General features: G+C 62.1%; 116 protein-coding genes, 1 tRNA gene and 2 pseudogenes (1 of these 119 only partly in view). 67 read left to right on the forward strand and 52 right to left on the reverse strand.

Annotation, left to right across the window (positions count from 1 at the left end):
* The 8 genes and pseudogenes from YH3_RS36685 to YH3_RS15040 form a co-directional block, all read right to left on the reverse strand.
* A pseudogene (locus YH3_RS36685) lies at positions 1-141 on the reverse strand (methylamine utilization protein); the annotation flags it as partial.
* A 74-nt stretch (positions 142-215) separates the two neighbouring features.
* Positions 216-539: a cupredoxin domain-containing protein gene (locus YH3_RS15010; protein WP_080712742.1), complete on the reverse strand. Its 324-nt coding sequence runs from the start codon at positions 537-539 to the stop codon at positions 216-218.
* On the reverse strand, positions 539-886 hold the full coding sequence (locus YH3_RS15015) for a plastocyanin/azurin family copper-binding protein (protein WP_003940240.1): 348 nt from the start codon (positions 884-886) through the stop codon (positions 539-541). Before YH3_RS15015 ends, YH3_RS15010 begins: the two co-directional genes overlap by 1 nt.
* Positions 887-913: 27 nt before the next feature.
* A complete protein-coding gene (locus YH3_RS15020; protein WP_047271941.1) occupies positions 914-2,503 on the reverse strand; it encodes a multicopper oxidase family protein in 1,590 nt (529 codons plus the stop codon).
* Entirely contained in the window at positions 2,500-3,819 is a 1,320-nt protein-coding gene (locus YH3_RS15025; RefSeq protein WP_064443659.1) for a hypothetical protein, read from the reverse strand. Before YH3_RS15025 ends, YH3_RS15020 begins: the two co-directional genes overlap by 4 nt.
* Positions 3,816-4,487: a methylamine dehydrogenase light chain gene (locus YH3_RS15030; protein WP_029256402.1), complete on the reverse strand. Its 672-nt coding sequence runs from the start codon at positions 4,485-4,487 to the stop codon at positions 3,816-3,818. Before YH3_RS15030 ends, YH3_RS15025 begins: the two co-directional genes overlap by 4 nt.
* A gap of 75 nt (positions 4,488-4,562) precedes the next feature.
* Positions 4,563-5,171 (reverse strand): redoxin domain-containing protein, encoded by a 609-nt coding sequence (locus tag YH3_RS15035; protein WP_019745575.1) that lies wholly within the window; start codon positions 5,169-5,171, stop codon positions 4,563-4,565.
* Between the two features lie 44 nt (positions 5,172-5,215).
* Positions 5,216-5,806, reverse strand: a complete 591-nt coding sequence (locus YH3_RS15040; RefSeq protein WP_042447222.1) for a MauE/DoxX family redox-associated membrane protein — start codon at positions 5,804-5,806, stop codon at positions 5,216-5,218.
* Between the two features lie 348 nt (positions 5,807-6,154).
* Between YH3_RS15040 and YH3_RS15045 the strand changes: the two genes are divergently transcribed.
* Both YH3_RS15045 and YH3_RS15050 read left to right on the forward strand, forming a co-directional pair.
* Complete coding sequence (locus tag YH3_RS15045) at positions 6,155-7,693, forward strand: APC family permease (RefSeq protein ID WP_042447105.1); 1,539 nt, start codon at positions 6,155-6,157, stop codon at positions 7,691-7,693.
* Complete coding sequence (locus YH3_RS15050; protein ID WP_019745572.1) at positions 7,690-8,475, forward strand: IclR family transcriptional regulator; 786 nt, start codon at positions 7,690-7,692, stop codon at positions 8,473-8,475. Before YH3_RS15045 ends, YH3_RS15050 begins: the two co-directional genes overlap by 4 nt.
* Before the next feature lie 2 nt (positions 8,476-8,477).
* Here the strand turns inward: YH3_RS15050 and cobU are convergent, their stop codons facing one another.
* The 4 genes from cobU to YH3_RS15070 are packed head-to-tail and all read right to left on the reverse strand — an operon-like array spanning position 8,478 to position 12,586.
* Positions 8,478-9,800, reverse strand: coding sequence for a bifunctional adenosylcobinamide kinase/adenosylcobinamide-phosphate guanylyltransferase (gene cobU, locus YH3_RS15055; protein ID WP_042447101.1), 1,323 nt, complete (start codon positions 9,798-9,800; stop codon positions 8,478-8,480).
* Positions 9,800-10,588 (reverse strand): ABC transporter ATP-binding protein, encoded by a 789-nt coding sequence (locus YH3_RS15060; RefSeq protein WP_042447098.1) that lies wholly within the window; start codon positions 10,586-10,588, stop codon positions 9,800-9,802. The genes cobU and YH3_RS15060 overlap by 1 nt, the downstream gene beginning before the upstream one ends.
* Positions 10,585-11,619 carry an iron ABC transporter permease gene (locus YH3_RS15065; RefSeq protein ID WP_019745569.1) on the reverse strand — a complete coding sequence of 345 codons (1,035 nt, stop codon included), beginning with the start codon at positions 11,617-11,619 and terminating at the stop codon, positions 10,585-10,587. Before YH3_RS15065 ends, YH3_RS15060 begins: the two co-directional genes overlap by 4 nt.
* 7 nt (positions 11,620-11,626) lie before the next feature.
* The gene (locus tag YH3_RS15070) at positions 11,627-12,586 is read right to left on the reverse strand and encodes an ABC transporter substrate-binding protein (protein WP_020970983.1); all 960 of its coding nucleotides are present in this window, start codon (positions 12,584-12,586) and stop codon (positions 11,627-11,629) included.
* A gap of 308 nt (positions 12,587-12,894) precedes the next feature.
* Here YH3_RS15070 and YH3_RS15075 point away from each other — a divergent pair, with 308 nt between their 5' ends.
* Genes YH3_RS15075 through YH3_RS15085 form a run of 3 tightly spaced genes read left to right on the forward strand, consistent with a single transcriptional unit; the run spans position 12,895 to position 15,232 of the window.
* A complete protein-coding gene (locus YH3_RS15075) occupies positions 12,895-13,311 on the forward strand; it encodes a GntR family transcriptional regulator (RefSeq protein ID WP_003939899.1) in 417 nt (138 codons plus the stop codon).
* On the forward strand, positions 13,308-14,177 hold the full coding sequence (locus YH3_RS15080) for an ABC transporter ATP-binding protein (RefSeq protein ID WP_042447091.1): 870 nt from the start codon (positions 13,308-13,310) through the stop codon (positions 14,175-14,177). The genes YH3_RS15075 and YH3_RS15080 overlap by 4 nt, the downstream gene beginning before the upstream one ends.
* Complete coding sequence (locus YH3_RS15085) at positions 14,174-15,232, forward strand: hypothetical protein (RefSeq protein WP_042447087.1); 1,059 nt, start codon at positions 14,174-14,176, stop codon at positions 15,230-15,232. Before YH3_RS15080 ends, YH3_RS15085 begins: the two co-directional genes overlap by 4 nt.
* Before the next feature lies 1 nt (position 15,233).
* Here YH3_RS15085 and YH3_RS15090 read toward each other — a convergent pair whose 3' ends face one another.
* Positions 15,234-15,875 carry a DUF4232 domain-containing protein gene (locus YH3_RS15090; protein WP_064443660.1) on the reverse strand — a complete coding sequence of 214 codons (642 nt, stop codon included), beginning with the start codon at positions 15,873-15,875 and terminating at the stop codon, positions 15,234-15,236.
* Positions 15,876-16,065: 190 nt separating this feature from the next.
* Here YH3_RS15090 and YH3_RS15095 point away from each other — a divergent pair, with 190 nt between their 5' ends.
* Positions 16,066-16,911 carry an alpha/beta hydrolase gene (locus YH3_RS15095; protein WP_003939910.1) on the forward strand — a complete coding sequence of 282 codons (846 nt, stop codon included), beginning with the start codon at positions 16,066-16,068 and terminating at the stop codon, positions 16,909-16,911.
* 25 nt (positions 16,912-16,936) lie between these two features.
* Positions 16,937-18,010 carry a VIT1/CCC1 family protein gene (locus YH3_RS15100; protein WP_007729922.1) on the forward strand — a complete coding sequence of 358 codons (1,074 nt, stop codon included), beginning with the start codon at positions 16,937-16,939 and terminating at the stop codon, positions 18,008-18,010.
* Between the two features lie 8 nt (positions 18,011-18,018).
* Here the strand turns inward: YH3_RS15100 and YH3_RS15105 are convergent, their stop codons facing one another.
* Together YH3_RS15105 and YH3_RS15110 are read right to left on the reverse strand one after the other, a co-directional pair.
* Complete coding sequence (locus YH3_RS15105; protein WP_064443661.1) at positions 18,019-19,851, reverse strand: APC family permease; 1,833 nt, start codon at positions 19,849-19,851, stop codon at positions 18,019-18,021.
* 94 nt (positions 19,852-19,945) lie between these two features.
* Positions 19,946-21,157, reverse strand: a complete 1,212-nt coding sequence (locus tag YH3_RS15110; RefSeq protein ID WP_064443662.1) for a DUF2254 family protein — start codon at positions 21,155-21,157, stop codon at positions 19,946-19,948.
* 117 nt (positions 21,158-21,274) lie between these two features.
* Between YH3_RS15110 and YH3_RS15115 the strand changes: the two genes are divergently transcribed.
* Both YH3_RS15115 and YH3_RS36045 read left to right on the forward strand, forming a co-directional pair.
* Positions 21,275-23,641 (forward strand): arylsulfatase, encoded by a 2,367-nt coding sequence (locus tag YH3_RS15115; RefSeq protein ID WP_042924906.1) that lies wholly within the window; start codon positions 21,275-21,277, stop codon positions 23,639-23,641.
* 47 nt (positions 23,642-23,688) lie between these two features.
* Positions 23,689-23,826 (forward strand): hypothetical protein, encoded by a 138-nt coding sequence (locus tag YH3_RS36045; protein ID WP_153211511.1) that lies wholly within the window; start codon positions 23,689-23,691, stop codon positions 23,824-23,826.
* 8 nt (positions 23,827-23,834) lie between these two features.
* Here the strand turns inward: YH3_RS36045 and YH3_RS15120 are convergent, their stop codons facing one another.
* The 3 genes from YH3_RS15120 to YH3_RS15130 all read right to left on the reverse strand — a co-directional run bounded on the left by YH3_RS15120 (position 23,835) and on the right by YH3_RS15130 (position 27,625).
* Entirely contained in the window at positions 23,835-25,490 is a 1,656-nt protein-coding gene (locus YH3_RS15120) for an FAD-binding dehydrogenase (RefSeq protein WP_019745556.1), read from the reverse strand.
* On the reverse strand, positions 25,487-26,152 hold the full coding sequence (locus tag YH3_RS15125; RefSeq protein ID WP_042924910.1) for a TetR/AcrR family transcriptional regulator: 666 nt from the start codon (positions 26,150-26,152) through the stop codon (positions 25,487-25,489). The genes YH3_RS15120 and YH3_RS15125 overlap by 4 nt, the downstream gene beginning before the upstream one ends.
* 141 nt (positions 26,153-26,293) lie before the next feature.
* Positions 26,294-27,625: an MFS transporter gene (locus YH3_RS15130; RefSeq protein ID WP_064444197.1), complete on the reverse strand. Its 1,332-nt coding sequence runs from the start codon at positions 27,623-27,625 to the stop codon at positions 26,294-26,296.
* 157 nt (positions 27,626-27,782) lie between these two features.
* Between YH3_RS15130 and YH3_RS15135 the strand changes: the two genes are divergently transcribed.
* From YH3_RS15135 to YH3_RS15145, 3 genes are all read left to right on the forward strand, one after another.
* A complete protein-coding gene (locus YH3_RS15135) occupies positions 27,783-28,946 on the forward strand; it encodes an LLM class flavin-dependent oxidoreductase (protein ID WP_058226639.1) in 1,164 nt (387 codons plus the stop codon).
* Between the two features lie 150 nt (positions 28,947-29,096).
* On the forward strand, positions 29,097-29,633 hold the full coding sequence (locus tag YH3_RS15140) for a hypothetical protein (protein ID WP_007729952.1): 537 nt from the start codon (positions 29,097-29,099) through the stop codon (positions 29,631-29,633).
* 87 nt (positions 29,634-29,720) lie between these two features.
* Positions 29,721-30,353 (forward strand): hypothetical protein, encoded by a 633-nt coding sequence (locus YH3_RS15145; protein ID WP_064443663.1) that lies wholly within the window; start codon positions 29,721-29,723, stop codon positions 30,351-30,353.
* 10 nt (positions 30,354-30,363) lie between these two features.
* On the opposite strand, the gene YH3_RS15150 is transcribed toward YH3_RS15145, so the two are convergent.
* Positions 30,364-30,879 carry a CGNR zinc finger domain-containing protein gene (locus YH3_RS15150; RefSeq protein WP_003940315.1) on the reverse strand — a complete coding sequence of 172 codons (516 nt, stop codon included), beginning with the start codon at positions 30,877-30,879 and terminating at the stop codon, positions 30,364-30,366.
* Between the two features lie 320 nt (positions 30,880-31,199).
* Between YH3_RS15150 and YH3_RS15155 the strand changes: the two genes are divergently transcribed.
* The 3 genes from YH3_RS15155 to YH3_RS15165 all read left to right on the forward strand — a co-directional run bounded on the left by YH3_RS15155 (position 31,200) and on the right by YH3_RS15165 (position 33,989).
* The gene (locus tag YH3_RS15155; RefSeq protein WP_064443664.1) at positions 31,200-32,807 is read left to right on the forward strand and encodes an AMP-binding protein; all 1,608 of its coding nucleotides are present in this window, start codon (positions 31,200-31,202) and stop codon (positions 32,805-32,807) included.
* A 127-nt stretch (positions 32,808-32,934) separates the two neighbouring features.
* Positions 32,935-33,219: a hypothetical protein gene (locus YH3_RS15160; protein ID WP_003939785.1), complete on the forward strand. Its 285-nt coding sequence runs from the start codon at positions 32,935-32,937 to the stop codon at positions 33,217-33,219.
* A gap of 38 nt (positions 33,220-33,257) precedes the next feature.
* A complete protein-coding gene (locus YH3_RS15165) occupies positions 33,258-33,989 on the forward strand; it encodes a hypothetical protein (protein ID WP_064443665.1) in 732 nt (243 codons plus the stop codon).
* Positions 33,990-34,003: 14 nt separating this feature from the next.
* Here the strand turns inward: YH3_RS15165 and YH3_RS15170 are convergent.
* Positions 34,004-36,061: pseudogene (locus YH3_RS15170) on the reverse strand (ABC1 kinase family protein).
* 415 nt (positions 36,062-36,476) lie between these two features.
* Between YH3_RS15170 and YH3_RS35580 the strand changes: the two are divergent.
* The gene (locus YH3_RS35580; protein ID WP_154100301.1) at positions 36,477-37,031 is read left to right on the forward strand and encodes a hypothetical protein; all 555 of its coding nucleotides are present in this window, start codon (positions 36,477-36,479) and stop codon (positions 37,029-37,031) included.
* Between the two features lie 182 nt (positions 37,032-37,213).
* Here YH3_RS35580 and YH3_RS36690 read toward each other — a convergent pair whose 3' ends face one another.
* Entirely contained in the window at positions 37,214-37,624 is a 411-nt protein-coding gene (locus tag YH3_RS36690) for a hypothetical protein (RefSeq protein WP_238592621.1), read from the reverse strand.
* 109 nt (positions 37,625-37,733) lie between these two features.
* Entirely contained in the window at positions 37,734-38,615 is an 882-nt protein-coding gene (locus tag YH3_RS15185; protein WP_003940195.1) for an alpha/beta fold hydrolase, read from the reverse strand.
* Positions 38,616-38,728: 113 nt separating this feature from the next.
* Between YH3_RS15185 and YH3_RS15190 the strand changes: the two genes are divergently transcribed.
* From YH3_RS15190 to YH3_RS15200, 3 genes are read left to right on the forward strand one after another with little or no spacing between them, the layout of a single operon-like run.
* Positions 38,729-39,373 (forward strand): TetR/AcrR family transcriptional regulator, encoded by a 645-nt coding sequence (locus YH3_RS15190; RefSeq protein WP_003939902.1) that lies wholly within the window; start codon positions 38,729-38,731, stop codon positions 39,371-39,373.
* Between the two features lie 9 nt (positions 39,374-39,382).
* The gene (locus YH3_RS15195; protein ID WP_019745537.1) at positions 39,383-39,832 is read left to right on the forward strand and encodes a MaoC family dehydratase N-terminal domain-containing protein; all 450 of its coding nucleotides are present in this window, start codon (positions 39,383-39,385) and stop codon (positions 39,830-39,832) included.
* The gene (locus YH3_RS15200; RefSeq protein WP_058037951.1) at positions 39,829-40,269 is read left to right on the forward strand and encodes a MaoC/PaaZ C-terminal domain-containing protein; all 441 of its coding nucleotides are present in this window, start codon (positions 39,829-39,831) and stop codon (positions 40,267-40,269) included. The genes YH3_RS15195 and YH3_RS15200 overlap by 4 nt, the downstream gene beginning before the upstream one ends.
* Before the next feature lie 76 nt (positions 40,270-40,345).
* On the opposite strand, the gene YH3_RS15205 is transcribed toward YH3_RS15200, so the two are convergent.
* Together YH3_RS15205 and YH3_RS36695 are read right to left on the reverse strand one after the other, a co-directional pair.
* Complete coding sequence (locus YH3_RS15205; protein ID WP_238592622.1) at positions 40,346-40,912, reverse strand: hypothetical protein; 567 nt, start codon at positions 40,910-40,912, stop codon at positions 40,346-40,348.
* An 84-nt stretch (positions 40,913-40,996) separates the two neighbouring features.
* Positions 40,997-41,200, reverse strand: coding sequence for a hypothetical protein (locus YH3_RS36695; RefSeq protein ID WP_238592623.1), 204 nt, complete (start codon positions 41,198-41,200; stop codon positions 40,997-40,999).
* A 114-nt stretch (positions 41,201-41,314) separates the two neighbouring features.
* Here YH3_RS36695 and YH3_RS15210 point away from each other — a divergent pair, with 114 nt between their 5' ends.
* The 4 genes from YH3_RS15210 (at position 41,315) to YH3_RS15225 (ending at position 45,409) form a co-directional block, all read left to right on the forward strand.
* The gene (locus tag YH3_RS15210) at positions 41,315-42,376 is read left to right on the forward strand and encodes an FAD-binding oxidoreductase (RefSeq protein ID WP_064443667.1); all 1,062 of its coding nucleotides are present in this window, start codon (positions 41,315-41,317) and stop codon (positions 42,374-42,376) included.
* A 119-nt stretch (positions 42,377-42,495) separates the two neighbouring features.
* The gene (locus tag YH3_RS15215) at positions 42,496-43,683 is read left to right on the forward strand and encodes an ATP-binding protein (RefSeq protein WP_007729973.1); all 1,188 of its coding nucleotides are present in this window, start codon (positions 42,496-42,498) and stop codon (positions 43,681-43,683) included.
* Positions 43,680-44,399 (forward strand): M50 family metallopeptidase, encoded by a 720-nt coding sequence (locus YH3_RS15220; protein ID WP_007729974.1) that lies wholly within the window; start codon positions 43,680-43,682, stop codon positions 44,397-44,399. Before YH3_RS15215 ends, YH3_RS15220 begins: the two co-directional genes overlap by 4 nt.
* Positions 44,400-44,572: 173 nt before the next feature.
* On the forward strand, positions 44,573-45,409 hold the full coding sequence (locus YH3_RS15225) for an NAD(P)-dependent oxidoreductase (protein ID WP_030536530.1): 837 nt from the start codon (positions 44,573-44,575) through the stop codon (positions 45,407-45,409).
* Between the two features lie 54 nt (positions 45,410-45,463).
* On the opposite strand, the gene YH3_RS15230 is transcribed toward YH3_RS15225, so the two are convergent.
* Both YH3_RS15230 and YH3_RS15235 read right to left on the reverse strand, forming a co-directional pair.
* Positions 45,464-46,471, reverse strand: coding sequence for an NAD(P)H-dependent glycerol-3-phosphate dehydrogenase (locus YH3_RS15230; protein ID WP_003940093.1), 1,008 nt, complete (start codon positions 46,469-46,471; stop codon positions 45,464-45,466).
* Positions 46,472-46,568: 97 nt separating this feature from the next.
* Positions 46,569-47,297 (reverse strand): FadR/GntR family transcriptional regulator, encoded by a 729-nt coding sequence (locus tag YH3_RS15235; protein WP_047272025.1) that lies wholly within the window; start codon positions 47,295-47,297, stop codon positions 46,569-46,571.
* A 133-nt stretch (positions 47,298-47,430) separates the two neighbouring features.
* Between YH3_RS15235 and YH3_RS15240 the strand changes: the two genes are divergently transcribed.
* The 4 genes from YH3_RS15240 (at position 47,431) to YH3_RS15255 (ending at position 50,991) form a co-directional block, all read left to right on the forward strand.
* On the forward strand, positions 47,431-48,819 hold the full coding sequence (locus tag YH3_RS15240; RefSeq protein WP_003939838.1) for a GntP family permease: 1,389 nt from the start codon (positions 47,431-47,433) through the stop codon (positions 48,817-48,819).
* 12 nt (positions 48,820-48,831) lie between these two features.
* Positions 48,832-49,362, forward strand: a complete 531-nt coding sequence (locus tag YH3_RS15245) for a gluconokinase (RefSeq protein WP_003940404.1) — start codon at positions 48,832-48,834, stop codon at positions 49,360-49,362.
* 76 nt (positions 49,363-49,438) lie between these two features.
* Complete coding sequence (locus YH3_RS15250; protein ID WP_007729979.1) at positions 49,439-49,876, forward strand: SRPBCC family protein; 438 nt, start codon at positions 49,439-49,441, stop codon at positions 49,874-49,876.
* A 143-nt stretch (positions 49,877-50,019) separates the two neighbouring features.
* Positions 50,020-50,991 carry an alpha/beta hydrolase gene (locus YH3_RS15255; RefSeq protein ID WP_064443668.1) on the forward strand — a complete coding sequence of 324 codons (972 nt, stop codon included), beginning with the start codon at positions 50,020-50,022 and terminating at the stop codon, positions 50,989-50,991.
* A gap of 6 nt (positions 50,992-50,997) precedes the next feature.
* Here the strand turns inward: YH3_RS15255 and YH3_RS15260 are convergent, their stop codons facing one another.
* From YH3_RS15260 to YH3_RS15270, 3 genes are read right to left on the reverse strand one after another with little or no spacing between them, the layout of a single operon-like run.
* Positions 50,998-51,801 (reverse strand): transglutaminase family protein, encoded by an 804-nt coding sequence (locus tag YH3_RS15260; protein WP_030536536.1) that lies wholly within the window; start codon positions 51,799-51,801, stop codon positions 50,998-51,000.
* A 58-nt stretch (positions 51,802-51,859) separates the two neighbouring features.
* Positions 51,860-52,426 carry an NTP transferase domain-containing protein gene (locus YH3_RS15265; RefSeq protein WP_037128704.1) on the reverse strand — a complete coding sequence of 189 codons (567 nt, stop codon included), beginning with the start codon at positions 52,424-52,426 and terminating at the stop codon, positions 51,860-51,862.
* Between the two features lie 2 nt (positions 52,427-52,428).
* A complete protein-coding gene (locus YH3_RS15270) occupies positions 52,429-53,271 on the reverse strand; it encodes an alpha/beta hydrolase (protein ID WP_019745522.1) in 843 nt (280 codons plus the stop codon).
* Between the two features lie 146 nt (positions 53,272-53,417).
* On the opposite strand from YH3_RS15270, the gene YH3_RS15275 reads away from it, so the two are divergent.
* Both YH3_RS15275 and YH3_RS15280 read left to right on the forward strand, forming a co-directional pair.
* Positions 53,418-54,527: a DUF6670 family protein gene (locus tag YH3_RS15275; RefSeq protein WP_064443669.1), complete on the forward strand. Its 1,110-nt coding sequence runs from the start codon at positions 53,418-53,420 to the stop codon at positions 54,525-54,527.
* Positions 54,528-54,545: 18 nt separating this feature from the next.
* A complete protein-coding gene (locus YH3_RS15280; RefSeq protein WP_050654565.1) occupies positions 54,546-55,121 on the forward strand; it encodes an AAA family ATPase in 576 nt (191 codons plus the stop codon).
* Here YH3_RS15280 and YH3_RS15285 read toward each other — a convergent pair.
* Complete coding sequence (locus tag YH3_RS15285; RefSeq protein WP_064444199.1) at positions 55,104-55,748, reverse strand: SUMF1/EgtB/PvdO family nonheme iron enzyme; 645 nt, start codon at positions 55,746-55,748, stop codon at positions 55,104-55,106. The genes YH3_RS15280 and YH3_RS15285 overlap by 18 nt on opposite strands.
* 26 nt (positions 55,749-55,774) lie before the next feature.
* Complete coding sequence (locus YH3_RS15290; protein WP_238592624.1) at positions 55,775-57,211, reverse strand: PucR family transcriptional regulator; 1,437 nt, start codon at positions 57,209-57,211, stop codon at positions 55,775-55,777.
* Between the two features lie 175 nt (positions 57,212-57,386).
* On the opposite strand from YH3_RS15290, the gene YH3_RS15295 reads away from it, so the two are divergent.
* Both YH3_RS15295 and codB read left to right on the forward strand, forming a co-directional pair.
* Complete coding sequence (locus YH3_RS15295; protein ID WP_003940577.1) at positions 57,387-57,851, forward strand: nucleoside deaminase; 465 nt, start codon at positions 57,387-57,389, stop codon at positions 57,849-57,851.
* Positions 57,848-59,179, forward strand: coding sequence for a cytosine permease (codB, locus tag YH3_RS15300; protein ID WP_064443671.1), 1,332 nt, complete (start codon positions 57,848-57,850; stop codon positions 59,177-59,179). Before YH3_RS15295 ends, codB begins: the two co-directional genes overlap by 4 nt.
* 94 nt (positions 59,180-59,273) lie before the next feature.
* Here the strand turns inward: codB and YH3_RS15305 are convergent, their stop codons facing one another.
* Positions 59,274-60,119 (reverse strand): mechanosensitive ion channel family protein, encoded by an 846-nt coding sequence (locus YH3_RS15305; RefSeq protein ID WP_003939801.1) that lies wholly within the window; start codon positions 60,117-60,119, stop codon positions 59,274-59,276.
* A gap of 86 nt (positions 60,120-60,205) precedes the next feature.
* On the opposite strand from YH3_RS15305, the gene YH3_RS15310 reads away from it, so the two are divergent.
* The 4 genes from YH3_RS15310 (at position 60,206) to YH3_RS15325 (ending at position 63,933) form a co-directional block, all read left to right on the forward strand.
* Positions 60,206-60,844, forward strand: a complete 639-nt coding sequence (locus tag YH3_RS15310; protein ID WP_003939783.1) for a DUF2461 domain-containing protein — start codon at positions 60,206-60,208, stop codon at positions 60,842-60,844.
* A gap of 428 nt (positions 60,845-61,272) precedes the next feature.
* Positions 61,273-62,265, forward strand: a complete 993-nt coding sequence (locus tag YH3_RS15315; protein WP_007729992.1) for an ABC transporter substrate-binding protein — start codon at positions 61,273-61,275, stop codon at positions 62,263-62,265.
* Between the two features lie 83 nt (positions 62,266-62,348).
* Entirely contained in the window at positions 62,349-63,134 is a 786-nt protein-coding gene (locus YH3_RS15320) for an alpha/beta fold hydrolase (protein ID WP_058226624.1), read from the forward strand.
* Positions 63,135-63,204: 70 nt separating this feature from the next.
* Positions 63,205-63,933: a Clp protease N-terminal domain-containing protein gene (locus YH3_RS15325; RefSeq protein WP_030536545.1), complete on the forward strand. Its 729-nt coding sequence runs from the start codon at positions 63,205-63,207 to the stop codon at positions 63,931-63,933.
* Between the two features lie 69 nt (positions 63,934-64,002).
* On the opposite strand, the gene YH3_RS15330 is transcribed toward YH3_RS15325, so the two are convergent.
* On the reverse strand, positions 64,003-64,206 hold the full coding sequence (locus YH3_RS15330; protein ID WP_003939930.1) for a cold-shock protein: 204 nt from the start codon (positions 64,204-64,206) through the stop codon (positions 64,003-64,005).
* A 346-nt stretch (positions 64,207-64,552) separates the two neighbouring features.
* Between YH3_RS15330 and YH3_RS15335 the strand changes: the two genes are divergently transcribed.
* Both YH3_RS15335 and YH3_RS15340 read left to right on the forward strand, forming a co-directional pair.
* Entirely contained in the window at positions 64,553-65,602 is a 1,050-nt protein-coding gene (locus tag YH3_RS15335; RefSeq protein WP_238592625.1) for an ABC transporter substrate-binding protein, read from the forward strand.
* A 46-nt stretch (positions 65,603-65,648) separates the two neighbouring features.
* Positions 65,649-66,368: a dienelactone hydrolase family protein gene (locus tag YH3_RS15340; protein ID WP_064443672.1), complete on the forward strand. Its 720-nt coding sequence runs from the start codon at positions 65,649-65,651 to the stop codon at positions 66,366-66,368.
* Here the strand turns inward: YH3_RS15340 and YH3_RS15345 are convergent, their stop codons facing one another.
* Complete coding sequence (locus tag YH3_RS15345) at positions 66,369-67,094, reverse strand: SDR family NAD(P)-dependent oxidoreductase (RefSeq protein ID WP_054188428.1); 726 nt, start codon at positions 67,092-67,094, stop codon at positions 66,369-66,371.
* Between the two features lie 72 nt (positions 67,095-67,166).
* On the opposite strand from YH3_RS15345, the gene YH3_RS15350 reads away from it, so the two are divergent.
* Positions 67,167-67,706, forward strand: a complete 540-nt coding sequence (locus YH3_RS15350; protein WP_099698127.1) for a MarR family winged helix-turn-helix transcriptional regulator — start codon at positions 67,167-67,169, stop codon at positions 67,704-67,706.
* Here the strand turns inward: YH3_RS15350 and YH3_RS15355 are convergent, their stop codons facing one another.
* The 6 genes from YH3_RS15355 to pcaH are packed head-to-tail and all read right to left on the reverse strand — an operon-like array spanning position 67,707 to position 73,635.
* Complete coding sequence (locus tag YH3_RS15355; protein ID WP_064443673.1) at positions 67,707-68,918, reverse strand: acetyl-CoA C-acetyltransferase; 1,212 nt, start codon at positions 68,916-68,918, stop codon at positions 67,707-67,709.
* 24 nt (positions 68,919-68,942) lie between these two features.
* Positions 68,943-69,767, reverse strand: coding sequence for an IclR family transcriptional regulator C-terminal domain-containing protein (locus tag YH3_RS15360; RefSeq protein WP_007730008.1), 825 nt, complete (start codon positions 69,765-69,767; stop codon positions 68,943-68,945).
* Positions 69,764-70,945, reverse strand: a complete 1,182-nt coding sequence (gene pcaD, locus YH3_RS15365; protein WP_064443674.1) for a 3-oxoadipate enol-lactonase — start codon at positions 70,943-70,945, stop codon at positions 69,764-69,766. The genes YH3_RS15360 and pcaD overlap by 4 nt, the downstream gene beginning before the upstream one ends.
* Positions 70,942-72,270, reverse strand: a complete 1,329-nt coding sequence (gene pcaB, locus YH3_RS15370) for a 3-carboxy-cis,cis-muconate cycloisomerase (protein WP_050654574.1) — start codon at positions 72,268-72,270, stop codon at positions 70,942-70,944. The genes pcaD and pcaB overlap by 4 nt, the downstream gene beginning before the upstream one ends.
* An 11-nt stretch (positions 72,271-72,281) precedes the next feature.
* Complete coding sequence (gene pcaG / locus YH3_RS15375) at positions 72,282-72,923, reverse strand: protocatechuate 3,4-dioxygenase subunit alpha (protein WP_042446987.1); 642 nt, start codon at positions 72,921-72,923, stop codon at positions 72,282-72,284.
* Positions 72,916-73,635 (reverse strand): protocatechuate 3,4-dioxygenase subunit beta, encoded by a 720-nt coding sequence (gene pcaH, locus YH3_RS15380; RefSeq protein ID WP_007730015.1) that lies wholly within the window; start codon positions 73,633-73,635, stop codon positions 72,916-72,918. The genes pcaG and pcaH overlap by 8 nt, the downstream gene beginning before the upstream one ends.
* A 171-nt stretch (positions 73,636-73,806) precedes the next feature.
* Between pcaH and YH3_RS15385 the strand changes: the two genes are divergently transcribed.
* Together YH3_RS15385 and YH3_RS15390 are read left to right on the forward strand one after the other, a co-directional pair.
* Positions 73,807-74,553, forward strand: a complete 747-nt coding sequence (locus tag YH3_RS15385) for a CoA transferase subunit A (RefSeq protein WP_030536554.1) — start codon at positions 73,807-73,809, stop codon at positions 74,551-74,553.
* Positions 74,550-75,197 carry a CoA transferase subunit B gene (locus YH3_RS15390; RefSeq protein WP_003940102.1) on the forward strand — a complete coding sequence of 216 codons (648 nt, stop codon included), beginning with the start codon at positions 74,550-74,552 and terminating at the stop codon, positions 75,195-75,197. The genes YH3_RS15385 and YH3_RS15390 overlap by 4 nt, the downstream gene beginning before the upstream one ends.
* A 63-nt stretch (positions 75,198-75,260) precedes the next feature.
* Here the strand turns inward: YH3_RS15390 and YH3_RS15395 are convergent, their stop codons facing one another.
* A complete protein-coding gene (locus tag YH3_RS15395) occupies positions 75,261-76,139 on the reverse strand; it encodes an AraC family transcriptional regulator (protein WP_064443675.1) in 879 nt (292 codons plus the stop codon).
* Positions 76,140-76,293: 154 nt separating this feature from the next.
* Here YH3_RS15395 and YH3_RS15400 point away from each other — a divergent pair, with 154 nt between their 5' ends.
* From YH3_RS15400 to YH3_RS15415, 4 genes are all read left to right on the forward strand, one after another.
* A complete protein-coding gene (locus tag YH3_RS15400) occupies positions 76,294-76,866 on the forward strand; it encodes a peroxidase-related enzyme (protein WP_003940498.1) in 573 nt (190 codons plus the stop codon).
* A 133-nt stretch (positions 76,867-76,999) separates the two neighbouring features.
* Positions 77,000-78,697 (forward strand): hypothetical protein, encoded by a 1,698-nt coding sequence (locus tag YH3_RS15405; protein WP_064443676.1) that lies wholly within the window; start codon positions 77,000-77,002, stop codon positions 78,695-78,697.
* Positions 78,669-79,286 (forward strand): sortase domain-bontaining protein, encoded by a 618-nt coding sequence (locus tag YH3_RS15410; RefSeq protein ID WP_003940455.1) that lies wholly within the window; start codon positions 78,669-78,671, stop codon positions 79,284-79,286. The genes YH3_RS15405 and YH3_RS15410 overlap by 29 nt, the downstream gene beginning before the upstream one ends.
* A 26-nt stretch (positions 79,287-79,312) precedes the next feature.
* Positions 79,313-80,395, forward strand: a complete 1,083-nt coding sequence (locus YH3_RS15415; protein ID WP_030536559.1) for a M20/M25/M40 family metallo-hydrolase — start codon at positions 79,313-79,315, stop codon at positions 80,393-80,395.
* Here the strand turns inward: YH3_RS15415 and YH3_RS15420 are convergent.
* Positions 80,356-81,381, reverse strand: coding sequence for a LacI family DNA-binding transcriptional regulator (locus YH3_RS15420; RefSeq protein ID WP_064443677.1), 1,026 nt, complete (start codon positions 81,379-81,381; stop codon positions 80,356-80,358). The two genes, YH3_RS15415 and YH3_RS15420, sit on opposite strands and share 40 nt — an antisense overlap.
* A 234-nt stretch (positions 81,382-81,615) precedes the next feature.
* On the opposite strand from YH3_RS15420, the gene YH3_RS15425 reads away from it, so the two are divergent.
* Genes YH3_RS15425 through YH3_RS15460 form a run of 8 tightly spaced genes read left to right on the forward strand, consistent with a single transcriptional unit; the run spans position 81,616 to position 88,591 of the window.
* Complete coding sequence (locus YH3_RS15425; RefSeq protein ID WP_003940276.1) at positions 81,616-82,458, forward strand: BtpA/SgcQ family protein; 843 nt, start codon at positions 81,616-81,618, stop codon at positions 82,456-82,458.
* A gap of 2 nt (positions 82,459-82,460) precedes the next feature.
* The gene (locus YH3_RS15430; protein WP_050654580.1) at positions 82,461-83,360 is read left to right on the forward strand and encodes a PfkB family carbohydrate kinase; all 900 of its coding nucleotides are present in this window, start codon (positions 82,461-82,463) and stop codon (positions 83,358-83,360) included.
* Complete coding sequence (locus YH3_RS15435; RefSeq protein WP_019745494.1) at positions 83,357-84,364, forward strand: substrate-binding domain-containing protein; 1,008 nt, start codon at positions 83,357-83,359, stop codon at positions 84,362-84,364. Before YH3_RS15430 ends, YH3_RS15435 begins: the two co-directional genes overlap by 4 nt.
* Before the next feature lie 2 nt (positions 84,365-84,366).
* Positions 84,367-85,137: an ATP-binding cassette domain-containing protein gene (locus tag YH3_RS15440; protein WP_003939830.1), complete on the forward strand. Its 771-nt coding sequence runs from the start codon at positions 84,367-84,369 to the stop codon at positions 85,135-85,137.
* Positions 85,134-86,177, forward strand: a complete 1,044-nt coding sequence (locus YH3_RS15445) for an ABC transporter permease (RefSeq protein WP_003939698.1) — start codon at positions 85,134-85,136, stop codon at positions 86,175-86,177. The genes YH3_RS15440 and YH3_RS15445 overlap by 4 nt, the downstream gene beginning before the upstream one ends.
* Positions 86,132-87,223, forward strand: a complete 1,092-nt coding sequence (locus tag YH3_RS15450) for a phosphotriesterase (protein WP_228232250.1) — start codon at positions 86,132-86,134, stop codon at positions 87,221-87,223. The genes YH3_RS15445 and YH3_RS15450 overlap by 46 nt, the downstream gene beginning before the upstream one ends.
* Entirely contained in the window at positions 87,216-87,968 is a 753-nt protein-coding gene (locus tag YH3_RS15455; protein WP_003939869.1) for a glutamine amidotransferase, read from the forward strand. The genes YH3_RS15450 and YH3_RS15455 overlap by 8 nt, the downstream gene beginning before the upstream one ends.
* The gene (locus YH3_RS15460; protein WP_050654581.1) at positions 87,965-88,591 is read left to right on the forward strand and encodes a TenA family protein; all 627 of its coding nucleotides are present in this window, start codon (positions 87,965-87,967) and stop codon (positions 88,589-88,591) included. The genes YH3_RS15455 and YH3_RS15460 overlap by 4 nt, the downstream gene beginning before the upstream one ends.
* 97 nt (positions 88,592-88,688) lie before the next feature.
* On the opposite strand, the gene YH3_RS15465 is transcribed toward YH3_RS15460, so the two are convergent.
* Positions 88,689-88,762: transfer RNA gene (locus YH3_RS15465), tRNA-Met, on the reverse strand.
* A gap of 53 nt (positions 88,763-88,815) precedes the next feature.
* Positions 88,816-89,526, reverse strand: coding sequence for a FadR/GntR family transcriptional regulator (locus YH3_RS15470; protein ID WP_064443678.1), 711 nt, complete (start codon positions 89,524-89,526; stop codon positions 88,816-88,818).
* A 98-nt stretch (positions 89,527-89,624) separates the two neighbouring features.
* Here YH3_RS15470 and YH3_RS15475 point away from each other — a divergent pair, with 98 nt between their 5' ends.
* The 4 genes from YH3_RS15475 to YH3_RS15490 are packed head-to-tail and all read left to right on the forward strand — an operon-like array spanning position 89,625 to position 93,388.
* Positions 89,625-90,374, forward strand: coding sequence for a (Fe-S)-binding protein (locus YH3_RS15475; RefSeq protein ID WP_064443679.1), 750 nt, complete (start codon positions 89,625-89,627; stop codon positions 90,372-90,374).
* Positions 90,371-91,891 (forward strand): LutB/LldF family L-lactate oxidation iron-sulfur protein, encoded by a 1,521-nt coding sequence (locus tag YH3_RS15480; protein ID WP_003940584.1) that lies wholly within the window; start codon positions 90,371-90,373, stop codon positions 91,889-91,891. Before YH3_RS15475 ends, YH3_RS15480 begins: the two co-directional genes overlap by 4 nt.
* On the forward strand, positions 91,888-92,514 hold the full coding sequence (locus tag YH3_RS15485; protein ID WP_058037934.1) for an LUD domain-containing protein: 627 nt from the start codon (positions 91,888-91,890) through the stop codon (positions 92,512-92,514). Before YH3_RS15480 ends, YH3_RS15485 begins: the two co-directional genes overlap by 4 nt.
* Before the next feature lie 58 nt (positions 92,515-92,572).
* Positions 92,573-93,388, forward strand: a complete 816-nt coding sequence (locus tag YH3_RS15490; RefSeq protein ID WP_007730029.1) for a mycofactocin-coupled SDR family oxidoreductase — start codon at positions 92,573-92,575, stop codon at positions 93,386-93,388.
* 6 nt (positions 93,389-93,394) lie between these two features.
* Here the strand turns inward: YH3_RS15490 and YH3_RS15495 are convergent, their stop codons facing one another.
* Both YH3_RS15495 and YH3_RS15500 read right to left on the reverse strand, forming a co-directional pair.
* On the reverse strand, positions 93,395-94,033 hold the full coding sequence (locus tag YH3_RS15495; protein WP_003940076.1) for an LON peptidase substrate-binding domain-containing protein: 639 nt from the start codon (positions 94,031-94,033) through the stop codon (positions 93,395-93,397).
* Complete coding sequence (locus tag YH3_RS15500) at positions 94,033-94,509, reverse strand: DUF309 domain-containing protein (RefSeq protein WP_064443680.1); 477 nt, start codon at positions 94,507-94,509, stop codon at positions 94,033-94,035. The genes YH3_RS15495 and YH3_RS15500 overlap by 1 nt, the downstream gene beginning before the upstream one ends.
* A 140-nt stretch (positions 94,510-94,649) precedes the next feature.
* On the opposite strand from YH3_RS15500, the gene YH3_RS15505 reads away from it, so the two are divergent.
* Together YH3_RS15505 and YH3_RS15510 are read left to right on the forward strand one after the other, a co-directional pair.
* Positions 94,650-94,994, forward strand: a complete 345-nt coding sequence (locus YH3_RS15505) for a YciI family protein (protein ID WP_007730031.1) — start codon at positions 94,650-94,652, stop codon at positions 94,992-94,994.
* Positions 94,995-95,000: 6 nt separating this feature from the next.
* Positions 95,001-96,242 carry an RNA polymerase sigma factor gene (locus tag YH3_RS15510; protein ID WP_003940594.1) on the forward strand — a complete coding sequence of 414 codons (1,242 nt, stop codon included), beginning with the start codon at positions 95,001-95,003 and terminating at the stop codon, positions 96,240-96,242.
* A gap of 8 nt (positions 96,243-96,250) precedes the next feature.
* Here the strand turns inward: YH3_RS15510 and YH3_RS15515 are convergent, their stop codons facing one another.
* Positions 96,251-97,663, reverse strand: a complete 1,413-nt coding sequence (locus tag YH3_RS15515; protein ID WP_064444201.1) for an FAD-binding oxidoreductase — start codon at positions 97,661-97,663, stop codon at positions 96,251-96,253.
* A 61-nt stretch (positions 97,664-97,724) separates the two neighbouring features.
* Complete coding sequence (locus YH3_RS15520) at positions 97,725-98,303, reverse strand: hypothetical protein (protein WP_064443681.1); 579 nt, start codon at positions 98,301-98,303, stop codon at positions 97,725-97,727.
* Between the two features lie 633 nt (positions 98,304-98,936).
* Between YH3_RS15520 and YH3_RS35585 the strand changes: the two genes are divergently transcribed.
* A complete protein-coding gene (locus YH3_RS35585; RefSeq protein WP_139182788.1) occupies positions 98,937-99,221 on the forward strand; it encodes a hypothetical protein in 285 nt (94 codons plus the stop codon).
* A gap of 633 nt (positions 99,222-99,854) precedes the next feature.
* Here the strand turns inward: YH3_RS35585 and YH3_RS15535 are convergent.
* On the reverse strand, positions 99,855-100,454 hold the full coding sequence (locus YH3_RS15535) for a TetR/AcrR family transcriptional regulator (RefSeq protein ID WP_238592626.1): 600 nt from the start codon (positions 100,452-100,454) through the stop codon (positions 99,855-99,857).
* A gap of 140 nt (positions 100,455-100,594) precedes the next feature.
* On the opposite strand from YH3_RS15535, the gene YH3_RS15540 reads away from it, so the two are divergent.
* From YH3_RS15540 to YH3_RS15550, 3 genes are all read left to right on the forward strand, one after another.
* Entirely contained in the window at positions 100,595-101,740 is a 1,146-nt protein-coding gene (locus YH3_RS15540; protein ID WP_007730036.1) for an acyl-CoA dehydrogenase family protein, read from the forward strand.
* A 73-nt stretch (positions 101,741-101,813) separates the two neighbouring features.
* Positions 101,814-102,575, forward strand: coding sequence for an SDR family NAD(P)-dependent oxidoreductase (locus YH3_RS15545; RefSeq protein ID WP_003939707.1), 762 nt, complete (start codon positions 101,814-101,816; stop codon positions 102,573-102,575).
* 97 nt (positions 102,576-102,672) lie between these two features.
* The gene (locus YH3_RS15550) at positions 102,673-103,320 is read left to right on the forward strand and encodes a TetR/AcrR family transcriptional regulator (protein ID WP_007730038.1); all 648 of its coding nucleotides are present in this window, start codon (positions 102,673-102,675) and stop codon (positions 103,318-103,320) included.
* Between the two features lie 2 nt (positions 103,321-103,322).
* Here YH3_RS15550 and YH3_RS15555 read toward each other — a convergent pair whose 3' ends face one another.
* Positions 103,323-103,784, reverse strand: coding sequence for an SRPBCC family protein (locus tag YH3_RS15555; RefSeq protein ID WP_064443685.1), 462 nt, complete (start codon positions 103,782-103,784; stop codon positions 103,323-103,325).
* An 89-nt stretch (positions 103,785-103,873) separates the two neighbouring features.
* Here YH3_RS15555 and YH3_RS15560 point away from each other — a divergent pair, with 89 nt between their 5' ends.
* The 3 genes from YH3_RS15560 to YH3_RS37315 all read left to right on the forward strand — a co-directional run bounded on the left by YH3_RS15560 (position 103,874) and on the right by YH3_RS37315 (position 107,142).
* Entirely contained in the window at positions 103,874-104,500 is a 627-nt protein-coding gene (locus YH3_RS15560; RefSeq protein WP_030536574.1) for a TetR/AcrR family transcriptional regulator, read from the forward strand.
* A 725-nt stretch (positions 104,501-105,225) separates the two neighbouring features.
* The gene (locus YH3_RS15565; RefSeq protein WP_021331879.1) at positions 105,226-106,518 is read left to right on the forward strand and encodes an MFS transporter; all 1,293 of its coding nucleotides are present in this window, start codon (positions 105,226-105,228) and stop codon (positions 106,516-106,518) included.
* A gap of 120 nt (positions 106,519-106,638) precedes the next feature.
* Positions 106,639-107,142, forward strand: coding sequence for an NUDIX domain-containing protein (locus YH3_RS37315; protein ID WP_064443686.1), 504 nt, complete (start codon positions 106,639-106,641; stop codon positions 107,140-107,142).
* A 175-nt stretch (positions 107,143-107,317) separates the two neighbouring features.
* On the opposite strand, the gene YH3_RS15575 is transcribed toward YH3_RS37315, so the two are convergent.
* Both YH3_RS15575 and YH3_RS15580 read right to left on the reverse strand, forming a co-directional pair.
* The gene (locus YH3_RS15575) at positions 107,318-107,737 is read right to left on the reverse strand and encodes a hypothetical protein (RefSeq protein WP_125052065.1); all 420 of its coding nucleotides are present in this window, start codon (positions 107,735-107,737) and stop codon (positions 107,318-107,320) included.
* A gap of 237 nt (positions 107,738-107,974) precedes the next feature.
* Entirely contained in the window at positions 107,975-108,994 is a 1,020-nt protein-coding gene (locus YH3_RS15580; RefSeq protein ID WP_042923914.1) for a Gfo/Idh/MocA family protein, read from the reverse strand.
* Positions 108,995-109,355: 361 nt separating this feature from the next.
* Here YH3_RS15580 and hisD point away from each other — a divergent pair, with 361 nt between their 5' ends.
* Positions 109,356-110,678: a histidinol dehydrogenase gene (gene hisD / locus YH3_RS15585; RefSeq protein ID WP_042923916.1), complete on the forward strand. Its 1,323-nt coding sequence runs from the start codon at positions 109,356-109,358 to the stop codon at positions 110,676-110,678.
* A protein-coding gene (locus tag YH3_RS15590; protein WP_042923920.1) for an aspartate ammonia-lyase crosses the window boundary here: on the forward strand, positions 110,675-111,592 show its 5' portion. It continues 516 nt past the right edge of the window; 918 of the gene's 1,434 nt are visible here — the first part of the coding sequence; it begins with the start codon at positions 110,675-110,677; its stop codon lies off the right edge, out of view. The genes hisD and YH3_RS15590 overlap by 4 nt, the downstream gene beginning before the upstream one ends.

A 111,592-nucleotide genomic window follows, 5' to 3' on the forward strand; every position in this document is an offset into this window, starting at 1 on the left:
CACGAGTGCGAGGCCGGCACCCGCAGCGGCGCCCGCCGCGACGAGGCTGACACGGGTCGCGGTGCCGACCGATCCTTGAAGGGTCGGCCGGATGTCAGGGACGTCGGTCTGCAGTGGGCCGTGTGAGAGAACAGTAGTCATCAGATCCTCCGAAGTGTTTGTGGTTCAGGAAAAGTGTCGAGCCGAAGTCGCAGCGAAAAGTGATGAGCCAGAGTTCACAGCACTGTGATGACTCCGATCATGTACGGGTGGACGGAGCACGAATATTCGTAGACGCCGACGCTCTCGAACGTGTGCCGGAACGTTCCGTCTCCGGTGATACCGCTGTCGAACAGGCCGGGTGATTCCACGTGATGCAGGAGTCCGCCGTCGTCGAAGCGCCACTCGACGGTGCCGCCGTGCTCCACGGTGACATCCATCGGACTGAACTGAACATTGCTGATCTCGACCACCACGTCGGGGACGGGATCTTCTGTGCCGCAAGCTGGGACACACGTCGCCGCGACGGCGAGGCCGAAGCCGGCGATCCACCTCCTCACTATTGAACGATCACGGTGCCCACCATCATCGGGTGGGGCGTGCAGTGGTAGGTGAAGGTTCCGGCGTCGTCGAACGTGTACGAGAAGGTTCCCTCGGTGAGCAACTCGCTCTTCAGTTTCCCGTCGAGATCACCGTTGCCGACCACGTCGTGGGGGAGTCCGCTGTCGTCGAACTTCCATTCGACGGTCTGTCCCTTCTCGATGGTGACCGATGCCGGTGTGTACGCCATGTTCTTCACCTCGATCACGACTGCAGGTTCGTCCGACGACGCACCGGCATCACTACTGCAGGCGGTGAGGCTCAGGGCAGCGCACGCGGCCAGGAAAGCGGGAACGAGTTTCTTCATGAGGTGTTCTCTCCATTCTTCGACTTGTCAGCGGACGTAACGCAGATTTGCCGTCATGCCGGCCTCGAAGTGGTAGGCGTTGTGGCAGTGGAACATCCACTCGCCGGGATTGTCGGCGTCGAACTCGATGGCAAGCTCGGTGCCGGGTAGGACGTTGACGGTGTCGCGGCGAAGTCCGCCGTAATCCGGTACCGCAAACGTGTGGCCGTGGGTGTGCATGGGGTGCCACATCGTGGACGCGTTCTTCATCGTGATCCGGACCCGTTCGCCCTGTTTCATGACGAGCTTGCCTGCATCGGCCCCCGCCATTCCCCAGACGTACCGATCGCCGGCCTGGATCAACTCGATGCGGTAGTCGCGATCAGGCGATTTCGTCTCGAGCCGTGCGGATTCCGTGGGCCGGAGTTCGCTTTCGGTGACCAGTCGGCCGGCCAGTTCCGAGAGGTTTCCGCCGACATCCGGGTTCGCCAGCGCCAACGCGTCGGTGCTGCGTAGGACGGTCGACGCATAACCATCTCGGCCCTCGACCTTCGCCACCACCGGCCATGTTCCCGACTTCACCGTCACCAGTACGTCGTAGCGTTGGGCCATTCCGACGATGATGGTGTCAGCGGGAGTTGGTTCCACGTCGTAGCCATCGGTAGCGACGATTGTCATCTCGTGACCGGCCACAGCAAACCGGTACGGAGTTTCGGCCGCTGCGTTGATGATTCGCAGTCGCAGGGTCGAACCGGGCGCTGCAGTGACGACAGCAGGATCGTTGGGTGGCCGCCCGTTGATCAAGTGCAGTGGATACGCGATGTGTTGAGTCATCCCGCCGAGTGGTTCGGAAGAACCGTGTCCGCCGCTCACCAACTGTTGCGCGACGGACATGTCGGCTTCCGAGTGTTCCGCCGGAGTTGTTGCCCCACCGCCGTGTCCGCCGTGCCCGCCCGAAATTGCCGGGTTCAGGGCCATCAGGACGGAATCCGGTGTGGTACCCAATCCGTCGAGCCAGTCGTCGAGCACCAGAACGGCATCGATGTCGGCCCCGGTGATGTCGTTCGGGTTCTCGACGATCAAGGCGCCGAACAGCCCCCGATCGGCTTGTAATCCGCTGTGCGAGTGGTACCAGTACGTTCCCGGATCCGGTGCGATGAAGTTGTACTCGAAACTCGAACCGGCGCCGATGGGAGCCTGCGTGGTGGGTGCCGCGCCATCCATGTCGTTGCGGATTCGAATTCCGTGCCAATGCAGTGTTGTTTCGGCGTCGAGGCCGTTCTGGACGCTGACGTTCACCCGGTCACCGGACTTCAGGCGAAGTTCCGGAGCCACCGCAGCGCCTCCGTACGTCCACGTGTCCACGAGGCGTCCGCCAAGATCTACCGTCGAGAATCCGGCGGCAAGGGCAAACGCAGCGGTGGTCCCGTTCCAGGCTCGCGCCGATTCTGCGGCGGCAACTTCCGGGTCGGTGGGCAGGATGTAGTCGAGATCGGTCGTCGGCGTCGGAGATGCTGCAGTGGAACTGCATCCGGCAATCGTCCCCATTGCGCCGAGCCCGAGTGCTCCGGCGCCGAGTGCTCCCAAACTCAGGAAGCGGCGCCGGCCCATCACCACACCTGATCCGGGACGACTCATCGGAGTACTTCTGGTGTGATCAACCCGCTGACATCCCCGACGTTGCCCGAGACATCGACGGAACTGACCTGCTCGCCGGTGCTCGCGTTGTAACCCACGATCTTCTGCGGAGCGGAGCCTTCGACCTCAGGTCCCGAACCGAGCACGTAGAACGTGGCGCCGTCGACGGAAAAGGTCATGCTCTTGATGTCTGTCAAGCCGAGGTCTGCAAGCGTCAAGCTCTTCACCGGGGCGAAGGTCGTTGCATCGGACAAGTCGATCTTGACCAGTGAGCCTCCCCGAGCAGAGTCCGGATGAATCGCCGTGTCCGTGTACGCGATTGCGAGCCGGGTTGCGTCGGCGTTGATGACGTTCTCCGAGAATCGACCGGAGTCCTGCCCGGCGTTTCCGATCGGCTTGACACCTTCCTGAGGTAGTCCGTTGGAGAAGTCGAAGACGTACACATCGCCGTTCTCACTGACCAGCAAGGCTTTATTCGCTTCCGAGGCCCACGTGACCTTACGGGTGGAGACAAAATCCTCGGGTAGGACCTTGCTTCGGGCGGTTTCCTTCGGAACACCGTCGTCACCGATCGTGACGTGCAGCAGTTCCCGGGTGTCCTCGCAGACGCTGTACAGCTCGTGATCGACCATCCACGTGAACGGACCGCAGCCGACTATCTGGAGTGCACCGGTCGCTTCCTTCTTCTCGAGGTCGACCACTCTGATGCCGTACAAACCGTCGTCCCACGTGACGAAGAACTTGCCGTCGGACGTCACGGCGTTCGAGCCGGGACGGGAATGTACGCGTGCGACGTCCGGAAGCATGACCTCGGCTGGTTCCAGTAGGTTCCCGGAGTAGGTGCTGACCGTGAAATCTGCCGCGCCGCGGGAACCTCGGGGCCGCCACACCTCGGCAGCGAGCACCGCAGGATCCTCGGCGGAATCCCCGACGAATCCGTGAATGACCGGATCCCAGATACCCGGGCCGACGGTGATCCGGCTCTCGGCCACACCGGTTTTCGGATCGATGACGTTGACGCTGAGCTCGAGTTGGCCGAATCCACCTTCGACGCCCAGCAAGCGGTCAGCTGCGATCGGGGTGATCGAACCGACGTGCAACGGCTCGGGAATGGTGTCGCCGATTTCCTGGTCGTCGTGACCGAGGGAGATTCCTTCACCTGGAGCAGTGAACGGAACTGTCGGATAGGTGACATCACCTGCGCTGGAGGGTTCGTCGTTGTCGGACGAACTGCAGCCGGCCAGCGCGAGTACGACGGTGAGTGGGATGACGGCAACGGCGGGTCGCGCCAGTTTTCGGGTTCGCGGACTGCTCATGATCCGGCACCGACCTTGGGGCGCTCGGCCGGTCGAGTCTGGCAGTCCTCACCGATGATGGGCGCCATCGTGCAGGTGTATGCCTGAGACTCGTCGGAGACACACCAGATGATTTCCTGGTCGTAGCTTCCGGAGACCGGGTTGTACATCACGGCCTGCATGTCCGGTTCGCCGCAGAATGCGTTGGAACACGAAGGTGCACCGCAGCAGTCGTAGTAAGCGATCAGATAGGTCTTGCCGGTGTCAGGGTTGGTGCAGCATCCGACCCAGAACTCTGCGCCGGGCTTGCTGCCGGGGGCGCAGGTGGTGACACCGCCGCCGTTGCATGCGGCACAGGACGTTCCGTCCATGTTGCACCAGCGCCAGTACTCGCACTCGGCCGGATCTTTACCGTCGTAGACAGGGACAAGAGGTTCGGGGCCAGGTGCCGGCGCAGGAACCTCGGGCTCTTGGGCGAAGGCACTACGTGTCACGGGAAGTGTGCTGATCAGTGCCACTCCTGACACGCCCATGGTCCACTTGCCGATCCGACTGATCATGGATCGCCGCGAAACTCGTTCGGAGAGTTTACGACCGGTTCGACTGGTGAGCGAACCGCCTTGGCCCGCCATCCATTCGGCCTGGGCCTGAACTGTCGCCTCGTCGACGGGATATCGGTTCTCCGTCATGTTGTGCTGCGGGAATTCATTGTCGTCCAACGATTTTCTCCTGATTCGTGAAGAGGATCGAACTGTGCAGGAAGATCAGGCCGCGCTGCCGGATTTCGCCTGGGCATGAAGGTGCTGGAGTGAGGGGGTGCCGGATTCGAGCGCATTGAGCAGGCTTTCCACCTGAGCCATGTGATTGCACAGGCCCTTTCCTCGGATCTTGCCGTGCTCGTCGAGAATCACGCCGTACGGAGTGGTGCCCACTTGGTACGCGATACCGACGTCTCGAGCGTCGATGTAACTGAGCTCGGAACCGATCCCGCTGCCGGCCAGGAACTCGCGATGCTCTTCGGGTGTTCCGTCCGAGATGATGATCACGTCGAGATCCGATTCGGCTCGGGCCATTGCCCTTACGCCGGGAAGAAGGCTCTTGCACGTCGAGCAACTCGGTGCTGTGAACAGCAGGAGTTGCGGTTTGTCGCGGTGACCACCGACTCCGACGGTCCGTCCTTCCTGATCGATGAGACCGGCAAACGATGGGCCGGCCTGTTCGACCTTGGGCCCGGTATCCATCATCCGGGCACCGAGAGGTCCGAGACGTACTTGTACGCGGCCGATTTCACGAGCCAGAGCAAGAACCATCAAGAACAGTACGGCTACGGCGATCACCAGGATCACTGTCGCGACAAGGAGGAAAGTGGTCATCGTGGTAGTCCTGCCTTCGAGTTTTCAGTGGTGGGGATGTAAGTTCACGAGCCGTACCGGGACGCGGTTTCGGCGGTTCGGAGGCGGATGGAGGCGCTCGACAGATAGTCGTCGACTGGGCGTCGTCCGAGGTGGACCACCGAACGAATCTGTGCGAGAGCAACTCCAGCCAGGACGAGGAGGAATCCGAAGGTCGCCGCCACGACCTGGACGCCGATCTCAGCCTGTCCGGCGGTGACCGACAGTGCCACAGCGAGCACCGCGAGTGTTCCGGCGCGAACGGCGTGGAACCATCCGATACGCGGAATCTCGCCGACTCCGAATGCAAAACATCCGCAGTCCAGATCGCGTCGCCCACGCAGGAGGTTGATCGTGAGGCCCGTGAAGAACGACGCGAACATGACGGCAGCAACCAAGGCGGCGAGGCGATGGGCCACGCCGAGAACCAGGAGGATGCCAACGACGGTTTCCGCGACGGGAAGGATGCGAGCGATCGGTACTTCGAGTCGCACCGGCAACACTTTGTATCCGCGCACCGAACGAAGGACCCCGTCGTGGTCGTTCAGCTTGGGAATGCCGGCGAGCAGGAGAACAAATCCGATGATCGCCGAAGTGGTGGCGCTGACCAAGTGCATGCTTCCTCCGTTCTTCTCGGGTAGTGCCGGTGGTGTGTGGGACACATCCTGTACGGGCGATGCTGCGAACCCGCGTCGACCGCGCTACGCCTGGACGAGGTGCAACTGAGAGAGCAGTTGTCGTGTGAGAATCGGAGAACTCGCAGGTCAAGGTGCTCCCGGAGGGGCCGGATACCGTCGGCCGCCCTTGATCCGGCATGACGCTGGGTGGGAAACAGAGTCGGATTCTCACTTGAAAGTTCTGTGCGCGCCATCGTGGAAACTGCGCGGAAACATAAGCGGACTAACTTGACCGAATTCTGACAATTCGCTCGTAGGTTCGGGCCTGGACGCGACGGACGGTGACACATGGCCGTGAGTGCGGCACTGCGTGCGGCGATCACGCGAGCGCAGAATGCGGATCAACACAGTGAGCCCGTGTTCTCCCCGCTCCGTGGTCTCGGACGAGGACGTCTGACCCCGATCGACCTGTTGGGGCAATCACTTTCCACGATCGCTCCGGCAACGGGAATGGTGTTCATCGCCCTGTGGATGATCACCTACAGTCCCGGCTACGTCGGGTTGGCTGCGATTGCTGCGACAACTTCGGCGGTGTTTCTCGTTGCGTTCTGCATCACTCAGTTCACGCGGAGACTGGCAGCAGCAGGATCGTTGTACAGCTTCGTCTTCCAAGGCTCCGGTATCCGGGCGACACTGACGGCGGGTGCCGCACTGGTACTCGGGTATCTCGGAATCTCGGTTTCGGTTTTCTCGCAGGCAGTTCCGAGTCTGCTCGATACCATCGCCATTGTCGGCCCCGACGTGCGAGGGCCTGCCGCGACGGTGATCACGACGGTGGCGATTGCCCTGGCCGTCGCGTGGATTGCAGTGCGAGGCGTCCGGTTCGCCACCCGAGCGATCCTGGTCGTCGAAGCGTGCTCGTTGATTCTCATCGTCGTGGTCATGCTGGCGACGCACAGTGACACGACAACTGCTGTTGCCCTGCCGAATCCGTCGCTGAGTGCAGTTCCGTTTCTCGCGATGCTGACGGTGCTCAGCATGGCGGGCTTCGAAAGCTCGGCCTTCTTCGGCCCGGAAGCGAAACGACCACTCATCAGCGTCACACGCACGGTTCTCATTTCGCCGATCATCTGCGGGGTCCTCTTCGTTTTTGCGGCCTGGGCGGCGATGACCGGCCACGGCGCAACGATCGTCGGAGCGTACTTCGAAGGAACGGCATCCGGAGCCAGCGCGGAAGTGGTTCTGGCAGTCAAGATCGGAATGACGTGTTCCTGGTTCGCATCCACTCTCGGTTGTGCGCAGGCGGGTTCGCGGTTGTTGTACTCGATGGGGATCGAACGGGTACTGCCTGCGCCGCTCGCTCGCGTACACAGACGGTTCCGCACCCCGTACGTTGCGGTACTTGCGTTCGTCGCGGTAAGTGCGGCGGGCGTATTCATCTATTCGGATACGGTTCGCGACGATTCGGGATCCTTCGACGGCGTGGTGGAGACCGCGTTGGTCTGCGCTTACACGCTGGTGGCCTTTGCTTCGTGGAAGTTCTTGCGCCGAATCGGGGAACATACGTCGCTGACCCGGATATGCACCCTGTCCGTGAGTACCGCCGGTGCTGGTCTACTGGTCTACATCGTTCTCGACGGTGCGGTTCACGGGATGTGGGCACTGCCGATCGCTGCTCTTGCTGTTGCGGTGTCGGGGACAGTGTGGAGTGCATTGCTCCGTAGAGCCAGACCTGAAAGCCTTCTGATGGTTGGCGCTTTCGACAGCGTCGAGACGGCGGACCTGTTGCCCGGTGCTGGCACTCTGCTGATCGACGGTGACGGGCGAAGGCGACTCGTTCCGGATCGTGGGACCGCCGAGGGTGACTCGCCGGAGCATGGGCGGTGACCGCGGACCGTGCAACCGCTGGTCCACGATCAGGCAAACAGATCGGCGAAGAGACCCACTTCAGTGGACAACAACCGCGTGCGGTTCAGAAGGCGCTGGGGATGCTCGAGGCGGTGGCTCATCTGGGACCGGGAACAACCGCGAAGGAGATCGCCACTTTTGCAGGCGTTCCATCGGCCACGGCGTACCGGATGCTGAATCTGCTGGTGGCGGAGGGCTTTCTCGTGCGGGTGCCGGATCTGTCAGGGTTCGCGTTGGGACGTCGGACTGCCGAGCTCTCGCATGCGGCGTCGTCGAGTGGTCCGGCGCCGACGCTGCACGAGCGCGTCGAGGACATGCGGACACACACGAGGTTCGGATTGCACGTCGCGTCATTCGCCGGTGGGCGCTTGCGGTTCGTCGACAAGGATCCGGACCACGAGATCATTGGAATAGCGGCACTGGCCAAGAACCTTCACGCGAATGCGCTGGGGAAGGTTCTGTTGGCGCACGACGAGCGGTTGCTTTCGGGTTTAGAACTTCGCCGGGTCACGGAGTTCACCCTCGGTGATTTCGATGCGTTGTATGAGCAGTTGAGGTCTGTTCGCCTGCAGGGTTTTGCATTCGAGAACCAGGAATGCCGCCTGGGTCGATCCGCGGTGGCAGTACCGGTTCGAGATCACGCAGACCAGGTGGCAGGCGGGTTGTGTGTTCAGGGAGCGAGCGGGCGAGTGACGGACGAGGATCGAGAGTTGGTCGGTTTCCTACTCGATTGTGCGCGTCAGCTCACCGGATTGCTCTGACGTCACACGCGCAGGCTCAGGGGGAGCCCGGCGGTCATCAGGACCACGGACTCCGATTCACTGGCGATTCGGCTGTTCACCAGACCGAGTAGATCGCGGAACAGCCTCCCGGACTTCGTGTCCGGGACGACGCCGCTTCCCACTTCGTTCGTGACGGCGACAATCGGAACCGGACAGGCGGTCCAGGCGTCGGCCAACCGGTCGATATCTGCGTGGACGGCGCTGAGATCTTTTGTCGCCCACGCCTGGTGTCGATCCAGACGTGCGGTCAACCACGTGCCTAGGCAATCGAGCAGGACCGGTGTTGTTGCGGCTGCGAGAATCTCGGTCACTTCGGAGGTCTCTACCGTCGTCCACGTCGACGGCCTCCGCGCGCGATGCGACGCAATTCGTTCGATCCAGTCGGGATCGTCGTCCTGCGGATCCCCGGTGGCGATGTACGTGACGTTCCGGTAGCCGGCAAGCAGGCCCTCCGCGTAAGTGGACTTGCCCGAGCGGGCGCCACCGGTGACCAGAGTTCGATGGCTCTGTCCTACCCCGATCTCGAGCACAGTTCCATCCGGAACCGCTCGCGCCCCGGACGTTCGAAGTTCCTCCGCGAGTTCGTTTTCGACCGGGTTGTGGTGCCCGAGGTGTACGGCGACCACATCGGTTCGATCGGTGATCGCGTCGCAGTTGCGTAGTCGGCTCACCGTCTCCGCGAAACTCGGCAGATCATGGTGCCCGGTGCCGTGGTCAGTTTTGTAGCCGAAGGTCTCTTCGAGAAACACGGCGTCGAAACGCGCGTCGGCAAGTGCGTCGACAGTTGATTCGGGCAAAGGCCCGGTGTCGGTGGCCCAGAAGATTCGGGTTCCGGATGCGTCGGTGATGTCGTAGAGAAGGGTGGGTACTTCGTGCGCGGCCTCGAGTGCGCGAACACGATAGGTGCCCAACATGATCGACTGGTCGGTCTCGAGCGGTGTGAAGGTCACCGGGTCGTCCGGGCCTACCCAGTCTCGGCAGAGATCGAGCGCGTCGGGTGGTCCGAGAACCTGTAGTGGTTCGGTGCGCGAGGCCCAGGACCGGAACAGCAATGCCATCGGGCCGAGGTGATCGGGATGAGAATGCGTCAACAGGATGTGTTCGACGTGTGCCAGCGTGCGACCGAATCGCGACGCGGCACGCGGTACTTCGGGTCCACAGTCCAACAGGATTCTGTTGTCCACCAGGGCGGCAGTGTGCCCGCGGATGGTTTCACTCGACAGGGCGGCCAGGCAGGAAGGGCAGGTACAGAACGGGTTCGGCCAACCGTCGGCAGCACCGGTGCCGAGCATCACCAATTCCATCAGCGGGTGCCTTCCTGCCGAATCGGAACAACTATGGGACCGCTGGGCCGGTCCAGGATTTCGACCCGAGCGCCGTACACGCGGCCGAGGAGGTCTGCCTCCAGCACCGCTGAGGGAGTGCCGTCGGCAACGACGCTGCCCTTGTCCAGCAGCACGATTCGTCGACCGTACTGACCCGCGAGAGTGAGGTCGTGCATCGCGGCGATGACCGTGATGTTGTCGGCTTCACGCAGTTCCTCCACCAAGTCGAGAACCTGCTGCTGGTGGCCGATGTCGAGGGCACTGGTGGGTTCGTCCAGGAGCAGTACCTGCGGTTCTTGAGCCAATGCCCGAGCCAGGACCACGCGCTGCAATTCGCCACCGGAAAGTTCGGTGGCTCGTCGATCTGCGAACTCGGTGAGGTCGAGCCTCTCGATCACCGAAGAGATCACCGAACGATCTGTGGCGGTTTCGGTTCCGAAGCGTCGTAGATACGGTGTACGGCCGAGCGCAACCAGTTCGGCAACCGTCGCGCCCTCGGGTACCACCGGGCGCTGAGGCATCAGCGCGACGACGGCGGACATGGCCTTGCGGCTCGAACTGCGTGGGTTGAGTCCCCCGACGGTGAGTTCACCGGTGGACGGAATCAATCCAGCGAGGGCATGCATCAAGGTCGTCTTGCCGGCGCCGTTCGGCCCGACCACGGCAACCCAATCGCCGGGTGTCACATCGAGATCGATGCCGTCGACGACGTCTTTGCCGCCGAGGTTGATTCGGAGGTCGCGGCATCGCACTGCGGTGTCGGTCATGCGGAAACTCGACTGCGGCGCAGAACCAGAAGGAAGAACGGAGCGCCGATCATCGCGGTTACAACTCCGATGGGGAGTTCGGCCGGTGCCATGACCGTGCGGGCGGCAACGTCGGTGAGGACGAGAAACGCCGCTCCGAGCATGAGTGACAGGGGGAGAAGCAGTCGATGAGACGGGCCGACGACCAGTCGAACCGCATGGGGAACAACGATTCCGACAAAGCCGATGAGTCCACTTGCACTCACGACCGCGGCCGTTCCCAGAGTTGCGGCGAGCACCAGCACCAGGCGTGATCTGGCCGGGTCGACGCCGAGGCTGGCGGCTTCGACGTCACCGACGGCCATCACGTCGAGTACGCGCCGGTGTACCAGGATGACGGCTGAGGCCAGCGCAACGTACGGCAGGACAACGAGAACTTCCGACCAACCGTCGGTGGACAGTCCGCCGAGTAGCCAGGAATAGACCTCGCGCAGTGAATCGTCGAACCGCTGCTGAACAAAAGTCTGCGCTGCATTCGTGAACGCTGCGACTGCGACACCGGCGAGGATGATGACTACCGCGTTCTGCGGCCCGCCAATGCTTCGGCCGAGCGAATAAGTTGCGAACACTGCCAGCACACCACCGACGAAGGCGGCCATGGGAATTCCGAACATGCCCAGCGCTCCACCCGAAACGATGGCGAGGGTTGCGCCCAGTCCGGCTCCGCTGGAAACTCCGAGGAGATACGGATCTGCCAAGGGATTTCGGAACACGCCCTGGTAGGCGGCGCCGGCTACGGCCAACATTGCTCCGACCAACGCGCCCAGGACTACTCGCGGAAGCCGGATCTGCCAGAGAATGGCCTGCTGTGTTGCGGTGAGGCCGGAATCGAGGTGGATGCCGGGTATTCCGTCCAGAAGTTCGAGAATGGTCCGATCAGGCGTCAAACCGGCCGGCCCCACCAGAACACCGATCAGCAAGGCGGCGCACAGAATCAGCGCGGCGCCGAGCAGAACGGCGGTCCGATGTTGGGAGATACCGGCTTTGATCATCGAGTGCTCAGGCCGCGGGAACTTGGGCAACGATGGCCGCGACGGCCTTCACCTGGTCGGCGACACGAGGTCCCCAGCGGCTGGAGAGGTCTTCGTCGAGCACATGGATCTGGTTGCCGGTAACCGCTTTCATGCCGCTCCACCCGGGTCGAGCGGCGACGGATTCTGCTGTCACTCCACAGCATTGGGAGTCTGCGAGAAAGATGAGATCGGGATTGGCCTGTACCACGAATTCGGCGGACAACTGCGGATAGTCACCCTGCCCCGCGGCGTCGGCGATGCTCTTCATTCCGAACAGCGAGTAGATCTGCCCGACGAAGCTCGAACTCGTGACGGTGTAGAGCGAGGAGTCGAGTTCGTGGAAGTACGTCAGCGGCTGTTGGCGCGCAGGAACACTGGCGACAGCGGCGTCGATGTCCGAGCGCATGGTGTCGACAACTTCGGTGCCCTTGTCCTCGTGGCCGGTGGCCTTCGCGACGCGCTCGATTTGGGCGTAGACGTCGTCGATGCTCGTCGCTGCCGGTAGTAGGAGGGTCGGCACCTTCGCCTTTTGCAGTCCGGAGACAAGATCGTTCATGTCATCCGATGCGATCACCAGATCCGGTGCGTAGCCGAGGATGGCTTCGACGTTCGGTTGAAAGCCCGAGAGATCGGTGACCGGGATACCGGCCGGGTAGTCGGACTGATTGTCGACGGCCTTCACCTGATCGCCCGCGCCGACGGCCCACAGGGTCTCGGTGGCGCTGGGACTGAGTGACACGATCGACTGCGGACGTGACTCGATGGTGATGTCCGTGCCGGAATCCGTGGGACCGGAAACAACAGTCACCGGGAACGAGCCGTCCGAGGCGGCTGTGGTTGCGGGTGCATCGGACGTCGAGCTACTGCAGGCACCGGCAAGCAGTGCGGTGCTCACCGTCAGTGCTGCAAGTACAGATCTGAATCTACGTGTCGGCCGAGTACTCACAGCCACCCCTCCGCTAGTGGTGAAGGGTCGCGAGCAGCGCGGCCGCGAGGCGAAGCGCCACGAGCGGTCCTTCGTCCGAGAACCATCGTGTCGCCACGAGGCCGGTGACCTGACTCGTTCGCCTCGAGTAGTGACGGGCGAATTCACAGTTGCGTCGACAGTGCCGGGGTTTCACCGAACTTCACACGAGCAGCGTGGCACCCCGGTGAACCGGGGCATCTGCACTTTACAGGGGTCGTCTGGCTTGACCCGGGAGGTCAAGGCAGGGTAAATATCTATTCCACTAATGAACTAGTGAAAGGGTTCGGATGATCGACTTCCGTATCGACCGCCGATCCGGCATTCCCACTTACGTGCAATTGGTCCTTCAGGTGAAGCAGGCGCTCAGGCTCGGTGATCTCCAAGTCGGGGATCGGCTGCCCACAGCCAAGGACGTCGTGGGAGCGCTCGCGATCAACCCGAACACAGTCCTGAAGGCCTACAAGGAACTCGAGCGCGACGGGCTTGTTGCCCCGAGGCCCGGATTGGGCACGTTCGTCGTGAAGTCCCTGGCCAAGCCCGGTATGGCGGAAAGCTCTGCGCTGCGGCGCGAGTTGGCCCGCTGGGTGGCAGATGCCGTGGCTGCTGGACTCGAGCGCACGGACATCGAAGCACTGGTGAGTTTGGAACTCGAGAAGACGTTCATCGAAACAGATCCGTCCGGAAAGCAGGGGGAGACATCATGACTGAGCAAGAATCGGCGCTCACGATGCAGGACGTGGACAAGCGCTTCGGTAAGAAGAAGGTGCTCGACGCCTGCACCTTCGAGGTCGCAACAGGAAGCATCACTGCCCTGGTCGGGGTGAACGGAGCGGGCAAGTCCACACTGATGTCCTTGGCGGTCGGGTTGACGATGCCTGACCATGGTTCGATCTCCGTCCTGGGCAGCACGCCGGATCAGGACGGCATCTGTCCAGGCCTGTCGTACCTCGCTCAGCACAAGCCGCTGTATCCCAAATTCACTGTTGCAGAACTTCTTCGATTCGGCGCATATACCAACGACGAGTGGGATGCGAAGTACGCTCTGGATCTGGTGGAGCGCGCTGGAATTGCTCTAGATGCGAAGGCGAAAGCCCTGTCGCCAGGTCAACGAACCAGGGTTGCACTGGCTTTGGCACTCGGGCGCAGGCCGCAGTTGCTTCTACTCGACGAGCCTCTGGCAGATCTCGATCCGGTGGCACGGCGGTCTGTCGCGACCACTCTGCTCGAAGACGTTGCCGAGTACGGCACCACGGTTCTGTTGTCTTCACACATCGTCTCCGAATTGGCAGACGTATCGGATCGACTTCTTCTGCTGGGCGGCGGAAACGCGAGATTGTCCGGTCCGTTGGATGAATTGATCTCTGCCCATTACGTATTGATCGGGGACGGCGATCCTTCGGACGTGGTCGGCGCCGGTGCGGTCATTCATACCGACAAGGGGATGCGGTCGAATTCTCACGTGGTGGAGGGAATCCGTCCGAGCCCTCGGGCCGGCTGGGTGATCGACGACGCAACTCTCGACGACGTGGTGCTCGGGCACCTGAGCGCAGAAACGATGGTGGCGGCATGATCTGGGTTACGTGGCGGCACCACCGGACATCGCTCGTTGTGTCGCTTGGATTCATCGCAGCTTTGGCTATGGCAGCGATAGTCGGCGGGATCGGAACTCGAAGTAGCTTGGGTACAGAGGGCCGAGGAACGTACTTCGGGTGTGTCGGGGTCGGATGGGACTGCTGGGCGGATACCGCCGTTACCGGCGTGAACACGATCGCCGCCGCCTTACCGGTACTACTCGGGGCGCTGGTGGGCGCGACGGTATTCTCCCGCGACATCGATCAGCAAACACATGTTCTCGGTCTGACGCAGTCGGTGAGTCGAGCACGATGGTTCTGGATGCGAGTCGTTGTTGTCTTTCTTCCGCTCACTGCCGCAGCCGCGATCCTCGGTTTCATTCTCGAAGCCGCTCGGGTTGGATTCGAGAGTTGGAGTTATGTGGTCAACGTCGGACCCGTTCAGTCGTACGGAATGAGTTCGATGCTCTTCCCTCTGTTCAATTCCAGCGGAATCGTCTTGGGTGCATACACTTTCATGGCGTTGGTCGCCGGAGCTGCGGTATCACTGCTGGTGCGATCACCCATCGCCGCGGTGGCCGTCACCTTGGTCGCCGTCGCAGGTTTGATGGTGGGATTTCAGAATCTGGCACGGCCGCACTATGCCGAGCCGACTGTGCTGACGCAAGGTATCGACCACGACACCTTCTACGCAACTTACGTCATGGACTCCTCGATGGCGTGGGTGATACGGAGTGGATACACCGACGCCAACGGGAAGCCGGTCGAGATCGACTATCAGGCGTGCACTACCGATACAGCCGGCAATGAATACGATCAGCGATCCGACGAGAGTGACGTGGATTTCTATGTTCGCCAGAAAGCCTTCTTGGCCCAACTCGACGCCGAATATCGTGCGTGTGTGCTCGCGCAGGGAGTGGACCACTACGAAACCTGGTACCACTCGGTCGACCAGGTCAGACGATTCCAATTCACGGAAGCTGCACTCGTCCTGATCCTTTCGGGATTGCTCCTCCTGCCTGCGCTCTGGGGTCTACGACGCCTCAAGCCGTGACTCAGCGGGCGACCGGCGCGACCGTCAGCTGGTTGATGTTCGCGCCGGTCATCGAGCAACCCTTGGTGGGATAGGCAAGGAAGACCGAGTCGTAGCTGTTGGGCGGGTAAACCCTCAGTCCCGCAACGTCGGTCACGCCGCACTGATCTGCCGGGTAGTTCTCGACGTTCGTGGCGCGCACCAAAGACGTTGCGGCAGAGCCAGGGGCAAGGGAGACGAGTGAACCGGATCCGGAGCGGCCGGCTGCAGCACCCACTTCGCTTCCGGACGCTCCCGTGACATACGAGACGCCGGGGAAACCGTCGAGCGTGCACGTGCGGCCGCCCGTGTTGGTGAAGACCACCGGAAGCTCCACAGAACCGGCGGCGCCACTCGACTCGCCGAGGGTGACGTTCAGTTCCCCGATCGCGCAGCCTTCGGGATTGGGTGCCGTCGAGGTTGTGGTTTGGGTGTGATCGGTATGGGTCGTCGAAGGTGAAGCGGTGCCGGTCTGGGTCGTCGGCGCAGAGGCGGTCGTCGTTGAGGCGGGGGGCGGGGGACTCTCGGCCGTTCCCGTTTCATCCGAGCCGCAACCGCTGAGAAGGGCGAGAGCAGCAAGTGGAGCCGCCAACAAGCCGACGTTGCGCATGCGGTTCGAATTCATCGCTCTGTACTCCTCAGGCTGGTCGACAACTGTTTCCGAACATCCGTGTCCGGTATATCCGAGTTTGAAGCCGGATGTGCAGAAACGAATCAGGCTCGCCGGTGATCAGGACCTACTTCCCGGATGGATTGCCGTTGCGGATCTAGCATGAGAAATGACCTGTCCGGATCGCGACCACCGGGAGTAGCGCATGTTCACCTTCACCAGCGACGACGGAGTGGTCATTCATGTCCACGAATGGCCCACCGAGCAGGAACCTCGAGGGGTTGTTCAACTCGCGCACGGTATGGGTGAGCACGCAAAACGCTACGCACACGTTGCCGAAGCCCTGAATGCTCGCGGTTTCCACGTCTACGCGGCGGACCACCGCGGCCACGGTGAGAGCATGCACGCCGGCCCAGGCAACATCGGCGACGACGGCTGGAACCGCTTGGTTGCAGACATGGTGACCCTCACGGGCATCATCCGCGACAAACACCCCGGCCTGCCCGTCGTACTGCTCAGCCACAGCCTCGGTTCGTTCGCTTCGCAGCAGTACATCCTCGATCATTCGCACCTGATCGACGCCGTCGCACTGTCGGGGACCACCGCGGTCGATCAACTGATCGAGAGCCTCGTCAACGACGGCCCGGACGTCCTCGCCCAGTTCAATGCGGAATTCGAACCGGCCCGTACTCCGCACGACTGGCTCAGCCGTGACGAAGCGCAGGTGGATTTGTACATCAACGATCCGCTGTGCGGTTTCAGCCTGGACGACGCCGGCATGGGTGGACTTATCGCAGCGGGACCGAGGTTCGTCGACGTCGAGGGCGTGCGACAAGACCTTCCGATCCTGGTCTTCGTCGGCACCTCGGATCCTCTCAACGCCGCACTGAGCCGTACCGACGTCGCAGTCGAACGGTACAACTCGGCGGGGATCGAAGACGTCACCTACTACACCTATCCGGGTGCCAGACACGAGATCTTCAACGAGACCAACCGCGACGACGTCATCAACGATCTGACGACGTGGATGGACCGCGTACTCGAAGCATGACCGCCTCACCGGAAAGGGGAACACGATGTCCACAGTTCCGGCCGCACGACCCGATCCAGACCCGCGAGATGTCAAGCGCTGGAGACGATACCTCGCCGACGAACAAGCCGAGGCCGCCGTCTACCGAGACCTCGCGAGTAGGCGCAGCGGCGAGGAGCGCGAAATCCTTCTCGCACTGGCCGACGCGGAGGGGCGACACGAGGCGCACTGGCGAGCGCTACTCGGCGATCACGTCGGCAAACCACTTCGCGGCGATATCCGCACTCGGATACTGGGCTTTCTGGCCAGGCGCTTCGGCTCCGTCTTCGTGCTCGCTCTTGCGCAGCGCGCGGAGACGCGATCCCCGTATCCCAACGACGCCGACGCGACTGCATCGATGGGCGCGGACGAGAAGATCCACGAAGAAGTGGTGCGGGCCTTGGCCACTCGGGGTCGGAACAGACTTTCGGGGACGTTTCGTGCCGCCGTCTTCGGAGCCAACGACGGCCTCGTCAGCAATCTCGCTCTTGTACTCGGCATCAGCGGTAGCGGCGTCTCCAACCAGATCGTTCTGATCACCGGCATGGCCGGGCTTCTGGCCGGCGCCCTGTCGATGGGTGCCGGCGAGTACGTTTCAGTCCGCTCTCAGCGAGAGTTGTTGGAAGCGTCCAATCCTGGTCCCGCGGCCAGCGAAGCTGTCGGCCTGCTCGACGTCGACGCGAACGAATTGGCCCTGGTCTACCGGGCCCGCGGTATGTCCGCCGAGGAAGCGGACCAGCGCGCCGCCGAGGTCCTCGCGAACAGCACCTTCGGCGCCGCGGACGTTGTCGACGACCATGAAGCCGTCGGAACCGGGTTGGGCGCAGCGGCGGCAAGTTTCTGCTTCTTCGCCTCGGGCGCAATCATTCCGGTGCTGCCGTATCTGTTCGGCCTGGAAGGCATGACGGCTCTGATCGTCGCATCTGTTCTCGTGGGGATCGCGTTGCTGACGACGGGCGTTGTGGTCGGGTTGCTCTCGGGCGGGCCGCCATTCAAGCGGGCGCTACGCCAACTTGCGATCGGCTACGGCGCTGCCGGCGCGACGTATCTGCTCGGCATGTTGTTCGGGACTTCGCTCTGAGCGTCGGCTTACGCGCGTAGGGCGGGATCGCGGTGAGCCGGATCGATCCGAACCGGAATCTGGCACACCACGGCCTCGGTGTGTTTGCGCAGTGCATGAGCGATCTCATCGGTCCGTTGGCTCGGGAGGAACCGGTGCCATCTGGTCGCCGGGTCGATGGTGGCGACGACAACAAAGGTCTCTCGGTGGGGGAAGTGTGTGCGGATGTATCGGGCGAGGGTGTTCCCCACGGAATTCTCGGTGTCCTCGATGACGATCAAACGCGAATTCGGGTGTCGGGCTTGCCATCGGCGTGTGAAGTCCGTCGTCGATTCGTGGGCCAGGCAGACTCGAATTGCGATGGGCTGTGACGACATCGCCGTTGCCGCGGCCATCGCGCGGGTGGAGAGCGACGTAATTTCGGACACGGGTACTAGGACCGCTGGTTTGTATCCGATAGACAGAGAATCGTTCTCACCCTGAACGGTTAACCGAGTACCGATATGTGTGTACGCACCGCGGATGCGTTCCATGCCGAGGACGAGCGCAGGGAGCGCGAGAGCGATCAACCAGGCGCCCTCGGTGAACTTCATGGCGGTAGTCACCACTGCTGCGATCGAAGTTAACGCAGCCCCGAAACCGTTGAGCGCTAGGCGCCACTTCCAGCCCGGCGTCTGTTCGGCGAGCCAGTGGCGCACCATGCCGAACTGCGCGAGCGTGAATCCGATGAACACACCGATGGCGAACAGCGGCACCAAGGTGTTCATGTTCCCGCCGGATCCGATGAGCAGGAGAGCACCGACGCAACCGAGCGACAAGACGCCGTAAGTGAAGACGTCGCGCGTCGACTTCCGGCTGAAGCGATGCGGGAGCACGTTGTCGTCGGCGAGGATTCGCATCAGGTTCGGAAGTCCGCCGTACGAGGTATTCGCGGCCAACGCCAACAGAATCACGGTGGAGAATTGGACGACGTAGTAGCCCACACCATTTCCGAGGGCAGCGGAAGTGAGTTGCGACAGGACCGTTGTTCCAGGGACTGGGGCCAGTGAGAACTTCTCGATCAACACGGCAAGGCCGATCAACATGGTGCCCAACAGGATTCCCAGAGCTACTTCGGCACGCTGAGCGCTACGCACGCGAGGCTTCTTGAAACTGGGTACCGCGTTGGCGATGGCTTCGACACCGGTCAATGCGGCGCAACCACTCGAAAATGCCTTGAGCAGAAGGAGAATGCCGATCGTGTGTGCGTTGTCGACGACGAAGGGAGCCGTTGCGGCAGCAGGGTTTTCCCGAAGTAGTCCGGCACCGATCACCGTGAAGATGCTGACGACAAAAACCACGGTGGGCAACATGAATACCCGCGCGGAATCTGCGATGCCCCGCAGATTCAGTGCCGTGATGCCGCCGAGTATCGCCAGTGCGATCCAGACCGTGTAGGGAAGAAGCGCAGGGAAGGCGGAGGTCAGAGCCGCGACACCGGCTGCGATCGATACCGCGACGTTGAGGGTGTAGTCGACGATCAACGATGCGGCGGCGGTCAGGCTTGCGCGAGGACTCAGATGCTTCTTTGCGACGGCGTAGGCGCCACCGCCTTCGGGAAATGCGGCGATCACTTGGCGGTACGACGCCACCAGGACCACAAGCAGCACTGCGATGGCGATTGTCACCGGCACGGTGAAGCCGATCCCTGCGCCGCCGGCGAGGGCCAACACCAACACGATGGCTTCTGGCCCGTACGACACCGAGGCCATCGCGTCGAGCGAAAGCCCTGCCAGTCCGGTTGCGACGGAGAGCTTCTGATTCTCTGGCCCACGGGCCGGGCGGGTCGTCGACGATATGACTCCACGGTGTCCGAGTATCACTGCATGTCTCACCGAGTCAGTATCGTCATTTCCCGTAGCTCTGAGACTGATCTTGACGATGCTTTGACGCGATGGCCCGCAAATCTGTACGGGTTCACAACGGGGGTTCGAGTCGCGGGAAGCCTTGTGACAGCTGATCAATCCAGCGAGCGCGCTTGGCGAGAATATCGCGGTTCCGAGACTCCGATTGGGCGGCGACGTGCGAAAGTAGGTCGCGAAGTCGGCCCAGAACGAGTGGCGAGTTCGATGCCGAGGCTATGACGTCGTCCAGTCCGGTTCTGACGAAGCTCGTGAAGTCGGGCAGTGGAATCACCACACGCAGATCACCACGCTCGTCGACGGCCCGGATCGAATCTGCGCGTACGGAGGTCACCAGAGAGAGGAGGTCCTCGATCTCGTCGAGAGCCTGCACGGCCGTCGCAGGATCGTTGATAGCGGGTGAGAGCGCTCTGAGCGCGATGTCAGCCAACAACCGAATCGCGAGTAGGGGGTCCTGGGTGAAGGTCCGCTCACTCCCACTGACCAAGGCGTCAAGGATCGTGTTGGCGGGCATGGGTCCGCCGTAGACGTCGGCGAGCGGCAATCCGTCTCGCAGCGTGCTACCCGGCGACACTCGGAGGACCACCATGGATCGGCAGTTCCGAGCGTTCTGCAGCAGATCTTCGACGAGGATCTGCTGCAGAACGGCCGGCGGTCGATGCCACTCGATTGTCGTGATCACCGGAAGTGTTGGTAGAGGAGGCAACTCCAGATCGGTGGTGGGGTACACGGCGGCGAAGACTGCTCGGCCACGACTCGAGATCGTGGTCAGTACAGGAGCCAACTGGATGGCCGAGAATGCGCGCAGCTGGAGCAGCCTGATCAGCGTCAGCGTGGCCAAGAGCGCCAGCACTGCGAGACTTGGCACGACCACGGACACATCTGTTTCGTTGCTGATGGCGAGCGCCGCCGTGATGTCGAAAACCGACTGGCCTATCGCGAAGGCAAACGTCCGCCACACGATGGGGTCGTCGCGGAACAACAACAAGCGAGGGGTGAAGGTGGTCGCGGCCCATTGGACGACGAGGAACAGCAGCGAGAAGATCACTGCCACTACACCCAATAGCCCCAGTCCGAGGGCAACGAGCATCTCGCTGACCTGACGGGCGGGAATCATCGGGCCGCTCCGGACGTACGGCATCCCCAGTCCGGCAGCCAGTCCCACGACGACGCACAGGATCTGGGTCAGGCCGGCACGTACACGGCGCCGGGGGACGAGGAAGGCATGCCCGATCGGGGTGGGAGCGAAACGTCCGGGCTGATCCACACTTCAAGCCTCCACGCTGCGGCAATGGTGCGCCTTCACCCGAAACGGATGATGTCGACGTCGTCGTGATCCTGAAACGCTTGAAAGAGCCATGTGAGAGACAGAAGGCGAGACGTCATGACGGATCCGACAGACCAGAGCCGCGCCGTACTACCGATTCCGGATCGACAACATCTTGGTCTGGTGACGTACGACGCGAAGGATCCGGACACCGAGTTTCCGCCGATCACTCCGCTACTACCGCCGGCCGGCGCACCCAATGTTCTGGTGGTCCTGTTGGACGACGTGGGATATGGCGCGAGCAGTGCCTTCGGAGGACCAGCGGACACACCGACTGCTGAGCGATTGCAAAGTAATGGGCTCACGTACACGCGGTTTCACACGACGGCACTGTGTGCTCCGACCCGCGCCGCTCTTCTGAGCGGGCGCAACCATCATTCGGTCGGCATGGGATCGATCACCGAAACCGCTACCTCGGCTCCTGGTCTTTCCGGGCTGCGGCCGAATACCAAAGCCGCACTGCCGATGACGTTGAAACTCAACGGATACTCGACGGCGCAGTTCGGCAAGTGTCACGAGGTTCCGCCGTGGCAAACATCCCCGGTGGGACCGTTCACGTCGTGGCCGACGGGAGAAGGCGGATTCGAGCATTTCTACGGATTCATCGGCGGGGAGAACAACCAGTATTACCCGGCGCTGTACGAGGGCGTCGCGCCTGTCGAGCCGGACAAGACACCGGAGGAGGGTTACCACCTCACTGAGGACCTTGCCGATCACGCGATCGACTGGGTTCGGATGCAGAAGTCATTGGCTCCGGACAAGCCGTTCTTCGTCTACTTTGCACCCGGCGCTACCCATGCGCCGCACCATGTTCCGATGGAGTGGGCCGACAAGTACGAGGGCCGGTTCGCAGGAGGTTGGGACGCTCAACGCGAATCAATTCTCGAGCAGCAGAAACAGCGGGGGGTCGTTCCCGCGGATGCGGTCCTCACCCCGCGTCCCGAGGCCATCCCGGCGTGGGAGGACATGAGTGAGGAGATGAAGCCCGTCCTCGAACGCCAAATGGAAGTCTATGCAGGATTTCTCGAACACACCGATTTCCATGTCGGCCGGCTTGTCGATGCGATCGAAGAACTCGGAGCTCTCGACAACACCCTCGTGTACTACATCATCGGAGACAACGGAGCGTCCGCAGAGGGGACGATCAACGGCGCTTTCAACGAGATGGCCAACTTCAACGGACTCGCCGCCATCGAGACGCCCGAGTTCATGGCGGAAGTGAAAGACAAATTCGGTACCAAGGACGCATACAACCACTATTCCGTGGGGTGGGCGTGGGCAATGTGTACGCCGTATCAGTGGACGAAACAGGTTGCGTCACACTGGGGTGGCACCCGTAACGGGACGATCGTGCACTGGCCTGCAGGGATTCGGACCAAGGGGGAGACGCGGTCGCAGTTCACCCACGTCATCGACGTTGCACCGACGATCCTCGAAGTCGCGAAACTACCGGAACCGACCTTTGTCAACGGCGTCCAGCAATCACCCATCGAGGGGACCAGCATGGTCTACACCTTCGACGACGCCGAAGTCGCCGAACGTCACGATCTGCAGTACTTCGAGATGGCCGGCAACCGTGGAATCTATTACAAGGGTTGGAGTGCGGTCACCAGGCACAGCACTCCGTGGCTTTTCGCGGAGGCACTCCCCGCTCTCGACGACGACGTGTGGGAGCTCTACGACGGGTCTCAGGATTGGACGCAGTCCAAAGATTTGGCGGCCGAGTTGCCGGAGAAACTCGCTGCACTGCAGCGCTTGTGGTTGATCGAAGCAGTCAAGTACAACGTGCTTCCGATCGACGACCGAAGATTCGAGAGGTTCAACCCTCACATCGCGGGGCGTCCGCAGTTGGTGTCCGGGAATCGACAGGTTCTGTTTCCCGGAATGAAACGGCTGAGCGAGCACAGCGTGCTGAGTATCAAGAACCGATCATTCAGTGTCACAGCAGCAGTCGACGTCGCGGATGGCATTACTGCCAACGGTGTGATGATCGCGCAGGGAGGCAGATTTGGTGGCTGGGCACTTTACGCGCGGGAAGGCCGCGCCAAATTCGTCTACAACCTATTGGGCATGACCGAGTTCGTCATCGGTTCCGACGTTGACATTCCGGCAGGATCACACCAGATCAGAGCTGAGTTCACCTACGACGGAGGTGGTCTCGCGAGAGGCGGTGGGGTCACGATCTATCACGACGGTCGCGAAGTGGGCTCAGGTCGCGTCGAGCAGACGCAACCGATGGTCTTCTCCGCGGACGAGACCACCGACATCGGGGATGACTACGGCATGCCTGTCAGTGTTGATTACAGTGGCGCAACCACATTCAACGCACGTATCGACGTCGTGCAGATCGATGTCGGTGACGACGACCATACCCACCTCATCGATCCGGAGGAGGTGGCGCGAGTGGCGGTGTCCAGACAGTGATTCCACAGGCAAGAGCAGCAGTCACAATCTCCTGAGGGAGGGTCGCAATGCCGACCGTCATCCGTACTGTTCACGATCTGGTCCGCCACGCGCGCGGGCCGACGCACCATCACCACCATCAATCCGTGCACGAGGCGCGGCGAATGCGTGCCCACCACATTCTGGTCACGCATTCGCTCGCCTGATTTCGGGGCTACAGGTCGCGCGCCAATGCTCGTCCGGCTGCGCGGCCCGAGAAGATGCAGCCGCCGAGGAAGGTCCCCTCGAGTGCGCTGTAACCGTGGACTCCGCCGCCGCCGAAGCCCGCGACTTCACCGGCTGCGTACAGGCCGTCGAAGACACTGCCGTCGGCCTTGATGACCTGCGAATCCAGGTTGGTTTCCAAGCCGCCGAGAGTCTTGCGTGTGAGCAGGTGCAACCGGACCGCGATCAGTGGGCCGTTCTTGGGGTCCAGGATCTTGTGCGGTGCAACGACGCGCACGATCTTGTCTGCCAACAGATTACGGGCACCGTGGATGGCGGTGACCTGGAAGTCCTTGCTGTACTTGTTGTCGACTTCGCGGTCGCGGGCGATCATCTCGCGTTCGATGTCCTCGTAGTCGAGGAGCGGTTCGTCGGTGAGGGCGTTCATGCCGTCGACCAGATCACGAAGGTTGTTGCGCACCACGAAGTCCGCGCCCTTCTGCTTGAACGCCTCGACCGGTCCCGGCGCGCCTTTCTTGATTCGTTCGAGGAGGAGCTTGAAGTCGCGGTTGGTGAAGTCAGGGTTCTGTTCCGATCCCGAGAGTGCGAACTCCTTCTCGATGATCTTCTGGTCGAGGATGAACCACGTGTACTCGTGGCCGCTGTCGAGGATGTACTTGAAAGTTCCCATCGTGTCGAAGCCGGGGAAGTTGGGGACCGGCAGACGCTTGCCGGTGGCGTCGAACCACATCGAGGACGGTCCGGGGATGATTCGGATTCCGTGGTTGGGCCAGATGGGATTCCAGTTCTGGATGCCTTCGGTGTAGTGCCACATGCGGTCGCGGTTCACGATGTTTCCGCCTGCGGATTCGGTGATTTCGAGCATGCGTCCGTCGACGTGTGCAGGTACTCCCGTCAGCATGTGCTTCGGCGCCTTGCCGAGTCGCTCGGGCCAGTTCTTCTTCACCAGTTCGTAGTTGCCGCCGATTCCACCGGAGGTGACCACGACGGCCTGTGCGGCGAACTCGAATTCGCCGATGGGGGTGCGCGAGCTCTTCACGCCGCGCAGATCACTGGAAGGTTCGAGGACGGTTCCGCGTACACCAGTGACCGCACCGTCGGTCACCACCAACTGATCCACCTGGTGGCGGTGCTTGAACGTGACCAGTCCGCGCTTCTGGGCAGCAATCACCTTGGTCAGAAAGACATCGACCACGCCGGGGCCGGTTCCCCAGGTGAGGTGGAAGCGCGGCACCGAATTGCCGTGTCCAAGAGCCATTCCGCGGCCGCGTTCGGCCCAGCCGACATTCGGCATCAGGCGAAGCCCCAGATCGTGCAGGTACTGACGCTTGTCGCCCGCTGCGAACTCGACGTACGCCTTGGCCCACTGACGCGGCCAGTGATCTTCGCGCTCACGGTCGAATCCGGCTGTGCCCATCCAGTCCTGCATTGCCAACTCGAGGGAGTCCTTAATGCCGAGTCGGCGTTGCTCGGGGCTGTTCACGAGGAAGAGTCCGCCGAGAGACCAAAATGCCTGCGCGCCGAGGTTGGCAGCGTTCTCCTGTTCCACGACAAGGACTTTGCGGCCCGCGCGCGTCAGTTCGTAGGTGGCGACCAGTCCCGCCAGCCCTGCCCCGACAACGATGACGTCAGCTTGTTCGCTCACGACAACTCCTCTTCCGATTGGTTGTTCTGGATTATTTCGCTGTAGGACAGCAGAATTCGAGTGAAGATATCGCGGCGCAGTGCAAAGGCGGCGTTGGTGTCGGTATCGACGAGGCACTGCACGCTGGTGCCGTCGTGCACTGCAACCAATGCCCGTCCCAACGCCGTCGGGTCGCCGACGATTGTTCGCCCGACATCGCTGAGTGCGGACTCCACAATGGGCAACAGGGTGCGAAGGATCGCGTCTTCACGGTCGGCAAGGGCTTTGCGAAGTGCCGGGTTACGGAGCGCGTGGGCTGTGAATTCCGCGTTGATCCGGTACCACTGCGGGTCGACCGGAACCACCGCCACGATCCGGGCGACAGCGGCATGGATGTCGACGATGTTACCGGCGGTGATCGACTCCGTCGCCAGCCGTAGATCGGCGAGCATTGATGCAGATCGCTGCTCCCACATCGCGAAGAACAATTCGTCGAGTGAATCGAAGTTGGAGTAGAACGCGCCTCGGGAGTATCCGGCGCGTTCGCAGATCTGCTCGACCGTGGCGTGCCCGAACCCGGATTCGGAGAAGACATCTGCAGCCGCGTCGAGCAGACGCTGCCGGGTCTGACCACGGCGTTTGGTGACACGCTTGGCCGGCGAGTTGTCCGTTCCAGTCGTCATCGGCGCCTCCGTCAGGGTGGGACCCCAAACGATACACCGATGTATCCGATGCGCAGGCGTATCTCGATCTGTTCTTTTTCGCAGGTATTTCTATGCATATCTAGTAAATGTGCAAGAGAGGTGAATATTCAGATGTGATCGCTATAGATGCAGATCACGCTTCCTGATCGCCGCAGTGGCGACGACGCTGATCGCCGAGGTGGCCACCAGATATCCACAGGCCAGCCACGGTGAACCGCCGGTGGCGCCGATCAGTGCAGTAAGGATCAGAGGTGTGACGCCGGAGGCGTAGATACCAGAGAACTGATAGACGACCGACAACCCGGTGTACCGGATTTCTGTGGGGTAGAGGCTCGCATACAGCGTTCCCTGGGCGCCGTAGAACAAGGCATGAATCACTCCGAAGACCACGACCATCGCGACTCCGAAGAGCAGGAGATTCTCGGTACCGAACAGTGCGAAGGCGGGGAAGATCGCGAGGCCGTACGCGGCGATGCCCACGATGTAGACCCGTTGCGGGCCGAACCGATCAGCGAGTGAACCGGAAAACGGCAGCAAGATCGCCATCACTACTGCGGCCACGGTGACCACAAGAAGTACCGGAACCTTTTCGAAATGCAGAGTCTTGGTTGCATACGTGATTGCAAAGACGCCCCAGGTGTTGAACGCGGCGCCCTCGCCCCAGCGAGACAGCATGCCCAGTACGGTGTTTCGCGCGACTCTTCCTTGAAAGACTTCCCTGAGCGGGGCGGATGAGCGCTGTTCGAGGTCGCGAACGGCCTGAAATGCCGGCGTCTCGTCGACCTTCAAACGGACCACCAACCCCACGATCACGAGTACCAAGCTCAGAACAAAGGCTATGCGCCAGCCGAAACGGAGAAACTGTTCGTCGTCGAAGACCGTTTGAAGTAGTGCGAACATTCCTGTGCCCAAAGCCAAGCCGAGAGCCAGTCCGATCTGCGGGATGCTGCCGAACAGCCCGCGCTTCTTCTCCGGACTGTGTTCGACCGCCAGAAGAACGGCTCCGGCCCACTCACCACCGAGAGCAAATCCCTGCAGGATACGAAGCAGCAGAAGCAGAATCGGTGCAACGACCCCGATTTGAGCTGCGGTCGGAAGGACACCCATGAGCGCCGTCGCGATACCCATGATGAACATCGTGAGGGCAAGCGTTTTCTTGCGCCCGATGCGATCGCCGATGTGACCGAACACCACTCCGCCGATGGGGCGAACGAGAAAGCCGACCGCGAAGGTCGCAAAAGAAAGCATGGTCCCGACAAAGGAACTCTGGTTGGGGAAGAACAGTTGGTTGAAGACGAGGCTCGCGGCCGTCGCGTAGAGGAAGAAGTCGTACCACTCGACCGTCGTGCCGAGCAGGCTCGCGGCGACGACGGTTCTCAGTCTGGATCGCCGCTCGTCGTCGGTCTCGTTCGAGAACGGTGAATTGTGCTCGACTTCGGCAAACGTGGTCATCGGAGCCCCCGGGTCGCGGTGCAAATTCACGAAGGTATCGCCGGAGCCGAAAGTGGGCACCCGTAGCGATCAGGGTGATTTCAACCCTGTTCTTCGAGGTGGACTGTGGTTGTAATGACAGAAGAGTTCTGCCTGTTCGTCGACGAAAGGAATCACCGTGTCACTGCGCTTCCACTGGTTCTTGCCTACTTACGGTGATTCCCGGAATCTGATGGCGGGTGGGCACGGCAGCTCGATGTCCGGTGATCGTCCGGCGACGCTGAAATACCTCAATCAGATCGGCGCGGCCGCCGAGACGAACGGCTTCGAAGCTGTCCTCACGCCGACCGGCGCGTGGTGCGAAGACGCATGGCTGACGACGGCGATGATGCTCGAGACCACCGAGACACTCAAGTTTCTGGTTGCTCTGCGCCCGGGATTGCTCAGCCCCACGCTTGCCGCTCAGATGGCCGCAACCTTCCAATGGCAGTCGGGCGGTCGTCTGCTGCTCAACGTCGTGACCGGCGGGGAGGACCACGAGCAGCGCACGTTCGGTGACTTCCTCGACAAGAACCAACGGTACGCACGATGCGGCGAGTTCCTAGACGTGATCCGCCAGTTGTGGTCCGGTAACGGTCCGGTTGATTTCTCCGGCGAGTACGTCAACGTGGAAAAGGCTATGCTGCAGCGTATTCCGGACCCGGTACCGCCCATCTTCTTCGGTGGATCGTCGCCGGCGGCCGGAACCGTCGCATCGCGTTACGCGGATACGTATCTCACCTGGGGTGAGACGCCGTCCGCTGTTGCCGCCAAGATCGCCTGGATTCGCGACCTCGCGGAAGTTCAAGGTCGTCACCTCGACTACGGAATCCGTCTGCATGTCATCAGCCGGGACACCTCGGAACAGGCATGGGCAGAAGCGGATCGGCTGCTCAGTGCGCTCGATCCGGCGACCGTCGAGCAGGCTCAGGCGAGTCTTGCGCGATCCGGCTCCGAAGGTCAGCGTCGGATGCTCGAATTGCACGGCGGCGGTTCGGCTTACAAGGAGGGCGTCGGAGCGAGGTCGCTGGAGATTGCGCCGAACCTGTGGACCGGCGTCGGATTGGTGCGAGGGGGTGCAGGCACCGCATTGGTCGGTTCGCACCAAGAAGTGGCTGATCGGATTGCCGAGTACGCGGCGATCGGTCTGGATCACTTCGTATTGTCGGGCTATCCCCATCTCGAAGAGGCGTATCAGTTCGGTGAGGGCGTGCGTCCGATCCTCGAAAAGCGTGGATTGGTAGCACCGCACGGTTCGGTCGGCGGACCGGTGCGAACGCCCTTCGTCTCCAGTGGGAACTGAGTCGAACAGCGAGCTCTTCGAGAAGGGGACGTTTGTCCCGATCTTTCGGGCACGGCCTCCCTCCGGGACTATTCACGCAATTCGGTCAGTAGATCCGTTCTAGGCTGCGCACTGTTGCCGAACTCAAGGCGCAGTACGAAAGGATCCTCGATGAAGCTGGGCACGAGTGGAGTACGTCGCGTCGTGGGAACCGTGGCAGTCGCCGCTGCAACCGCGGCAGGCGTCGCGATGGTCAATCCTGCAACTGCGTCGGCCGAGGTGGTCCCGCCGGTCGTCTCGTACAAGGTGACCGGAAACGATCTGGCACTGACGATCACGAACAACAACACGGGCATTGCCCCGTTGTGCCAGGCGTTTGTCGTCAACGCCGCGGATTCTGCTGCCGTGCTTGATGATCCGCTCAAGCTGCTCGATCCGAACCTTGTGGTGTACCCCAAGATCACCGACCCGTCCTCACTGTTCGCCGTCGGTAAGGGGCAGACGGTCACCAACACCGTGACCGATGTTCCGGACGGAACCTACGCCGTGCTCGGTGCGTGCTCCGATCTTCTCGATCTGGAGACGTTGGGTAAGCCTGTTCCTGGCGTGCCGAGCCTCGTTGTCATCGGTGGACCGTTCAGCGGCATCAATACCGGAAGCCTGAGCGACCTGTTCGGCAGCGGCAGCCTCGAAGGACTTTTCGGGTAGCTCACCGTCTGTCTCCCCAATTTTCCGACTGAGCGGTCTATTCTTCAGGCATCTGGTGATCTGACCGACTTGCCTGGAGGTTCGGAAATGCGAAGTCGTGGATTCAAACGCGTTCTCGGAAGCATTGTCGCGGCGTCGGCCGCCGTCGTGGGACTTGTTGTCATGACTCCGGCGACGGCGTCGGCAGCACCGGCGATTCTCCCGCCTCCGGTGTCGGTGAGCGCAGCGGACAATGCGATCACCTTCACCATCACCAATCCGAACCCGCGGTTCAGCTTCATCAACTGCACAGTGGCGATCCTCAACGCCAGGGATGTCCCCGACGTGATCCGCGATCCGGCAAAGCTGCTCCAGCCCGGCGTGTTGGTGTATCCGACCGTCAGCAACATCCTCGATCTGTTTGCCGTTTCGCCTGGGCAGACGATCACGCGGACCGTCGGGAATCTGCCGGCCGGGGTGTACGCCGTTGCGGGAGCGTGCGTTCGACTGCTCGATCCGACCAACCCCACTATCGCGATTCCGCAGGCCGTTGTGGTCGGCGGCTGGTTCGAGGGCGCCGGAACCGGAAGTCTCTCAGGTTCTTTGCAGGACCTGGGATACAACACGGTCCAGGACTTGATCGACGCGTGGAATCGGATCAGCTCGGGAAGCAGCGGCGGCAGTTTCCAGTTCGAGTACCAAGGTGGCTCGGATTTCGAGGTAGTGGGTCCTACGTCGTAGTCGGTCCGGCTCACTTGCGCGCGCGGTGGCGTCGCACCGCGTCGCGATTTGCACACGTGGGGGAGCAGTACCGCTGATTGCCGTTGCGTGAGGTGTCCGCGTAGATGTTGGTGCACTCGTCCAGGGTGCACCGACCTAATCTGTGCATTCCGCGGCCGACGAGGTGCAGCGCCGTGCCTACCGAGAAGAGTGCCTTGAGGACCTCGGCGAGCGACTGTTGGGGATCGCGGTAGTGCAGATGCCACCCGTCGTTGGCGTGGTTGGTCATTCGCGGATACGCCGACGCTTGCTCGAGCATGACGTTCACCAACTCGGCGCGGGCAGCCTCCTCCGTGACGTCGACGATTTTCGACCACTCGATCAGAAGGTCGAGGGTCTCGTCGAGGTCCTTCTCGGCGATGGGGAAATCGAGAATGATGCCTGCGTCGACGCAGCGTTCGACGAGTTCGGCCAAGGTCTCGGGATTTCGATTGGCCAGGTCGGCGGCCAGCGTCACCGCATATTCGCCGTAAGGGTTGAGATGCACAATGCCATTACATCATGCTCGTCGTATGAAGAAAACAGATTTCGCGCCGATAAGTTGCATCCACCGCTGGGAGATCGAATCTCGGCATCGGACCAGCGAGGGGACGGTCACCTACCTGCGCTGCCATTGCGGGTCGTGGCAGACCTTGCTCGCCGAATGGGTGTCGGGCGGTGCGAGCTCGGCCGTCGCTGCGCCGATCAAGGTCAGGTCCAGGTAATGGTCAGCTAATCGCTCCGTTTTGCCTCGGGTGACATGGAACGTGTTCTAGATTCAGGGTTGTATGCCTCGGTATCGCGGCGCAGACTCTGAAAGGGAAGACGATGCAGTTCAACCTCGCTGATGTATTCGAAACCGTCGCCAGCTCGGTGCCTGATCGCGTCGCCTTGACTTACGAGGGAGAGAACTTCTCCTACGCTGAGCTGGACGCGGAAGCCAACCGAACGGCCAACCTGCTCGCGCAAGCCGGCATCTCGCGCGGCGATCATGTAGCCCTGTTCCTGAAGAACAGCGTCGAACATGTCACGTCGATCCTCGGGTTGATCAAGATCCGTGCGGTCCCGATCAACGTGAACTACCGGTACACGCCCGCCGAGCTCGAGTACATCTTCACCAACTCCGACTCGGTCGCAGTGGTCGTGGAACTCCTCGAGCATCAGCGTGTCCTTGCTTCCCTTTTCGGTGCATGCCCGAAGGTGAAGACGGTGATCGTGATCGGCGAGGTCGAGGCCGAACTGGTCGCTGCCGCGAAAGCGCATGAAGTGTCGGTGGTTTCCTTCGACGACGCTCGCGAGATGTCACCGGTAGGGGAGTTCGATTCTCGTTCGGGCGACGACGTGTACCTGCTCTACACCGGCGGGACGACCGGATACCCGAAGGGTGTCATGTGGCGTCACGACGACTTCTTCCGTAAGCCGCTCTCCGGCGGAAATCCGTACGGCGAGGAAGCTCGACAGGACCTCGCCGAGATAGCCAGCGCTGCAAAGGAATTTCCGGAACTCTCGTTCCTCATTGCCGCCCCCCTCATGCACGGCGCAGCGTTGTATTCGCTGTTCACCTTCCTCACCCTCGGTGCCCGCGTGGTTCTACGACGAGAATTCGTTGCGGAGAAGGTCGTCGAAGCGATCGAGAAGGATTCGGTACAGGTGATCCTGATCGTCGGTGACGGCATGGGACTGCCGTTGGTCGACGAGATGGAACGACGCAAAGACGAGGTCGATTTCAGCAGTCTCTTCTCGATCACGTCAGGTGGTGCGATCTGGTCCACCAGCGTTCGAGACCGCATGCTGGCGGTGAAGCCGGACCTGCTGTTGCGGGACAACTTCGGAGCCTCGGAGTCCGGTAATGACGGCGCCTTCTCCATCGATGAGGCGGGAAATCTGCGAATGCCGCCCTCGCCGAACATGATCCTGGTCGACGAGCGGCTCGAAGAGATCCCCGCCGGCTCCGACGACGTGGGCTACATCGCGCGTATCGGAAACGTCCCGCTCGGGTACTACAAGGACGAAGAGAAGACCGCCCGCACGTTCCCGACCCGCGCTGACGGCACCCGTCTTTCGGTGCTCGGCGACATGGGCAAGGTTGAAGCGGACGGCACGATTGTCTTCCTGGGCCGCGGCTCACAGTGCATTAACACCGGCGGCGAGAAGGTTTTCGCCGAAGAGGTCGAGGCTGCCCTTCACGCGCATCCGGCGATCTCCGACGCGCTTGTCGTCCCCGCACCCGACGCGCGCATGGGGCAGCAGGTTGCCGCGGTGATCGCGACCTATCCCGAGTCCGACGAGCTGACTCTCGAAGCGGTTCAGGAACATTGCCGTAAGACGTTGGCCGGTTACAAGGTGCCGCGCACGATCGTGCTGGTCGATGAAGTCAAGAGGACCCCGGCCGGTAAGGCGGACTACCGCTGGGCGACGACACTGGCGTCGTCCTAGCAGTGTGGAGTGGGTGGCGACAACCTTTCACACGGATTTCACCACGACATAAGAGACATACCGGAAAGATGGCGCAGAGTAAGTCGTTCGCGCCTTGCGTCGTCACTCCACGAAAGGGTCTCAGCTCATGCTCATCATCGGAATACTCCTGTTCGGGATCGTCATCGGAGCGGGAGCCCAGCTGATTCTGGGGAAAACGACCGCACGAGTGGACTGGACCTTCGCGTTCATCGCGGGAATCGGTGGTTCGCTGGTTGGCGGATTGCTCGTGAGTTTGATTGCAGGCGACGGATTATCATTGCGCCCGAGCGGCATCCTCGGGTCCCTTGCCGGCGCTGTCATCATCACCGCGGGGTGGCAGTGGTACCGCGGGAGGAACGCAACTACAACTACGCGTCCGTCTGATCGCTGATTTCCACAGTTCCGTCAGGGGACGGAGAGCGTCGACATATGACCGAACTACTCGATGAAGTCCTCACCGCACATGGCGGAGTCGAACGTTGGCAGTCTGTTTCAGCGATCACGGCACGGGGACGTTTGGGCGGTCTGCTGCCTCAGCGCTTCCCCGGCAACAAGCTGGCGAAGTTCACGGTCGAGGTTGAAGTCGCCGAGCAACGCACTGTCCTCCAAGACTTTCCGCGTGTCGGCGAGTGCGCTGTGTTCGACAAGGGCGTCGTGCGGATCGAAACTCGTGACGGCGAAGAACTCGGGAGTCGAACCGACCCACGTCCAGAGTTTTTCGGGTTGAGTGGCGTCCGGCGCAACCTCCACTGGGACGCGCTCGACACCGCTTACTTTGCCGGCTACGCCTTTTGGAACTATCTGAACGCACCGCTACTGCTCGCCCGCGACGACATCACTGTCACCGAAGCCGAACCTTGGCAGGAATCCGGGCAGCAATGGCGACGACTACAAGCAACGTTCGCGCCGGCGATCGATACCCATTGCCGGCAGCAGACCTTCTATGTCGACAACGGTGGCCTCATCCGCCGTCACGACTTCGTCGCCGAACCGGTAGGCAGCTGGGCGAAAGCTGCTCTCTACTGCGACCAGCATCGCGAGTTCGACGGTCTCACCTTTCCCACTCGACGGCGCGTTCTCCCGCGGGGCCCAGGCAGTCGCGTTCTCTCGCGGCCGACCCTCCTGGCGCTCGACTTCGACGACATCGAGATCAAGCGATGAAAATCAGTTCTCGGTTACCTGTTGTCGAGTGTGAACAAACGGAACACGGTCCGCATGCACAGAACGACGCCGACGAAGCCCAGTACCGCACTCGCGAGTGCATAGCCCGACAGCTGAGGTGTGAGTTGTGGTCCGCCAGGTACGAACAGCAGGATCGCCGCGACGATCAGCGCGGTCACTCCCGCCGCCATACCCAGGGCGTTGTTCGCCGACCGTCGTAGCCATCGCCTGTCGTCGGGGTGTGCAACCGAGCGAGTGCGAAGTGTGAAGCTTCCCGACGCGATCGAGGTCGCGATCTGATCGAGCTGACCAGGCAGGCGCCGGACCACCGCGGTTGTGACCGCCGTCGTCGACAGGATTGCCTGCGCGGCTGCAGTCGGGCTGGCGACATGGGTCAACAGTCGGGGTACTTCGGCCCGAACAGCAGCGACGAGGTCGATCTGCGGATCCAGGAGCCGCAGGGCGCGCTCCAAGGACGCGAGCGAACGGAAAGCGGCGGCGACGTCTCCCGGCACTCCGATTCGGTGTTCGCGAAGCACAGTGAACATTCGCGCGAACGATGCCATGGAAACATTGGGTTGGACACTGAGCAGGGTGATCTCTCGGCCCACCTGGTGACGTAGTGCTCCGCGATCAACTTCGGGCGGCACGTCGAATGCCATCAGCATCGCGTCGACTGTCGCCACCGGATCACCTGCGAGGGCAGCGTTGAGGAGCACGGCGAACAAGATCCGTGTCTCGCCGTCCAGAACCCCTACTGCGCCGAAGTCGAGGAGCCCGACCCGGCCGTCATCGAGGATCATGATGTTGCCGGGGTGCAGGTCCGCGTGAAACACGCCGTGGACAAAGATCCCGTCGAGCAACGACGCAAGAAGTTCGTTGGCGATGCTGCTGCGGGTGTCGCGGTCGAGGCCGGTGAGCGCCGACTCACCGTCGGAGAGCGGTGTGCCGTGAAGACGTTCCATCACGAGCACCCGTCCGCTACTGAGGTTGGGGTAGATGTGCGGAACGACGATATCCGGGCGGTTCGACATGGTGGAAGCAATCGCGCCGGTATTCGCTGCTTCGGTGCGGTAGTCGAGTTCCTAGAGCAGTGACGTGACGAGGCCCCCGGCGAGTCGGTGAACGCCGATATCGCGTGCCCAGGGAAAACGGGTCTCCGCGCGGGATGACACGCGAAGGAAGATATCGCAATCCACGCTCACTTGTGCGCTCGCCTCGGGCCGTTGAACCTTCACCACAACGTCGACGCCTTCAACGGTGCGCGCGGAATGTACCTGTGCGACAGAGGCGGCGGCGAACGGCTCCACATCGAACCATGCGAACACCGACTCTGGTGCGTCGCCGAGTTCCGATGCCAGTAGCTCCGCAATGCGGACTGGATCAGCCGGTCGTGCCGAACTTTGCAGAGACGAGAGAGTGCGAGCCAACTCGGGTGGTATGAGGTCGTCTCGCGTGCCGAGGATCTGTCCCAGCTTGACGAAAGTGACACCGCACCGGTTGATTACTTCCACCAGTGCGTCCCCGAACTGAGGCGCTGATGGCCCAGCACGGAGAGCGGGCCCGCCTCCCGCTCGCACGACGATACCCATGATCTGGACGTATCGCTTGGTTCGTCGCCACGATTTGCGGCTGCGCTGCAATGCTTCTGGCGGTCCGGGGATGGACCCTGTTGGAAGGACAACTTCGAGGAAAACCAATGCGGCCAGGCATGCTGCGAACACCCAGAGCGCGACAACTCCGAAGAATATGAGCGCTGTTCCTACGCTCACCAGAAGTTGATCGTCCTGGCTGGCAATTCCTGCAAGTGTTGCGACGTATCCCGACAGTGGAACCCCCACCGAGAGTGCTATCACCGCGACCGCAAGGGTTCGCGGCCATCCGACTCTCGTCCCCAGCGTTCGTCGCGTCACGCCCGCCAGTGCTGCTGCAAGAAATGGCGTCGTGACGATCCAGACCATCAAGTCCATTGCGATAGCGTACGGGTTTACAATCTGCGATACATCCAGGAAAACCCCGAGCCCACCTCGACTGACGGTTAACAAGCCCGAAGGTGCCCAAACGTCGAACATGCTCGGGCACTTCAGTGTTCATTCGCTCCGATGTCGACTCGTCCTGATCTACCGTCCACAACCGGATTGTGAGTGCTCAGGTAGAGACCACCTATCGCAGATTTCGACGACCCGCGCCCGTGGCGGCCCGGAAGATCGTCACTCGGTTAACTTCCCCGGACTGTCTGGGAGGCAGAGGCCGAACGCCAGATCTGCCCGCAGTTATACCGAAGCTTTCGCACCAGCGACTTTCCTCGCTCAGCGGTGTCGGTGCATTGCTCGGTGTCCAATCGTGAAGACATCGAAGTTAGGACGACCCTTTGTGATTCACGCCCGGACCCGCGGATGTACGATACCGTACGACCTAGCCGCAGTTCTATGGAAATAAGAGCAGGCCAATGTCCAAACTGGCGAACAGTAACACCTAAGGATGACCGTGATCAAGCCCCGCCATCTTATAGCTATTTCTTGCGTCGGAATGTTACTGACTGCGTGCTCGGATAAGAGTACAAATGCGATTCCCGAGACCGCGAATGCTGTAGAAAATATTAGCACTTCAACTTCTGAGGAATTCCCTGAGAAATCACAAAGCGATCGGATTGTATGCGGTGGCGAGGTAGGTCTGGAACGGTGGGGAATAGGTGTGTATTCGACTTACAAAGCACTTCTTCGCGGGGAATCGTCCTCGATTAGCGCAACAACGCTTGCTCGGCAGTTGACTGACCTGACGATGATTGCGACTAGTGTCGAAAGTGAAGACGGTTCGAAGACTATCAATGACGCTAGTTCGGATATCCGTTTGGCCATTACCAAAATGATCCAGGACGCCGACCGCAAGGCTCAGCACTTCACTGACGCCGCTGATAGAAGATTTACGCCCGACAACGATGTGACTGATGCGATGACCTCCTACACCAATGCGCTCGTCGCATGCACGACAGCTGGATATCAACCATCGTGGTTTAACCTTAGTGAATTAACTGGAAAATAGTTCCATTAACTCTTTGGCTGAAGTGTGAAGTCGAAGTTTACGGGTAGCTTGATCTGACTATGCTCCCCAACTCGTGAACGAAGTGGAGGTAGCCTAGTTGATAACCAAGTTCTTTGGACGTGACGTAAGTGTTGACTAATCGGCAGAACGCTTTCTGGGGCCGTCGACTTGTTGGAGCTGCGTCAGTTTCCCGGTGGATCGACGGTGAACGTGAACCCTCCGGAAGTCATTGCGTTGGTTTCTTCGAAGATCGAACAGAGAGCTTCGGCGGCGTCGGTCGCCAATGCTCGGGCAGCGTTGGGGGTTCGACCTCGGGCAGTCACCGCGAGCCCAGGTACGTCCGCATCTGTGATCGTGAGATCGGACTCGTAGTCGGAAGCACTGCCACCGAGTATCTGCGCGAGTTTTTCAGCAGGAACGGACATGCCGTTGGAGGCTTCCCGATCACCGATGTACGCATCGCGCGGGGACCCGTCGTAGAGTCCGGTTCGATTACTACTGAACTGAACTACTGCAGTTTCGGTGAAGGAGATGGTCTTCGTCCACCACAGACCTCCCGCTACGACCAAAATGGCGGCGGCAACGGCCACCATTACCTGACCGCGGTGGTCGGAGAGGAATGTTCTCCTCTGTCAGTTGTACCGCCTTGGCCAGCTGATTGACCGGCTTCATCACCACCTTGTCGGCGGCTGGTCCGCGAGATCACGTCCGCTTCGCGTCGTCATGATTGCGGACGAACTTCATGAGTCGGGGAATCACCCGATCGGGTATGTGTCCCAGGATTCCGTGGCCGGTTCCGGCATAGATCTCCACTTCGGCTTCAGGTACAAGATCAGCTAACCTCGCGGCCACCTGCTCGGGGTTGGAGACCACCGTCTCAGCACCGGAGATTACGAGCATGGGAACCGAAATCGACTGCACTTCTGCATCCTTGAGCATTCGTGCCCACCCGATACCGGGCCGGTAGTTCAGCGCTTCCTTGGCGAGGGCGAACTCGAGGTCGCCGAGAACGTACCCGGGGGACAGCCAATCGTTGAGCTTGCGAATATTCTTGTCGGTGCGGCGCATACCGGCGCGGACCATCTTCAGCAGCACACGCCACGAGGGCTTGTCGAAGACTCCACCCGGTTCGATGAGCGTCACACTCGCCAGTCGTTCAGGAGAATGAAGTGCTACGAGAACGGCATGCCACGCGCCCTGCGAGTAGCCGACCAGGTGGACGCGATCGACCTCGAGTTCGTTCAATACCTCGCTGATCCAGGTGGCGAAGTCGGACTCCCCGGTCAGTGGAGAAGTCTGGACACTGAGGCCTGGTGTGCCGATCGTGTCCAGTGCGTACACGACTCGGTCTCGGCACAGGTCCTCGATGACGATGTGCCATTGCAGACAATTGGCCCCGAGAGAGTGCACCAGGACGATCGGCGTCTCCGTGCCGGTCCCCGACCTACGGACATGGGTGGTTCCGAACGATGTCGGCACGTCGAGTTGTGTCGACGGAACCGGCCAGGTGCTCTCCAGTTCTCGGTAGATGCTCTCGTACGCCTGCTTTGATGCTTCGTTCTTGAATCGTCCGATCTTCGGCATGAGCCTCCCTCTCGCTGCATTCAATTTTGATGGTATGACCGTATCACTAATGCGGTACGTGCGTATCATTAACGGGTCAAAGTCATCTATATCGAAAGGGGAAGGACAGCCTCATGCCGCGACTGGTCGACCATGAAGTGAGGCAACGGGAGATCACCGACGCGGTGCGGCGAGTAATTGTCGACGGTGGGCTCGCGGCGGTGACATTTCAGTCCGTTGCTGCCGAGGCCGGGATTTCGGTGCGACTCGTGCAGTACTACTTCGGCACGAAGCGGGAATTCCTTCTCGCGACGCATCAAGCTGTGCGTCAGGATGCGGGTGCTCGCTTGATGCAGGAGTTGTCTGTTCTTGGCGCGGAAGCGACACCCCGCGAGGTTATTTCAGCGTTCCTTGTTGGCATGCTCCCACTCGATCGACAACGTCGGGAGGAAGCGATTGTTCTCGGCGCCTTCCACGCTGCCGCACTGACCGGACAAGGAATCGCCGCCGAGGAAACCCTCACTGCCCCAAGAGAGTTGACAGCGCTCATTTCCGGCCAGCTTCAACGAGTGACCAATCGGGACGCGGTTGCGCCGTCAATGGATCCCGACCTCGACGCCGAGCTCATTCTGGCGGCTGTCGCCGGGCTCGCCCAGGGGATGCTTCCCGGCTACGCCACAGCAGAATTGGCGGTCCAGTTGGTTGAGCGTCTCCTCGATCGCATTCTCGGGCCGACGAGACCTCAGGCCACGAATCAACCCGAAGTCGGCCGCCGTTAGTATTCCGGGATGTCTCCTGTGAACCCAGCGCTCGCCGGCCGGGTGTTTCCCTCGTCTTCGTACCTTGTCGGGCGCGAGAAGATTCGCGAGTTCGCTCTGGCGGTGCGTTCGAGCAATCCCTTGCACCATGATGTCGGTGTCGCCAGGGAGGCCGGGTTCGTCGATGTCATCGCACCGACAACATTCACAACCGTTGTCCAGCAACGAGCGATCATGGCACTGCTGCGCACGCCGGATACCGGGCTCGATCCGACTCGTGTGGTCCATACTTCCGAGAAGATCGAGCATCAGCGTCCGATAGTCGCCGGCGATGACCTGTCTACGACACTGACGATTACAGGGGTGACAGTGCGTGCAGGCAGTGCGATCCTGTCGACAGTTTCCGAGATCCACGACGTGACCGACGCTTTGGTAGCAACGGTCACCTCGACGCTGCTGGCGCGAGGAGAAGGCGCATGACCGTACCCGTCGTGCCGGTTTTCGAAAACCTCGTCCTCGGTGACATCGTCGCGAAGGTTGATCTGGTCCTCACTCGTGATGACCTAGTTCGCTACGCCGGTGCCTCCGGCGACATGAACCCGATCCATTTCAACGACGCAATCGCTACTGCGGCTGGGCTACCGGGAGTTCTGGCGCACGGAATGCTCACTGCCGGAATTGCTTTGCAGGCTATCGTCGACTGGGTTGGTGACCCGAGCGGTGTGATCTCGTATGAAACTCGCTTTACTCGGCCCGTCGTAGTCGATGCCGTCGATGGTGCTGATCTCTCCATCACTGCGAAGATCGCGCGAATCGACGCCACGATGCGGACAACGCGGATCGATGTCACAGTCACGCACAAGGGCCAGACGGTTCTGGGAAAGACCCAAGCGCACCTTCAGTTCCCGGGCGCCTGACAGGATTGCGGGCTGTCACTGGTCACATCGGGACCTACGCATCCGGGCGGGAGATCAACTGCATTGTGGCGCAGCACTACCGGAAAGACACCAACAGCTCGTCCGACGCTTGCATCGGTGCGTATCCGTCGGCGATGACGCGCCGACAGCCGTCGATCTCGACGGTGAGTAATCGTTCCTCGTTCGTGGGACGGTCCACGTAGATCGTCGACGCCACCTCGGTGGCCACCGCGTCACAGTCGGGAGCGGGTGGAAGTCCGTCGAAGGTTTCCGTCGTAGACGATGTGCCTACGAATTCGGTGGAGGAGAATCGGCAGAAAACGCTGCCCGCCGACAGCGATGTCAGCGCCGTTGTACCTGTCGTGGCTGGTCGGTAGGTCGGCCTGCAATGCGACAGTTCGTAGATCTGATCGTCGGACAACGCTATTCGGTGTTCGGTACTGCCGACCGGTGTCAGTTCCTTGATGGCGGCCAGGCCACCGGGTTTCGGTAGTCCACACGAATCGGAGGGATACCCCGGCCGAGTTGCTCGGCCTCGATCGTCGACCAACCAGAATTGCTCCAGGACAGCCAGGCTGTAGTTGTCACCGCAGCCTTCGGGGAACCAAGTCTTGTGCGCGGACGAGCGGTTCAGCATTTCCACCGCCCGACTGAAATCGCCCTCCCAACGGTGAGCAGAGAAGCTGACGGTTCGGTCGGCTGCCACGTTGTCGCTGACAAACGGGTCTCACGTGACGGCGGCGACGGGTACGAAATCGTCTGGAACTGTCGCAGTTGGTGTCGTCTGGAGCGGGCCCATCGGATACGGGGTCGCGCACCCCAGCGTCTCGGCGTCGACTATTGCGGCAACAGGACGGTCGGGGATGGTCACGTGCCAAATGCCGGCAACAGCGAGGATGACGATCACGACTGCGAACCAACGCCAGAGCATGAGCACACCGTATCGGTCCCGATGTGCGCCGAGGCTTAGTCCTCCGTTTACCGCCGAAGTCCTCGCATCCAAATTGAGTGGATCCAGGTTGCGGCTCGCAGATATGGTCCACTGGTGACGCATCCGAATGGTCGAAACGACAGTCCGATCCTGGTGATTGGTGCCGGCGTCGTCGGCGCGTCGATCGCGTATCACCTGGCGCGCGTTGGTCTCCGAGTCACCGTGCTGGAGCACGGCTCGGTGGCGGGAGGGGTGACCGGCAACTCCTTTGCCTGGGTCGGCCTCTCGAAGAGTGCCGCAGAAACTTACTCAGATCCGTTCCGGCAAGGAGCTGCAGTCGAAATCGACCGCCTGGAGCGCGAACTCGTCGAGCCAATCGGTTTGCGCCGCAGAGGCGCGATCACCTGGGAAGAGACGGAAGCGGAGACTCGAGCGTTCGTAGATGCTCATCGAGCACTCGGCCATCCCGTCGACCTCATCGGTAAAGAGGAAATCCTTGCTCGTGAGCCGGGATTGCGGACGGCCCCCTCGGTCGCAGCGTACGCGCCTGATGACGGTGGCGTTGACCCGGTTGCGTTCGCTCGATCGCTCCTGCGAGGTGCCGAAGAGTACGGTGCCACAGTGTATTCCGATGTCAGTGCGCTCGGGGTGCTCGCGGAGGGCATGAGAGTGTGCGGAGTAATGACTGCCGACGGTCCCGTCTACGGATCGGCCACCGTGCTCGCTGCGGGTACCGCGATTCCTGGACTCGCGGCGTCGGCGGGAGTGGACGTCGAGGTCGACGCCTCCCCGTGTTGCCTCATCAGATTCTCGACGCCCTACCCATTGGTGAACGGAATACTCTCCTCTCCGGATTTCGAGATCCGGCAATTGGACGACACGACACTGATTGCGGCTGAAGATGTTCCGGTCGGGTTCTCCGGAGATGCTCGTGAGCTTGCGGGGCCGACGCTGCGCGCGATCCGCAGTCAGCTTGAGGACGGTGACCAAGTGGAACTGATCGAGGCGGTAGTCGCTGACCGTCCCATCCCGCGTGGTGGCCGCCCGCTGCTGGGCTTCGCCGAAGGCGTGTCGGGGCTCTATCTGGCCGCGACGCATCCGGCGATCATTCTGTCCGGAGCAATTGGAGCCCACGTGGCCGGGGACTTCGCCCGAGCGTCAACCCTGGACGGTTAGACGACGACGCCGGAGCCCGGTTCGACAAGGTTCGAGCCGATATTGCGGTTCCTAGTTCTCTCTAGGACACGCGCTAGAGAGCGGGATATTCGTCTACTCGGCTTGTACCGTCGATGGGCATGGACCCCGTGCGCAATCCGTATGCCCCCGGTGCCGGTCAACGCCCGCCGGAACTCGCCGGGCGCGACAAGCAGATCGACGCCTTCGACGTCGTTCTCGAGCGAATTGCGCGTGGCCGCCCGGAACGAAGTGTTGTCCTCACCGGATTGCGTGGCGTCGGCAAGACCGTCCTGCTCAATCAGTTGCGTTCGGCCGCGATCTCCCGGAGCTGGGGGACAGGCAAGATCGAGGCGCGCCCCGATCAGGATTTACGACGCCCACTCTCGTCAGCGCTCCACATGGCAGTCCGAGAGATCGCGGTCTCCCATCGCGATCCGGAGCGGGTCGAGCAGTTCCTCGGAGTCCTCAAATCGTTTGCCCTACGCGCCACTGCAGACAAGGGAATGCGCGAGCGCTGGCAACCAGGCATCGACGCACCTGCGATCAAAGGTCGCGCGGACAGCGGCGACATCGAGATCGACCTGGTCGAGTTGCTGCTCGACGCGTCGTCGCTGGCCAGAGATGTCGGCGTCGGGATCGCCATCTTCATCGACGAGATGCAGGACCTCGGAGCAGCGGATGTCTCGGCGATCTGCGGGGCCTGCCACGAGTTGAGTCAGGACGCGGCACCGCTGATCGTCGTCGGTGCAGGGCTTCCGCATCTGCCTGCTGTGCTGTCGGCGTCGAAAAGCTACTCGGAGCGCCTGTTCAGCTACCACCGGATCGACCGCCTCGAGCGTGAAGCTGCAGATCAGGCGCTGATTGCACCTGCCGAGCGTGAGGACGTCGAGTTCACCGAATCCGCGCTCGACGCTCTGTACGAAGCGGCTGACGGGTACCCGTACTTCGTTCAGGCCTACGGAAAAGCCACGTGGGATGTGGCGGCGTCGAGTCCGATCACGGCAGAAGACGTGCGCGTCGGCGCGCCGACGGCTGAGGAAGAACTCGCTGTCGGTTTCTTCGGATCGCGGTACGAGCGAGCAACGCCCGCGGAGCGTGAGTACATGCGCGCCATGGCCGATCTCGCCGGTGACGACGGGCCCGTCGCAACCGCGAAGATCGCCGTCGAGTTGGGGCGCAAACCGGCTTCCCTGTCGCCGGCACGGGATGGACTGATCAAGAAGGGGCTGATCTATTCGGCAGAACGTGGATCCATCGGATTCACGGTCCCGCACTTCGGCCGATACCTGCGCGGACAAGCGGAGTGAACGCGCTCGAAACCGCGTGGGATCGGGTGGCGGCGCTCAGTCCCAATCCGCCGGTGTGGGTGGTTCAACTGGCCGCGTTGATCGCCGTGATCATCGTTCTCGAACCACACCTGTGGCGGATCGCCCGCAACGTCGTCACCATCGCACACGAGGGCGCTCATCTGATCGTCGCCGTCCTGGTCGGCCGACGGTTGAAAGGTCTTCGCCTGCATTCGGATACGTCGGGTGTCGCGATTTCGTCGGGCAAACCGACCGGCTTCGGCGTCATTCTGATGACGTTCGCGGGGTACGTCGGACCGTCGATTCTCGGACTCGGCGCGGCCGGGTTGTTGGGCGCGCAGCGTGCGGTCTCGGTGCTGTGGATCGGCGTATTCGTCATCGCGGTGATGATGGTCCTGATCCGAAACCTCTACGGAGTCTTCTCACTTGCAGTCGTGGGAGCCGTGTTGTTCGGGCTCGTCTGGTGGGGGACCCAGGAGCAGCAAGTGGCCGCAGCGTACTTCCTGACGCTCTTCCTCCTCTTTGCCGGACCACGCCCGGTCGTGGAACTTCAACGGCAGCGAATGCGACGAGGCGGGGCACCGGACTCGGACGCCGACCAATTGGCCAGGCTCTCACCGATACCCGCGATCGTCTGGGTCGGGTTGTTCCTGCTCGTGAACGTCGCGGTGCTCGTGCTCGGCGGATGGTGGATTCTGCGCCCGGTGGGTGGCTGACCGGATTGATCCGTTGTCCCGTCAGGACAACGGACCAACGATTGTTGATGCTCTGCGGACGTAGTCATCGCGTGAAGGCGCTCATATCGTGGAAGTCGACGAGTGGTCGTGCCGGGACTTCCCGCGGCCACACCCGCAACGACGAAGACCGTCGACGATGACAAGGATTCGTTTTGGACGACAAGAACTTCCGGGGACGAACCGCGATCATGTCCGGGGGAAGCCGTGGCATCGGACTTGCCATCGCCCGTGCGATAGCGCGCCGCGGCGGAAATATCGTGTTGCTCGCCAAGACCGATACGCCGGATCCCAGGCTGCCCGGAACTATCCACACGGCTGTGGACGAGTTGAACGAGCTCGAGGGTCATGCCGTTCCGGTCGTCGGCGACGTGAGGAACGACGACGACATCGCGCGGGCCGTGGCTGCAGCGGTAGAGCACTTCGGTGGCATCGACATCGTGGTCAACAACGCGAGCGTCCTCGACATCTCGAAAACCGAAGATCTCGCGATGAAGCGATTCGATCTGATGCAGCAGGTCAATGTCCGTGGTACCTTCGCGCTCACCCGCGCGTGCCTTCCGTACCTTCGGGTTTCGGCCAATGCGCACGTGTTGACGCTGTCGCCGCCGCTCAACTTTTCGCCGCACTGGTTGGGTGCTCATCCGGGCTACATGTTGGCCAAATACGGAATGACATTGGCGGCCTTGGGCATCGCCGCAGAGTATTCAGGTGCACCGATTTCGAGTAATTGCCTGTGGCCGGAGACCATGATCGCCACGGCCGCTGTCGGAAACCTGCTCGGGGGAGACGACAGTATCGAGCACTCGCGTTCACCCGAGATCATGGCCGATGCGGCTGTCGAGATTCTCGGGCGTCCCGCCGGCACGGATACCGGTCGTACAGTGCTCGACGTCGAGATCTTGCGCGAGGCGGGGATCTCGGATTTCTCGCAGTACGGCGGTCGGTCACCGTTGGCGATCGACATCTTCGTCGACGCTCCAATTTCGTGATCTCGGGCGATCTACAGGTATCTAGCCAAATCGCTAGATACCTGTAGATCTTCCTCACGCCACTTCGTGCTCGCCGCCCGGGGCAACCTTCTGAAGTCCGCGATATGCGTCGCTGGCACTTTGGCGACCGCCGATGACGGCCTCGACCTCCGCGGCAATCGGCATGTCGACACCGTATTCACGGGCCAGATCCATGACGGTGGGGGCAGTCTTCACGCCCTCGGCAACCTGGCCGAGCTTGGCGACCGCCTCCTCGACGGTCAATCCCTGCGCCAGAGCTTCGCCGACGCGACGGTTCCGAGAAGTCGGAGCCATGCAGGTGGCAATCAGATCGCCGACGCCCGTCAAGCCGGCAAAGGTGCGCGGGTTGGCGCCCATCGCTTCACCGAGTCGAGTCATCTCGGCGAGGCCGCGTGCGAGCACCATCGCACGAGTGTTGTCACCGACTCCCAGGCCGTCGGCCATGCCCGAGGCGATGGCAACGATGTTCTTGAGGATGCCGCCGAGTTCGCAGCCGAGCACGTCGGTGTTGCGGTAGACGCGGAAGACCGACGACGCGAACAGGGGTTGCAGCGCGGCGGCGACGCGATCGTCCTGGGTGGCCACGACCGATGCCGCGGCCATGCCGTCGACGATCTCCTTGGCGATGTTGGGGCCTGCGAGCAATCCGACGGGATGGCCGGGCAGGCACTCGGCGATCACTTCGGTGGGGCGCTGCCGGGTGCCGGGCTCGAGACCCTTGGACAGTGACAACACCGGGACCCACGCCCGAACCTCGTTGGCGATCTCGGCGAGGGTGGAGCGAACGGCGTGCGATGGCACCCCGCATACGAGTACGTCCGCTTCGCGGGCAGCTTCGACCAGATCCGAGGTTGCCTTGAGCCCCTTGGGAAGTTTGCGCTCACCAAGGTATTTGGAGTTGGTCCGTTGCGAATTGATCTCGTCGGCTGCTTCGGAATTGCGTGCCCACAACAGGGTCGGGGTGTTGCGGGCAGCGAGGCCGGCCACCGTGGTTCCCCACGATCCGGCACCGAGGACGACGACGCGTACCGGGCGGGCCATCAGAGTGCGCTGTTCTGGGTAGCGAGTGCTGTCATGGCGCCAAGCGTTCCACTTGCGGAGCAGTTGCGGGCCAATTCCGCCGAGTCTGTGGCTCGACTTACAGATGAGGCGGCGGTTCGGGGCTTTCGCGCATTGTTTCGACCGCTTCTGCGGATTCCGCGACGATCGAGCGCATGGCGGCTTCCGCGGCGTCGGCGTCCCCGGCCTGAATGGCCGATGCGACCACTCCGTGCAGGTGGATCGCTTCGGGGTCGGCCTCGTGGGGCATCAACGAGTGGCGGGTGCGGCCTTCGAGTATCTCGACGACGATCTGCGACATCGCCCGCAGCATCGGGTTGCCGGAAGCGGCGAGCAGTGTGCGGTGAAAGTCGGAATCATGGCCGAGATATGCGTCGGTATCGGCAGCGCGAGAGGTAGCTGACATGCCGATGACGGCTGCAGTGAGAGCGCCGCACTGCTCAGGTGTGGCGCGAGTTGCGGCGAGTCGCGCAGCCAGAGGTTCGATGCCGGAACGGAGTTCGCTGAGGATAGACAGCTGCTCGAACCGATCAGGACCGGCCAGTTGCCAGCGGATGACGTTGGGGTCGAGCGAGTTCCAGTGCTCGGAGCCCAGGATGGTGATTCCGACGCGGCGACGAACCGAGGCGAGTCCGAGGGATTCGAGAACGCGGACAACTTCACGGATGACGGTTCGCGACACGTCGTAGCGCGTTGCCACCTCGTCGGCAGAGATCGTCGTACCCGGAGCGAGCACACCACCGACTATGTCTTGGCCGAGCTGTTCCAGCATCGAGTCGTGTAACTGCTGAAACGGGACAGAAGGCATACGTAGATCGTCCCATGCGTATGGAGTAAGCCCGGTGGAAGCCGAATAAATACTACAAATTAGTGTCTGCTCTTGAAATTGTAGGTTAATTAAGGAACAGTGACCTCAATCACTCATCGGACTGGGAGTCCCTATGAACACCACAGCATTGCTGGCGGCCGAGGTCGTCCCCGCTGGTAGCGACGCACGATTGATCATCGCTGCAGTCGCCGGCGTCGCGGTCATCATCGCGTTGATCACCTGGCTGGACCTGCATCCCTTCCTCGCGCTGTCCATCGGCGCGGTGGGCGTCGGTCTGGCGGCCGGCCTCGGATCGGCCGAGTCGGTCGCGGCGTTCGCGACAGGCTTCGGGTCGACCATGGGAAGCGTTGGAATCCTGATCGGTTTCGGCGCGATGTTCGGCAAACTCCTCGCCGATTCCGGCGGTGCCGACCGAGTGGTCGACACGCTGGTCGGCCGTTCCAGCACCAAGGCGCTTCCGTGGACCATGGCTCTGGTCGGCGCAGTGATCGGTCTGCCGATGTTCTTCGAAATCGGTCTCGTCCTGTTGATGCCGGTCATCATCCTCGTCGCGCGGCGTTCCGGCTTGTCCTTGATGCGCATCGCGATCCCCACCCTCGCCGGCCTCTCGGCCATGCACGGGTTGGTTCCCCCGCACCCCGGGCCGCTGGTTGCAGTCTCGGCTTTGAACGCAAACCTCGGCCTCACCCTCGCACTCGGTGTCCTCGTCGCGATCCCCACTGTTGTTCTCGCCGGACCGGTCTTCAGTAAGTACGCCGCGCGGTGGGTCGACGTGAAGGTCCCGGATCTTTTTGTCACAGGCGAAGATCGAGGCGAGGAAGAGAAGAAGCAGCGTCCCTCGTTCGCGGCTACTCTCGCAGCGATCCTCCTCCCGGTTGTTCTCATGCTGGGCAAAGCATTTGCAGACGTGATCGCACCCGATTCCGAGGCACTCCCCAAGTCCGTCCTCGACTTCCTCGGAACACCCGTTGTGGCTTTGGGTCTCGCGGTTCTGGTCGGTATGGTGCTGCTGGGTCGCGGCGGCGGAATGGACCGCAAGGCCATCTCGAAGTCACTCGAGAGTTCCCTACCTCCCATCGCAGGCATCTTGTTGATCGTCGGCGCTGGTGGCGGTTTCAAACAGGTCCTGATCGACACCGGTATCGCCGGAGTGATCGCCGACGCGATCAAGGGCAGCAGCCTTCCCGTGCTGTTCCTGGCCTGGCTGGTGGCGGTATTGATCCGCGTCGCAACGGGTTCGGCGACGGTGGCAACGGTGACGGCGTCGGGCATCCTTGCTCCGGTTGCGGCCGATCTCTCGTCCGCACACGTCTCGCTGATGGTCTTGGCGATCGGCGCGGGCTCGCTCTTCCTCTCGCACGTCAACGACGCCGGATTCTGGTTGGTGAAGGAGTATCTGGGCGTCAGCGTGGTACAGAACCTCAAGACCTGGACCGTGATGGAATGCATCATCTCGGTATCGGGCCTGGCCGGAGTGCTCGTGTTGAGCGCATTCATCTAGGTAGGCGAGCACATGAACAGCGAAGCGGCACAGCAGAAGCAGTATCCCGTGCTCGTCCTGATGGGTGTCTCGGGTTCGGGAAAGTCGACGGTCGGCGGCATGCTCGCCGGAGCGATGGGTTGGGACCTTCAAGAAGGCGACGATCTGCATCCGCAGGCGAACATCGACAAGATGGCGACCGGGCATCCGTTGAACGACGAAGACCGCTGGCCCTGGCTCGACAAGATCGCCGTCTGGATCAAGAGCCATACCGACGCCGGTCAGCCGGGCATCGTCACGTGTTCGGCACTCAAGCGCAGCTACCGCGACGTGCTTCGCGGTGAGCACGTCGTGTTCGTGCACCTCGCCGGTTCGCGGGATCAGATCGGCCAGCGATTGACCGCTCGCCTCGATCACTACATGCCCGCCTCGCTGCTCGACTCCCAGATCTCGACACTCGAGGCCGTCGACCCGGACGAACAGGCCATCGTCGTCGACGTGGGCGGGAGTCCCGCCAAGATCGCGGAGGAGATCCTGCGACGGGTGGAGACATTCGAATACTGAGCAAGCCCGGCGTGTAGGCACCCGCGGTTCGGGTTACGGTGCTTGGGTGACTGCTGCTGCGCAGACGGACTGAACCGTGACCGACTTCGACTTCCACAGCGTCTGGACGCTTCCTGCCTCTGCTGACCGCGTCTACGAGGTTCTCGCGGATGCCGAACGGTATTCGCAGTGGTGGCCTCAGATACGCCGAGTCGGGACGATCGACGAGCATTCAGGCTCCATGTCCATCCGCAGCGCTGTCCCTCTGACGCTGCTGGTCTTCGGGCGACGCGAGGTGGAAGACTCAGTTGACCGCTTTCTGAAAGTGCGTCTCACCGGCGCAATGACAGGGTGGAGTAGCTGGGCGGTGCGCCCCGCTGGATCTGGTTGCACAGCCGAATTTCGGCAACAGGTAGCGGTGTCCGGAGCGCTTGGTCTGGCCGCGAAGGTCGCGAAGCCGCTGTTCGAGTGGAATCATGAAGCGATGATGCGTGGAGGGCACCGCGGACTGTGCGCATATCTCTCCCGGCCGTGATCGCGACCAGAACTTGCACACGCTCGAGCAATTGATCCATACCCGTCGTGTCATTTTGACGCAGCGTCAGTTATCGTTCACATCAGCAGCCGACAAGTATGTGTAACTCAAATGCACAAAACGGCTTGACCTGGGAGGACGCTATGCGGACGCGAGATTCGACGGTATGGCATTGGAACGTGAGTCCGCGAGCGCGGGTTATCTTCTGCCTGACCAGGACGTTCGTGAAGCCGATGTTCACCCTCTGGCCGACCACCGAACGTGGTATCCGCCAACTCGAGCGACTCGACGCGATGGCGGACAAACTGCCGAAGCCGAAGAACCTCGATATCGAGCCTTTCACGCTGGGTGGTGTGCCCAGCGAGAAGGTGCAGCATCCACGCAAAGCGCAGGGCGAGTTGGCCGGCGCCACGATCCTCTACTTCCACGGAGGGGGATTCGTCTTCTGCGGTCTGGCAACGCACCGGGCACTGTGCGGTTTGCTCTCTGCGAAGGCCGGCGTACCGGTGATCTCCGTGCGCTACCGCCAGCTGCCGGAAGGTTCCATCGGCACCTCCGTCAAGGACGCAATGGCCGCGTACACCGCGTTGCTCGAGACAGCCGAAGACCCGAACAAGATTGTGGTTGCCGGTGACTCGGCGGGCGGATACCTGGCCATGAAGGTCGCCGAAATTGCCGCACTGCGCGGAATCACGCGGCCCGCTGCCGTGGTGGGATATTCCCCTCTTCTCAACGTGAACCTCGAGGACCATGATCCCGATTTCATGAAACGTGATGCCTACCTACCGATGTCACAGGTGGAAAAGCTCAAGGACCGGTGGCTCGAGGGGCCGGACGAGATTCCTGGTGCGCAGTCGCCGATCAACGCCGACGCCAGTCTGATTCCGCCGTCGTTCCTGGTGTCCGCCGAATACGAACTGATGCGTCCGGACGTCGAGATCATGACCGAAAACTTGATCAAGGCAGGACATGCCGTCGAAACGCACATCTGGAGTGGGCAGATCCATGCTTTCCCGGTGATCGGGAAAGCTCTTCGGGAGGGGAAGGCGATCGTCGATCTCACGATCAAGTTCCTCGAGCGAACGATGGCCTCGCAGAACCAGATCAGCGCCTGACGCTTTTCAGCCGATCGATGTGAGTGTTGCGTAGTCGTCGTTGTCGAGAACGCCGTCGACGACTGCGCGAACTTCCGAGGCGTGCAACGTGATCGAACCGCCGTGATTGTCGAGGAAGGCTGTGTCTGCGGCATCTCGGCCGGTCGAGATGCGCACAAGATTGCTGCGCGGCGCCAATTGCGTTGCATCGACCACGCGCCAGACGTGGTCGATATTGGCTTCGACTACGGCGTGAAAATCCATCGGATCGCAGCCCGGCGCGTAGACGGCCACCAGTCGAGCGGGAATCCCCACGGCGCGCAGCAGTGAGATGGTCAGGTGCGAGTAGTCGCGGCACACTCCGGCGCCGGCGAGCAAGGTGTCGACCGCACTGTCGGTGCCGCGACTGGTGCCGGGAACATAACTCAAATGTGTACTCACCCAGCGAGTGACTTCGAGGAGGAGTTCGGCCGGGGGAGTGGCGAGATCGAATTGCCCGGCGACAAAACCGAAGAACTTGTCGGCCTCGGCATACCGGCTGGGGCGCAGATATTTCGACACGTCGTAGTCGCTGACCGACGCCGGTTCTGCGCGGCCGATGACGGTTGCGTCGTAGCTGACGATCAGTTTGCCTGGGGCACAGTCGAGTAGGTGAATCCGGGTACCGTGTTCGGCGGTGATCTCGCGGGGTTCGAGCGGATTGCCGTCATGGACGAACGACATCGTTTCCAGCAGTTCGACACCCGGCGCGCGCGTCACCGCGATCTTGAACTCCAGGTTGGTCGCCTCGTCGATCTCGATGTCGAGCAGGGCGGCGACTGTACGTTTCATCGGGCCATCTTTACACCGAATACGGACACCCACCACCTGGGAGGATTGTGACGTGCGATCAGGCTTCGGGGTAGTCGACGTCGACGCCGCTGCTGAGGTCGCTGCACTCCACCAACTCGACCCCGTGTTCGCGTAGGTAGGTGTTGGCGCCGCCGTCCCCGGTGAGTGACTTTGCAAGCGTCGGCCAGTGGTCGCGTCCGATCAGGACGGGATGGCCGGGACGGCCGTGAAAGACAGCTCTTCGCAGTATGTTTCGTGATGGGGAGCTGTGACCCACGATCCGCGTCACGGTGTCGGCGTTGAGGTCCGGGACGTCGACCAGAGAGATCGCTGCCGCATCTGCGTCGTCGATTCGCATGGCGGCCTCGAGTCCGCAGCGCAGTGACGCGCTCATTCCGTGTTGCCAATCCGATATCACCACAATGACATCGGTGGTGGGCAGTAGTTCGAGGGCGTCCTCTGCCTGCGCGCCGAGCACCACGATGACCGGTGAGAGGCCTGCGGACTGCAGTGTCGTCACCCCGTGGTGGAGCCAAGACTGACCCTCGGTGTTTGTGACGAGCGCTTTGGGTTTGCCCATGCGGGATCCGGCCCCGGCCGCCAGCAGGATCCCGCACGTAGACATGACTATGCTCCGGTGACCCGCGGACGCAGCCACTCGATCAGATCGTTCAGAACTTCTTCCTGCTCAGGCTCGTTGAAGATCTCGTGGTACAGGCCGTCGTACACCTTCAAGGTGACATCCGAAGAGCCGGCCAGATCTGCGACGAGCTTGCTGCCGGCCGGGTCCGTCAAACGGTCGTCCGAGCCGTGTTGAAGCAGTACGGGAATGGTGAGCGAGGGCAGGCGCGCCGGGAAGCCTTCCGCGGCGGTGATCATGCCGCGCGCGATGCCGGCGGGAACCTTGCCGTGGTGAACCAGCGGGTCGGCGTTGTACTTGTCGACGACCTTCTGATCACGCGATACGGCAGCAGCTTCCAGGTTCTCGACGGGCACGTCCGGGAGGTATTTGCCGACGATCTTGCCCAGCTGCATCACGATCTTCGGAGTGCCGGTTGCGATGATCACCGCAGGTCCGGACAGGGCGAGGGCTTTGAGATCGGCCTGATGGTCGAGGGCGTAGGAAAGGGCGATCGCGCCGCCCATGCTGTGCCCGAGCAGGAACTTGTCCTTGCCGGGATGTGCCGCCGTCACGATCGAGAACAACGTGTGGACGTCGTCGGTGAAGTCGGAGAATTCCTTGAGGTGAACGCGCTTGCCGCCAGAGCGTCCGTGCCCGCGATGGTCGGGTGCATACACGATGAGCCCGAGTTCCCCGAGCCGCGCAGCAACATGGTCGTAGCGCCTCGCGTGTTCGCCGAGTCCGTGGCACAGGACGAGAACCCCGGTGGGTTCGCGGTCCGGTGTCCACACGTCGTAGACGATCTTGGTACCGGCGACTCCGGTGAACGACGACTCTTCGTGCTGCATTGTTGCGCCCTCTCTGCGACCGGTTCCGGTACGCGGATTCTCACATGCTATTCGCCCGGTGGGCAGGGCGCGGGTGTTCAGGGTGTGAGGTCGTCGAGGAAACTTCGACACTTGTTTGTTACGGCTGGTTACATTAACTTAGGGGCGTGACCGGACAAACCGTTGATCGTTCCGACCCTGTTCCCGCCACCCGCTCGCGCCGATTGTGGCGACCCGCGGTTCGGGCTTTGCTGGACGGCGCGCTACCGCTGATCGACAAGCGAATGGCGGAATCGGTACGCCCGTTCGATCGGCCCGAGATGCTGCGTCCGCACCTGGCTTCGCGGAAGTTTGCGTGGACGCACTACGGGATCTTCGTTCCCCGGCTGCCAGGGCCTTTCCGTTACCTCAACACCATGACGTTGATCGGTGCAACCGGGACGGTGGTGTTCGACAACGACTATCTCGCTGCACCCGACGCGCGAAACACCGCAACCGTGCTGAGTTCCACCGCAGCGCCGGGCCATCACTTCTACCGGGCGTACGACGCTGCCGATGAGTGTGCGTTCGAAGAAGATGGTTCGCGAATCGCCTTCGGTGACAACCTGATCATCGAGAACAGCTATCCGAACTTCCGAGTCACCGGGCGATACGACTCATTCGACGTCGATCTCGAGATCGTGGCAACGGACCAAGCGTCGTGGTTCGTGCGTAATCCCGTCTACGACCACGTCAGTCTGCTGGCACAGTGCTCCGGAACAATTGCGAGTCCGGATGGACCGGTGAGTGTTTCGGCTCCGTGCACCGTCGAGTACGCGCGGTGCATGACACCGCAATCGTTGACTCGCCGCGCGCTTCCCGAGTCGTGGAAGCTCCCGGCCGACTTTTTCACCTACCAGATCGTTCAACTGGACGACCGGCATCAGTTGTTGCTCACCGATGTTCGAGCGTCAGGGGTTACGGCGTGCAAGCTCGCCTACATTCGGACTGTCGACGGTAGTGCGAAGGTCTTCGACGACGTCGAGTTCGACGTGCTCGAGTACGCCGACGCATTGCACGTCGACCCACAGGGTCGCGAGATGCGTGTGCCGCGCGTACTGCGTTGGCAGGTACGCGATCACGGCAGGACGGTCGTGGAGTTCGAGGCCGAGATCGACTCGGAGTGGCGCTACGGTCACGGCAAGGGATACGTCGGCGCGTACACCTACCGGGGAAGCTTCGACGGTGCGTCGATCAACGGCACCGGTTACATCGAATGGGTGGACTGCGAAGTGTAAGGCCCCTAGGGTGTATCGGTGCCTTTCGTAGACCCCGCCGCGCTGACGATTCGTCCGCAGAAGATCCTTGTCGCGGGGACTTCCGGTGCCGGAAAGACGACTCTCGCCGGTCGAATCGGGCGGCTTCTCGAGATCGAACACACTGAGCTGGACTCGCTGTTCCACGGGCCCGGCTGGATTCCGCTCGACAGTTTCGAAACCGAAGTACGACGCTTTTCCAGCGAGCCGGCCTGGGTGACCGAGTGGCAGTACGGTGCGGTGCGTGAGCTTCTGGCCGAGCGTGCGGACCTGATGCTGTGGTTGGATCTGCCTCGGCGGACGGTGATGCGCCAGGTGATCACACGAACCGTGCGTCGGCGATTGCATCGAGAGGTGTTGTGGAATCGCAACATGGAGCCGCCACTGCACACCATTCTGTTCGATCCGGATCACGTGGTGCGCTGGGCCTGGCGAAGCGACGGACGCAACGTCGGGCGTATGGCCACGGTCCTTGTCGATGTGCCGTCGTTGCCGATAGTTAGGCTTCGCAGTCGAGAAGAGATCGAGGCTGTGCTCGAAGTCCTCGGCCGTCTGCCCTCAGATCGTCTGAGCTAGGCGAAATCCCAAGTCGTCGATAGCAAATGTCGGGTGGCTTCGCCTCCTTACGGTAGCGCCGCAACCGCGCTCACTTTCGGCCCAACTGCCGCCGCGGAAGATCCGGTACGTGCCGTAAACCTCGGGGTCGTAGAGATCCCAGCACCATTCCCAGACATTGCCGATCATGTCGTACAGGCCCCAGTTGTTGGGTGTCTTGGTTCCGACGGGATGCGCTCTACCCTCTGAATTGTCGCTGTACCAGGCAATCTCGTCGATCTCGCCGTAGCGGTAGCCGGAGGTGCCGGCCTTGCATGCGTACTGCCACTCGGCCTCGGTGGCGAGCCGGTAGCCAGTTGCGCCCCGGTCCCACTGCGGAGAATCGGTGTCGACGTCTCGATATGCGGGTGTCAGACCGTCCGCGACCGAAAGTGTGTTGCAGGTTGCGATGGCGTCCTTCCATGAAAGGTCGACCGCTGGTTTGCTCGAATCGTCCGACGAATCTCCGTGAAGCAGCGCCCTGGTGGTGAGATGGCGTGCGAGGCGGAAGGATTCGACTTTCGAGGTCCACGCAGTACCTTTGCGGTCGTCCCGAAGGTGCACCTCGCCGGCAGGGATCTCGATCATCAACTCCGCTGCTCCGGTCATTCGTTCATCATCGCAGAGGTTGTCGCTCACCCGGGGAGACGCTCGAACGCTGCTTGTGGATCAAGGCCGGTGCGCATGCGCCATGCGGTCAGCGCAAGCCCGAGGCAGACCACCTGTGCCGGATCGTCGAGGGAAACACCCATCAGCTTCTCGATACGCGTGAGCCGTGCATAAAGCGACTGACGCCGAATGCCGAGGAAATCCGCGGTTCTCGCCTTGCCGCCCCGATGTGCGAGGTACGCGTCGAGCGTTCGGACGAGGTCGGCGGAATGTGCTGTGTCGTATGCGATCAGCGAACCGAGTTGCTCGGTTACGAACACGGACAGCGAAGCGGGTGTCGTTCCGGCGGCGAGCAGTCGTTGGACGCCGACGTCCCTCGCGAGGATCACTCCGGTCCGGGAGCCGAAGCGCCGCGCGATCTGGACGACTTCGCGAGCTTGCGCGACCGCAGCCCCGACGCCCGACAGATCCGCGACCGCTCGAGCGGGGGATGCGGACGCCCACCCGTGCGCGAGCACGATGACGTGATTGGCCGCAGTCCCGACGACACAGGAGCCGAGCACGGCCCGCACGGCGTCGCGTACTTGGTCAGCGAGCTCTCGAACCGGGGTTTGCCGATCGATGTCGACAGCGGCGACGAGGACGTGGTGCCCCTCCGACAACGGCGTCCACCCGGCCGCTGTCAGTCGCTCGGACAAGTCGCCGTGCGATGTGAGCACACCGCCCACCACGTCGGTGATCACCGATTGGGCGAGTGACTGTCTTGGGCCGAGATCGCCGTGACGGCCGAGTTCCAGAGCTACCGCGACGGCGGCGCAGTTTGCGACGGCGGTTCGGCGTGTGGTTGCCGGCCCGCACAGGACAAGTCGACCGAGTGAGTTCGTCGGGCCGCGTACGTCGTGGATAGTGCGTTCGGTCTCGGATCGCTCTGCGCCGGTTGTGCTGCGCTCGACGGTTCTGCCATCCGCGTCGAGCAGATCGACGCCGCACCCCGCGAGTCGTGACACCTTGTCGAGCAGCGCAGTCATGCCCTGGCCTGCAACCACGAGACTCAGAAGTTCTTGCCAGACAGGCTCGCCCGCTTGCGCCGAACCGAGAGTGCGGCGGAGCATGAGGTCGTGAAAGTCTTCGACCATCCGCTCGAAGGGCACTACTGCGTGCAGGGCCAAGAACGCGAGTCCCCGTCGGCGCGAAGCTTCGACGAGTTCGGGAGGGGCCGTGAGGAACGAGCGCCCGACTTCCATCGCGAGTGCGACGCATCCCGCGTCCGCCAATTGGTCGATGTAGGCGGTGAGCTGCTCGGGAGATCGCCCGTGCAGACCGAGGCCCGTGGTCAGAAGGACCTCACCTCCGGACAGCAGCCCACCCATTTCGTACACCTCGGACGAATGGACCCAGCGGACCACCGCGGTATCGACGTCGCCCGCGAGCACCTCGATTGCGGCGGCCTTGAATGAGGGCATCGCAAGAACTTGTCGCAGAGTCGGGAGCATTTCTATATCGTCCGCCGAGGGGGCACTTCGTCATAGAGCTAGTTCTGCCGAACTGACAGGTTGTCCCTTGTCGGGCTGTTACCACCGTGGTCGGATTGTGACACGAGCCACAATCGACGATTTTGGTCAGACTCCAGGAGCGCACATGAATCATCCGGCACACACCGATGAGTATTTTCTCGGACTTGCGATCGAACAGGCGAAGATCGGTTGGGAGGAGGGCGGCGTGCCGATCGGCGCGGCGCTGATTCACCGGGGCGAGGTTCTCGCAGTCGGACGTAACCGTCGGGTCCAGATGAACAGCGCCATCCGTCATGGCGAGACCGACTGCATCGAGCGCGCCGGACGACTGCCGGCCTCGGTGTATCGCGAGTGTGTCCTCTACACGACTTTGTCGCCGTGCTTCATGTGCGCCGGAACGGCTCGCCTGTACGAGATCCCTCGAATCGTGGTCGGCGAAAATCGTTCCTTCGAGGCATCGGAGGAATGGTTGCGCAGCAGCGGAATTCAGGTCGACGTCGTCGACGACGCGGAGTGTGTGGCACTGATGGACCGCATGCTGGCCGAGCGCCCGAGCCTGTGGCTCGAAGACATCGGCGAAGTTGTATGAGCAGCGCCGTCGAACCTGCCACGGTCGCAGGCGATTCGGAGAGCGCAGGCCCCCCGGTCGATCCTGACTATCCCGTTACTCCGGTTCCGCTTCATGCACGAAAGCCGTTCTTCTCGCTCGCGGTGGTGTTGTTGGGGTTCACCATCTTCACACCGACGATGTTGGCCGGAGCAGCGCTCGGTACCGCGTTCTCGTTCTGGAAACTGATGGTGGTGATCGCCGCCGGATCCGCCATCTTGGGGGTTTACGTCGCCATGATGGGGTTCGTCGGAGCTCGAACCGGACTGACAACAGTTGTGATGGCGCGCTACAGTTTCGGCACTCGCGGGTCCAAGCTCGCTTCGATCCTGCTGGGCGGTACTCAGATCGGCTGGTACGGAGTCATCATCGGCACGATCGGCGATCTCACCGCCCAGGCGCTGGGCTGGGATTCCTACCTCGCCAGGGCGTCGGTGATGATCGCGGCGAGCATCTTGATGTGCGTCACCGCCTGCTACGGCTACCGCGGAATGTACTGGGTTTCGCTCGTCTCGACGCCCTTGATCCTGGCGTTGGCCTGCTGGGTCGTGTTCCGGTCCCTCGAAGAGGTCGGTGGATTCTCCGGCCTGGTCTCGGTTCAACCGCAGACGACCATGACGATCGCGCTCGCAATCACCACTGTCGTCGGCACGTTTGTATCGGCGGGAACGCAAGCGCCCAACTGGACCAGATTTGCTCGCTCCGGATCACAAGCGGTGTGGGCCTGCGTTATCGGGTTCCTCCTCGGAAACGGATTGATGATCCTGTTCGGCGCCATCGGAGCCATCACGTTCCACGAGGGTGACTTCGTGTTGATCCTCTACAACCTCGGGCTTGTCGGCTGGGGCCTGGTCTTGCTGTTCGGAAACCTCTGGAAGAGCAACGCAGACACCGCATACGCCTTCGGAGTGGCCGGTGCCGAACTGTTCAGAAAGCCTCGCAAGACCCCGTTCGTCATCGGTGGATGTGTGATCGGCACGGCGCTCGCTCTGACCGGTGTGCACAACCATCTTGTCGACTATCTGAGCCTGCTCGGAACGTTCATCCCGCCATTGGGCGGTGTGATCATCGCGGACTTCCTGTGCCGCTGGCGGCGCGGCATTCCCGAGGGTTACACCCCGCAGCCGGTCCACTGGCGAAACCTCGCCGTCTATGCCGTCGCAGCGTTCCTCGCTTGGCTTTCCGGTGAGTTCGAGGTGGGAATCCCACCGCTGATCGGAATCGTGGCAGCAATTGCTCTGACGATGTTCCTGCACAGGGTGTTTGGCAACAGCTCGGCAGATCGGGAGGTCTCGACCTCCACCGTCTGAATCGTGCGTCAGGCACCAGCGAGCCCCCGGTGGTTTCGACCCCGCCGGGGGCTCGCGTAATTGATGGAAAGGGCAGTCGATTCCGTTTCAACCGTCAGCGCAGAACAGGCAGGTACGGGGCCTCGATTCCCTGCTCTTCGAACGCAGTCAGCGCCGAGCGTGCAAATGCGCGCTGGACTGCCCACTGGCGCCCAGGCTTGACCTGCGCCGTCACTCGAATGGTAATTGCCTCGGCAGTAACCGAATTGACTCCCAGCATCTCCGGCTTGTCGATCATGTCCGCCCTGATCGGTTCGGACTCCGCCGCCTCGAGGACAGCTCGCGTCGCCACCTCACACGCTTTGTGCACGTTCGCATTGTGGGCGATCGGGAGATCGAGAACTGCAGTGGCGTAACCCTGACTCATGTTGCCCACTCGCAGGATTTCGCCGTTGCGGCAATACCACAAGGTGCCGTTGACATCTCGAATCGTGGTGACGCGCAGGCCCACTGTTTCGACGGTGCCGACCGCGTCGCCGAGATCAACGACGTCGCCGACACCGTACTGATCCTCGAGCAACATGAAGATGCCGGAGAGGAAGTCACGCACCAGGTTTTGTGCACCGAAACCGATGGCAAGGCCGATGACTCCGGCGGATGCGATGAACGGCGCGACGTTGATCCCGAGGATGCCGAGAATCTGCAGCACACACCAGACCAGGATGACGATGGACACCGTCGATTTGAGTACCGAACCGATGGTCCGGGCTCGCTGCGATCTGCGCTCGTTCACCTTGGCGTTCGGAGACTTGCGAGGCTTCGACATTCGATCGATCCCGCGGTGCAGTGCGAAGCGCAGAACGACTGCGAGTGCCACGTAGATCGCGATCTCGACGGGTCGGTGAATCAACCAGTCTCGGTTGGTATCGGTCAGTTCCCATGCTTGTATTTCGGAAATCATCTCCATGCAGTCTACGGATTCGGGCCGATCCGGGCATCGGTGCAGGGCAGACGGTCCAAAGCCGAACAGGCAGCTAGGCTTACGTCATGGCTGCGTTCACTGGCATACCCGTTGCTGCACTCGACTTCTACGAAGACCTGGAAGCCGACAACAGCAAGACCTGGTGGGCAGCGCACAAGGAGACGTACGACGAAGTGGTTCGTCGTCCGATGGCGTCGTTGACCGCGGCGTTGGAGGACGAATTCGGCACGGCCAAGCTCTTTCGGCCGTATCGTGACGTTCGATTCTCGAAGGACAAGATCCCGTACAAGACGCACCAGGGAGCGTTCGTCGGTCTCGCCGAGAGCTGTGGCTACTACGTGCAGATCGACGCGGCAGGGTTGATGGTGGCCGGTGGTTTCTACGCCAGCAGTTCGGAGACCATCGCGCGTTATCGTGCGGCTGTCGACGACGACGTTCGAGGCCCGGAGCTCGAGAAGATCCTGGCCTCCGTCGAGAAGGCCGGATTCACGATCGGCGGCGACAAGCTCAAGACGGCGCCTCGCGGATACACGGTCGATCACCCGCGGATCGAATTGCTGCGTCACAAGTCGCTGACTGCTGGTCGTAGTTACCCAAGCCCGTCGTGGCTGGACAGCGCCAGGACATTGAAGGAAGTTCGCACAGCGTGGCGCGCACTGACGCCTTTGGTCGAATGGTCCGGACAGGTGCTCGGACCGAACTGACCGTCCGACAGAAAAGTGTGACGTAGCCGTAGGAGAGTTCACCTCGAGTTCATCAAAACTCGAGACGCCTGGGGCTAGCGTGGTGTGTGTAACCGAAAGTTTCGGTCCCGCTTCGAGTCGCAGCGCCGCAGTTCGAAGCCATTTTCTCTCGATCGACATCGTGAACAACCCGTGTCAGTGGAGACCATCATGGCTATGTTTCTCGCTCTCGTCCTGATCATCTCGGTCCTCGGAATCGTCGGCACCTACCTCGCGTTCAGTGCGGTCTACTTCGTCGAGATGCGCAAACTCGACAAGTAAGGGGTGCGAATTGGCCTGATTCGACTATTTCTGGGCCGATCGCGACGACCCTCCCTGCGTACGCTGTTAGGGCATCCTTATCCGCTCGCAACAGTGGATGATTCATTTCTTTTGGAGGTTCGACACGCATGCCCGCTCAATCCACGCTCTTGCTTCCCGAGGGCTACTCCGACAACCGCCTCGTTTCGGACCTCACACGTCGGCAGTTCGGCTTCGGTGCCGGGATCGCCGGGCTGGGCGCGTTCCTGGCGGCCTGCGGTGACAGCGGGAGCAGTTCGGGTGAAACCGAAATGCGTTCTGTGACGACACCTCTCGGAACGTACGACATTCCTGTCAATCCGAAGAGGGTTGTCGCGATCGACTCGCGGCTCGATCTGGAACCTGCTGTAGCTCTGGAACTTCCGCTCGTCGGCTACACGTACGCCCAGGCGACACCGTGGGTGCCTATCGATTCGTCGGTACCGTTCCTGTCGGAGATCCCCAACCGCGAGCAGATCTTGGCGCTCGAGCCCGACCTGATCGTGTGCCTGAACTACGAGAGCGAGTGGTGGCCGGTGGCCGAGATGTCCACCATCGCACCGGTTCTGACGACAGAGTTCACCGACGACTGGCGCACAAACCTCTCGCGGTTGTCGGGCTGGCTCGGTCGAACGGCCACACTCGATCGATTGACGCTCGACTACGACAATCTGATTTCCGACATCCGCAGTCGTCATGCCGAGAAGATTGCGTCCAAGACCGTCGCCAGTGTCTCGTTCATGCCGGACACGAACACGCTGTACGTCACGAGCATCCGTACCTCCGAGAAGGGCGACAAGCCCAGCGACATGACGCTCGGCGACATCGGTGGCAAAACCGCCACCTCGGAGGGGCTCGATCCCGAGGGCGGCGTCAGCCTCGAAGGCCTCGACGTGCTGGCCGGCGTCGACGGCTTCATGATCACCGAGAACGAGGACAGTGCGGCGTACCAGGCATTGGTGGCGAGCAAGCTGTGGCAGCGACTCCCGGCAGTGCAGGCGGGCAACGTCACCAGTCTGGGTGGCTCTACGTTCTACGGTTCGATCTACACGATTTCGTACGTGGCACAGGGTTGGGATGCCCTGTACAACAAGATCAGCTGAAGCCTCTGCCGACCGGACCGATGAGTTTAGGTAACGCGGGCGGTCTAATCAGGTAGGCATTGACCAGAACTGAGGAGATCGACGTGCAAACAGAGCAATCCCCAGCGTTAGTGCAATCCCGCGACGGTACGACCATCGCATACGAACGCTCCGGTGCCGGACCAGCAGTGGTCCTGGTCGCCGGAGCGTTCTGCGACCGCGGATGGTTCGATTCCCTGGCTGCAGAGTTGGCGGCGGACTTCACGGTGTACTCGTACGACAGGCGCGGACGCGGGGACAGCGGTGACAGTCGCGCGTTCTCGATCGACGCCGAGGTGGAGGACTTGCGGGCGGTCGTCGCTGCCACCGGTGAAACACCGCTCGTTTACGGATTGTCGTCGGGTGCCGCGCTGGCTTTGGAGGCCGCTGCGCAGGCCGTTCCGATGCGTAAGCTCGCCGTCTACGAGGCGCCGTACATGGACGACGACCAGCGTGACGAGACTGCCCAAAGTGACCTGGAGCGATTGATTGCGGGCGGCGACAGGGAAGGTGCTGTGACGCGTTTTCTGGATCTGACCGGTGCATCCGCGGAGATGGTCGACGAGATCAAGCGGAGTGCCGATTGGCCCGACATGTGCGCCATCGCGCACACCTTGCCTTACGACGTCGCTGTGTGTGATCACGGCTGTCAGTCGCTCGACTGGCTTGCCTCCATTACCGTCCCCACGTTGGTCATGTACGGCGGTGACAGTGGTCAATGGGCACCTGCCTCGGCGACGAGAATCGCTGCAAAAGTCTCGGGGACAAAGACTTTGGAGATCCCCGGTCAGGGTCACGGCGTTGCCGACGACGCTATTGTCCCGGCTCTGCGTGAGTTCTTTTCCGGCTAATCGCTGTGCGGCGAAAACGATCGTCAACCTAGGGTTGACGTTTTCGATTGCGTCAACCTATGGTTGACGCATGAGCAAGCCAGTGGAAATGACCAACAAGGTTCGACTCGACGACCTCATCGACGCGATCAAGAAGGTGCACACCGATGCTCTCGACCAACTCTCCGACGCCGTGATTGCCGCTGATCATCTCGGTGAAGTTGCAGATCACCTGATCGGTCACTTCGTCGACCAGGCGCGCAGGTCGGGAGCGTCGTGGACGGAGATCGGCGCGAGCATGGGTGTCTCGAAGCAGGCTGCGCAGAAGCGTTTTGTTCCCAAGGCGCCGAGTGATCAGAAGCCGATGGATCCGAACGAAGGGTTCAACCGGTTCACTCCCCGGGCGAAGAACGTCGTCATGGCCTCGCAGAACGAAGCCCGCGCCGCCGGTAACGCAGAGATCCAGCCGGAGCACCTGCTCCTGGGGCTCGTCGAGGAGCCTGCCGGGTTGGCTGCGAAGGCGATAGTGGCGCAGGGGGTGGAGCTCGGATCCGTCCGAGCTGCAGTGGCCGGTGTACTACCGGCTCCGACTTCCGAACTACCAGAACTCATTCCGTACGACGCTCGTGCGCGCAAAGTCCTGGAACTGACGTTCCGTGAGGCTCTTCGCCTGGGCCACAACTACATCGGAACCGAGCACATCCTGCTCGCGCTGCTCGAACTCGAAGACGGATCAGGTGTTCTGGCTGATCTCGGAATCTCGAAGTCGGTGGCGGAGTCGAACATCGTTGGAGCGTTGGCCGTCATTCAGGATCAGTGATTCAGAGGTGAATCCGATGCAGAAGAGGGCCGCACCCTTGCGGGTGCGGCCCTCTTCTTGTGTCACTGATCAGACAGCGCGCACATTGGTGGCCTGAGGACCCTTCTGGCCCTGGCCAACCTCGAACTCCACACGCTGGTTCTCGTCGAGCGACTTGTAGCCGTTGCCCGAGATTTCAGAGTAATGAACGAACACGTCCGGTGTTCCGTCGTCGGGAGCGATGAAACCAAAGCCCTTTTCGCCGTTGAACCACTTCACGATGCCCTGTGCCATACCGATACTCCCTACAAACTCGATCCGGGCCCTCACATCGAAGTCCCGATCTCGATATGTCTATCCTCCCACGCCGCGCAAGTCGAACGGTGGGCGACGTGCAAAAGACGGTAATTCGGAAGCTTTCGAGGAGGGAATGGCAACTGATCTTCAACTGATTTTCGACGCTGGAGCGACCCGATCGCAGAAGGCAGGGACTGGTGGCTCGCCCAACTGCCTGCGGTGATAGATCAGCGGGAATGTACTTGTCCGCTCGAGAACGGTCCATTTTTATCGCTCCGATCTCTCGGAATCGCAAACGTAGGAACCCTATGGAAGATGAGGGTGGGCTAACCTCTCTTTCGCTGTGCCCTCGGCGCGCGCAGCAGTCGCCGAGAAGGAGAGTGCATACATGTACGGAACGATTTGTGAATCCACGACGTCTGAACTTGTGGACCAGCTCAGTCGCCGTGGGTTCTTCGGGGTCGGCGCAGTGGCAGCGGCCGCCATCCTTGCGGGGTGTTCGACTACATCAGATGCTTCTGATGCCGGCGAACAACGTGAGGTGATCAATGCGCTCGGAACCACCACGATCTCGGGAAAGCCGGAAAGGATCGTTGTTGCCAGCGACTTCACGGATCTGGAATTCCTGCTCTCGCTCGGCGTTCACCCAGTCGCCTACGGCAACACAGGATCGTGGGACCGCGGTTCACTGCCTTGGCAGAGCACCGCGGGAATAGCCGACCTCGAAAGCTTCGGCACCACAGGCGAAATCAACCCGGAAATCATCGCGCGCTACTCGCCGGACCTCATCATCGGAATGAAGACTTATCTCGAACCTGCAGCCGAGAGGCTCAGTCAGATCGCTCCGGTCATCGCGCTGGACTGGACCACCTCGTGGCGTGACGGCGTCGCCATGGTCGGGCAGGCAGCTTTTGTCGACGAGGCTGCTGCTGCAGCGATCGCCCGGACCGACGCTCTGATCTCCGACACCGCAGCTTCCCTGAACGGCTTGGGTGGCAAGACGATCATGATCGGCTCGATGTACGGCGATCAGTTGTATGTGCAGGGGGATGCCAGTGCGCCCGGGGCTCTGCTGCGCGAACTCGGACTCGACTATCGCGGATACAACGCCGAGCAGATGACTGCGCTGTCGATGGAGCAGGCGGAGGTACTCGCACCCGCAGACATTTTGCTCAGCCTCGCTTCTGATCAGGAAGCGACGACGAGGTTGGAGAACTTCGCAGTTTTCCAGAACCTCCCCGCGGTGAAGGCGCGATCCTATGCGCCGGTCGAACTTCTGCTCTCGAATGCCTTTGTCGATAATTTCGGTCCACTGAGCGCGCCGTACGCCTTGCCGCAGCTCGCCGGGGTCTTGACCGGGCTTGCGGCGGGCCAGGGAAAACAGCTCCCCTGACCTCGCTTCCGAGCCTATTGACGCCGCGTCGGCCTAGCATCGAAACATGGTGGACATAGATCTGACGGGCCGCGCCGCAGTAGTCGGCGGATCACAACCGCTGCGAGCGATACTCGAAACCCCCACTACCCCCGGCCCGTGGCCGGGGGTAGTGATGATTCACGAGGCCTTCGGGCTCGAGGAGGTGATGCAGCGGCAAGCCAAGCGGCTGGCCGCTGCGGGATTCCTGACGCTCGCTGTCGACCTCTACAGCGCGGGCGGGGCGAAGCGGTGCCTAGTGCCCACCATGACGTCGATGCTTCGAGGACACGGCAAGGCGTTCACCGACATCGAAGTCGCTCGCAGTTGGCTGGTGGAATCCCCGGACTGCACCGGAAAGATTGGTGTCATCGGATTCTGCATGGGCGGCGGCTTCGCGATGGTCAGCGCCGGAGATTTCGACGCTGCCTCGGTCAATTACGGTCAGCTTCCACGCAAACTCGATGAGGCCGTGGTGGATGCGTGCCCGATCGTCGGGAGTTTCGGAGGCAAGGACTTTTCGCTCCGGGGCGCGGCAGCGAAGCTGGAGACGGCGCTCAGCAATGCCGGTATCGAGAACGACGTCAAGGAGTACCCCACCGCCGGCCACGCGTTCCTCAACGACGCGGAGGCCGGACCCAAGGTGCTTCATCCTTTGGAGCGCATCCTCGGAATCGGTCCCGATCCTGTTGCAGCGCAGGATGCCTGGAAGCGAATCGACTCGTTCTTCGAGCGCCACCTGGCGTGATCAGCGACTGGTTCTCTCACCGCCGTTGACTGCCAATACCTGACCGGTGATCTGCCGGGCACCCGGTGAGGCCAAGAAATGGACGGCTGATGCGATGTCGTCCGGGGTTCCGGCGCGCTTGGTGCTGGTGGATTCGATCAGCATCGCGCGACGCTCGTCCGTCAGAAAGTCCCGGAAGAACTCGGTGTCGGCGATGTAACCGGGGGAGACGATGTTCGCCGTGATGCCTTCTGGGCCCAGTTCGGCGGCCAGATCGACATTCCACGTCGCAACTGCTGCTTTGGCAGCGCCGTACGCTCCAGCTCCCTTGTCGGCGGCAATCGATCCGATGGTGATGACGGCACCGCCACTGGGGATTCGATCTCGAACTGCTGCTGTGGTCAACACTGCCGAGATCAGATTGGAGTCCAGATTGGCCCGCCACCCGGCGGCCAGGGATTCCAGATCTGACGGCGCTTCACGATCGAAGTCCGTGTTACCGCCGGCGCAGTGCGCCACGACGTCGATGGTTCCCGGAAGCGAATCCTGCAGCCGCTTCAGGTCTTTCGGGTCGGAGTTGTCACAAGTCAAGGCGTGAACATTATCGCCCAACTCCTCCGCGGTCTTTTCGAGTGGTTCCGTGCGTCGGCCGGTGACAAAAACGGTGTCTCCGTCCCGGGCGAACGCCGCTGCAACTGCGCGCCCGATCCCTGTTCCGCCGCCGGTTACCAGAACTGTGCGTGTCATGCCTACCTCCGTGAGCTACGTTTAGACCTATACGAAGAACGTATCATTTAGAGCTAAACGAGGTGTGCAGTGGTGGGCGACTACAACCCGGACGACGCGGTGGACGCGGTTGCCTTGGCGTGGCTTCGCGAAAGGCCGGGCACGCCCGTGGAGGGTATCGGCATCGTCACCAGGCTGTGGATGTGCGCCAAGCTGCTCGGTGAGGATCGCCGACGGGTACTCGCCTCGGCCGGTGCGGACACAGCCACGCTGGACCTACTCAGTGTCCTGCGGCGATCCGGCGAGCCGTATCAGTTGACGACTCGCCAGATCACCGAGCAGACCGGAGTCACGGCCGGTGCGATCTCGCAGCGACTCGCGCGCGCGGAGAACGCGGGTCTGGTGGAGAGGTCCTCCGCCGCGCAAGGGTCACGAATAGTGCTCGTGACCCTCACTGCCGCCGGTCACGAGCTGGTGGAGCAATTGGTGGACCGAGTTCTCGGCCGTGAAGCCGAACTGACGTCGATTCTCACCGAGCAGCAGCAGGCCGAACTCACCGAACTGCTGCGTGTCTTTCTCGACGGCCTACGCGGCGAACTCGGTGACTCCGGCGTCGCGCACGTCGGGGCTTGATCAGGACAGGCGCTCGAAGACCGCAGCCAGGCCCTGCCCGCCGCCGATGCACATCGTCTCGAGGCCGTAACGCGCTTCGCGACGGTCCATCTCGCGCAACAGGGTGGCCAGGATTCGTCCACCCGTAGCTCCGACCGGATGTCCGAGGGAGATGCCGGAGCCGTTGGGGTTGATGCGTGGGTCGTCGGCCTCGAGATTCCAACTCTGCAGGACTGCAAGTGCTTGTGCCGCAAAGGCTTCGTTGAGTTCGATGACGTCCATGTCCGCCAGGGACAGCCCGAGGCGGCCGAGTGCCTTCTCCGACGCCGGTACGGGGCCGATGCCCATGGTGCGCGGCGGAACGCCCGCAACGCTCCAACTCGCGAGGCGTGCGAGCGGTCGCAGTCCGAGGGTACGAGCTTTGTCGGCGGTGGTGACGATCGCCAGTGCTGCGCCGTCGTTCTGACCGCTGGCATTACCTGCAGTCACGGTGGAGTCGGGGTCGATCTTTGCGCGCATGGGACCAAGGCGCACAAGCGATTCCATCGAGGTGTCGGCGCGTGGATGCTCGTCGGTGTCGACGAGCAGGGCCTCGCCCTTGCGCTGCGGAACGGATACCGGAACGATTTCTTCGGCGAAGACGCCGTTCTTCTGTGCTGCGACTGCACGCTGATGGGACTGAACCGCGAGTGCATCTTGATCCTCGCGGCTGATGGAGAACTCGGCGCGCAGGTTCTCTGCCGTTTCGATCATTCCGCCGGGAACCGGGAAGTCACGTCCGCCGGCTGTGACGCGGGCGCGCGCGAGACGATCGCTGAGCGCAACTCCTTCACCCTTGACGCCCCAACGCATTCCGGTTGCGTAGAACTCGGCCTGGCTCATCGACTCGGCACCGCCCGCGAGGACCAGGTCACTGCCACCGGACTGAACCTGCATGACGGCCTGGATGACTGCCTGTAATCCCGACCCGCACCGGCGATCCACCTGCATGCCGGGAACATCGATGCCCAGACCCGCGTTGAGCGCCGCGATGCGTCCGATCGCCGGAGCCTCACCGTTCGGCGAAGCCTGGCCGAGAATGACGTCGTCGATCTCCGCGCCGGAAATGCCGGTACGCGTGACGAGTTCGGTGATCAGCGTCGAGGCGAGATCTTCCGGGGCTACGTCACGGAAGACACCGCCGAAGCGGCCGACAGGGGTACGGAGCGGTTCACAGATGACAACGTCAGGCATTGGTTCTTCCTTGGTTCTGCTCGGTCAGCGGGTGGCAGCCGAGTGATTGTTGGACGACTGAGTACGTCCGAGATCGACGGAGATGGCGTCCGCAGTGGCGACTGCGGCCGGAACCAGTTCACCGCGAACAGCTTCGGCGCTGTAGCGGGCGGCTTGGGTGGAGATGTTGACGGCCGCGACCACGTCACCGGTCGCGTCCCGGATGGGTGCGGCGAGCGAGCGCAGACCCTCTTCGAGTTCCTGATCGACAATCGCGAACCCGTCGGCGCGAATCTTCTCGAGTTCGGCACGCAGTCCGTCGGCGGTGGAGATGGTCTTGCCGGTCAGGCGGGCGAAGGACACTCGGGCGAGGTAGGCGTCCAGTGCGTCGTCCGGCAAGCCGGCGAGCAGAACTCGACCCATGGATGTGGCGTACGCGGGAAAGCGCGTGCCGATGGTGATGGACACCGTCATGATGCGGCTGACCGGAACACGAGCCACGTACACGACGTCGTCACCGTCGAGGATCGACACGGACGTGGATTCACGGACCTTGGCGGACAAGGCTTCCAGATGCGGCCCGGCGATCTCGGGAAGGGACAGACTGGAGAGGTAGCTGTAGCCGAGTTCGAGGACACGGGGCGTCAACCAGAACACCGAACCGTCAGTACGTACGTATTCGAGTTCGACGAGCGTGAGTAGGAAGCGGCGAGCAGTCGCACGCGTGAGGTCGGTGTGCCGGGCAACCTCGCTGAGGGTGCGACGCGGGTGCTCACCATCGAAAGCCTTGATGACGGAAAGCCCACGGGCCAGCGACTGCACGTAGTCCGGGGACGGTCCCGGCGCTTGCTCGCTGCTGTTCTCACTCATGTTGTCTCGTTCTCCTCAGGTTCGGCCGAGAGGTCCGCGAGTGCTTGCTTTCCCAGCGCAAAAGCCAAGTTGCTGTTCGGCACACCCGCATAGACCGCGGTATGGAGAAATACTTCCACGAGTTCGTCGGGATCGATCCCGGCACGCAGCGCAGCGCGAATGTGCATGTCGAGTTCGTGTTCGTTGCCGACGGCAGTGAGGATCGCGAGAGTGAGGAGCCTGCGGGTGTGGTGATCGAGGCCGGGGCGCGACCAGATGTCACCCCACGCCGTGCGAGTGATGAAGTCCTGGAAAGGGGCGGTGAACTCGGTGGCACCGGCAATGGAACGGTCGACGTGGGCGTCGCCGAGCACCTGGCGTCGTACGGTCATGCCGGCCGACACCGCGGCGCTACGTTGGGCGAGCGCAGATGTGTGCGAGGCAATATGCGTTGCAAGTAGTTTGGTGACGCGCCCGGCTTGTTCGACGTTGGCCAGGTGTGCGCCCGGATCGACCACGTGCAGTACCGCATCGGCGATGCCGTCGGCGATCGCACCCAACGTCGACGGAGGCGTCGCCGGATCCTGCTCGCCCGCGACGAGGAGCGTCGGAGCGACGATGCGGGCCAGGTCGTTGCGGCCGTCCCACGTCGAAAGCGCCTCGCAGCAGGCGGCATAACCCTCGTCGGGTGTGGCTTCGACCATCGCGACGTGGCGGGCGACAAGCTCCGGATCGTTTTCGGCCAGTCCCGGCGTGAACCAGCGTCCGACGACGGCGGCCGCGATGGACGCGATGCCGTCCGCACGGACAGCCTGCGCACGATCGATCCACGGCTGAGCCGGGGCGAACTGCGAGGACGTGCACATCAACGTCAACGTCTCGACGCGAGTGGGGTGGTGCGCGGCGATCCATTGGCTGACAGCGCCGCCGAGGGAGAGCCCGACGAGATGTACGGACTCGAGTTCGAGCGAATCGAGGAGAGCGATGACATCGCAGGCGAGATCGGCAATTGAGTAGGGGCCCGCAGGCACCGGTGACTTGCCGTGGCCGCGATGGTCGACGGCGATGACGCGGTAGCGATTCGACAGCGCGTGAATCTGCGGCTGCCACATGGACAGATCGGATCCGAGTGAACCCAGGAGAACCACTGCCGGGGCATCGAGATTGCCGGTCTGTTGAAAGTTGAGAACGACGCTCATCGAGATCCTCCTGTGGGGCGTTCGGCGAGGGCGCGGTCGACCAGATCGGTGGCGTGGCCCAGATAGTGTGCGGGGTCGAGTAGTTCGGCGATCTCGGTTTCGCTCAGGTGCTCTGCGATGGCGGGATCACGATCCAATCTGGTTCCGGAAGTGGCTGCCGCGGTGACGATGTCGCGCGCTCGATCAGTGTGTGCGGACAGGGCCTTGGTGACACGCTCGGCGAGAATCAGGCCACCGGTGATGTCGAGATTGCGAGCCATCGACTCGGTGTGTACTTGCAGGCCGGTGAGGCTCACGGAAAGCTGGTGCGCAGCTCCGCCTGCCAGACGCAGGAGATCGGTGACGGTTTCCCATTCGGCGTGCCAGGGGCCTGCGGCGCGAGCGAATTCGTGATCCATGTTCGACAGGGCTGTGGCCACCAGTGCGGGAGCACGTCGCGCTGCCGCGCGGGCGGTGATCGCGGCAACCGGATTCTGCTTGTGCGGCATGGCCGATGAGCCGCCCGGAGCGCTCTCGGCAACCTCGGACAGTTCGGTGGACGCCATGACGGTGATGTCGGTGGCGGGCTTGGAAACGGCGCCGGCGACGATACCGAGTGTGGTCGCGAGTTCTGCGATGGTCACGCGGTCGGTGTGCCAGGGAGTGACCTGCCTGGCCAGGCCGAGTTCGTCGGCCAGCGCGTCGGCGATCCTGAGCCCGTCGGGATACAACGCAGCGAGTGTTCCTGCGGCTCCGCCGAATTGAACCGGCAACGTGGACAGCACGATCTCGAGGCGGATCGCGGCGGCGTCGAGTGCGGTGAACCAACTCGATGCCAGTAGCCCGAAGGTGGTCGGAAGTGCTTGCTGGCCCAGAGTTCTCGCGACCATCGGAGTGGAGCGATGGAGGCGGGCGAGGTGGGCGGCGGAATCGGCGGCGCGGGTCAGGTCGGCCAGAACCACCGCGCCCGCGCGTCGCGTCAACAGCATCAGCGCACAGTCCATGATGTCCTGACTGGTGGCGCCCGGGTGCACCACGGAGGCAGGCACACCTTCCTGTCCGACCCTTTCGCGCAGCATCTTCACCAGCGGAATGACGGGATTTCCGCCGGCGGCCGACGCGCGGCCGAGCGCCACGATGTCCAGACCGCCCGGTTGTGAGAGTTCGGCCGCGGCAGCAGCCACCGCGGCGCAATGTTCCCCGTCCGCCAACCCGACTGTGGCCATCGCACAACTCAGTGCGGCCTCCACGTCGAGCAATGCGGTGACCCACGCCTGGTCGGACAGGTGCTCCGATACACGGGTGGCCCCGAACACCGGGTCGAACAGTGCGCCGCGAGTGGGCATGTGTACTCCTCTTACAGCTCGAAGAAGGGCGTCTCGACGCCGTTCGCGTCCTCGTCCTGAACATAGACCGTCCAGGAGTACCCACCGTCGACCTTGGTTGCAACCAGCTTCGCGCGTTCGGTTTCGCTCAGTGAGGACAGCACCGGATCTGTTGCGTGTGCGTCGGCGTCTTCGGGGAAGTACAAGCGGGTGACCAGGCGGTCGAGCATGCCGCGAGCGAAGACCGACACGTTCACGTGTGGGGCCTCGTCCGCATCCGTTTCAGTGGGCTGCGCACCGGGCTTGACAGTGTGGACCAATGCAGTGCCCGTGGGATCCGCTGCGCTGCGGGCGAATCCGCGAAAACCAGCCGGAGTGAGCTCCACTGCGCCACGGGGATCGTCCGGATGGTTGAAGCGTCCGAGCGTATCGGCCTGCCATGTTTCGATCATCGCGTCGGCGACGGGTGTACGGGCGCCGTCGATCACCGTGATGGCCAGCGTGATTCGTCCGGGGGCATCGGCGGGAGCGGCGTCGGGGCCGTCCGTCCAGGGGAGGCCGATGTGCCAGTACGGCCCGACGGTCTGAGAGGGCGTGACACCGAAGGGGGCGGTGGTGAAGTCGCCGGGGACGACCGGATAAGTGGGTGCGGGCTTCGCGGTGTGATCAGTCATCGTGGTCTTCCTCGTTCTCGAATACGGAGGCGTTACGGCCGCGCAGGACGATGTCGAAGCGGAACCCGAGAGCCCAGTTGGGGACTGTGGCGTCGTAGTCGAAGACGCTGACCATGCGGTGACGTGCTGCTTCGGGTACCGCGTTGTAGATCGGGTCCTGGAAGAACATCGGATCGTCGGGGAAGTACATCTGCGTCACGAGGCGCTGCGTGAATGCCGTGCCGAACAGCGAGAAATGGATGTGTGCCGGTCGCCAGGCGTTGTCGTGGTTCATCCACGGGTAGGCGCCCGGCTTGATCGTGGTGAAGCTGTAGTGGCCGTTCGCGTCGGTGACGCAGCGACCCAGGCCGTTGAAGAACGGATCCAGCGGCGCGGGCCAGTTGTCGCCGGTGTGGCGGTAGCGTCCACCGGCGTTGGCCTGCCACACCTCGAGCAGTGTGTGGGGGACGGGTTTTCCGTCGCCGTCGAGTACGCGGCCGTGAACGACGATGCGCTGTCCCTGTGCTTCGCCGCCGTTGGCAATGGTCAGGTCGTTTTCGCCGGCGCCGACGCGATCCTCGCCGAATACCGGCCCGGTGAGCTCCGTGAGCCGCTGGGGGAGCAGCTTCAGCGGCTGCTTCGGGTGGCGAAGGGAAGTCGTCTTGTAGTCCGCGAAATCGGCCGGGGCGTTGACGCCAGTCGGCCGCTGGTACCTCGGCGGGAGATGCAGCATAGGGAACCTCGTCGTTCGGTTACGTGAAGTTGTTCGCAATGTGTACATGTGTTGCGCTCTGCGAACAGAATAGTTCGTAGATGTGACCCAGGCAATGCCGGGGGCGAGAAATGTTCGTTATGCGGACGGGGGTTCACAATACGTACGGGTCGCGCTACTGTGATCGACATGATGGACAAAGTCATTCCCACTGCTGCCGAGGCCGTCGCCGACGTGCCGGACGGCGTCACGATCGCTGTCGGAGGTTTCGGGCTCGTCGGAGTGCCGGAAATCCTCATCGATGCGCTCCTCGAGCAGGGCGCGACATCACTCGAAACGGTGAGCAACAACTGCGGCACCGACGGGTTCGGGCTCGGAGTGCTTCTGGAGAAGGGGCGTATCCGTCGTACTGTCAGCTCGTACGTCGGCTCCAACAAGGAGTTCGCGCGTCAGTACCTTTCCGGTGAGCTGGAAGTCGAACTCACGCCGCAGGGCACGCTCGCCGAGCGCATGCGCGCCGGGGGAGCGGGCATCCCCGCGTTCTTCACCCCGGCCGGCGTCGGCACCCAGGTCGCCGACGGCGGCCTGCCACTGCGTTACGACGGCAGCGGCGGCATCGCAGTTGCCAGTCCGCCCAAGGAAACTCGTGACTTCGACGGCGTCACCTATGTGATGGAGCGCGGCATCGTCGCCGACTATGCACTGGTCCATGCCTGGAAAGGTGACCGGCATGGCAACCTCGTCTACCGCGCGAGTACCCAGAACTTCAATCCGGCTGCAGCAACGTCGGGGCGCATCACCATTGCGCAGGTCGAGCACCTCGTAGAGCCGGGTGAGCTCGACCCCGCCGAGATCCACACGCCGGGCATTCACGTTCAGCGTGTTGTCCACGTCGGCCCCGTGACGGTCGGCATCGAGAATCGGACGGTACGAGCATGACTTCTGTACTACCCACCAAACTCACCCGCGAAGAGATGGCGGCCCGCGTCGCGCGCGAACTCGAGGACGGGCAGTACGTGAACCTCGGCATCGGTATGCCGACGCTGGTTCCGAACTACCTCCCGACCGACATCACCGTTGTATTGCACTCGGAGAACGGCGTTCTGGGCGTGGGGCCGTACCCGACCGAGGACGAACTCGATCCCGAGCTGATCAATGCGGGCAAGGAGACCATCACCGTTCTCCCCGGTGCGTCGTTCTTCGACTCCTCAGCGTCGTTCGGCATGATCCGCGGCGGCCAGGTCGACGTTGCCGTGCTCGGTGCCATGCAGGTCAGTGCCACCGGAGACCTCGCGAACTGGATGATCCCCGGCCACATGGTCAAAGGCATGGGCGGCGCGATGGACCTGGTCCACGGCGCAAAGCGCGTCATCGTGATGATGGAGCACGTCTCGAAGAAGGGTGAGCACAAGATCGTCGAGAAGTGCTCGCTTCCGCTGACCGGTAAGGGCTGCGTCCAGCGAATCATCACCGACATGGCCGTGATCGACGTGACTGACGACGGTCTCCGCCTGGTGGAGACGGCGCCGGGCATCAGCGTCGAGGACGTGGTTGCTGCTACCGGGGCGAAACTGATTCTTTGACAGTCTGTTTCATCTGATGGCTCAGCCGCCGGGTCGTGACTTCCATCCGACCTGGCGGCTGTTTTACGCCCCGACGTCGCTCAGCTCGCTCTCGACCGGAATCCAGAGCTCGAACCGTGCGACGGTGAAATCGTCGTTGTATTCGGTACGCATGATCTCGGGACCAGGTACGGAGCGAAAAGGGTTGGCAGGGAACCATTCCGTGTAGATATCTCGCCACAAATACTGCACAGATTCGATTTCCGACCCGTCGGCGGTGAAGACGGCCCACGTGTGTGCGTCGACCGTCAGCGCATCGAAACCCGTGGGTGAAGGTTTGCCGGTGACCACTCCCAGGTAGTAATCCAGTTCTGTGCCTTCGGTTCTGGGATGCGCCAAATTGTCGACGACACTGACGATTCCCGACGGGTCCTGATCGGAGAGCTCGCGCAACCCTCGCAACGCAACCTTGTCCACGGAGCGGGTGAAATCTTCGATCGCAGAATTGGGACCTTCGTGAACCAATGGAACCCGGGTCTTGAACCCGACTACCGTCAGGGCAGGTTTGTCCACAAGCATGTAGTCCATCGGTGTGGCTCCTTCCAGTGTCACGTGAATGACAAGTTTCTGTTGGGATTTGAGAACGGCGGGAGCGCGTTTGACCGCGCCGGGGCTCACGCCGTGAAATGCGGTGAACGCTCGTGTGAAGGCCTCCGCGGACGAGTAGCCGTACTTCACGGCGGTCTCCAACACTCCTGATCTGCTGACGGACAACTCGGCACCGGCCAGGGTGAGTCGACGTCGACGGATGTATTCGGATACGGGAATGCCGGCCAGGGCCGAGAACATCCTCCGAAAGTGATACTCCGAGGTGGTTGCCAGCCTTGCTATCTCGGCTGTCTCGATCTCGCCGCTCAGATTGCTTTCGATGTAGTCGAGCGCGCGGTTCAGTCCGTCGATCATCGTGTCTTCCTGTTCACGGGTTTCACGCTACGCAGATCACTTGGGCCGTACCCGACTATCCGTGCCCGAAAAAGTAGGGCAGGAAATGCATCTGGACAACTCAGTTAATCATCATTATCTTGAATCGAACATCGATGGTTGACCAGGAGGCACAGTGAGCACCCGATTTCCGCAGGCTGAATTGACCGAGGTGCCCGAGGACATCGCCGCCAAGATTCTCGAGATCCAGGAGAAGTCGGGGTTCGTGCCCAACGTCTTCCTGATGTTCGCTCGGCGCCCAGCCGAGTTCCGGGCATTCTTCGCATACCACGACGCGATCATGCTCAAGGAAGATTCCGCACTCACCAAGGGTGATCGAGAAATGATCGTCACCACGATCTCTGCGGCCAACAAATGTACGTACTGCGTTGTCGCGCACGGCGCAATTCTGCGTATCTACGAGAAGAAGCCGCTGGTTGCCGACCAGGTTGCGGTCAACTATCGCACCGCAGAAATCTCCGATCGTCAGCGCGCGATGCTCGACTTCGCCACCAAGGTGAACTCCGCCTCGCACGAAATCGCCGACGCCGACTTCGACGCCCTTCGTGTGCACGGCTTCGGCGACGAGGACGCGTGGGACATCGCCGCGATCACTGCATTCTTCGGGCTCAGCAATCGCATGGCGAGTTTCTCCGGCATGCTGCCCAATCCGGAGTTCTACCTGATGGGGCGCGTTCCGCGGTCCTGATTCCTGCGGGTAGAGCAGCAGCTCTCAATTTTTCGGACCGACCGGTCGTAACGTCTGGAAGTCAGCCGACGAAGTAAAGGCTGTCCACGCCGGAATTGCCGTCTTCGTAAAGAAGGCCGAAAGGTTGAGCGCTATGTCGGAGAAGTCCATCGCCCATTCTCGGAGGGTCCGCTCTGCGGCCGCCGGTGCCGTACTAGCTCTCGGATTGGCGGTGGGCGGCACGGGAATTGCATCGGCAGAGCCGGAAACCGTGTGTACCCCGAGCGCTGATCCGCTGGTGACCTGCGCCGAGGAAGAGGCAGCTGCCACCACCGACGCCGACGCGGCGACGAGCACCGAGACCACGCCGGAGAAGGTTGAAGCCGGGGTCGCGGGCACGGGAAGTGCCGAAACCGCTGGTACGGACGCTGCAGCACTGGCGGAAGCCGAAGCAAAAGCCAAGGCAGCTGCCGACGCGGCAGCGAAGGCCGCCGAAGCAGCCGCGACGGCAGGGGTCGACTCGTCCGCAGCGACAGACACTTCGGTGAAGGCGACCGAGGCAATGACCCAGGCGAGCGTCGAGGCAACCAAGGCGGCGGTCGAATCGACCAAGGCCAAGGCGGAGGCCGGGGCCGCGGAACAGTCTGCCAAGGAAGCCGAAGAGGCAGCCAAGGTTGCGGAGTCCGCGGCGGCCGATGCGAAAGAGGTAGCAAAAACAGCTCAGGCAGAAGCCGACGCGGCCGCAGCCAAGGCTGCTGAACTCGAGGAGGCTGCGAAGGCCGCCGGTTCGGGGCCCAAGACCGAAGAGGCAGCAAAGGCGCGCGCCGAGGCTAATGCTCTGCAGGCCAAGGCCGATGAGGCGAAGGCTGCCGCGGATGCAAACGCCAAACTGGTAGCGGACAAGAACAAGGAAGCCGAGGAAGCCTTCAAGAACTGGGATTTCGCGAAGGCAGCCGTCGCTAAGGCTCAGGCGTTGGCCGCAGCTTGGAATGCCAAGCAGCTCGCGATCACCGTCAAGGAAACTCAGAAGGTGGCCACCGCCGCCGAAACCACCGCCAAGGCAGCCGAGTCCGCAGCCGCCACCGAGGTAGAAGCTGCCACCGCCGCCCGTAAGGCCGCAGATGAAGCGGCGGCTACCGCAGCTTCCGCACAGAAGGACGCTGCCGCTGCACAGAAGGCCGCGGAGACGGCGCAGGCCGAGGCCGATGCTGCAGGGGAGGCGGCCACCGACAAGCGAGCAATCGCCGACGAAAAGGCTGCCGAAGCCGCCAAGAAGGCCGAAGCTGCCGAAGCAGCGAGTAAGAAGGCGCAGGATCTCTACCTGGCCGCCGAAGACGCGAAGGCGGCGGCCGACGCCGCAGCAGCAAAGGCCAAGGAAGCTCAGGCCGCCGCAGCTGCCGCAAAGGCTGAAGCGGATGCAGCGCAGAAGATCGTCGACGAGCTCAAGGCAAAGGGCGAGAAGGAGATCGACAACGGAACAGGCGTCGGCGGTGAGGTGATCATCGGTGAGCACACCGACGACGGCTCCGGAGTCACGAAGGTCGACGAGACCACCGCTGTAGTGAACAAGACCGGCGTCAAGCTGGTCGGCTACTACAACAACAAGGGAGCCTTCGACGTCGTCGACTACTACGTCACCGACGCCGACGGCGATCCGGCACTCGCTGGAAGCCTGCCCCCGGTCGATCTTGCTCTCGGCGACACCGCAAGCAGCAGCACCAGCGGTAGCAGCAACTCCAACCTGCCGGCTGTATTGATCGGCGTCGGAGTCGTCGGCGCTGCCGCCGCAGCAGCTACGACGGTGGTTGTTCGTCGCAAGCGTCATGACGGCCCGGGCAACACGTCTGCGTAGCGCCGGCCTCTCGGCGGTAGCGATCCTCGCCCTCCTCGCATCCGGATGTTCGGGCGAGAACGCAGGATCGCTACCAGACCGCTCGCCGGTGCAGTCGCATATCGCGGCTGCACCGGCTTCGGTGACCGTCGATCCGGCAGAACCCGAGCGGATCGAGTTGAGGTCTGCGTCCGGGGTTACGTACCTGAGCAGTCCGTTGCACTCGGAGAAGCTGATGCGCGGCGGCGAGAGTGGGCAGCAACTGAATCCTGTCGACGAACTGCCGGTGTGGTGGGGTGAAAGCGGAATGCCGGGAACGTCGACCACACAAACAGTTGTCGTGGTCGGCCACAACTACACCACTCGCGAAGCACCGTTCCGGGCGCTCCGGGTAGTGGAGCCGGGCGATCGAATTCTCCTGGGTACACCGAACGGCACACTCGAGTACGACGTCGAAACAGTCGGGCCGCTGCACAAAGGTTCGCTGCTGGGCGCTCACGAGTTGCGCGAATCGGTTCCGGGACGGCTGATCCTCGCCAATTGTGATGTCGTCGAAGGAGAGTCGACCGACGACAATTACGTTGTCATCGCCCAGCTGGCAGCGCACTGAATCCGTGGCAGTGCAAGAATAGGTACATGGATTCCCTCGGACTTCTCTCGGAACTGGTAGCTCTCGACACGGTCTCGGGGGAGTCCGCTCCTCAACAGCGGGCGATGGATTCGATTGTCTCGTTGGTTCTCTCACGTGCGCCACAGGCGAAGGTGGAGTCAGACCTGACCGGCAATCATCCCTGGGCCTTGATCACCAACGAAGCTGCACCCTCGGCAGCCAGACTCCTGTTCGCCTGCCACGTGGACACGGTGCCGGTGGGCACTGTCTCCGACTGGGAGTTCGATCCGTATGCCGCACAGGTCGACGGCGAATTGTTCCTCGGCAGAGGGACATCGGATATGAAGGCCGGCCTTGTTGCCGCTACTGCCGCGGTTGTCGACGCTTTCGAACGTGGAGTCCCGGTCGCGCTGTTGCTGACGAGCGACGAGGAAATCGGATCGCTCGGGGCTGTTCGTTCGGCCGACGCCGTTGCGAATCTCGAGGTCGGGGCCGTCATCGTTCCCGAGGCGACCGGCAATCGCATCAACCTGGGGCACCGCGGCGCACTGTGGCTCGAAGTGTCCGTCAAAGGAAAAGCCGCGCACGGGAGTACACCGCAGCGAGGAACCAACGCCGTCCTCAAACTGCTTGACGTCGTCGACCGAGCCCGGCGTGAGCTTCCGCTGTCGTCCGACGCGTTTCTGGGTGCCGAAACCTGGAACCTCGGCTTGGTCGGCGGGGGTTCGGCTCCGAACATCGTGCCGGACAGTGCACGTGCGGTGATCGATCACCGCACGGTGGGAGACGGCGCCGACCTGCTCGCGTGGTGGCGAGCCCAACCAGAAGTCGACTCGGTGGAGACGTCGATTCATCTGGGAGGTGTGCGTACTGACGCGTCAGACCCGTGGTTGGCGACCCTGCCTATCCCTGTTGCAACCGAACCGGTTTCGTACTTCACCGACGCTTCGGTACTGGCCGCCGCCGCCCCTGGTGCTCCCGTCGTGATCTGGGGCCCTGGCACTCCCTCGCTGATGCATGCGGCCAACGAAAGCGTCAAGGTTTCCGAACTGGACGATGCGATCGCTGCTTACGGTGCGGTTGCCGCCGCTTGGCCGACGGTGGACTGACGGACAATCAGTTCAGGAGCAAGCGCGATGTGGGCTGTCGACTCGGAAGAGCTGTTCATCGCCTGATCCAGAAGTCGCACAGCTTCTTCCGCGATTCTTTCCTGCGGCTGGCCGACGGTGGTCAACGGCGGGTTGCACAATTCAGAGAACGGGATGTTGTCGAAACCGGTGACTAGAACGTCGCCGGGAACGTCGATGCCCAATGCGTGACAGGTCTGCAACACGCCGAGTGCGATCAAGTCGTCGGCGCAGACCAGGGCGTCGGGGCGAGTTTTGCCGGTCAGGATGATGTTGGATGCCGTGCGCCCCCACTCGATCGAGTACTCGCCGAGTTGTGTCCACTCGTCACGAGTTTCGATGCCCATTCGATCCGCGTGGCGGAAGAAGCCGGCCCGGCGAAGTTCTGTTGACGAATTGGTCAGCTCGGAACTGATGAAGGCGGCTGATTGCGCGCCACGCTCCGACAGATGCTCCATCACCAGGGATTGAGCGGCGTCGTCGTCGACGCCGACCCAGTCCGTCTGGGTATCCATTGCAAACCGGTCCAGTTGAACGACCGGAAGCGTTGCCGCGCTGGCTCGGACGGCCTCGGCACTCAGTTCGCCGTGGCACGGGCTGATGATGATTCCGTCCACTTGCCGGGAGACGAGCGACTTGAGTCGCTGCGCTTCCACGTCGGGATCGGAACGAGAATCGCACAGGAACAGTTGTAGTCCGCGCCGAGCGAGGACGTGTTCGACGTTGACCACCAGCGAAGTGAAGAAGGGGTTCGCGATACTCGGAACCACCATTCCGACAGTGTCCGTCCGATTACGACGCAGCGAGCTGGCGATGATGTTTCCCGAGTATCCGAGAGAATCCGCGGCTCGTTTGATCGTCGCTGCAAGCTCGTCCGAGACAGGGCGGGATCCGGACAGTGCCCGCGACACGGTGGCCGTCGACACCCCGGCCAGTTCCGCGACATCGCGAATGGTCGCCTTGCGCATGCGTCCCCCGTTTTCTGCTCGATTCGGGTCCGAGGTTATCGAACCGCACGGTCCAGTGTCCCGCATGTAACGCGATTGAGGCAATCGTTTACAAATTCGAATTGTGAAATCCTTGACACAACCCGGTGCTGATCGCATAACCTGCTAATTCATCAAGGCAATCGATTACATCGTGTGCAGATCTTGTGCATGGACATACAGCGCAAATCTTGCGCATGGAATGGGGTAGCTGAAGTGACCGCATCACCGCTCGGAGTCTTTCCGCCCAAGCCCTCGGCGCTGGCAGAGATGTTCACCGGCACGCCATCTCTCATCGGGGCCATTCACCTCCCGGCCCTGCCGGGCAGCCCGCACTACACCGGGCAGCCGGTTTCGGAAATTGCTCGCTTCGCCGTCGAGGAAGCACACGCGTATGTCGACAACGGTTTCGACGGTGTGATCGTCGAAAATCACTGGGACATACCGTTCCTCAAGCCCGGCGAACACGGATACGAAACCGCCGCCAGCATGGGAGTCATCACGGCAGCGGTGGTCGGCGAGTTCGGCAAGGCGGTCGGCGTCAGCATCCTGTCCAACGCCGGCGAGTGCGGAGTGGCCGCAGCGTGGGCGGCAGGCGCGAGTTTTGTGCGCGTCAATCAGTGGGCAAATGCCTACATTGCCAATGAGGGATTCATCGAGGGTCAGGCGGCCAAGACGACGCGCTTCCGCCATCGCATCGGCGCCGACCCGGTCCGGATCTTCGCTGACGTGCACGTCAAACACGGTGCGCATGCCATTGTCGCGGACCGCACTGTCGCGGAACAGACCGAAGACGCCGAGTTCTTCGACGCAGATGTTCTGATCGCGACGGGTTCGCGCACCGGTGACGCCGCTTCGGTCGACGAGGTTTCCGTGATCCGAGACAACACCGTTCTTCCGGTGATCATCGGCTCCGGCATCACGGCTGCCAATGTCGCAGCGCTGATGAAGGAATGCGACGGCGCGATAGTTGCATCCTCGGTGAAGGACAATGGACGCTGGTGGGGACGGGTCGCAGGCGAGAAGGTCCGCGAACTGTCCCGGGCCGCAGGAAAGTAACCATGATTGTCTTTTGTGGATACGCCAACAACGATGTGACGGTACATGTCCCACACGTACCGGTACTCGGTGAGCGCGTTCAGGCAACGGCCATCAGTCAGATCGACGGTGGAATGAATGCAAATGCTGCGGTATCCGCGGCCAGAATGGGCGCGCAAGTGATCTTTGCCGGTGCCGTGGGCCCGGACGCGCGGTCCACCGAGTTTCTCGAAGCCCTCGAGGCAGACGGCGTCGACACCAGTTGGTCGCCGCGAGATGCGTTCCTGTCGACGGCAGTTGTTCTCATCGCGCAGGACGGCGATCGCTCCATCATCAGCCAGGACGACCCGAACGATGCCGAACGCATCGGAGTTGTCGTCACCCGATTGGCCGCTGCCGGCGGTGGACGACTGTTCCTCGACGGATACCGTGCGGTCTTCCTCCCGGATGAACTACCGGGAAGCGTAAGTCTGGTAATCGATCTGGACGGTTGTGAAAACAAAGCCGCGGCACTGCGCGCGTTCGCTCTGGCCGACCACGTCGTCGTAGGGCGTGCCCTGTGGGAAGGCGAGTTCGGGATCGGTTTCGACCAGTGGCAGACTCTGGCCGCCGAGCACCACACCCATCTGCTGGTGACCGACGGCTCGCGAGGTTGGACACTGGCCACACCGGACGGCGAGGTGACGAGCGAACCGGCAGTAGCGGTCGACGTCGTCGATGCAGTCGGGGCCGGTGATTGCTTCGGCGGTACGTACATCGCTTTTGTCGACGCCGGGCGATCACCGGTGGACGCCGCACGACTCGCCGGGGCATCGGCTGCATTGGCTTGCGCCACCGCAGGCCCCCGCGGATGCCCCACCCGAGATGAATTGGACAGCTTCACAGCAACATTGACCCCTCACACCCTTTTGGAGACTCGATGATGAAACGTGCATTGCCTCTGGCGCTGGGAGCTGCAGTCGCGCTCACGCTCACCGCTTGTGACTCGGCTTCGTCGAGTGACTCGAAGGACGCATCGGGGGGCTCGTCCATCCCGCAGCCGACCCGGGTCGCCGAAAGCTGTGACGGGACGAACGGCAAGCTCAAGGTCGGTCTGGTGACCATCAACCTCCAGGCGCTGTACTTCAACCAGATCAACAATGCCGCGAAGAACGTCGCGGACAAGGCAGGCGTCGACCTGCAGATCATCAGCGGCAACGACGATTCCGTCGCGCAGGCCAACGCCTTCGACAATCTGATCGCCGCCGGAGTCGACGCGATCATCGTCGATGCAATCGACACGGACGGAATCAAGCCGTCGGTGGTCAAGGCCAAGAACGCGGGCATCCCCGTCGTCGCGGTCGACGCGACCATCGACGATCCGGCACTGTCGACTCAGGTCGGTACGGCCAACGCCGAGGGTGGCGCCAAGATCGGAAACACCTTGGCCGACGTCGCGAACAACACCGGAACGGTCGGTATCGTCGGCGCGCTCAACAGTACTGTCCAGTTGGAGCGGCAGAAGGGCTTCACGGAGACCGTGACCGGCCGCGGAATGACCGTCGGCACCGTCGTGGACGGACGTAACATTCAGGAGAACGCACAGACCGCAGCGGAGAACCTGCTGACCGGCGGTGGCGACATGAAGTACGTCTACGCAACCGGTGAGCCGGCACTGATCGGTCTCGTCGCGGCGGTCAACAGTCAGAAGGCGCAGGATCGCATCGAAGCAGTCGGTTGGGATCTTTCGGATCAGGCGGTAGGCGGACTCAAAGCCGGTTGGCTTAAAGGCGTGGTCCAGCAGAACACCTTCGAATTCGGCCATGAGGCAATGAATTCGGCAATCGACCTGGCTTGCGGACGCGGCGCTCCGGCAAACATCCCGGTTCCCACCCAGATCGTGACCCCGGAGAACGTGGCCGACTACATGTACTACTTGGAGAAGTAATCATGGCACCTCCACTGATCGAACTCTCGGGCATCACCAAGTCGTACGGACCGGTGAAGTCCCTTCAAGGAGTGGACCTTCGGCTGGCGAAGGGTGAAGTACTCGGAGTGGTCGGCGACAACGGCGCCGGTAAGTCCACTCTGATGAAGATTCTCGCCGGTGCGGTTCAGCACGACGGCGGCGAAATGCGCGTCAACGGTGAACCAGTGCGCTTTTCGACGCCTCTCGACGCCCAGCAGAAGAAGATCGGAATCGTCTACCAGGATCTGGCTCTGTGCGACACGCTGGACGTCGCCAGCAATCTGTTCCTCGGCAGAGAACCGCGAAAAGGCCCCTTCCTCGACCGGCATGCCATGCACGAGAAGGCGGCTCACATTCTCGCCGACCTGCATGTCAAGGTGAAGTCGACCTACCAGGAGATCGGGCAACTGTCCGGCGGACAGCGGCAAACCGTCGCGATCGCCCGCGCAGTCTCCTTCCGCCCAGACGTACTGATCCTCGACGAGCCCACCGCAGCGCTTGCCGTCGCCGAGGTCGAGTCGGTGCTCAAGCTGATCACGGACGTCGCAGCGGCCGGCGTGGGCGTCATTCTCGTGACACACCGCCTGCAGGACCTGTTCCGCGTGTGTGACCGAATCACGGTCATGTACGAGGGGCAGAGTGTCGACGACGTTCCGATCGGCGACCTCAACATCGAGTCCCTCGTCGGACTCATCACTCGAACTCCGGTGCCGCAACGGACATCGGCAGCAACACAGGGAGCCACGGCATGACCACTCTCGAGAAGACCCAGGCGCCGATCGAGCGCAAGCTCGCCGCGAAACCCTCCTTGTGGGACAGCGTCAACAAGCCCACCCTCGCGATGCTGGCGGTGACAGTTGCTGTCGCAGCCGTCTTCTCGGCGACCACGTCGTCGTTCCTGACATTCACGAACCTGTCGAACCTGGCAACCCAGATCGCTCCGGTTCTGATCATCGCGGTGGCGATGACTTTCGTGATCACGGCAGGTCAGATCGACCTGTCCGTCGGTGCGATCGTCGCGTTCGTCGCGGCGATGAGTGCCGAGCTTATCCAGGCCGGCGTCGATTCGTCCCTGGTCTTCGTCGCCGCCCCGGTGATGGGTGCGGCCTGGGGCCTGGTCAACGGATGGCTCGCTGCCTATCAGGGTATTCCGCCGTTCATCGTGACTCTGGCGACGATGTCCGTCATTCGCGGTATCGCGCTGTATCGGACCGAAGGATTCTCCGTTCCGGTTCCTGCCGACACTTACTTCGCGAAGCTCGGAACTGCTGAGTTCCTCGGGTTCTCCGCCAGCGCCTGGATTGCTCTCGTCGTCGTGGTCATCGGAGCAATTGCGCTCAACCGCATGCGCTTCGGGCGCTATGTCACCGGTATCGGCTCCAACGTCGAATCCGTGCGACGGTCCGGCGTCAACACGCGTCGTGTGCTCATGATGACGCTCGTCTTCACCGGCTTGGCTGCCGGTATCGCGGGACTGCTGATCGCGGCTCGACTGGGCTCGGGTTCGGCCAACTCCGCAACGGGATTCGAGCTCACCGTGATCACCGCGGTGGTTCTCGGTGGCACCAATCTCTTCGGCGGTCGCGGCACCGTGATCGGTACCGTCATCGGCGCCGTCCTGACCGGAATCATCGCCAACGGATTGACCCTGCTCGGCGTGAGCCCGTTCCTGACGCCGATCATCACCGGTGTCGTTCTGCTACTGGCCATCTGGATCAACATGCGCGGACATACACTGAGCGCGCTGTGGCGACACCTGCAGTCCGCACCGTCGGGGCCTGCACGCTCATGAGCAAGGTTCGTACTGTCACGGGAACCGTGGACAGCTCGGAACTCGGACTGGTTCTCCCACACGAACATCTGCACAACGACGTCACCGGTGCGTACACCGAGGCCCCGGATCCGGTTGTGGCACAGCGGTTGGCCGGTCCGGTACGCGCCGAGGATGCCTGGCTTCTTCACGACAATCCGTATTACAGTCTCGACAATTGTCGAGTCGACGACGGATCGGCCGTGGTGGAAGACCTTGCGGACTTCGCCCGCCTCGGTGGTCGGACGATCGTCGATCTGACACCGCCGGGACTGGGCCGGGCACCGGAGAAGCTGGCGGAGTTCTCGCGAAAGTCAGACGTGCGAGTGATCATGGGTTCAGGGTGGTACCTCGAGACGACCCATCCGGTCGAGGTCCACGAACTCGGTGTCGACGATCTGGCAGGTTCGCTCGTCGAGGAGTTCGATCCGGCAAAGGAATTGGCTCCTGGCGTGATCGGGGAGATCGGAGTCTCCCCGCTCTTCACTCAGAACGAGGCGAAAGCGTTGCGGGCGGCATGCATCGCCCAGCGCGAGGTGGACGTGCCCCTGTTCGTCCACCTTCCGGGCTGGCAGCGCGTGGGACATCACGTCGTCGACATCGTGGTCGACGAGATGGGCGTCGATCCGCAAGCAGTGGTCCTGTGCCACATGGACCCGTCCGGACACGACGCCGACTACCAACGATCGCTCGCCGACCGCGGTGTCTTTCTCGAGTTCGACATGATCGGGATGCCTTTCGATTTCCCCGGCGAGGGTCTTTCTCCGCATCCGGCGGAAACAGCCACTGCGGTAGCCGGATTGGTCACCTCCGGTCACGCATCACAGCTCCTGCTCAGTCACGACCTCTTCCTCAAATCAATGCTCAGAAAGCACGGCGGAAACGGATTCTCCTACGTACCACTCGCCTTCGCCGCCCGATTGGTGCGCGCAGGCGTAGATCCCCAGCAAGTGTCCGCATTGATGCGAGACAACCCGAGGTCGCTCTTCGAGCAGGCCGCGAAAGGAAACAGAAGCAGTCATGGGTAAACGAGTACTGATCGCCGGCGAGAGCTGGATGACGACGTCGACGCACGTCAAGGGCGTCGACGAGTTCAGTGTCCATTCCTACGTCGAGGGAGTCGGCCCGCTTCGGGATGCGCTCACCTCACGTGGCCACGACGTGACACACATGCCCGCACACCTGGTGCCGACGCAGTTCCCCGGTACCGCAGAAGCACTGTCGCAGTTCGACGTCGTCGTTCTCTCCGACATCGGAGCGAACTCGCTGCAGCTGGCTCCCGGTGTGTTCGACCAGTTCCGCGCCGGCGAGGATCGCCTTGTCGCGCTTCGTGACTGGGTGAACGCCGGCGGCTCACTGATGATGATCGGTGGTTACCTCTCGTTCTCCGGGTTCCAGGCGCGAGCAGCTTTCCGCCAGACCGCGATCGCCGAGGTACTGCCCGTGACGATGCTGGCCGAAGACGATCGCGTCGAGACACCGGCTGGGATCGTTCCCACCGTCGTCGATGCTGCTCACCCGGCTCTCGGTGGTGCCGGCGATTCCTGGCCGGCGCTCCTGGGATACAACCGCGTCGTCGCGAAGGACGGTGCCGTGGTTCCCGCCACCATCAACGGCGATCCGCTTGTCGCTGCCGGTGAATACGGCGCCGGACGGTCGATCGTCTTCACCTCGGACTGCTCGCCGCACTGGGCTCCGCCGGAGTTCTGTGAGCAGTGGCCCGGATACACCGACCTGTTCGACGGCTTGATCAGTTGGGTCGCCGGCGAATGAGTCGCTCCTCAGACCTGCTCGCGCGGCAGCAGAGTAATCTCGCTGCCGCGCGGGCGGTTCCATTCATCGAGGACACCATCGGCGGGACGTTGAGTGATGAGGGATTCCGCCGGTACCTCGTGATCGAAGAGGCATTTGTACTGACGGCCGTCAAGGTGTTGGGGTTGGTGGTCGCCGAATCCCCGACGCTCGACGACGCGCTCGACCACGTGACGTCGATGTCGAACCTGGTGGGCGAGCAGCGCGAGTATTTCGCGCACTTGCGTTCCCGCTTCCCGTACGAGGGTGACGCAGCGGCGCTGGTCGAGGAGTCGGCCGTGCTGTCCACGCACGCCTTGGCCCTCGCTCGCGAAGAGGGCAGGGCGGCGGCGCTGGTGGGCATGTACGCCGCGGAAACCCTGTATCTGTCGTGGTGCCGGGAGGCGGCGGCAGTGAAGGTAGATCGCGAACCAGCGTTGCAGGACTGGGTGGACATGCATGTCGCTCCGCCGTTCGTGTCTCAGGTGGCGGTGCTGGCGTGCGAGGTGGACGCCATGCCCGAGTCCGTCACCGACGAGGACCTGGATCGGTGGTTCTCCGGCATGCTGGTCGCAGAGATCGATTTTCACAACGTGGTGGTGTGAACCACTGCTGTGCGCCTTTATTAACCCCCGGCGGTTAATAAAGGCGCATAGCAAAAGGCCCGTAGGTCGCTTTCGCAACCTACGGGCCTCTTCTTTGTAGCGGGGACAGGATTTGAACCTGCGACCTCTGGGTTATGAGCCCAGCGAGCTACCGAGCTGCTCCACCCCGCGTCGGTGTGAAACCAACAGTACACGACTTCTGGAGGCGCAATTACCACCCCCTGTCACCGGCCGGAGTGGGCGCTTTCCGAGTAGTAACCGCGGATGTGGCCGACTATGCGCTGACGTGCGAGTTCGCCGTCACCCGCGTTGACCGCATCCACCAATCCTCGGTGTTCGTCACGCAGTCGCATGCAGGTGCTCGGCCAGCTGTCGATCTGGACGCCCGCGAGAACGTAGGCCTCGATGGACTCGCGCAGGCCGGTCATCATGGCTGCGATCACCTGATTGCCCGCCGCGTCGGCGAGCGCCACGTGGAACTGTGCGTCGAGTAGCAAGAATTCCTCGGCCGAGAGAGCTGTGTCCTCCATCGAGTCGAGCAGTTCGACGGCCGCGCGGAGGTCGGGTGTCGGGGTCCGCGATGCCAGGGACTGCATCACCTCGGATTCGAGAACGAGTCGTGTCTTCACCACATCCGAGACCGGAAAGCCTTGTGCTGCAACCTGCATCCGCATCAGCATGGTCATACCGCCGGTCGGTTTGGCCACGATCATCGCGCCGGACGTCGGGCCGGAGCCAGTCTGCGCCTTGAGGAGGCCGAGTGCTTCCATGACCCGCAACGCTTCTCGGACCGATGACCGTCCGACGCCCAACTCTGCTGCCAGAATTCTCTCTCCCGGCAGGCGCTGGCCAGGAGACACCTCGCCTGAAACGAGCCGACGTTCGAGGTGGCTCAGTACTTGTTCCCACGCTCGCGGGCTCGGCTCGGTCGGCATGAGGCAAGAGCATAACCGGGTGGACGCCGTTTATGGGGGGGCCTGTACGGGGATGTATTACTGTGGTCAGACCACACCGACAGATTGCGGGGAACCACATGCGAGTAGCGCTGTTCGCCACCTGCATCGGGGACACGATGTTTCCCGACGCCGTCAAGGCCACCGCCCTCCTGCTCACCCGTCTCGGGCACGACGTCGTGTTTCCGTCCGGGCAGACCTGCTGCGGGCAGATGCACGTCAATACCGGCTATCAGCCGGGAGCACTGCCGCTGGTCGCGAACTACGCCGATACCTTCGGTGATGCGTCGATCGACGCGGTTGTCGCACCATCGGGGTCGTGCGTCGGCTCGGTCCGTCATCAACACGAGATCGTCGCCGAGCGCTACGGCACCGCGTCGCTGTGTGGGCAGGTGCAGACCGTGAAGGCAAAGACGTACGAGCTTTCCGAATTCCTCGTGGACGTTCTCGGTGTCAACGATGTGGGCGCGTACTTCCCGCACCGGGTCACCTATCACCCGACCTGTCACTCACTGCGCATGTTGAGGGTGGGGGACAAGCCACTTCAGTTGCTGCGCAACGTCCGCGACATCGATCTGGTCGAACTCCCCGAAGCAGATTCCTGCTGTGGATTCGGCGGCACCTTCGCCATCAAGAATGCGGAGACTTCGACGGCCATGCTGGCGGACAAGATTCGCCACGTTGCGGACACCGGCGCCGAATTCTGCAGCGCCGGAGACTCGTCCTGCCTCATGCACATCGGCGGCGGTATGTCACGACTGCAGATGGGCGCCAAGACCATTCACCTCGCGGAGATTCTGGCGTCGGTGGAAAGCCGGGTGCCCGCATGAGCGCTGTGACGCTGGGTCTGCCCAGCTTCCCGCCGAGGTCGCCCGAGGGTGCAGGGTTCCTGCGAGGTACTGAGAAATTCCCCGTCGCAGCACATCACGAGCTGGCCAACGCGCAACTGCGACGCAATATCGGCAAGGCGACGCACACCATCCGTGCCAAGCGCATCAACGTGACTGGAGAGCTTCCCGATTGGGAAGACCTGCGTGATGCGGGTTCGGCGATCAAGGCCGACGTCATGGCGCGGTTGCCGGAACTGCTCGAACAGTTCGAAGCTGCAGTCATCGCGCGCGGTGGGCAGGTGCATTGGGCGGCAGATGCCAACGAGGCCAACGCCATTGTGACCGAACTTGTCAAAGCCACCGGCTCCGACGAGGTCATCAAGGTCAAGTCGATGGCCACGCAGGAGATCGGTCTCAACGAGCATCTCGAAGCCCACGGAATCACCGCCTACGAGACCGATCTCGCGGAATTGATCGTCCAACTCGGCCACGACAAACCGTCGCACATCCTGGTTCCCGCGATCCATCGCAACAGGTCCGAGATTCGGGAGATATTCCTTCGTGAGATGCCAGATGTCGACCCCAACCTCGGGGAGAACCCGGCCGAACTTGCCGCTGCTGCACGAAAGTTTCTGCGCCACAAGTTCATGACGACGCCGGTCGCCGTCTCCGGCGCCAATTTCGGCATCGCGGACACGGGCACTCTGACCGTCGTGGAGTCGGAGGGCAACGGGCGAATGTGCCTGACCCTGCCGAAAACACTGATCACCGTGATGGGCATCGAGAAGATTCTGCCGACGTATCAGGATCTGGAGGTCTTCCTGCAACTGCTGCCGCGGTCCTCGACGGGGGAGCGGATGAACCCGTACACCTCCATGTGGACCGGCGTCACGCCCGACGACGGTCCACAGGAGTTCCACCTGGTCCTCCTCGACAACGGTCGGACTGCCGCGCTTGCCGACAAGATCGGGAGGGAAGCCCTGAGCTGCATACGGTGCTCGGCGTGTCTGAACGTGTGCCCGGTCTACGAGCGCACCGGCGGTCACGCCTACGGATCGACCTATCCGGGACCGATCGGCGCGGTGCTGACTCCGCAGCTCGCGGGCATGCATGGCAAAGACGATCCCAACTCGACGCTTCCCTTTGCCTCGAGTCTGTGCGGTGCGTGCTTCGACGCCTGCCCGGTCAAGATCGACATACCCTCGCTGCTCGTCGAATTGCGGCACCAGAAGGTCGAGCAATCCGGTGTCACGGCAGAGTCTTTGGCGATGAAAGCCGCCTCTCTGGCGATGTCGACCGAGGGCCGGTGGACGTTGGCTCAGAAAGCTGCCGGGCTCGGACGCGTCGTGGCCGGCAGGAAAGGGAAGATCTCTACGTTGCCACCTCCATTGAACGGTTGGACAGCTGCCAGAGACATTCCCGCACCGCCCAAGCAGACCTTCCGATCCTGGTGGGACTCCGACGAAGGCCGCGCGGCATTGGACGAGGCTCGTCGTGACGGGAAGGCAGACAGATGAATTCACGTGACGTGGTGCTCGGACGCATTCGTGATGCCATCACCTTGGCGCCCGCCCGCGAAGGCGAGATACCGCGAAACTACCGGACTGGCAGAACCATGTCCGACGAGGAACTCATCGATTTGTTCGTCGACCGTCTGGTGGACTACAAGGCGCACGTTCACCATTGCGCTGCAACAGAAATCGCCGAGGCCGTCGCCGGAATACTGAGAGAGCACGGACTACACACTCTGGGGATCCCCGCCGGCCTCGACCGATCATGGGTAGCCGGATTCGACGGAACGCTGGTGGTGGACAGCCCGGACGTACCGGCTCCTGAACTCGAGAACCTCGACGCCGTTGTCACCGGCTCGAAGGTATCGTGCGCCGAAACCGGCACCATCTTCCTCGACGCCGGTCCATCGCAGGGACGCCGTGCGTTGACACTGGTACCGGACACACACATCTGCGTCGTGTATCGCAGCAGTGTGGAAGTGGGAGTGCCGGAGGCGATTGCGAAGCTGACCCCGGAGCGCCCCACCACCATGATCAGCGGCCCGTCGGCGACCTCCGACATCGAACTCGAGCGCGTCGAAGGTGTCCATGGTCCGAGGAATCTTCACGTCGTCATCGTCGACGGTTGATTCCCGTCGAGCGGGAACTCACAGGCAGGCGGCCTCATCAGCGTCTAACGTCCCGGCCATGACACAACTGTTGGCAGGCAAGGTCGTTTTCATCACCGGTGCAGCGCGGGGTCAGGGACGCAATCACGCGATTCGACTCGCGCAGGAAGGTGCAGACGTCATCGCTGTCGACGTGTGCGCGTCGGTGTCCGAAGACGTGGGTTACGCGGCCGCGACTGAAGCCGACCTCGAAGAAACGGCTCGTCTCGTGCGAGCGGAGGGGCGCGAGATCGTCACCGCTGTAGCGGACGTCCGTGACCTCGAGGCGCTGCGGGCGGCGGTGGCGTCGGGCGTCGACAAGTTCGGTCGCCTCGACGTCGTGATTGCCAATGCGGGCATCGCTACGTGGAACCGTTTCTGGGAGATGCCTGAAGAACAGTGGTCGACGCTGGTGGACATCAATCTCAATGGTGTCTGGCGCACGATGACAGCTGCGGTTCCTGCAATGATCGAAGCCGGCAACGGTGGTTCCATCGTGATTGTGAGCAGTGCTGCCGGCGTCGCCGAAGCGCCCGGCTGCGCGCACTACTCGGCGGCCAAGCACGGCCTCGTGGGTTTGGCTCGCACTGCTGCAACAGAATTGGGAAGCTTCGACATTCGAGTCAACACCATCCACCCTGGCGCGGTGGAGACCGAGATGGGCAACGATCCCAACGTCGGTAAGGTACTCACTACTCATCCGGAGTACATGAACTCGTACAAGTGGCCGCTCACGTCCGTCCCGCGCACCACCGTCGAGGACATCTCCAACGCCGTCGTCTACCTCGCGACGGACCTCTCCCGCGCGGTCACCGGGACGAAGATCGTCATCGACATGGGTCAGACGATGGCGTAGTTGCGCTCAGAGGAGATTGAACTGCGCGACCTCGATGGTGTTCTCGACTGCCTCCGATAGTGTGCGAATACGTTCGTCGGCGCCTGGCGCGGTCAAAATCGCCAGGCGATCGGCGTCACCCATCGGAATGCTCCTGGCGAGGGCATACAGCCGAGAACCCAGCGGATCCAAGGGATCCGGTGGGACGGGCATTCGCGGAGTCTGTTCGCCGGCCCGAAGTGCGAGCTTTCCCAACATTCCGTACATGAACTCGATGCGCTCGAGGAGCGAGTCGTATTCGTAAGCAGTGACTGGTGTTCCGTTGTTCTCGTCAGGCCACAATTCGACCTCGGCAAGTGGGTAGGGATCGTCCGGCAGCCATCGATTGACCCGGATGCGGTCTTCGGTCCGGCAATACAACTGATACCGCCCGGCACCCATGGCGACATGAGACTCGATCCGAGCCAGAGTGCCGACGTCGTGACGTGATTCGCCGCCACCGACCTCGTGGCCACGAGCGATGAGCACTACTCCGAACAGTGGGCCGTCGGCAGCTTCGAGAACGTTCTCGACCAGTGCGCGATACCGAGGTTCGAAGATGTTCAGGGGCAACACCTCACCCGGTAGCAAAGCGGAGCCGAGCGGAAACATGGGGAAGATGGGCATCAGGGGATTCTCAACCTCGGAATCGGAGGGGCGGGGAAATCGCGGGGGCGATCGATTTCGGCGAGCAGGTGCTCGGACCACGTCAGTAGACCGGGGATATCGAGGCCGTGCGGACTCTCGACCTCGTAGTGCCTGATGCGGTCGTGACCCTGGCCGAGGAGTGAGACGGCGCCGGTGTTGTTGCCCCGAAGCAGATGGGTGAGCCCGACGGCCAACTGAGCCAGTCCCTGCCACAGGTCACGTTCCTCGGGCGGCGCGCTTTTCCACGTTCCTTCGAGAATCTCGTGTGCGTGGAAAGGCATGCCGTGGTCGAGGAGGCGCTGCGCCTCGGTGATCGACTCGTCTGGTGGCAGGCGTACATCGTCCGGAATGCGCGGGACACCGCCCGCTGCGTCGCGTGGCAGTGGACGTCCGAGTCCGTCACGGGGCCGCGAATTGAGGGGTTTCCCAGCGGCGTCCCGGTCGCGTTCGGTCATACACTCAGCCTAACGGCAGCGCCTCGGACGAACCCGCCAAAAGTTTTTTCGAGTCGCCTGTCGATTCCGGGGAGAACCGTTCGTCGTCATGTTGTAAGGCAGGAAAGCCGCAAGAAAAACAACAGACCAAGGAGTCAGTCATGAAGTACATGTTGCTCATCTACACCGCACCCGGCGGAGACACCGAACCCCAGTGCACGTTCGAGGACTGGCAGCAATACGACAAGGAAATGAAGGATGCCGGGATCTGGGTGTCCGGCGATGCCCTCGCCGATCTGACGACTACGACGACGGTTCGGGTCTCGCAGTCCGGAGAAAAGACCGTCACTGACGGACCCTTCGCTGAAACCCGTGAGATCCTCGGCGGCTACGACGTCATCGACGTCCCTGATCTGGATGCGGCGCTGGCCTGGGCCGCGCGGTGCCCCGGCGCGCGCGACGGCGGCAGCGTCGAGGTGCGTCCACTGGCCGGGTTCGGGGACTGATTCGCCGTGGACGAGCAGGCCGAGAACTCCATCGAGTCAGTGTTCCGGGAGGAACGCGGACGACTCTTGGCCTCGCTCGTCCGCCGCTTCGGTGATCTGGATCTGGCCGAGGAAGTCACCTCCGAAGCCGTCGAGGCCGCGTTGGTGCACTGGCCCGTGGACGGAGTGCCGGCTAAACCCGGCGCCTGGCTGCTGACCACGGCGCGTCGTAAAGCCGTCGACAGGCTTCGTCGTGATCAGGCCTATGCGGCGCGATTGGCGGTGATGCAGGTGGACGCCGATCGTGCCGACCCGGCGCCGCCCACGGTCGACGGAGAACTTCCCGACGAGCGGTTGCAGCTGTTCTTCACCTGCTCGCACCCAGCGCTGGCCGAGGACGACCGAATCGCACTCACCTTGCGTTGCCTCGGCGGGTTGACGACGCCCGAAGTCGCTCGGGCCTTCCTCGTTCCTTCGGCGACGATGGCGCAGCGGATCGTGCGCGCGAAGAAGAAAATCCGTCAGGCTCGGATTCCCTTCCGCACTCCCAGCGCCGAAGAACTCCCGGAACGTTTGCCCGGTGTTCTGCAGGTGATCTACTCGGTGTTCACCGAGGGGTACGCAGCGAGTTCGGGTCCGGATCTGCAACGCGTCGACCTGGCGGTGGAGGCGATCAGGCTGGCGAGGATCTTGCGCGCATTGCTTCCCGATGAGCGCGAGATCGCCGGGTTGCTTGCATTGATGCTTCTCGTCCACGCGCGTCGGGATGCCCGTACCGACGCCGCCGGCGGGATCGTCCTCCTCGAAGATCAGGATCGCGGGTGCTGGGACCAGCCGATGATCGAGGAAGGCAGCGACCTCGTCGTAGTCGCGTTGACCGGGGGAGCGCCGGGGCCGTACGGGGTGCAGGCCGCTATCGCCGCATTGCACGACGAGGCCGCCGATGTGGAGAGCACCGACTGGCCACAGATCTGCGCTCTCTACGGAGTGCTCCTCACGCTGACTCCGTCGCCGGTCGTGGCCGTCAATCGGGCAGTAGCGTTGGCGATGCGCGACGGCGAGGAAGTCGGGCTGACTGCGCTGGAGGAACTGGCAGCGGAGCCCAAACTTGCCGACTACCATCCGTATCACCTTGCACGAGCCGAACTACTTGCTCGGTTGGGGCGCACCGACGCAGCGGCATCCGCGTACCGACAAGCTCTGAAACTCGTTGGTACGGAACCGGAGCGGGCCTACCTGGAGCGTCGGTTGGGTGAGATCTCCGACTGATCGGCGCCTCAGACCAATTCGAGTCTTCGGGCCATGTCGGACACGAAAACACCTGTCGGATCGATATTTCTGCGTATCTGGATCCACTCGTCGATTCGCGGATACATCGAGTGGAAGCTTGCTGCGGTAGTCCGAGAGTCCTTGGCGGTGTAGAGGCGACCGCCGAATTCGAGTACCCGTTTGTCGAGGGAGGCGACGAACTCACCCAGGCCTGACTTGATCGGGAAGTCGAAGGCGACGTTCCACCCGGACATCGGAAAGCTCAGTGGCGCTGCGTTTCCCTCGCCGAAAAGTTTGAAGACGTTGAGAGCTGAGTAGTGTCCCGAACGCTGGATATCGCGGATGATGCTCTTGAATTCGTCCACCGCGTCGACGGGCACCACGAACTGGTATTGCAGGAATCCCTTGGACCCGTAGGCACGGTTCCACTCACCGATGAGGTCGAGCGGATGGTAGAACTGCGTCAGGTTCTGCACCTTCCCGATGTAGTTGCCACCAGTGCGGTAGTAGAACTCGCCGATCGCTGACGCCGATAGCTTGTTCATCAAGCCGTTGGGGAAAACATCCGGTGTCGTGAACAGTTGTGGTGCATCGAATTTCAACGGATTCTTCTGCAATTTCAGCGGAAGCTGGTCGACGGTCGCCAACGAACCACGCGTAATCGAGGCCCGGCCGAGCTTCGGCGGCGCACTGACTGCATCGAACCAGGCGCTCGAATACGTGTAGTCGGCTTCGCTGCCGTCGCTGTGAAAAGCGACGGTTTCGTCCAGGCCTGCGGTCAGTGCGCCGTCGTTGACGAAGTATGCCGTTTCGGTCGGTGTCATCTCGAGGGTGACGCGCAGGATGATCCCGGTCAGTCCGATCCCGCCGACGGTAGCCCAGAAGAGTTCGGATGTCGGGCCTTGCGGCTCCAGTGTTCGGATACTGCCGTCAGCAGTGAGCAGATCCATCGAGCGGACATGATTTCCGAAGCTGCCCTCGGTGTGGTGGTTCTTGCCGTGAATATCGCAGGCGATCGCTCCGCCGATGGTTACCTGGCGTGTTCCGGGGAGTACCGGTACCCAGCGACCGAATGGTAGCGCCGCGCGCATCAGCTGATCGAGAGAGACTCCCGCGTCCATCTCCACGAGACGGGACTCGGCATCGATCTTGTGAATTCGACGGAAGGCGGTCATGTCGATGACCAAGCCGCCGGTGTTCTGCGCGTTGTCTCCGTAAGACCGGCCCAGACCACGAGCGATGACTCCACGTCGGAGGTGCAACGGCTTGTCCGCGTTGTCTTCTGCGACGCGGGCGACGGCCTTTGCGATCGCCTCTACATCAGGAGTCGAAACGACATGCGAGGTAGTTCGGGCTGTGCGACCCCAACCGCCGAGGACGGTGGACGCAGCGGTTGGCAGATCGGTGGCGTAGTCGGACACGAAATCCGAGGGTACCTGTTTGCGGACCAACTGGTCTGAAACTGATGGATGCTCGGTTCGCCTATCGCGGGACGTCGAGATCGAAGTACAGGGTCTCGGACCAGTAACCGAGGCCGAGTTCGCGTAGCGGTTCCTCGACGCTCTCCTGAGTCGGCGTGAACAGTCGCTCCCAGAAGCGCGGCTTGGCGGGTGCGAGTGTGGCCAGCGCCGCCTCCATCTCGGCGTCGATGTCCGCCAGACCGGTCATCAGGGCCGTGCCCTGTTCGGCGAACGGTTCGTCGTCCATGTCGAAGATCTCGCCGCACTCGAGGACGAAGTAGTGGTCGGGTTCGGTGTGGCTGCGCAGGAAACGCAGCGCATCGCCGGCCATCGTGCCGAGTTCGGGGTGATCGATTCGGCCGAGGAAGTCTTCGAGCCGGGCGATACCAGGACCACAGGGCGCGGTGACCGCGATCAGGTCGGGGGTGTCGTCCCAGATGATCGACTGTTGGGCGAAGGGATTCACGGACACAAGGATCCTCGGGACCAGCGGTATCGCGTACGACCACTCGGAGATACCGGTGAGACCTCGGGCGCGAGCGGCAGCCGGATTCTCATGCGGAGCAACAGGAGTCGAGTAGAGATAGGTGCGGTTGGCCACTGGCCGAGTCCTTTCTGCGGTCGGTACCTGCGACGCGCGCGATCTAGACCCATACGTCGAAATGCCTTCAAAATGTGTCGGAGCGTCTCGTAGGGCCTAAGTCATCTCTGTCACATTCGCAAAGGTGCAGTGCGACGCGCAATTTCTCGGATTCTCAATTCTCCGAGTTGAATTTGAAGAGAGCGGTCAACTTCATCCCACACCGGCCGTGCGAACCATCGAACGCATCTGACAGGGCCCCACAATATTCTGTCTGGACGCGACAAACTCACCAGGGCGGCCGAGATCAGAGGAAATGCACCAAAAACAGCGACTGTCCAAGTGCTAGGGAGGTCAGCGACAAAGAACAGGGTAATGAATGCGACCCATAGCAGCGCGTAAAACTTCGAAGTTGTTTCCAGTTTCCACCGCCGTGTGGACCGATACACCGACCACCGTAAGTGGGTAAAAAACCAAATAGCTGAAGTAGCGATAATCGCAGAAGTAAACGACCAACCGAAGGACTTGGGCTCAGAGGCAGGGGCTAGCAGAATTACGCTGTATGCGAGGGACGCGAACAAGAGCGAGACGGCCAGGCAGTGCACAATAAGTATGAAAACTGATCGAAAGTTTCGTGTGGATACTGAGGCTGACATGCCGAAAACCTCTTGCCGACGATTTTCAAGCTGGTTGATCTTTTGGTTGATTTGGCTGATGGACCGGCGACGCATCGCTGCATTGTCGGTCTTAAGCCTGATCGATGCAGTCAGCACCAAGCAGCCGAACGCAACGAGTGTCGATAGCACAGCGACGCCTGTGGCCAGCCTGGGCACTCCGATCGTTGAGGGCCAAGCCACCAAAGAAACCGTGAATGCAACCATCGACGATACCGCCGAAAATCCCGTTAGCACCGCACTCCAGAAGTTTGTTTCGACCTGATCGATTACGCTGCGGCTTGGAGTCGCGAAGCTCACCGAGATGGTAATGGTAGCGATCAAACCGAGGACTGCCAAAGAAAATGTCAGCGATGTCCCTGGGTCGACCCAACCGGTCACGTTGCTCAACCACTTGTCGATTTTGCCTTCGGGGGCTGATTGTGGCCAACCTTCGGCCCACAGAATGGCCGTGCAGAACAAGCTCAGGATAGTGGTGGACACTAGTCCCCACCAAAACCTCCCGCGCGAGAATTTGTGAGCCGCGTCGATAGATTCCGCCGGTGGCAATCGAAATTGACCAGAGTCTTCCTGTTGCGTCGACGAGCGGACGTTATGTGCAAACAACCTATCCTGCCGTTGATACGCGCGCCGAGCGTTCAGCGCCGCAAGTATCGCCACACCCAGAGTTGCGATGCTTGCCGCCCCTGCGAGATCTAGCCGTTTCCATGTGTGAAACCTCAACAACGACCCCTCATCAGTACATGTCGGTATATCCGTGCGGAGCGAAGCTGGCTCTCTACGGGCCCCGGATCCCATTTGCTGTGGCCGACGGTATCCGAAGAAACGTCTAATCAACCACCGGCAATGTCTCACTCGACAGCCAGAATCAGCGCAATCCGAACACAAGGGTGTCGGACTAGCTCGCGCCCACCATCCTCAATGCCAGGTCTCCGTACAGTTTTCCGATGTCTTCCGGATTCGTGTAATTGCCGGCTGGGAACCAGCGGCACACGTCGACGCACAGGGACATCAGGGCGAGGGTGACGCCTTCGGCATCAGGGATCGTGAAGTCGCCCGACCGGACGCCGGCGTCGACAACCTCCCGAACCACCCGCGTCGTGCTGCGGCGAAGAGCGACGACGGTTCGGTAGTGCTCTGGTGTGAGGGCAGTGAGTTCGTACTGGACGACGCGAGCGAGTGAGTGGTGCCCGGCCTGCCAACTGGCGAAGGTGCTGATCAGTTCCTGCAAGCGAACGGACGGTTCTTCACCAGGTCGGTCGGCGCCCTCGACCACCTTCAACGCTTCGGTGTGGCCTTCGAAGCTGATCGCGAAAAGCAGCTCTTCTTTCGAGCGGTAGTGCGGGTACATGGCGGCGGGACTCATGTCGAGTCGCGCGGCGATGTCACGGGTGGTGGTGCCGCCGTAGCCCGCGGAGGCAAAAGCGTCCACGGCTGCCGCGCGGATACGGGCCGCAGCTTTGGAGGGGCTGATCACCACGTCAGGTGAATCGCTCACGGTTTCCTCCATGTGTGACGGATTTCGATGTTGACAATATCCCGCTCTCGATTCACCATAAGCAGGTGCTTAGATTCTAAGCGAATGCTTAGGAACATCGTTACGTGTGGCTTTGCCACGCCGAAAGGAAGCAACTCGTCATGCGTCGCACTCTGTACGGACCCGATCACGAGGCATTTCGCGAATCTGCTCGCGAATTCGTCAACCGGAACATCCTTCCGGTCGCAGAGAAGCTGATCGACCAGCGCTTCATCGATCGTGAAATCTGGCTCGAAGCGGGACGCAACGGCTTCCTCGGACTCGAGGTTCCGGAGGCGTACGGCGGAAGCGAAGCCGGCGACTACCGCTTCAACGCGGTTCTGGCCGAAGAGCTCTCGCGCGCCAGTGCAGCTGTTGCCTCGAGCTTCGGCATTCACGCCGACGTCGTTGCTCCCTACCTCGTTCAGCTCACCACCGAAGAGCAGAAGCAGCGTTGGCTGCCCAAGTTCTGCACCGGTGAGATGCTGACGGCCATCGGCATGACCGAGCCTTCCGGTGGATCCGACCTCGCCTCGCTCAAGACCACTGCGGTCAAGGACGGCGACGACTGGATCATCAACGGCTCCAAGACCTTCATCACCAACGGCTACAACGCCGACCTCGTGATCGTGGCGGCTCGGACCAGTCCCGAGAAGAAGTCCAAGGGCATCACCCTCTTTGCCGTCGAGACCGGCATGGAAGGCTTCGAGCGCGGACGCAAGCTCGACAAGGTCGGCCAGCACGAGTCCGATACCGCCGAACTGTTCTTCGAGAACGTTCGCGTGCCGTCCACCAACATCATCGGTGAGATCGACCGCGGCTTCATCCACATGATGGAAATGCTGCCGCAGGAGCGCGTCGGCGCTGCGGTGTCCAACATCGCGCACGCCGCTCCGATCCTCGAAGAGACGCTGCAATATGCCAAGGACCGCAAGGCTTTCGGTCAGCCGATCGGCTCGCTGCAGTGGAACAAATTCCTTCTCGCGGATCTCGTCACCCGCATCGAGGTCACCCAGGCCTACGTCGACAACTGCGTCGCGGCACACGCTGCCGGCGAGCTGACCGCCATCGACGCCGCCAAGGCTAAGTGGTGGACCGCGCAGGTGCAGAACGAGGTCCTCGATCACTGCGTTCAGTTGCACGGTGGCTACGGCTTCATGACCGAGTACCGCGCCGCTCGCGCGTGGATGGACGCCCGCGTCACCAAGATCTGGGCCGGATCCAACGAGATCATGAAGGAACTCATCGGCCGCGATCTCGGCCTGTAATTTCGCAACTGCAGTCGATACGTCACTGCAACCGCCACTTCCCGAACCCGACGACACAGGAGCATCACCGCGCATGTCTGTTCTCGACAAGTTCTCTCTGACCGATCGAGTGGTCATCGTGACCGGTGCGTCGTCGGGCCTCGGGGTGGCGTTTGCGAAAGCCGCAGCAGAGGCCGGCGCGGACGTCGTCCTCGCTGCTCGCCGCGTCGACAAGCTCGAAGACACGGCCAAGCTCGTGCGTGACGCAGGCCGCGAAGCATTGTGCGTGGCCACCGACATCGTCGATCCGGCTCAGGCTCAGAACATGGTCGACGCCGCGATGGAGAAGTTCGGCCGCGTGGACGTGCTGGTCAACAACGCCGGCGTCGGAACTGCCGTTCCGGCGACCCGCGAGACCCCGGACCAGTTCCGCGCCGTCATCGACATCAACCTCAACGGGTCCTACTGGGCAGCGCAGGCCTGCGGCCGCGTCATGCTCCCGGGCAGCTCCATCGTCAACATCTCGAGCATTCTCGGATTGACGACCGCCGGACTCCCGCAGGCCGCCTATGCGGCGAGCAAGGCAGGCGTCGTCGGATTGACCCGCGACCTCGCACAGCAGTGGGGAACGCGCAAGGGCATTCGCGTCAACGCGATCGCGCCCGGCTTCTTCAAGTCGGAAATGACAGACCAATACAACGACGGTTACTTGGACGCGATGGCTCCGCGCCTGATCCTCGGCCGCATGGGCGATCCGGAAGAGCTCGCGGCCACCATGGTGTGGCTCGCGTCCGAGGCCGGCGGATACGTCACCGGTCAGACCATCGCCGTCGACGGAGGAATCACCATCACCTGACGCCGATGCCGAGATGTCGCCGGCTTTGCCGTATAAGTAGCTGGTGACCTCTCGCGCCGAACCTCAGGAGAACTGGGAAGACCGTCCGCCACCATCCATGGCTGCGACGGAGCTTCTGCGTGACCTGCCGGTGACTGCCCGCGGCGTCCGGACCAGGGCTTCTCTGGTCGCAGCGGCTCGAACGGTGTTCGAGCGCGCAGGGTATCTCGACGCCCGTCTCACGGACATCACCAAGGAAGCGAACTGCTCCACCGGCACGTTCTACACCTACTTCGACAACAAAGAGCAGATCTTCGCCGCAGTTCTCGACGTCGCGCAGGAAGACATGCTGCACCCAGGCATGGGACGGGTCCGCGACGTCGACAATCCGTATGCGGTCCTCGAATCGAGCAACCGTGCCTACCTGACGGCTTTTCGCCGCAACGCCAAACTCATGGGCCTACTCGAGCAGGTATCGCACATCGACCCGGCCTTCGCGAAACTGCGTCGGGACCGAGCCGAGACCTTCATTTCTCGCAATGCCCGAGCCATCGAACGCTTGCAAGCAGCTGGCAAGGCAGACGCCTCGTTGGACCCGCTGCTGGCTTCCCGAGCACTGTCGGCGATGGTGAGCCGTCTTGCCTACAGTTCATTCGTCTCCGAGGAACCTGGCGCCGACGGCAACCCCGTCCCGTTCGAGGACGTCGTCAAGACGGCTACTCAGGTGTGGGCCAACGCGCTGGGACTCGAAGGCGACCGCGGGTAGTTTCAGCCTTCGCCGCGGGCCGCGAACTGCTCCTCGAGGCTGTGGCGCAGTGTTTCCTCGCTGTTCTTGACAGCGTTTTCGACGAACGGCCCGATCAATCGGCCGAGTGCCTTGCCGGCAATGCCGCCGGGCAGTTTGTAGGCGAAGTCGACGGAAAGCTCGGTCTTGGAATCGTCGATCGCGGCGAACTCCCACGTGGACGAGTTGGATACACCGCCGAGCGAGGACAGCTTGATGATCCGATTCTTCTCCCACTCGGTGACCTCGAGTTTGGAGCGCAACGTGCTCGGCCCGATCTGCATGGCCGCGTCGAACGTGGCGCCGAGTCCCTGATCGAACTCTCCGAACGGGGTGAACTCGGAAACACCGAACATCCACGTCGGGACATTGCGGTAGTCGTCGATGTAGTCGAAGGCGACATCAACCGGCACGGCAGCAACCGCGGTGTGGCGAACATGGATCATGACTGGTCCCTGTCTTTCGGTGAACACCGACTCTAACCAATGGCTCCGACGTGTTCGGCGGCGGCGCAAGAGCGATCTACGGTATCGGTATGACGAACGAGCTTCCGGTACGCGGGTCCTGGCGCGATTACGAAGACCTGGGACTACCGAAACCGCTCGCTGCGGCGTTGGAGGCGTTCGTCGAGCAGGGCTATCACGGGACTTCGATCCGTGACGTCGCGTCGCGGTCCGGGCTGTCGGTGCCGGGGCTCTACCACCACTACCCGTCCAAGCAAGCTCTGCTGATCGGTCTGGCGACCGTTGTGATGACGGAGTTGTTGGAGCGAAGCCGCGCCGCCGAACTCGATGCCGGGGACGATCCCTCCGATCGCTTCGACGCGGTGATCGAATCTCTGTTGCGGTTCCACATGTTTCGACGCGAGCAGTCGTTCGTCGCCTCCTCGGAGATCCGCAGCATGGAGCCCGACAGCCGGGCTGGTTACATCGCCCAGCGCGACGAACAGCAGAAGCAGGTGGACCGGATCGTCCTCGACGGCGTCGCTTCGGGAGTGTTCGAGGCCGACCATCCCGAGGACGCCAGCCGAGCCGTGGTGACGATGTGCGTCGCCGTCGCGGTCTGGTACCGACCGGACGGTGAGTTGTCTCCGGACGAGTTGGTGGAGAGGTATTTGGAGATAGCGAGGCGCATGGTGGGGGCGAAGCGGGTGGGGGAGTGACTGTGGGGGCGAAGCGGGTGGGGGAGTAACTGCTGTGTGCAGTGTCGCGGAAGGCGGTCGCCAGCGTTTGGTGTCGGCCACGACGCGTTCAACCTCGCTTTTGTTTGCCTGGGAAATCGCGTAGGTCGGTCGCATTGACCAGCGCGCGGACACGGTTTGTTGCGTTGCGAAGGCGTTCTCCAGCTATCGGATTCCGGACGGCCGCGGCGGCCAACGACTTTGCAACAGTGGTGACTTCATCGCCGCCGGGGATCAGTAGGCGGTCAGCGCCGGCCAGGAGGCTTGCGAGTGCGGTCTCGCGGGTGACCGTCCACGCGTCGTTGCAAAACAGTGCAGGCTCGCTGTAGCTACTTCTACACCGGCACGAGGCTCACCTTCGGGCACACGGCTCGGTCGATCAATTACCAGTGCGCTGATTCTTGCCCTATTGACTCTTCCACGTGCGGTGATACGTTTAACCGCACGAGAATGGTGAATTTTATCCCCCGGTGTCGTTACGCGCAATGATGCAGTGCGCAGTGTCGACCTGGCGGGCGTGCGGCTGCGGGGACTGTTTGGCCTAGGATGTGCGCGATATGTGCATATTTATGGTGAATTAGTTCTCGCACTGCGCATCGTTGTTGTGATGGCGACTCCGTAACGTGATTTGGACAACGCTGATTGCAGTACATGACGTGCCTCGCAACCCTATTGAGGGGCACGCGTGTGCAGATTGAGGACTCACAATGACTACGAACATTTCGGAAGACCGGCCGGCGCTGAGCCTCCAGCGAATTCGGCTCGCCCGGGTTGCGACATTCTTCGGATTCGCGCAATTGGGAGCGGTCATGCTCACGTGGTCGACGAACACCACTGCGCTCCGTGCTCACCTGGGGTGGTCGGGGGAGGGCGGAGACTCGAATTTCGGGCTGGTGGCACTGGCGATCGGCGTCGGCGCTGCAGTCGGCTGCTTCCTCATCGGGCCGTTCGTCGACAGGTACGGTCCGCGAGCCACCTGTATGCCGACGATGATCATCTACCCGTTGATGTATATCCCGTTCGCGTTCTTGCAGGGTATTGCCAGCGCAATGTTCCTCGGCGTGATGATCGGCCTGTTGAGAGGTGCCTTCGATACCGCCTTCAACACACACGGTGTGCAGGTGGAGCGTTACTACGGCAGGCCCATCATGTCTGCGTTCCACGCGGCCTATCCGGCAGGCGGATTCGTCATCGGCCTGGTGGCCAGTGCAATCGCCCGTCACTATGTCGAGAGCCCCGCCGTGGCCTACATCTCGATCGGTGTCACGATGTCGGTTCTCGGAGCTGTGTTCGGTCGCTGGCTGTTGACTCGCGATGAGCTGCTTCCCCCGGCTGCCGCAGTCGCGATCGAGAAGCAATCGACAACCGAGAGATCGGCGTCGACGACGACTTTGCTGATCATGGCCGGATTCGGCCTCTTGATGCTGGCATCGATGCTCAGCGAAGGCGCAATTCTGGACTGGGGACAGGAGTTCGTCCGGCGCCATGCCGATACCAGCGCAGGTATGGCTGCGACAGCTGTGACCTTCTACTCCGGTGCACAATTCGTGGGGCGCCTCTTCGGCGACCGGCTCGCCGAGTACTTCGGTGCGCGCGTCATCGTGGCCGTCAGTGGTGTGATCGGATTCGTCGGTGCCTTGCTCGCGATCGGGGGTGCGTCAGCTCCGTTCGCCCTGGTGGGATTCGTTCTCCTGGGGCTCGGGCTGGCATGCATGGCTCCGCTGATGCTCTCTGCTGCCGGCCGTCGTGACCCCGAGAACGCCGGAAGAAACATCGGAATTGTCAATGCGATCGGCTACGTCGGCATGCTCGCCGGGCCGGCTGCGATCACGCTCATCGTCGACGGATTCGGAATCGGCTGGATGCCGGCGCTGCCGGCAATCTTGCTCCTGCTCATCGCCGTCGGCGGTCCTGTATTGATGAAAACCGTTCCGCGATACTCGGAAACTGAACGTACGGGAAATGCTCCGAAGCCGGAGCATCACACGGTCTCCCACTGAGGTCGAACAAGCATGAGGTCGAACAAGCAGTGGCCCACGTGCGAGTACATCGAAATCCGGTGTACTCGCACTGGTGTCACCGAACGGAAGGAAATTCTGTTCGGGATTTGAGGAAGAAACATGAGCACCGGCGGACCTTCGGAGTCGATCAGACGTTCTGCGCGAGCGCTGATCGTGGATCATTCGTATCGAATACTGTTGTGCGAGTTTCGATCTAGATCCGATGAAACCTATTGGATCACGCCCGGTGGCCGTTGTGAGGAACGTGAGACCCCACGCGGCACACTCGAGCGAGAGCTTCGAGAAGAGGTAGGGCTCGAACTACGCACGACGCAGCCGCTCGTCTGGCGCCAAACGATCATCGATCCAGAGCACTTTCCCGGATTCAGCGGCGTCGACAACTTCTATTTCCTGGTTCGAGTTCATGAATTCGAACCACGAGGGGCACTGACCGACGCAGAATTTCGCGATGAGCACCTACACGGTTTCAGATGGTGGAGTCTGGAAGAGATCGAGAGCTATTCTGGTTCGGCCCTTTTCGCGCCTCACGATATCGCCGAGAGACTCGATCTCACCCTTCGTCGCGGCTCGCCGTGCCCGGTAGTGTGTTTCGGCTCGGATTGATCCAGGTTGCTACTCGTACAGAATCGGGCCGCGCGATCGCTGGCGACACCGACGCCATGTACATGACAAGACACCGACGCTCTGTACAGGAGAATATGCCGCAACTGGGCAGCGACCCGTCGTAGACAACCCCGTGGACGACTCGTGATGCCAATGCCGTTCGAGGTCGACGGGGTTATGTTCGGCGCACCAGGACTGTGCCGTTGGTCGCAGAGTTGGTTCCAGACACGTGAAACATTGCGTGCGCCCAAGGGCGGTCCGCGTTCAGCAACGAATTCTCTTCGATCATCCTGTCGTCGTGATAGCCCTGTGGATCCTCGCCGAGCTCGACCAATCGTTGTCGCGCTGTCTCCGGTGCGGTGTCGACCCACACTGTCGCGTCGTACAACATCCGCAATGAACGGCGGATCGACCCGGCACCTTCCACGAGAAGCAACGTCGTCTGGTCAGGGACAGCGATATCGCGAGGCTTGTCGTGGTTCGGCTGGAAGGTGAATGGAAGCCCATTTCGCCGGATAGGTTCCAGTAATTCCTTGGCGAGCAAGGTATCCCAGCCAAAAAATGTTCGACTGCACGCGATGTCATCTGTGTGCACGATGACCGTCCCTGTACAGTTTGCCGATAACAGTGCGGCCAGCGTCGACTTGCCGGAACCACCCCTCCCATCGATCCCTACGATTGCCGGGCCGCGCCCAACTGAACCGGCCCGCAGAAGTTCCACGAATTGTGGGATCGCGAATCTATTCCAATCCGTATTTTCGTCACGCTCAGTGGGACGTTTCATGAACCTCTACCTTGGATCGAACCAGCTCCGAGTGTGAATTGTGAACGGCTACTGTCCACAGAAGTCGACTGGGACCCGGTTACCCGTCCTGGCCGACTCGAGTATCGAGATGCTCACTGCCAGTGCGTTGGTCGCGTCGAGTCCGTCGACGACTGGTCGGCCGTCACCGCGCGTGGCACGGGTGAAGTGTTCCAGCGTGATGTCGTACGTGTGCCGGCGGTCTTCGACATCGATCTCGTGCGATCCCCGGCGATCGTGCAGAACGACCGACCCGATGGGTTCCGGAGTCATGACGTCGGCTGCATGAAGGCTGCCGGCTGTCCCGTGCACCTCCACATACGTGGGTGCGAATGGCGTAGTGAAAGTGTCGTGGAATCGTACAAGGACGTTGTTCTCGTAGAGAATCGACGAGGAGGCTGCATCTTCGGCTTCGGTCACCCAATCTCCTTGGGCCACAGTGATCGCGCTCGCCGTCAGTGCTCTTGTGCCGAGTAGCGGATTCACGACGGAGGCGTTGTGGCAGGAAAGATCCATGACGGCGCCTGATCCCGGCGTGCTACCGAGTCGCCACCCTCGCAAACGTTCGGGTAGGAGCGACGTGTGGCGAACACTGACCGACAGAATCCGGCCTATGTCGCCGCGCGCCACTGTGCGTCGAATGGCCTGGTGCGTACCTGCTGCGGGCAGGTGGTGGTTGACGCCTAGGACTACGCCGGCGGATTCGCAAGCGGCGGTCATCTTCCGCGCATTGTCGATGCTCGTCGACAGCGGCTTCTCACAGAGAACGTGTTTTCCGGCTGCTGCCGCCGCGCACACCTGCTCGAGGTGGCGATCATTTGCACTGGAGATGTAGACCGCATCGATGAGGGGATCGCTGAGCAGATCGTTCAGCTTGTTCGTTCCGTTCGATATCTCGTTCCGACGTGCGTACTGCTCGGCATGGTCCGCATTTCCGCTGTACACGGAACTGATGTGGTGGCCGGTCCTTCGCAGTGCGGGAATCATTCTCGTTTCGGCGATATCACTCGCACCGACGATTCCCCAGACGAGATGCGGTTGTTCGCTCATCGAAGTATTCCTTCTCGGGCATCGACGATGTCGAATAGACAGCGACGGCTCCGGGTATCGGCCGACTCGACGTCAGGAGTTCGGCGCGGACGAAATCTGGTAGGCCAACCCTACGAAGTGGCGATAGATATCGACAGCGCCAAAACGTGCAAGCGTGAGCCGCTGATCGACCACTGTGAGCAGGCGCGAGCGCTGCACCTGCTCTGACCGTGAGCTTTCGAACGACCGGCATATCATGCACGGATTGGGCAGAATTTGGCAGAAGTGGTTCCCCCTATGTGTCTGTCCGCTGGATCACTTCGCAGGAAAGCTAGGGCTATCAGTTTGATTTCATGCCTCACCTCGAAGGAGCAACCCGCCAATGTCGTTCGTTCTCAAAGCCGCAGTCGGCGAACCAGCGCAGCGTGCCAGCAATCCGGCGGTGGTCGACACTGTCGCGGGTGTGATCGCAGACATTCGTGCCAACGGTGACGACGCGGTCCGCAAGTACTCTGACCGTTTCGACCGGTGGTCACCGGATTCGTTCCGGCTCGACGAAGATCAGATCCGCGAGATCGTCAAGTCCGTCCCGACAACGGTCCTCGAGGACCTGCAGTTCGCGCAGCGTCAGATTCGCGACTTCGCCCAGGCGCAGCGCGACACCATCACAGACCTCGAGGTCGAGACTCTGCCCGGCGTGTTCTTGGGGCACCGGAACATTCCGATCGACGCGGCTGCAGCTTACGTTCCGGGTGGCAGGTACCCGCTGACAGCGTCGGCGCACATGACGGTGCTGACCGCGAAGGTCGCTGGCGTCGAACGCGTCGCGGCTACGACGCCCCCGAATGACGGGCTTCCGCCCCAGATCAGCATCACCGCAATGCATCTCGCCGGGGCCGACGAGATTTTCGTGCTCGGTGGCGTACAGGCGATTGCAGCGCTGGCTCTCGGTACCGAGACGATCGATCCTGTCTCGATCCTCACGGGGCCGGGCAACGCATACGTGGCAGAGGCAAAGCGTCAACTCTTCGGTGAGGTCGGAATCGATCTCTTTGCAGGTCCCACCGAAACACTGATCGTTGCCGACGAGTGCGCCGACCCGTTCACCATCGCAGTGGATCTACTCAGCCAGGCTGAACACGGTCCGGATTCACCGTGTGTGTTGATCACGACGTCCGAGGCTGTGGGCAACGAGGTGATCAAACACATCGACGCATTGCTACCCGGTCTGGAGACGAACGCGATCGCCGGGCCCGCTTGGCGCGACCACGGACAGATCCACGTTGTCGAGACTCTCTCCGAAGCATATGAACTCGCGGACAAGTTTGCCTCCGAGCACGTACAGATCCTGACGCAGAATCCGCGTGAAGCGCTCGACAGCATGAGCAACTACGGTGCCCTTTTTCTGGGGGAAGGAACGTGTGTTCCATACGGCGACAAAGTGATCGGGACCAACCACGTACTTCCTACTCTTGGCGCTGCGCGCTACACCGGAGGGCTCTGGGTAGGGAAGTTCCTCAAAACCCTCACTTTCCAGGAGGTGCGCGATCCGGCGGCGAGCGCCAGGATCGGCGAGATCGCTGCGCGACTGTCCCGACTGGAACGCTTCGAAGGCCACGCCCGTTCAGGTGACCTGCGTGCGGCGAAGTTCGGTGGAGCCGAACTACCGTGGGGCGAGATCCCGGTGGCGGCAAACCTCAAATGACGATGCGCATCGAGCACGACCTGCTCGGTGATCGCGAAGTGCCTGCGGAGGCCTACTACGGCATCCACACGCTGAGAGCACTGGAGAACTTCCCGATCACCGGTATTCCTCTCTCGGTCCACCCGGACATGGTATCGGCGTTGGCTGCGGTCAAGCAGGCCGCTGCTCGGGCGAACGCCGACCTCGGAATCCTCTCGCCCGAGCATGCAGCGGCGATCGAGCAAGCTTGCAAGGAGATTCGTGCGGGCAGGTTCACCGACCAGTTCGTCGTCGACGTCATTCAGGGTGGTGCCGGCACGTCATCGAACATGAACGCCAACGAAGTGGTCGCGAACCGCGCGCTCGAAATTCTCGGCGGCGAACGGGGGCAGTACCAATTCCTCCATCCGCTCGAACACGTCAACATGAGTCAGAGCACCAACGACGTCTACCCCACCGCGATCAAAATCGGCTTGCAAGGTGCCGTCACCAGGCTTCGAGGTGCGATGGACGAACTTGCAGGCGCATTCGCGGAGAAAGCAGCCGAGTTCTCCCACGTGCTCAAGGTCGGGCGGACTCAGTTGCAAGACGCGGTCCCGATGACTCTCGGTCAAGAGATTGTCACGTTCGCCGTGATGATCAAGGAGGACTCTCAGAGACTGGAAGAGGCCGCTCGGTTGATCTCGGAGATCAACCTGGGAGGGACGGCGATAGGTACCGGTCTCAATGCGCACCCGGAGTACGCCAGACGTGTGCGTGAGCATCTGGTGTCGATCACCGGTCTCGACATCTCGACGGCATCGGATCTCATCGAAGCAACCCAGGACGTCGGGGCCTTCGTTCAGCTGTCGGGAGTGCTCAAGCGTACCGCGGTCAAACTGTCCAAGATCTGCAACGATCTGAGATTGCTGTCCTCAGGCCCACGAGCAGGTCTG

Source organism: Rhodococcus sp. YH3-3 (assembly GCF_001653035.1).
Taxonomy (GTDB): Bacteria; Actinomycetota; Actinomycetes; order Mycobacteriales; family Mycobacteriaceae; genus Rhodococcus_F; species Rhodococcus_F qingshengii.

Coding starts and splice junctions, on each gene's coding strand:
- YH3_RS15345 (WP_054188428.1), bottom strand. CDS start 67,094: ATGACACGCACAGTTCTGGTAACCGGCGGCGGAACAGGGATCGGGCGC.
- YH3_RS15015 (WP_003940240.1), bottom strand. CDS start 886: ATGAAGAAACTCGTTCCCGCTTTCCTGGCCGCGTGCGCTGCCCTGAGC.
- YH3_RS15565 (WP_021331879.1), top strand. CDS start 105,226: ATGACTACGAACATTTCGGAAGACCGGCCGGCGCTGAGCCTCCAGCGA.
- YH3_RS15140 (WP_007729952.1), top strand. CDS start 29,097: ATGAAGCTGGGCACGAGTGGAGTACGTCGCGTCGTGGGAACCGTGGCA.
- YH3_RS15080 (WP_042447091.1), top strand. CDS start 13,308: ATGACTGAGCAAGAATCGGCGCTCACGATGCAGGACGTGGACAAGCGC.
- YH3_RS15160 (WP_003939785.1), top strand. CDS start 32,935: ATGCTCATCATCGGAATACTCCTGTTCGGGATCGTCATCGGAGCGGGA.
- YH3_RS15025 (WP_064443659.1), bottom strand. CDS start 3,819: ATGAGCAGTCCGCGAACCCGAAAACTGGCGCGACCCGCCGTTGCCGTC.
- YH3_RS15360 (WP_007730008.1), bottom strand. CDS start 69,767: ATGAGTGAGAACAGCAGCGAGCAAGCGCCGGGACCGTCCCCGGACTAC.
- YH3_RS15405 (WP_064443676.1), top strand. CDS start 77,000: ATGTCGGAGAAGTCCATCGCCCATTCTCGGAGGGTCCGCTCTGCGGCC.
- YH3_RS15090 (WP_064443660.1), bottom strand. CDS start 15,875: ATGAATTCGAACCGCATGCGCAACGTCGGCTTGTTGGCGGCTCCACTT.
- YH3_RS15115 (WP_042924906.1), top strand. CDS start 21,275: ATGACGGATCCGACAGACCAGAGCCGCGCCGTACTACCGATTCCGGAT.
- pcaH (WP_007730015.1), bottom strand. CDS start 73,635: ATGCTGCATCTCCCGCCGAGGTACCAGCGGCCGACTGGCGTCAACGCC.
- YH3_RS15420 (WP_064443677.1), bottom strand. CDS start 81,381: ATGCGCAAGGCGACCATTCGCGATGTCGCGGAACTGGCCGGGGTGTCG.
- YH3_RS15470 (WP_064443678.1), bottom strand. CDS start 89,526: ATGCCGACCGAGCCGAGCCCGCGAGCGTGGGAACAAGTACTGAGCCAC.
- YH3_RS15130 (WP_064444197.1), bottom strand. CDS start 27,625: ATGACCACGTTTGCCGAAGTCGAGCACAATTCACCGTTCTCGAACGAG.
- YH3_RS15255 (WP_064443668.1), top strand. CDS start 50,020: ATGCGGACGCGAGATTCGACGGTATGGCATTGGAACGTGAGTCCGCGA.
- YH3_RS15200 (WP_058037951.1), top strand. CDS start 39,829: ATGACCGTACCCGTCGTGCCGGTTTTCGAAAACCTCGTCCTCGGTGAC.
- YH3_RS15270 (WP_019745522.1), bottom strand. CDS start 53,271: ATGCAGCACGAAGAGTCGTCGTTCACCGGAGTCGCCGGTACCAAGATC.
- YH3_RS15305 (WP_003939801.1), bottom strand. CDS start 60,119: ATGATTTCCGAAATACAAGCATGGGAACTGACCGATACCAACCGAGAC.
- YH3_RS15475 (WP_064443679.1), top strand. CDS start 89,625: ATGCGAGTAGCGCTGTTCGCCACCTGCATCGGGGACACGATGTTTCCC.
- YH3_RS15330 (WP_003939930.1), bottom strand. CDS start 64,206: ATGGCACAGGGCATCGTGAAGTGGTTCAACGGCGAAAAGGGCTTTGGT.
- YH3_RS15075 (WP_003939899.1), top strand. CDS start 12,895: ATGATCGACTTCCGTATCGACCGCCGATCCGGCATTCCCACTTACGTG.
- YH3_RS15100 (WP_007729922.1), top strand. CDS start 16,937: ATGTCCACAGTTCCGGCCGCACGACCCGATCCAGACCCGCGAGATGTC.
- YH3_RS35585 (WP_139182788.1), top strand. CDS start 98,937: ATGCCGAAAACCTCTTGCCGACGATTTTCAAGCTGGTTGATCTTTTGG.
- YH3_RS15235 (WP_047272025.1), bottom strand. CDS start 47,297: ATGCCTTCTGTCCCGTTTCAGCAGTTACACGACTCGATGCTGGAACAG.
- YH3_RS15435 (WP_019745494.1), top strand. CDS start 83,357: ATGATGAAACGTGCATTGCCTCTGGCGCTGGGAGCTGCAGTCGCGCTC.
- YH3_RS15145 (WP_064443663.1), top strand. CDS start 29,721: ATGCGAAGTCGTGGATTCAAACGCGTTCTCGGAAGCATTGTCGCGGCG.
- YH3_RS15495 (WP_003940076.1), bottom strand. CDS start 94,033: ATGCCCATCTTCCCCATGTTTCCGCTCGGCTCCGCTTTGCTACCGGGT.
- YH3_RS15125 (WP_042924910.1), bottom strand. CDS start 26,152: ATGACGACTGGAACGGACAACTCGCCGGCCAAGCGTGTCACCAAACGC.
- YH3_RS15415 (WP_030536559.1), top strand. CDS start 79,313: ATGGATTCCCTCGGACTTCTCTCGGAACTGGTAGCTCTCGACACGGTC.
- YH3_RS15340 (WP_064443672.1), top strand. CDS start 65,649: ATGGTGGACATAGATCTGACGGGCCGCGCCGCAGTAGTCGGCGGATCA.
- YH3_RS15550 (WP_007730038.1), top strand. CDS start 102,673: ATGGCTGCGACGGAGCTTCTGCGTGACCTGCCGGTGACTGCCCGCGGC.
- YH3_RS15185 (WP_003940195.1), bottom strand. CDS start 38,615: ATGCCGAAGATCGGACGATTCAAGAACGAAGCATCAAAGCAGGCGTAC.
- YH3_RS15020 (WP_047271941.1), bottom strand. CDS start 2,503: ATGAGTCGTCCCGGATCAGGTGTGGTGATGGGCCGGCGCCGCTTCCTG.
- YH3_RS15445 (WP_003939698.1), top strand. CDS start 85,134: ATGACCACTCTCGAGAAGACCCAGGCGCCGATCGAGCGCAAGCTCGCC.
- YH3_RS36695 (WP_238592623.1), bottom strand. CDS start 41,200: ATGCTCTGGCGTTGGTTCGCAGTCGTGATCGTCATCCTCGCTGTTGCC.
- YH3_RS15500 (WP_064443680.1), bottom strand. CDS start 94,509: ATGACCGAACGCGACCGGGACGCCGCTGGGAAACCCCTCAATTCGCGG.
- codB (WP_064443671.1), top strand. CDS start 57,848: ATGAGCAGCGCCGTCGAACCTGCCACGGTCGCAGGCGATTCGGAGAGC.
- YH3_RS15265 (WP_037128704.1), bottom strand. CDS start 52,426: ATGTCTACGTGCGGGATCCTGCTGGCGGCCGGGGCCGGATCCCGCATG.
- YH3_RS36045 (WP_153211511.1), top strand. CDS start 23,689: ATGCCGACCGTCATCCGTACTGTTCACGATCTGGTCCGCCACGCGCGC.
- YH3_RS15310 (WP_003939783.1), top strand. CDS start 60,206: ATGGCTGCGTTCACTGGCATACCCGTTGCTGCACTCGACTTCTACGAA.
- YH3_RS15285 (WP_064444199.1), bottom strand. CDS start 55,748: ATGACCGGAGCAGCGGAGTTGATGATCGAGATCCCTGCCGGCGAGGTG.
- YH3_RS15190 (WP_003939902.1), top strand. CDS start 38,729: ATGCCGCGACTGGTCGACCATGAAGTGAGGCAACGGGAGATCACCGAC.
- YH3_RS15085 (WP_042447087.1), top strand. CDS start 14,174: ATGATCTGGGTTACGTGGCGGCACCACCGGACATCGCTCGTTGTGTCG.
- YH3_RS15555 (WP_064443685.1), bottom strand. CDS start 103,784: ATGATCCATGTTCGCCACACCGCGGTTGCTGCCGTGCCGGTTGATGTC.
- hisD (WP_042923916.1), top strand. CDS start 109,356: ATGTCGTTCGTTCTCAAAGCCGCAGTCGGCGAACCAGCGCAGCGTGCC.
- YH3_RS15480 (WP_003940584.1), top strand. CDS start 90,371: ATGAGCGCTGTGACGCTGGGTCTGCCCAGCTTCCCGCCGAGGTCGCCC.
- YH3_RS15030 (WP_029256402.1), bottom strand. CDS start 4,487: ATGACGGAGAACCGATATCCCGTCGACGAGGCGACAGTTCAGGCCCAG.
- YH3_RS15325 (WP_030536545.1), top strand. CDS start 63,205: ATGAGCAAGCCAGTGGAAATGACCAACAAGGTTCGACTCGACGACCTC.
- YH3_RS15395 (WP_064443675.1), bottom strand. CDS start 76,139: ATGATCGACGGACTGAACCGCGCGCTCGACTACATCGAAAGCAATCTG.
- YH3_RS15410 (WP_003940455.1), top strand. CDS start 78,669: ATGACGGCCCGGGCAACACGTCTGCGTAGCGCCGGCCTCTCGGCGGTA.
- YH3_RS15355 (WP_064443673.1), bottom strand. CDS start 68,918: ATGCCTGACGTTGTCATCTGTGAACCGCTCCGTACCCCTGTCGGCCGC.
- YH3_RS15545 (WP_003939707.1), top strand. CDS start 101,814: ATGTCTGTTCTCGACAAGTTCTCTCTGACCGATCGAGTGGTCATCGTG.
- YH3_RS15390 (WP_003940102.1), top strand. CDS start 74,550: ATGACTTCTGTACTACCCACCAAACTCACCCGCGAAGAGATGGCGGCC.
- YH3_RS15440 (WP_003939830.1), top strand. CDS start 84,367: ATGGCACCTCCACTGATCGAACTCTCGGGCATCACCAAGTCGTACGGA.
- YH3_RS15455 (WP_003939869.1), top strand. CDS start 87,216: ATGGGTAAACGAGTACTGATCGCCGGCGAGAGCTGGATGACGACGTCG.
- YH3_RS15245 (WP_003940404.1), top strand. CDS start 48,832: ATGAACAGCGAAGCGGCACAGCAGAAGCAGTATCCCGTGCTCGTCCTG.
- YH3_RS15505 (WP_007730031.1), top strand. CDS start 94,650: ATGAAGTACATGTTGCTCATCTACACCGCACCCGGCGGAGACACCGAA.
- YH3_RS15165 (WP_064443665.1), top strand. CDS start 33,258: ATGACCGAACTACTCGATGAAGTCCTCACCGCACATGGCGGAGTCGAA.
- YH3_RS15580 (WP_042923914.1), bottom strand. CDS start 108,994: ATGAGCGAACAACCGCATCTCGTCTGGGGAATCGTCGGTGCGAGTGAT.
- YH3_RS15040 (WP_042447222.1), bottom strand. CDS start 5,806: ATGCACTTGGTCAGCGCCACCACTTCGGCGATCATCGGATTTGTTCTC.
- YH3_RS15485 (WP_058037934.1), top strand. CDS start 91,888: ATGAATTCACGTGACGTGGTGCTCGGACGCATTCGTGATGCCATCACC.
- YH3_RS15490 (WP_007730029.1), top strand. CDS start 92,573: ATGACACAACTGTTGGCAGGCAAGGTCGTTTTCATCACCGGTGCAGCG.
- YH3_RS15155 (WP_064443664.1), top strand. CDS start 31,200: ATGCAGTTCAACCTCGCTGATGTATTCGAAACCGTCGCCAGCTCGGTG.
- YH3_RS15430 (WP_050654580.1), top strand. CDS start 82,461: ATGATTGTCTTTTGTGGATACGCCAACAACGATGTGACGGTACATGTC.
- YH3_RS36690 (WP_238592621.1), bottom strand. CDS start 37,624: ATGGTGGCCGTTGCCGCCGCCATTTTGGTCGTAGCGGGAGGTCTGTGG.
- YH3_RS15460 (WP_050654581.1), top strand. CDS start 87,965: ATGAGTCGCTCCTCAGACCTGCTCGCGCGGCAGCAGAGTAATCTCGCT.
- YH3_RS15230 (WP_003940093.1), bottom strand. CDS start 46,471: ATGGCCCGCCCGGTACGCGTCGTCGTCCTCGGTGCCGGATCGTGGGGA.
- YH3_RS15385 (WP_030536554.1), top strand. CDS start 73,807: ATGGACAAAGTCATTCCCACTGCTGCCGAGGCCGTCGCCGACGTGCCG.
- YH3_RS15240 (WP_003939838.1), top strand. CDS start 47,431: ATGAACACCACAGCATTGCTGGCGGCCGAGGTCGTCCCCGCTGGTAGC.
- YH3_RS15045 (WP_042447105.1), top strand. CDS start 6,155: ATGGCCGTGAGTGCGGCACTGCGTGCGGCGATCACGCGAGCGCAGAAT.
- YH3_RS15540 (WP_007730036.1), top strand. CDS start 100,595: ATGCGTCGCACTCTGTACGGACCCGATCACGAGGCATTTCGCGAATCT.
- cobU (WP_042447101.1), bottom strand. CDS start 9,800: ATGGAATTGGTGATGCTCGGCACCGGTGCTGCCGACGGTTGGCCGAAC.
- YH3_RS15065 (WP_019745569.1), bottom strand. CDS start 11,619: ATGATCAAAGCCGGTATCTCCCAACATCGGACCGCCGTTCTGCTCGGC.
- YH3_RS37315 (WP_064443686.1), top strand. CDS start 106,639: ATGAGCACCGGCGGACCTTCGGAGTCGATCAGACGTTCTGCGCGAGCG.
- YH3_RS15260 (WP_030536536.1), bottom strand. CDS start 51,801: ATGAAACGTACAGTCGCCGCCCTGCTCGACATCGAGATCGACGAGGCG.
- YH3_RS15035 (WP_019745575.1), bottom strand. CDS start 5,171: ATGACCACTTTCCTCCTTGTCGCGACAGTGATCCTGGTGATCGCCGTA.
- pcaB (WP_050654574.1), bottom strand. CDS start 72,270: ATGCCCACTCGCGGCGCACTGTTCGACCCGGTGTTCGGGGCCACCCGT.
- YH3_RS15315 (WP_007729992.1), top strand. CDS start 61,273: ATGCCCGCTCAATCCACGCTCTTGCTTCCCGAGGGCTACTCCGACAAC.
- pcaG (WP_042446987.1), bottom strand. CDS start 72,923: ATGACTGATCACACCGCGAAGCCCGCACCCACTTATCCGGTCGTCCCC.
- YH3_RS15215 (WP_007729973.1), top strand. CDS start 42,496: ATGGACCCCGTGCGCAATCCGTATGCCCCCGGTGCCGGTCAACGCCCG.
- YH3_RS15560 (WP_030536574.1), top strand. CDS start 103,874: ATGACGAACGAGCTTCCGGTACGCGGGTCCTGGCGCGATTACGAAGAC.
- YH3_RS15195 (WP_019745537.1), top strand. CDS start 39,383: ATGTCTCCTGTGAACCCAGCGCTCGCCGGCCGGGTGTTTCCCTCGTCT.
- YH3_RS15095 (WP_003939910.1), top strand. CDS start 16,066: ATGTTCACCTTCACCAGCGACGACGGAGTGGTCATTCATGTCCACGAA.
- pcaD (WP_064443674.1), bottom strand. CDS start 70,945: ATGAGCGTCGTTCTCAACTTTCAACAGACCGGCAATCTCGATGCCCCG.
- YH3_RS15290 (WP_238592624.1), bottom strand. CDS start 57,211: ATGCCCTCATTCAAGGCCGCCGCAATCGAGGTGCTCGCGGGCGACGTC.
- YH3_RS15295 (WP_003940577.1), top strand. CDS start 57,387: ATGAATCATCCGGCACACACCGATGAGTATTTTCTCGGACTTGCGATC.
- YH3_RS15060 (WP_042447098.1), bottom strand. CDS start 10,588: ATGACCGACACCGCAGTGCGATGCCGCGACCTCCGAATCAACCTCGGC.